The following is a 114,614-nucleotide window of genomic DNA, read 5'->3' on the forward strand; positions in this document are numbered from 1 at the left end:
CCGCTCGGTCCGCAGCACGTCGGCCGAGGGACCGGTGATGGTCAGCTCGTTGCCGCGGGCATGGAGACCGACGCCGGGGAAGGAGTCCTCGATCAGCCGCAGCGCCTCGTCGTTGGATCCCAGCGCCTGCACCATCTGCTCCGTCGAGTCGAAGAGGAACACCCTGGTGTCGAGTCCTGCCGCGTTGATGCCTGTTGAAGTTTCGCTCATACCTCGGCCGTCCGGCCTTCGATCGCCCCTCATCCGAATTGTCGTACTGGTGTCGTACGGGTGGTTCCGTCCCGTGTCCGCCCATGAGGCAGGGATGCCAATGATACGCCACCCCGCCTGTCCCGGTCCTTCCGTCAACATGTCCCGTGCGCTCCCCATTCCCCGGGAGGGGCCGGAATGCAAGCCGTTTCTCGGGCTGTCCCTCGGCCGCCCGTCGGTCCCGGAATTCATAGCGAATAGGCCACGGCTTCGTATCGATCAGGTTTCAGTCATCCCCAGTGTCGGTATTCGACCCGGCACCGCTGCCGCCCTGTGCCAAGCTGAAACAGGTCCACCCTGAGCAGTCCGCCACCGCCCGCGCCAGGGTCGGAGCCGCCGGAGCACACCCCGGGACCACACCACCTGTTGCCGGGAACCACCGATCGTCCCGCGCGCATTCGACGGAAGGAGGCAAGCATGAACCACCAGGACCCGCTGAGGAAGAACCGGCTGGGGCTCGGCGGCATCCTCCTGGCCTCCGGTGCCGTGCTGCTGGGGACCGGCGCCTTCCTCCTCCCCGATCTGGGGCTGCCGTCGAGCAATGCGCAGATGGCTCCCCTTCCCGATCCCCGCGCGACGACGACGGACGAGCGCGCCGCCACCGATCCACCCGATGAGGCCTCGGGGCGGGGCCCCACCGAGGGCCCGTCGGACACCGCCCGACCGCTCGTGCCCGTCTACTGGCTCGGCGCCGACGACGGCGCCGAGCGGCTCTTCCGCGAGTACCTGGCCGCGCCGGAGGATTCAGCCGGCGATCCGATCGCGGATGCCGTCCGGCTGATGACCTCGGCGCAGCCCCTCGATCCCGACTACCACTCGTCCTGGCGGGCGGCTTCGAACGTCAGCTCATCCGTCTCGACGAAGAACGTCATCACCCTCGACATCTCCTCCGACGCCTTCCCGCGGCGCCTCGACGAGGAGCAGGGGCGGCTGGCACTGCAGCAGCTCGTGTACACGGCCACTGCGGCGGCCTCGGACGCGGGGCTGATCGCGGGCGGCGAGGCGAGCTCGGTCGTCGTGCTGGTCGACGGCGCGGCGGATCACCGTGCCTTCGGGTCCATCGACCTGGGCGGGGAATGGACCCGGGATACCGCGACCCTCGCGCCACTGTGGATCATCGATCCGCAGGAGGGTGTGCAGGTCGACTCCGGGAGCCTGACCATCCACGGGATCGGCCCGGCCTCGGAGGACGAACTGGCCTGGCGGATCGACCGAAGCGTCGACGGATCGGCGGAGGGTGGCACGGAACTCTTCCGGGACGGTTCCGTCGACATCACCCCCCAGGACGGCGCCCCGGGTGCCTACTCGTTCCCGGTGACCCTGCCACCGGGGCGGTACGAGATCACCGTCTCGGTTTCCTCGGACGACGGGGAGTCGGCGGACTCGAAGACCGTCGTCGTCGACTAGCGGACGGACTCGCGCGACGCGGACTACCAGCGCCCGAGCAGGTGGTTCAACAGCACCAGGGCCGCAGGGCCGGCCGTCGAGGAGCGCAGCACGTGCGGGCCCAGGCGCGCAGCATCGGCTCCGGCGGCGCGCAGCTTCCCCAGTTCCGCCTCACTGATCCCACCCTCCGGTCCGACGACGACGGCCGTCGAGGTCCCGTGCGACGGCCCGCCCGCGAGCAGCGCGGACACCTGGTCGGCGAGCGGGAGGTCGGCGTCCTCGTGGAGGACGATCATGCGGTCGACGGTCTCCGCCCACGCGGCCAGCCGCGACGTGTCCATCACGGCATGGACCTCGGGCACGAACGAGCGCCGCGACTGTTTCGATGCCGCCGACACGAGCGACACCCACTTCTGCCGGCCCTTCTCGGCCTTGTCGCCGCGCCAGCGCACGATGCTCCGCTCGGCATGCCAGGGCACGACGGCGTCGATCCCGAGTTCGGTCGCCGCCTCCACGGCCTGCTCGTCGCGTCCGCCCTTGGCGAGGGCCTGGACGAGGATCAGCCGGTGCCGCGGTGCGGGCTCCTGGCCGGCCGTCTCCACGGCGACCTCGACGGTCCCGCTCCCGACGGCCGTGATGACGCCGCCGATCCGGAAACCGGCACCGTCGGAGACATCGAGGTGCTCGCCCGCGCCGAGGCGGCGGACGGTCGCAGCGTGCCGCCCCTCGTCCCCGCCGAGCACGAAGACACTGCCGGGGGTCGCCGCACGGACCGCCTCACCCGGTCCGAAGAACAGGGGACGCGTCATGGTCAGCGGTTCCCGAGCCGCTCCCGCAGGCGGGCGAAGACACCGGAGCCGCTGCTGGCCAGCTGGCCGTCGGTGTACTCCTCGTTGCGCAGCTCGGCCAGCTTGCGCAGGAGCTCCTCCTGCTGCGGGTCCACGTTGCGCGGGGTCTCGACGTTGAGGTGGACCCGCAGGTCACCCCTGCCCTGGCTCCGCAGGTGCGTGACGCCGAGTCCCCGCAGGGTCAGGATCTCGCCGGGCTGCGTGCCGGGCTTGATATCGAGCTCCTGGTCGCCGTCGTAGGTGTCCAGGTGCACCGTGGTGCCGAGCGCCGCCGCCGTCATGGGGACGCTCAGTGTCACGTGCAGGTCGTCGCCGTCGCGCAGGAAGGTGGAGTCGGTGGCGACCCGGATCTCGACGTACAGATCGCCCTGCGGTCCGCCGGCCGTCCCGGCCTCGCCCTGGCCGGCCAGCTGGATGCGCGTGCCGGTGCTGACGCCCGCGGGGACCTTGATGGTCAGGGTGCGGCGGGCGCGGACGCGGCCCTCGCCGCTGCACTCGTGGCAGGGGCTGGGGATGACGGTGCCGAAGCCCTGGCAGGTGCCGCAGGGGGCGCTCGTCATGACCTGGCCGAGGATCGAGCGGACGGCCCGCTGGACCTGGCCCGACCCGCCGCAGATGTCACAGGTGCGGGGTGAGGTGCCGGGCTGGCAGCAGCTGCCGTCGCAGGTGGGACACGTCTCCGCGGTGTCCACCTCGATCTTCTTGTTGGTGCCGAAGACGGCGTCCTTCAGATCGATGCGCACGTTGATGAGCGCGTCCTGTCCCCGACGCGTCCGCGAGGGGGCGCCGGCCTGCTGGCCACCGCCGCCGAAGAAGGTCTCGAAGATGTCCTGGAAGGCGAAGCCCGAGCCCGAGTACCCGGCGCCGTAGCCGCTGTCCGTCCCGTTCTCGTTGCCGGTGGTGTCGTAGACCCGCCGCTTCTGGGGGTCGGACAGCACCTCGTAGGCGTGGCTGACGCGCTTGAACTCCTCCGACGCGTCCGGACCCGGGTTCACGTCGGGGTGGAGCTTCCGGGCGAGCTTGCGGTACGCCTTCTTGATTTCCTCCCCGGTTGCACCCTGCGCTACACCGAGGACCTCATAGTGATTACTCACTCGTACACATCACTTCCTGTTGAACGTTCTGTCATCTGCTCGCCGGCTGTGCCGGCGGAAAGGCCGTGGTCGGCCGTGGGCGGCCGTCGACTACCCAGAACCGCTGCCCGCTCCCGTGTTATTCCTCGAGGATCCTCGAGAGGTAGCGGGCGACGGCGCGCACCGCCGCCATCGTCGTCGGGTAGTCCATGCGGGTGGGGCCGAGGATCCCGAGCTTCGCTCCGGCATCCGGTCCGTACCCTGTCGCCACCACGGAGGCCTCCGACAACCCTCCGTAGGGGTTCTCGCTCCCGATCCGCACCGAGATGCCGCGCGCGTCGTATTCCATCTCCGACAGCAGCCTCAGCATGACCACCTGCTCCTCGAGAGCCTCCAGGACGGGGCCGATGCTCAGCGGGAAGTCCCCGGTGGAGCGGGCCAGGTTGGCCGTCCCGGCCAGCAGGATGCGATCGTCCCGTCCGAGCCCGGCGAGCTGTTCGAGTGCCCTGACGATCGTACCCCCGTGGGCACGGAGGCCTGGAGGGAACTGCGAGAGGGCGAGGCCGAGCTCACCCGGGAGCGCCGCGAGCTTCACGCCCGACACGGCGGACAGGATGCGCTGCTTGAGCTCGGCGAGCTCGGACTCCTCGATGTCCGCGTGGGTCCGTACGATGCGCTGCTGCACGGTGCCGTTCGTCGCGATCAGGACGACGAGGATCTGCTGCGGGGCCAACAGCACGCATTCGATGTGCCGCACGGACGCCCCGCCGACGCGGGGGAACTGGACGACGGCCACCTGGTGGGTGATCTGCGCGAGCAGCCTCACCGTGCGGTCCATGACGTCGTCGAGGTCCTCCGCACCCTCGAGGAGGGTCTGGATGGCCTTCTTCTCCGGCGCGGACAACGGCTTGACCTCGGAGATGCGGTCCACGAACAGGCGGTAGCCCTTGTCGGTGGGGATGCGTCCCGAGCTGGTGTGCGGCGCGGTGATCAGGCCCTCCTCCTCGAGGACGGCCATGTCGTTGCGGATGGTGGCCGAGGAGACGCCGAGCCGGTGGCGGTCCACCAGGGCCTTGGACCCGACGGGCTCCCGGGAGTGGACGTAGTCCTCGACGATGGCCCGGAGCACCTCCAGGCGTCGCGGTTCACTCATTCCTGTGTCACCTCCGGCTCCGTTCCTCCCCTGGGCTCGCGTGGCAGGCGGGTACCCCCACGGTTAGCACTCGACACGCCCAAGTGCCAAGTCTAGTACGTCCGCTTCGATTGTTAGCATTGGGATCCCGGGCTGCGGCAGACCGTCGGAGCCCCCGTGGGAAGGACACACCCGGGATGGACTACAGCTGGGGAGCCCGCGACCTAGCGGCCCCGAAGCGGGTGGAACTCGCCGATGTCCCTGTGGAGAAGGACATGGTCCTCGAGGACGTCCAGAGCGGATTCGTGGGCGCGGTGGTCCGCGTCGAGAAGTCCGGCGGTCTCCACGTGATGGTGCTCGAGGACCGGCGCGGCAAGACGCGCACGTTCCGGCTCGGCCACGGCTTCCTCCTCGACGGACGCCCGGTCCACGTCGTCGCTCCCGTCCCGGGCGCCGCCCGCACCGCCGCCCGCACCGCCAACCGCACCGCCTCCGGCTCCGTGCGGGTGGAGAACGCGAGGGCCAGGACCGCCCGCGCGAGCAGGATCTGGGTGGAGGGCCAGCACGATGCCGAGCTCGTCGAGAAGGTGTGGGGCGACGACCTGCGCCTGGAGGGGATCGTCGTCGAGCCGCTGCACGGCGTGGACGACCTGGAAGGCGCCATCCGCGCCTTCGGCCCCGGTCCGCAGCGCAGGCTCGGCATCCTCGTCGACCACCTGCTCCCGGGCACCAAGGAATCCCGGATCGCGCAGCAGGCGATGACCGCTCCCGGGGCCCGCGGCAACGTGCTGATCGTCGGCCACCCGTACGTGGACGTCTGGCAGGCCGTGAAGCCGACGGCGCTGGGCCTGGCGGCCTGGCCCGTGGTCCCCCGCGGCCAGGACTGGAAGACGGGCATCCTGGCCGGTCTCGGCTGGCCCCACCACGACCAGGCCGCCGTGGCCAACGGATGGAAACGCATCCTCGGCCGGGTCAGCACCTACGCGGATCTGGAGCCTTCCCTGCTGGGCCGGGTCGAGGAAGTGATCGACTTCCTCACCGCGGCTCCGGGCGGTTCCTGAGCCGGGCGGTCCCGGCCACCACGTATCCTTGGATCACACTCCGGGGGAAGTTCTTCGACAGCCAGCAAAGGAATCCACGTTGTCCAATACCGCCGACCGCCAGCACCACGGACGGAGCGAGTCGCAGCCCGCATTCGAAGGCACTCCGGCGAACGCCCTTCCCCTGACGGCGTCGGAGGATCGCCAGTTCGCGACCCTGGCCCACTTCGGAGGGATCCTCGGATTCATCCCCTCCCTGCTGATCTTCCTCATCTTCAAGGATCGCGGCCCGTTCACGGCCCAGGAGTCGAAGGAGGCGCTGAACTTCACGCTCCCTCCCACGATCCTCGCGCTGGTTACCTGGCTGCTCTCCCTGGTGCCGGTCGTCGGCGGGGTGTTCGCCGTCGCCAACGCCCTCATCTGGCTGACGATCACCATCTTCTCGGTGAACGCCGGCATCCAGGTGAACCGCGGCCGGCCCTACCGCTACCCCCTGAACCTGCGCCTCATCCGCTGAACCACCGACCCGTTCCGGATGGGTCGGTGGGCGGCCACCGGCTCAGTCGGGCAGCAGCCGGCGCACGACGGCATCCGCGAGCAGCCGACCCCTGAACGTCAGGACCACGCGACCCGCGAAGGCCGCCGCCGGCTCGACGAGCCCGTCCGCGATCAGGCCCGCGACGGCCCGACGGCCCGACGACGTGAGGGTGTCGGCGGCAAGCCCCTCCCGCAGGCGCACCCGCAGCATCACGTCCTCGACGTAGCGGTCCTCGTCCGACAGGACCTCGCGTCCGGCCGCCGGGGAACGGCCCGCCGCCAGGGCGTCCGCGTAGGGGCGTGGGTGCTTCACGTTCCACCAGCGGGTGCCGCCGACGTGCGAGTGGGCTCCCGGGCCCGCTCCCCACCAGTCACTGCCGCGCCAGTAGGCCAGGTTGTGCCGGCAGGCGTCGGCGGGGGTGCGCGCCCAGTTGCTCACCTCGTACCACTGCAGCCCGCCCTCGGTGAGCATCTCGTCCGCGAGGGCGTACTTGTCGGCGTGGTCGTCGTCGTCGATCGGCGGCACCTGCCCGCGGCGGATGCGCGATGCGAGCTTCGTCCCGTCCTCGATGATGAGGGCGTAGGCGGAGATGTGGTCGGGGCCGTAGAACAGCGCCGTGGCCAGGGATGTCCGCCAGTCCTCCAGGGACTCCCCCGGGGTGCCGTAGATCAGGTCGAGGCTGACCTTCAGCCCGGCCTCCCGGGCCCATTGCACGGCCTGCGGGACGCGCTCCGGGGAGTGGGTCCGGTCGAGGACCGCCAGGACGTGCGGCACGGCGGACTGCATGCCGAAGGAGATCCGGGTGAAGCCGGCCTCCCGAAGGACCCCCAGCGATTCCGGCGTGACGGAGTCCGGGTTCGCCTCGGTGGTCACCTCGGCGTCGGGCGCCAGTCCCCACCGGTCACGGGCCGCCCGGAGGATCGCCGCGAGGTCCTCCGCGGGGAGCAGCGTGGGCGTCCCGCCCCCGAAGAAGACCGTCGCCAGTGGCCGTGGTGGCACACCCGAGGCTTCGAGCACCCGGGCGCCGAGGGCGAGTTCCGTGAGGACGGAGCCGGCGTACGCGTCCTGCGAGGCGCCGCCGCCGAGCTCCGTGGCCGTGTAGGTGTTGAAGTCGCAGTAGCCGCACCGGACGGCGCAGAACGGGATGTGGACATAGAGGCAGAAGGCGCGGTCGACGGCTCCCCGCGCTGCGGAGGACGGCAGGACGCCGTCCTCCGGTGCCGGCAGGCCGAGCGGCAGGACGCTAGGCATGACGTCCCGTCCACCCGGAACAGTGGCGCATCACTTCTTGGCTTTGTCCTTCGACTCGTCGGAGGACAGGGCCGCGATGAAGGCTTCCTGGGGAACTTCCACGCGCCCCACCATCTTCATGCGCTTCTTGCCTTCCTTCTGCTTCTCGAGCAGCTTGCGCTTGCGGGTGATGTCGCCGCCGTAGCACTTGGCGAGGACGTCCTTGCGGATCGCGCGGATGCTCTCCCGGGCGATGATGCGGGCCCCGATCGCGGCCTGGATGGGGACCTCGAACTGCTGGCGCGGGATCAGCTCGCGGAGCTTGCCCGTCATCATGACGCCGTACGCATAGGCCTTGTCGCGGTGGGTGATGGCACTGAAGGCGTCCACCTGCTCGCCCTGCAGGAGGATGTCCACCTTGACGAGGTCGGACACCTGGTCGCCGTCGGCCTTCCAGTCGAGGGACCCGTAGCCGCGGGTCTTGGACTTCAGCAGATCGAAGAAGTCGAAGACGATCTCCGCGAGCGGCAGCCGGTACCGGATCTCGACGCGCTCCTCGGACAGGTAGTCCATGCCGCCGAGGACACCGCGGCGCTGCTGGCAGAGCTCCATGATGGCGCCGACGAACTCGGACGGTGCGAGGATGGTCGCCGACACCATGGGCTCGCGCACCTCGGCGATCTTGCCCACGGGGTACTCGCTGGGGTTGGTCACCTTCAGCACGCGCTTGTCCTCGAGGGTGACCTCGTACTCCACGTTCGGTGCGGTGGAGATGAGGTCGAGGTTGTACTCGCGCTCGAGGCGCTCGCGGGTGATCTCGAGGTGCAGCAGCCCGAGGAAGCCGACGCGGAACCCGAAGCCCAGCGCGGCCGAGGTCTCGGGCTCGTAGACCAGGGCGGCATCGTTCAGGGTGAACTTCGCGAGGGCATCGCGCAGCACGGGATAGTCGGTGCCGTCCAGCGGATACAGACCCGAGAAGACCATGGGCTTCGGATCCTGGTACCCGCCCAGCGACTGGGCGGCCGGCTTGGCCAGGTTGGTGACGGTGTCGCCGACCTTCGACTGGCGGACGTCCTTGACCCCCGTGATCAGGTAGCCCACCTCGCCGACGCCCAGACCCTTGCTGGGCTTGGGCTCGGGGGAGCTGACGCCGATCTCGAGCAGCTCGTGGCTGGCCCGTGTGGACATCATCTGGATGCGCTCGCGCGGGCTGAGCTTGCCGTCGACGACCCTCACGTAGGTGACCACGCCGCGGTAGGTGTCGTACACGGAATCGAAGATCATCGCTCGGGCCGGGGCGTCCGGATCACCGGTCGGTGACGGGAGGTCGCGGACGATCTTGTCCATGAGGACCTCGACGCCCATGCCGGTCTTGCCGGACACCCTCAGCACGTCCTCCGGCTCGCCGCCGATCAGGCTCGCCAGTTCCGCCGCGTACTTCTCGGGCTGGGCGGCCGGCAGGTCGATCTTGTTCAGCACCGGGATGATCGTGAGGTTGTTCTCCATCGCGAGGTACAGGTTCGCGAGGGTCTGGGCCTCGATGCCCTGCGCCGCGTCGACGAGCAGGACCGCGCCCTCGCAGGCCGCGAGGGACCGTGACACCTCATAGGTGAAGTCCACGTGGCCGGGTGTGTCGATCATGTTGAGGGCGTAGGCGGTGCCGTCGACCTCCCAGGGCAGGCGCACCGCCTGGGACTTGATGGTGATGCCGCGCTCGCGCTCGATATCCATCCGGTCGAGGTACTGCGCCTTCATGTCCCGCTGCTCGACGGCTCCCGTGAGCTGCAGCATGCGGTCCGCCAGCGTGGACTTCCCGTGATCGATGTGGGCGATGATGCAGAAATTCCTGATGATCGCCGGATCGGTGGCGGCAGGCACCGGAGCGGTGCGGGCCATGGGTGACACGTAGCTTCCTCACTCTTGCGGAACAGGGTCTCTTGCAGGGTCTCTCACCAAACCGGGTCCGGCGTCCGACGGCCGGGCGGGTGGGCCTCGGGTCCGGGCCCGCCGGTCCACGGAGGCCTCCCCTAGTGTCCCATGACGCCGCACGGCTGCGGCAATCGCCCGCACCGGCTGCCGTGTCTCTGCCGCGGACCGCCGCTCGGACCGCCGGTCGCCGACGCCGTGCTCGCTAGGATTCGACCATGGCGATCACCCTGCGTTCCCTCCTGGTCCTCGCGAACCGCGTCGTCCGCGCCGCCGGCAGCACCACGCCCGTCGAGCGGGAGGACGCCCCTGTGCGGCGGCGGCCGGCCCGACGTCCGGGGATGTCCCCGTCCCGGCCACCCCGGAGCGATCGGCGGACGGCCCTGGGTGCGTACTCCCCCACCGCGGACGGCAAGCCCGACCCCGGGGAGATCGTCTGGACATGGGTGCCGTACGAGGACGACCCGTCGCAGGGGAAGGACCGGCCGGTGCTGCTGGTAGGGCGGGAGGGCGGAACCCTGCTCGGGCTGATGCTGACCAGCCGGGACCGCAACAACGCCGGCGATCACGATGACCGCTACGTCGACATCGGAACGGGGGCATGGGACCGGCAGGGGCGCCCGAGCGAGGTGAGGGTGGACCGCGTGCTCCGCATCCTGCCCGGGGACGTCAGGAGGGAGGGCGCCGTCCTCCCTCGCCGGCAGTACGAACAGGTGGTCGCGAGGGTCCCCGAGCACCTGCTCGACTGACCTGCAGGTGCTCGGACGCGCCCGGCGCAGCCGCCGGAACCAGCGGCCGACGCCGGACCGCTCGGGTTGTGTGCGGGTTTCTGCTAATCTGTATAGCTGTGTGTCCGCGCAGGTCTTCGGGCACTTTGGCCGATCGCCACACGGTATCCCCACGCCGCTCAGTCTTCGGTTGGCCGAAATACCCTCACGACCAGTCCGCAATACAAAGAAAGTTCTCATACGTGGCAAATATCAAGTCCCAGAAGAAGCGCATCCTCACCAACGAAAAGGCGAGGCAGCGTAACAACTCGGTCAAGTCCGAGCTCAAGACCGCCATCCGCGCCGTGAACACGGCCGTCGAGGGTGCGGACAAGGACGCTGCCGCTACGGCGCTGCAGGCAGCCAGCCGCAAGCTCGACAAGGCCGTCACCAAGGGTGTGCTGCACAAGAACAACGCAGCGAACCGCAAGTCCGCGATCTCCAAGAAGGTCAACGCGCTCTAAGCTGCGGAACCTTCGACGAAGGGCCGGCTCCTGACGGGGCCGGCCCTTCGTCGTTCCTCCGGAGCCGTCGGCGCCGCCGCCCCGCGGGACACCCGGTCAGCCGTCCCCGAGCGCGATGACGGTGACGGCGCGTTCGACCGCATAGACGGGGTCCCGCGACTCGCCCTTCACCTGGGCGTCGGCCTCCGCGAGGGCCCGGACACACCGGACAAGGGCGTCGGCGCTGAAACGCTGCGCTTCCTTCCGCGCCTGGTCCACCTGCCACGGCGCCATCCCCAGGTCCTTGGCGAGCTGCATGGAGGAGCCCCGGACCCCGTGGACCTTCGCGACGGCCCGGACCTTCATCGCGAGGGCGGCGACGATGGGGACGGGGTCGGCGCCCGTCGCGAGGGCGTGGCGCAGCATCGACAGCGCCTGCGCCGTGCGTCCCGCCAGCGCCGCGTCGGCCACCTTGAAACCCGTCGCCTCGACGCGACCCCCGTAGTACTTCTCCACCGTCTCGACGGTGACGTCGCCGGTCATGTCGGCCATGAGCTGCTGGCAGGCGGCCGCGAGCTCCGGCAGCTGGGATCCGACGGCCGCCACGAGCGCCCGGACGGCATCGGGGTCGATGCGTCGGCGTGCGAGGCGGAACTCCGTGGTGACGAACTCGGCCTTCTCGCCATCCTTCTTCAGCGGCTGGCAGTCGACGACGGTGGCCCGGGCGGCCTTGATCGCGTCCAGGAGCTTCTTGCCGCGGTTGCCGCCGGAATGGCGCAGCACCAGCACGACGTCGGGTGCCGGGTCGGCGAGGTAGGACAGCGCGTCGAGCAGGAAGGCGTCGCTCATCTGCGCCAGCCCCGCCACCTCGATGATCTTCCAGTCCCCGAAGAGTGACGGGCTGGCCTGCATGGCCAGGTGGCCGGCCTCGTAGGATCCGGCGTCGAACCGGACCAGCTCGGCTTCGGGCTGGGCCGTCCGGACCTGCCGGCGGATGGACTCCGCCGCCCTCGACGCGAGGTAGTCCTCCGGGCCCGCGAGCAGGACGACTCCCGCCGGTTGCACGTCACGCCAGGAGGCTGTCTGCTGATGGGCGGCGCCGGTCCGGCCGGCCGGTGATCTCGTTGCCACGTGGCGAGGTTCCTTCCTTCGAAACACCTCCTACTGTTGCACGGCGTCGACGCGCCTCAAAGTCGCCGCCCTCCGGGTCCCGGACGCGTCAGCGGAGCGGTCGGACCTCGACGGTCGCGCCGACGACGTGCACCGTGAAGGAGCCCAACTCGTCCGTCCGGGCGACCGTGATCCCTGCCCGGCCGAGCGCGTCGAGGATGCCCGGATGCGGGTGGCCGTACTCGTTGTCCTTCCCCGCGGAGATGAGCGCCAGGCGCGGGCCGACCGCGTCGATCACCGCCGTGCCCCCGTTCCTCGCCCCGTGGTGCGCGATCTTGAGGATGTCGACGCCCCTGTCCGCCAGGCCGGGGTCGACGCCGAGCAGCGCCGCCGCGGCGTCCTCCTCGAGGTCGCCGGTCAACAGGATCCTGACGGGGCGGGCGGGCGACGGGACCTCGACGTCCAGGACCGCGCTCGCGTTGTTCTCCTCCGTCAGGTCCGCTGCCGCCGTGGGCCAGAGGACGCGGACCCGGAGCAGGGGGAGGTCGAGGCTGGTCGTGGTGTCGAGCCGCTTGGGTTCGACGCCGCCCGCCGCCGCGGCCTCGGTCAGTTCCGAAGGAAGGCCGGCTTCGCCGCTGGAGTAGTAGAGGGCCGACAGGGCCCGTCCGCGGAGGACGCCCTCGACGCCGCCGTAATGATCGTCGTGCAGGTGCGTGATGACGAGGGCATCGATGACCTCCACGTGCAGGGCGTCCAGGCAGCGGTCCATGGCGTCCGGGTCGGGCCCGGCGTCGACGACCAGTGCGTGGCCGGGCGTCGTCTCCAGGACCATGCCGTCGCCCTGGCCGACGTCGCACATCGCCAGATCCCATTCCCCGGCGGCGGGTCCCGCCCTCACCCGGACGATCGCGGCGGCGGCCACGCACAGGACCAGGACCGCGAGGACCACCGCCGTCGTACGCCGGCGGCGGGCCCCCGCGGGAGCAACGGCCGGCTTGAGCCCCAGGGACGGGGTGCGGTGCGGGATCGACCGGCCCAGAGGCGACCGGTGTCGGCGGGGACCGGTACTTCCCCGGGTGGCGCCCGGAGGTTCCCGCCGGGCGAGGATCAGCAGGACCGTCAGCGATACGGCCGCCGCGGCGACCGCTCCGGGTACCCCCGGGAGCCACGGCACCGCTGCCCCCGGGCCGTGGGACAGCACCTCCGCCACGCCGGCGACCCACCGCGTACCCCACTGGGCGGAGGCGATCAGCGGGGGTGCCAGGACCGGCACGACGACGAGCGCCAGGACGGCGAGCATGCCCAGCAGGGTGATCGCGGGGACGGCCGGGGAGGCGAGGACGTTCGCGGGCAATGAGTACAGCGGGAGCGAGGGCTGGATCAGCACGAGGACGGGTGTGCAGAACAGCTGTGCGGTCAACGGGATCGCCAGCAGTTGCGCGGCGAGTCGCGGCATCACCCGCTCGAGGGTCGCCGACACCCGTGGTCCGGCGAGGACGAGTCCCAGGGTCGCGGCGACCGACAGCACGAAGGCGTAGGACACGGAGAGCCAGGGATCCGCGGCGAGCAGGACGATCACGGACAGCATCAGGAGGGTCAACGACACCCTCCCGCGCCCGGACAGGACGGCCACGACACCGATCGAGCCCATCACGGCGGCGCGGAGGACACTCGGTTCGGGCCGGACCAGCATCACGAACCCCGCGAGGGCGACCACCGCTCCCACGGCCGCCACCGGACGCGGGGCGCGGACGAGACGCAGGGCCAGGAAGGCGAAGGCCACGACGTAGGAGCAGTTCGCCCCGCTCACGGCCGTCAGGTGCGTCAACCCGGTGGTCCTCATGGCGTCCCCCAGGACGGGGTCCAGACCGGTCCTGTCACCGAGCGCCATGCCCGGCAGCAGCCCTCCGTCGCGGTCGTCGTGCAGGGAGAGCTCCCGGAACTGCGTCCTCAGACGATCGGTATAGCCCAGCCACCCGCCCGCCTTGTCGATGGTCGGTGGACTGGCGGGCAGGAAGACCGCAACCGCCCTGCCGACACGATCGGAGGGCTTCGCGGTTCCCAGTACTCGCACCGTGTCTCCGGACCCCATCCCGCCCCACGGCTCCGGCGCGAGGACCGCGACCGGCGTCCTGGAGGCGAATCGTCTCCCCTGCAGGACGCCCCCGATCACGTCGGCATCCACCAGATAGCGATCCCCGCCGCCGAAGGCACCCTGCGGCAGGAGCGTCGGCTCGCCCGAGATCCGCAGGACCGCCGTGAACGGCACGCCGGCCTGCACCGCCCGGTCGACCGGCCCGGATTCGGCGCGGGCGAGGCTGCCGCCCGCAGCCAGCAGGACGAGCGCCAGAGCAGCGGCCGGGGGGAGGGCCTGCGCGGATACCACCGCCCACGTGGGAGCCCGCCCCCGAGGGACCAGGAGGAGCACACACCCGAGAACGAGGCCGGCCGCACCGGCGAGGAGGCCTCCTGCCGTCGCGCCGGGCGCTCCGCCGTGGATGGCGGTCGCGGCGGCGATCCACGCCGCTGCGGCGGAGGGCAGGAGCCTCAGATCGCCTCTCCAGCGCGGAAGGCGCCGCCCGTCCGACACCGCACCACCCGACTCGGCGCCGTCCGATGTGGCGCCGTCCGATGTGGCGCCGTCCGATGTGGCGCCGGGAGGCAGGTCTCGCCCCGACCCGCCGCCGAGGGCGGCACGGTGTCCGGTCGCCCGGCTCACCGGACGGCGACGAGGGGCAGGATCCCCTCGAGCAGCGCGGGACCGATGCCGGGGACGGCGTCGACGTCGGCAGCCTGGACGAAGGGGCCGTGCTCGTCCCGCCAATCGATGATCCGCTGGCCGAGGACGGGTCCCACCCCGGGGAGCGTCTCGATCTCGGCCAGTGTGGCGGTGTTGATGTCGATGGTCTCCGGCTGCGCACCGGCACCGCCCGCCGTCGGATCCGGTGGGTCCCCGGACCCGTCCCGCGAGGACGCGGGAGCCGGAGGCTCCCCTGCGACGGGGCGGGGCTCCTCGCCCTTCGCCAGCAGGTGGATGTGCTGGCCATCGGCCGGAATCCCGGCGAGGTTGATCCCTTCGAGGTCGGCCTCCGGGAGGGCGCCCCCCGCACGCTCGATGACCTCGACGAGGCGGGTGCCGGCGGGAACCGTGATGACCCCGGGGGACGCCACCGCCCCGGTGACATACACGATCACCGGCCCCTCCCCTGCATCGGCACCGGACGGCGACGAAGGCTCGACCCGACCGTCCGGCGGAGCGCTGCCGCCCGCTGGAGCGGACGCCCCCTCGGCAGGGCCGGGGCTGCCCCCAGGGCCGGGTCCGCTGTCCGCAGGACCGGCGCTCCCCTCACGCGAATCGGTGGGCCCGGCATCGAGCTGTACCGAGACGGCGGCAGCGGAGGGTTCGGAGCTGCGGACGAGGAAGAGGGCCGCTCCGACGGCCAGCGCGACGCCGAGGAACACGAGCGCGGCCGAGCGCGCGACACGCCACTGGACACCCCCGGGATGGCGGGGCACCCCCTCGTCGGCATCAGCGGGACCATGACCGTCGGTGCCGCCATCGGGCTCGCCGAGCGGAAGCGGGCGGGGCGACCGCGCCCCGGCGTCCCCCGCTGTCGGCCATCGGTGCTTTCCCATGCAGCCACCCTAGGAACGGGGAGGTACGTCCCCGAGGGCCGATGCCGCTATGTGGACATCTCGGCAGGTCCCCGCGTGTGTCAGTCGAGCCCGGGCTGCTCCGCACTGACCGTGACGGCCACGACGCCGAGACCGGCGTGGGCGGCGAGGACCGCGGGGCACGGTGCCAGGGAGACCCGGCCGGCCCCGAGGGACAGTTCGAGCCGCCCGACGAGGGCTTCACCCTCCTCCTCGTTGCCGAAGTGATGCACGGTAAGCAGGGCTCCCCCACCCCGTCGCGCGACGTCGGCCTCGGCCAGTTCCTGCAGCCGCTGGATCCCCCGGGCGGCTGTGCGCATCCGCTCCAGCGGCACCAGGCGACCACCCTGCACATGGAGGATCACCCGGACGGAGAGCAGCGTCCCGAGCCATCCGGCCGCGCCGGTGACCCGTCCACCGCGCCGCAGCTGCTCGAGGCTCGGGACGTAGAAGTAGAGCGCCGACCCGCGGGCAGCCATCGCCGCGGCGGCGGCCGAGGCCTGCAGGTCACCGCCGCGGCGTGCCGCCGCCAGGGCGGCGAGGGCCGCCCGGCCCTGCGCCATGGCGGCCGTCCGCGTGTCGATGACCTCGACGGGCAGCGCCGCCCGGGACGCCGCGAGACGCGCCGCGTCCGCCGTTCCGGACAGCAGCCCCGAGAGGTGCACGGACACGATGCCGTCGTAGCCTTCGTCGTCGAGCCGGCCGTACAACCGATCGAACTGGCCGGGCGACGGACGCGAGGTGCGCACGTCCTCGCCGGCCGCGAGGGCCATCATCAGCGGGGCCGTGACGTCGTCGTACTCGCCGGTGAGGATCTCGTCGCCCACGAGCACCGGCATGGGGACCACCTCGATCCCCTCGGCGGGCGCCCCGGGCAGGCGCCAGCCGGGCGGGAAGCCCGCGGCGGAATCGGTGACGACGGCTATGCGCACAGCGCGTCCCCCACCGATCCGCCGCCCGTTGACGCCCGGCTCATCGGGGTCCCATCAGGCCGGGACGATGTTGACCAGCTTGGGCGCGCGCACGATGACCGTCCGCACGTCGCGACCGTCCAGGACGCGCTGCACCTGCTCACTGGCCAGCGCGAGCGCACGCAGGGCGTCCTCGTCGATGTCCGGCGAGACCGTCAGGCGGTCGCGCACCTTGCCCTGCACCTGCACGACGGCGACCACGCTGTCCTGCGTCAGCAAACCGGGATCGACGACGGGCCAGCCCGCCGTCGCCACGGTCGCCTCGTGGCCGAGCCGCTCCCACAGATCCTCGGCCGTGTAGGGCGCGAACAGGCCGAGGATGACGGCGACGGCCTCCGTCGCCTCGCGGACGGCCGGATCCCCGCCACCCACCCCGGAGTCGATGGCCTTCCTCGTCGCGTTGACCAGTTCCATCAGCTTCGCGATGACGACGTTGAACTTGTTGGCCTCCATGAGCTCGGAGGCGTCCGCGACCGTCCGGTGGGTCACGGACCGCAGTGCCCGGTCACCCGCCGCCGGGTCGGCGCCGACGGCGCTCGTCACGTCGCCGCCCAGCCGCCAGGCGCGGGCCAGGAACTTCGCGGAGCCCGACGGCGACACGTCCGCCCAGTCGACGTCGTCCTCCGGCGGGGAGGCGAACACCATGGTCAGGCGGACGGCGTCGACGCCGAAGCGGTCGAGCTGCTCGCCGAGGTCCACCCCGTTGCCGAGGGACTTGCTCATGGCCTTCCCGCCGTTGAGCACCTGGCCCTGGTTGAGCAGGGCGCTGAAGGGTTCGGTGAAGGAGACCATGCCGAGGTCGAACAGGACCTTCGTGAAGAACCGGCTGTAGAGCAGGTGGAGGATGGCGTGCTCGACGCCGCCCACGTACTGGCCCACCGGCAGCCAGCGGTTGACGGCCTCGGTGTCGAAGGGTGCGGTGTCCAGGTGCGGATCGATGAAGCGCAGGTAGTACCAGGACGAGTCCACGAACGTGTCCATGGTGTCGGTGTCCCGCCGCGCGGCACCCCCGCAGGACGGGCAGGCCACGTCGACCCACTCCTCGACGGCGGCCAGCGGCGAGGTCCCCTTCGGGGCGAGGGAATCCCCGCGGAGTCCCTCGGGGAGGGTGACGGGCAGCTGGTCGTCGGGGACCGGGACCTCCCCGCAGGACGGGCAGTGGATGATCGGGATCGGCGTCCCCCAGAAGCGCTGCCGCGACAGCAGCCAGTCGCGCAGCCGGTAGTTGATGGTGTGCTCGCCGGTGCCCTGTGCCTCGATCAGCTCGACGGCGCGGCGGATGGCGGTCGCCTTGTCCAGGCCGGTCAGCTCCCCCGAATTGACGAGGGTTCCTTCGCCCGTCGTCGCGATCCCGGTGGCGGCGGCATCCTCCGCGCCGGTGTCGACGACGGTGCGGACCGGCAGGTCGAAGGCCCGCGCGAAGTCGAGGTCACGCTGATCGTGGGCGGGGACGGCCATGATCGCGCCGGTGCCGTAGTCGGCCAGCACGTAGTCCGCGGCCCACACGGGCAGCTTCTCGCCGTTGAGGGGGTTGACGGCGTAGCGGCCGGTGAAGACGCCGGTCTTCTCCCGCTCGGTGGCCTGCCGTTCGATCTCCGACAGCCCCTTGACCTGCTCGCGGTACGCGTCCAGGGCGGCCCGGTGCTCCGGGGTGACCAGGTCGAGCGCCAGGGGGGCATCCGCGGCGACGACGAAGAAGGTCGCCCCGTACAGGGTGTCGGGACGCGTCGTGAAGACGGTGACATCGGTGTCCGGCAGGTCGCCGTCGGCCCCGATCCGGAAGCGGACGTGGGCCCCCTCGGACCGGCCGATCCAGTTGCGCTGCATGGCGAGCACACGCTCCGGCCAGTGGCCCTTCAGCTGCTCCATGTCGTCGAGCAGGCGGTCCGCGTAGTCCGTGATCCTGAAGTACCACTGGTTCAGGCTCTTCTTGGTGACCATGGTCCCGCACCGGTCGCACGCACCGTTGATGACCTGCTCGTTCGCCAGCACCGTCTGGTCCTTCGGGCACCAGTTCACCGGCGAGTCCCGGCGGTACGCCAGTCCCTTCTGGAAGAACCGCACGAACAGCCACTGCGTCCACCGGTAGTACTCCGGGTCCGAGGTGTGCAGCCGGCGGTCCCAGTCCGCGCTGATCGCATAGCGTCGGAACGAGTTCGCCTGGGTCTCGATGTTCGCGTACGTCCACTCGGCCGGATGCGCGTTGCGCTTGATCGCCGCGTTCTCGGCCGGGAGCCCGAACGAGTCCCAGCCGATCGGGTGCAGGACGTCGAACCCCTTCTGCCGGTAGAAGCGCGCGGCGACGTCGCCCATGGCGAACGCCTCGGCGTGGCCCATGTGCAGGTCGCCCGACGGGTAGGGGAACATGTCCAGCACGTAGCGCCGCTCGCGCGAGCCGTCGTCGACCGGGGCGAACGCCCTGAGCCTGTCCCAGACCGCCGGCCACTTCGCCTCGATGGCCGGGAAATCGTAGGTGTTGTCGTCCGGCTGAGCGACCTCGGGGTTGCTGCTCACTGTATGTTGGCCTGTCCTGTCGGTGGAACGTGGTTCTGCGGTGATGCGTCACTGCCTGGCTCGTGCTGCGACCCGGCGGCGCGACGACGGGGGCGGTCCTGCGCCGGACACACAAAAGCCCCTCGCAGACGGGAGGGGCTGGCCGCACGGCGGAGACCGTACGGCTACGTAAGGAGCATGATGCGCAGCATGCCTTCACTTTAGCAGTGCGCGCCGAACGGCGCCCGGCCGGGGCGCCGCGCGGGAAGGGCACCCCCGCCCGTCGGACCGACGGACCGGGGATGCCCTCGATGCACCCGTGCTAGCGCACGTCCTCGTCGATCCAGTCGAAGGTCTTCGTGACGGCCTTCTTCCACATGCGGAGCTGACGGTCACGCTCGGCGTCGTCCATCGCCGGGTCCCAGCGCTTGTCCTCGGCCCAGTTGGTGGCGAGCTCGTCGGTGTCCTTCCAGAAGCCGACGGCGAGGCCCGCGGCGTAGGCGGCGCCGAGGGCCGTGGTCTCCGTGACCTTCGGACGGATGACAGGGATGCCGAGGATATCGGCCTGGAACTGCATCAGGGCGTCGTTGGCGACCATGCCGCCGTCGACCCTGAGGTCCTCCATGTTCACCCCGGAGTCGGCGTTGGCCGCGTCCAGCACCTCGCGGGTCTGGAAGGCCGTCGCCTCCAGTGCGGCACGGGCGATGTGGCCCTTGTTCACGAAGCGGGTCAGGCCGACGATCGCGCCGCGGGCGTCGGAACGCCAGTACGGTGCGAAGAGGCCGGAGAACGCAGGGACGATGTAGACGCCCCCGTTGTCCTCAACCGTCGTCGCGAGCTGCTCCACCTCGGGGGCGCTCCTGATGATGCCGAGATTGTCGCGGAGCCACTGGATCAGCGAACCGGTGACGGCGATCGACCCTTCGAGCGCGTAGACCGGCTTCGCGTCCCCGAGCTTGTAGCAGACGGTCGTGAGCAGGCCGTTCTTCGAGTGGACGATCTCCTCGCCGGTGTTGACGATCATGAAGTTGCCGGTGCCGTAGGTGTTCTTCGCGCCGCCCTTCTCGAACGCCGCCTGGCCGAACGTCGCTGCCTGCTGGTCACCGAGGATGCCGGCGACGGGCACCTCGCGGAGGAGCTGCGAGGTGTGGACGGTGCCGTAGACCTCCGAGGAGGACTTGATCGCGGGCATCATCGAGAGCGGGACGCCGAAGTCGGCGAGGATCGACTCGTCCCAGGACAGGGTCTCGAGGTCCATGAACAGGGTGCGGGAGGCGTTGGTGACGTCGGTGATGTGCACGCCCCCGTCGGTGCCGCCCGTGAGGTTCCAGGTGACCCAGGAGTCCGTGTTGCCGAACAGGAGGTCGCCGGCTTCGGCCTTCGCGCGGGCACCGTCGACGTTGTCGAGGATCCACTTGATCTTGGTGCCGGAGAAGTAGGTGGCCAGCGGGAGTCCGACCTTCGCCTTGTAACGCTCGACGCCGCCGTCCTTGGCGAGGTCGTCGACGATGTTCTGGGTCCGCGTGTCCTGCCAGACGATGGCGTTGTACACGGCCTTGCCGGTGGTCCTGTCCCAGACGACGGCGGTCTCACGCTGGTTGGTGATGCCGACCGCGGCGATGTCGTGGCGGGTGAGGTTGGCCTTGGACAGCGCGTTGCCGATGACCTCGCGGGTGTTGTTCCAGATCTCGGCGGGATCGTGCTCCACCCAGCCGGCCTTCGGGAAGATCTGCTCGTGCTCCTTCTGGCCGGAGGACACGATGTCCCCCTTGTGGTCGAACACGATGGCACGGCTCGAGGTGGTGCCCTGGTCGATGGCGATGACGTACTGCTGCGACATGTCTTACTCCTTCATTGGATGACGACGTGGAGAAGCGGGCGGCCGTAGGGCCGCCCGAGGCAATGCTCTCTAGGCTGCGGGCGGGAAAGAGACGTACTGGATGACGATGCCGGCGAGGACGCCGCCGATGATCGGTCCGACGACCGGGACCCACGCGTAGCCCCAGTCGCTGCTGCCCTTGCCCTTGATGGGGAGCAGGGCGTGGGCGATACGGGGGCCGAGGTCGCGGTTCGGGTTGATGGCGTAGCCGGTGGGACCACCGAGCGAGGCACCGATGCCGACGACGAGGAGTGCGACGGCGAGCGGGCCGAGGCCGGACGGGGTGTTGCCGAAGGACAGGATCACGAACACGAGGACGAACGTGCCGATGATCTCGGTGACGAGGTTCCAGCCGTAGTTCCGGATGGCGGGACCGGTCGAGAACACGCCGAGCTTGTTCGCGGGCTCCGGCTCCTCGTCGAAGTGCTGCTTGTAGGCGAGCCAGCAGAAGACGGCGCCGAGGATCGAGCCGAGCATCTGTGCGGCGAGGTAGCCCATGGCGTTGACGAAGTCCTTGTCCACGCCGGGGGCGAATTCAGCGACGTCGGGGTTCACCCAGAGGCCCATGGTGACGGCGAAGTTCAGGTGGGCGCCGGACAGCGCGGCGACGTAGACGCCGGCGAAGACGGCGAGCCCCCACCCGAAGTTGACCATGAGAAAACCGCCGTTATTGCCCTTGGTCTTGGCGAGCGCGACATTCGCGACCACACCGGTGCCGAGCAACAGCAGCATGAATGTGCCGAATGTTTCGGCGACGAATACGTCCAGAGACATCTTTGACTCCTTTGTCTATTCACTTATCGACGGGTGCCGCCGCCTCGACGGCACCCGTTCGCTTCCCCCCGGCAACCACTGCCGTTGGCACTGCACCGCTGCTGGAAGCAGCGGCTCGACCCCGATGCGGCGGGTGCCGCTACGGCGTCAGGTTCTTGAGGTGCACCCGGTGCGCGTCCGCGAGGACCTTCTCGGCGAGCTTGATCTCGGCTGCTGATCGCGCTGCATCCCACCCGAGCAGGGGCGCCAGGGTGTCGGCGAGTTCTGCGAGCAGATCAGCGGTGACCAGTCCCCTGAAGGCGAGCGAGGTCCGGCGGATCAGGACGTCGATCAGGTGTCCGACCTGCTCGTTCTCCACCATGTAGGCGAGTTCGCGCGTGCTGAGCTCCTTCGTGGAGTGGAACATCCTGTCGGGGCCGTCCGCCAGGTACTCGATGACGTCCGTCGCACGGGTCCCGTAACGGGTCAGCAGCACCTCGACCCGTGCTTCGTCGACTCCGGGGCGCACGGCCTTCCTGACCCAGGCACGCTCCGCGGCCTCGTCGGTCGGGAAGTCCAGGCCCCCGCCGATGGCGACGCCCGCGGTCGAGGTCTTGCGGGGGGCGCCGAGCGCGGCCAGCGTCTCGTCGGCGAGGTGCTCGGACAGTGCACGGAAGGTGGTCCATTTGCCGCCGACGAGGCTGAGGGTGGTGACCTTCCGCGTGCCGAGCGTCTCCTCGCGCTTCTCGATGCGGTAGTCGCGGGAGACGAAGCCTGGCTGCGTCTCGTCGTGCCGCGGCAACGGACGGACGCCCGAGAAGCTGTAGACGATGTGCTCGTTGGAGACCTTGATGTCCGGGAAGACGTGTCCGATCAGCTCGAAGAAGTAGTCGATCTCCTCGTCGGTGCATACCGCCTGCTCGTCGACGTCGACGTCGATGTCCGTCGTGCCGACCAGGACGCGGTCGCCCATGGGGTAGATCAGGACGATCCGGCCGTCGATGTGCTCGAAGAAGATCTCGGTGCCGTTGCACGCTTTCAGCAGCTCGGGGTGGTCGAGCACGATGTGCGAGCCCTTGGTGCCGCCCATGAAGCGGGTCTCCGTACCGAGCGCGGCGTTGGTCCCGTCCGTCCACGCTCCGGTGGCGTTGACGACCACGTCGGCCTGGAAGGAGAACGTCTCGCCCGTGAGTTCGTCACGCAGCAGCACGCCGTCGTCGGTCGTCCCGATGGCGCTGACGTAGTTCGCGGCCCGGGCGGACGGATTGGCGATCTTCCCGTCACGCAGGACGTCGAGGGTCAGGCGCTCGGGGTTGTGCACCGAGGCGTCGAAGTAGGTCGCCGCGTACTTGATGTCCTTGCGGACGTCGGGCATGGCGGCGAGGGCCTTCTTGCGGCCGACGAACGAGTGGCGGGGCACATTGCCGCCGTCACGCGAGAAGAAGTCGTACATGGTCAGGCCGGCCTTGATGAGCACGGCGCCCCGCTCGACCTGCTTGCCCTGGCGGTGCGTCAGGAAACGCATCGGGGCGGAGAGGATCCCGGAGAACGTGGTGTAGATGGGGATCGTGGTCTTGAGGGGCTTCACGTAGTGGGGGGCGATCCGCAGGAGGGCGTTGCGCTCGACGACGGATTCCCGGACGAGTCGGAACTCGCCGTTCTCGAGGTAGCGGATGCCTCCGTGGATCATGTGCGAGGACGCACCCGAGGCACCCTGGCAGTAGTCGCCACGCTCGACGAGCGCGACATCGATCCCCTGGAGTGCGAGGTCGCGGAACGTGCCGACCCCGTTGATGCCGCCGCCGATGATTAGGACCGTGGCCCGGGGGTTGTCCCGGAGCTCCTGCACCACCTTGCGGGTCGATGTCGTTGTGCCTTCACCGTTGATCCGGTCGGCTGGAATGCTCAAGGTACTACTCCGTAACGTCAATGTCGGGATTGGTTACTGCACCCCTCATTCTTCGAGGACTGGGAATAGCAGTCAACCGCATTGCACAAACGTGCAGTGCGGTCCACACTGACGGGATGACGTCGACGAGGGGCAGCACGGAAGCAGACGATCCGGCACGGGAGCGGTCGCCGGGATCCCGGTCGAGGGACGCCCTGCGGGCCGCCCAGATGTACTACCTGCAGGACCTGACCATGAACGCGATCGCCCGGGAACTGCGCACCTCCCGGTCCACCGTCTCGCGGCTGCTCTCGATGGCACGGGAGACCGGCCTGGTGCAGATCCAGGTCAACAACCCGTCCGACCGGGCCCCCGCGCTGGAGCAGCAGATCCGCCGCCGCTTCTCCGTGGAGGCCCATGTGGTCCCGGTGGCGGATTCGGTCAACGACTCCGAGGTGCTCGACCGCGTCGCGATCCAGGCCGCCAGGACCATCGGCCCCCTCGTCGACTCCAACGCGATCATCGGCGTCGCCTGGGGCTCGACCCTCAGCGCGGTCAGCCACCACCTCACGCGCAAGCAGACCCACGACAGCACGATCGTCCAGCTCAACGGGGCGGGCAACACGCAGACCACGGGCATCACGTACGCGAGCGAGATCCTGCGCCGCTTCGGGCAGGCCTACGGGGCGCGCGTCGAGCAGTTCCCCGTGCCCGCGTTCTTCGACCACGCGGCGACGAAGACGGCCATGTGGGACGAGCGCAGTGTCCGGCGGATCCTCGACCTGCAGCGCCGCATGACCATGGCGATCTTCGGTGTCGGCTCCATCGGCGCGGGGGTCCCCAGCCACGTGTACAGCGGCGGGTACCTCGACCGCGAGGATCTCGACACCCTGGAGAAGGACGAGGTGGTCGGCGACGTGGCCACCATGTTCTTCCGCGCCGACGGCAGCCACCGCGACATCCTCCTGAACGGGCGCAGCACGGGACCGGATCTGGACGCCCTGAGCCGGGTCCGGCGGCGCATCTGCGTGGTCTCGGGCGAGTCGAAGATCGACGGCCTGCGAGGCGCCCTCGCCGCGGGCCTCGCGTCGGATCTCATCCTCGACGAAGGCTCGGCCCGCCGCCTCCTGCACGCCTAGCCCCCCGCGCGGCCGGATCCGGGCCCCGGGCCCCGGCGGTCTCGGTAGAGTTCACCCATGGACTCCTCCGTTCCCCGCGCGCCGCTCGCCGACGGCCACTCGATCGACGTGATCGGGTACGGCGTCTACAAGGTGCCGCCCGAGGACACCGGGGACCTCTGCTCGACGGCGCTCGCGGCGGGGTACCGCCTCCTCGACACGGCGGCCCTGTACGGCAACGAGTCCGGCGTCGGCGCCGCCGCGCAGGCCTACTCCGGCGAGCGCGAGGACCTCTTCATCACCTCCAAGGTGTGGAACGAGGACCACGGGTACGATGCCACCCTGCGCGCCTTCGACGCGAGCCTGCGGCTGCTGGGCCTCGAGTACCTCGACCTGTACCTCATCCACTGGCCCTGCCCGTCCAGGGACCTGTACGTCGAGTCCTGGCGGGCCCTCGAGCGGCTCCGGGCCGACGGGCGCGTTCGGTCCGTCGGCGTCTCCAACTTCCAGCAAGACCACCTCGAGCGCCTGCTCGCCGAGACCGGGGTGGTCCCGGTCCTCAACCAGATCGAGCTGCACCCGTACCTTCAGCAGCGTGCACTCCGCTCCTTCCACGATCAGCACGGGATCGCGACGCAGGCCTGGAGCCCGCTCGGGCGCGGCAACGTCCTCGGCGACCCCGTCATCGGACGGATCGCGGCGGAACTCGGACGGACGCCCGCGCAGGTGATCCTGCGGTGGCACCTGCAGCACGGCATCCTGACCATCCCGAAGGCCAGTTCACGCGAGCGGATCAGCTCCAACCTGGACATCTTCGGGTTCGGGCTCGACGACGGCCAGGTCGCGGCACTCGACGCGCTCGAGCGCGACCAGCGCTTCGGGTCGCACCCCGACAGGGTGAACTGATGCGGCGGGCGGTCGTCCGCACCCTGGCATGGGAGGGAACCCTCCAGCGGATCTGGGACTTCCCGGCGATCGAGGAGCCCGGCGTCCTGCCGGGACCGCCGCTGGTCATGGTGCACGGATTCCGCGGCGACCACCACGGACTGCTGCGCCTCGTGGAGGAACTGCCCGGCCACCGCGTCCTCCTGCCGGACCTGCCCGGCTTCGGCCAGGGCCAGGAACTGCCCGGCACGCACGACGTCGGCACCTACGCGCGGTTCATCACCGACTGCACACGGCTCCTCGTCCCGGGACCCCGCGTGCTACTCGGGCACTCGTTCGGCTCGATCGTCGCGGCGGAGGCCGTGGCGCTCGCCCCGGACCTCGCAGCGGCCCTGGTGCTGGTCAACCCCATCAGCGCTCCCGCCCTCGAGGGCCCGAGCCGCATCGCCTCCCGTGTCGCGGAGGCCTACTACGTGGCAGCGGACCGGCTGCCCGAGGCCGCGGGCCGGGCCCTGCTCTCGAATCCCGTGATCGTCCGCGGCATGAGCGTCTTCATGGCCAAGACGAAGGACCGGGCGCTCCGCCGCTGGATCCACGGCCAGCACCGCGCGTACTTCAGCTCCTTCGCCAGCCGGCGGGTGGTGCTCGAGGCCTTCCGCGCCTCCATCTCCGGGACCGTCCGGGACCGCGCGAGCGCCCTGGAGCTTCCGGTCCTGCTCGTCGCGGCGGCGGAGGACGACATCGGGTCGGTGGAGAGCCAGCGGGACCTCGCAGCGCTGATGCCGGCGGCGACCCTGGAGATCCTCCCCGCCGTCGGCCACCTCGTCCACTACGAGAAGCCGCGCGAGGCGGCGCTCCTGATCGGGAGATTCCTGGAGGCCGTGCCCGCATGAGGATCCTGTTCGACGCGCGCTTCACCCGCACCGACCACCACGACGGCATCAGCCGGTACGGGGCGAGCCTGATCGCCGCGCTCGCCGCGACCGACGACGTCGTGATGCTCATCAGCGACCGCCGCCAGCTCGCCCTCCTCCCGGAGGTCCCGCACGTCCTGATCAACAGCCCGCTCTCCCCCGCCGAGCTGTTCGTCGCCGCACGCCTCAACCGGCTGGAGCCCGACGTCGTCGTCTGCCCGATGCAGACCATGGGATCCTGGGGCCGCAGGTATCCCCTGGTGCTCACGCTGCACGACCTGATCTACTACCAGAACCCGACGCCGCCGTCCTTCCTGCCGCTGCCCGTCCGCGCCCTGTGGCGGCTCTACCACCTGGCGTACTGGCCCCAGCGGCTCCTGCTGGACCGTGCGGACGTCGTCGCCACGATCTCCGCGACGACGGCGGAGCTGATGCACCGCCACCGGCTGACCCGCCGGCCCGTCCTGCTCGTGGGCAACGCACCCCAGCCGACGCTGCGGCGTCGCGACCCCGAGGCACCGCGGTCGGCGTCGCTGCTCTACATGGGATCCTTCATGCCCTACAAGAACGTCGAGACGATCGTCCGCGCCATGCATACCCTCCCCGGGCACACGCTGCACCTGCTGAGCAGGATCTCGCCCGCACGCCGGGCGGAGCTCGAGGCACTCGTGCCCGCGGCGGGGCGCGTGGTCTTCCACGACGGCGTGACCGACGCCGAGTACGAGGATCTGCTCGCCGATTCCACGGCGCTCGTGACCCTCTCCAGGGCCGAGGGCTACGGCCTGCCGCTCATCGAGGCGATGGCGGCCGGTACGCCCGTGATCGCCAGTGACCTCCCGATCTTCCGCGAGGTCGGCGGGACGGCAGCACTCTTCGTCGACCCCGACGATCCCGGGGCGCTCGCGGACGCCGTCCTGTCCCTCGACGAGCCCGGCCGCTGGGCCGAGGCCTCCCGGGCGGGGCTCGAGCGGGCGGCGACGTACTCGTGGGCGGAATCCGCCGACCAGCTCCGGGACGCCTGCCGCCGCGCCGTCGAGGAGTTCACGCGACGACGGGCCCGGCCGATCCGCCTGCCGTCCCGCACGTCAGCGGGCACGGCGCCCGAAAGGATCGGTCCATGACGGACCTGCAGTGCCCCGCCACGGCGATCCTGCTCGGCCTGGGCGCCGAGCCGCCACCCTGGCTGGGCCGCCGCAGGATCGCCGATCGCTTCGAGCTCGCGGATCCCTGCGACGTAGCGGGCGTCGTCGAGGAGACCGCCGACCGGTTCCGGGGCGAGACGTTCCTCATCACGGCACCGGCCGAGGCCATCGCGCTCGCCCTCCGCCGCCGCGGACTGCAGGGCCGACCGCCGCTCGTGGTCGACGTCGATTCGGAGGGCTGGCGGCTCGCGCCCTGACCGGCGGGAACCATGCACTACGTCCGCGCCGACGTCCAGCCGCGGGCATGGAGGCCCTCGATGCCGTCCAGCAGCAGGTCGAGGGCGAACTCGAACTCGTACTGGTCATCGCACCCGCGCCCGACCACGCCGTCGTCGTGCGCCGAGGCCATCGCGATCCGGAGGACGTTCGGGAACCGGCGCGCCAGCTCCGCGAGCTGGGCCGCATCGGGCTGTGCCGAGCCGGACGCGGTACCGACCCGCGCGTCCTCCGCGACCGACGGGCCGGCCGCAGGTCCGGGTGCGTCGAAGAGTTCCTGGGTGAAGCCCCACATCCGGCTGCCCAGCGCATGCATGACATGGTGCGTGAGATCGACCGAGAACCCGCGGTCGAGGAACATGCCGATGAACGAGTCGGTGTAGGCGAGCACGGCGGGGGTCCTGGTGGTCCGGGTCTCGAGGACCTGGCGTGCCCAGCGGTGGCGCTGCAGCACGGTCCGGGCCGAGAGGACCCTGCTGCGGACGGTGGTCTTCCACCCCTGCCCCTCGAGCGGCGGATCGATCTCGGCCACGATCATGTCCACCATGCCGTCGAGCAGGTCCTCCTTGCTGGAGACGTGCTTGTAGAGCGCCATCGGGACCACCCCCAGGTCCTCGGCGAGGGTCCGCATGCTCAGCCCGCCCACGCCCTGCTCGTCCGCGAGGGCGACGGCGGCGCCGAGGACCGCGTTCCTGCTCAACCGCGTGCGCGACGTCCCGCGTCCTGCCATCATCGACCATCCCCCGTTCCCGACCGCTCAGCCCTTGACGGGTGTACAACGTACACCTAGGGTGATGCCCATGAAGTGTACGCCGTACACTCTACGCCGGGTCGGCAGTCCACCGCTACCGCCCGGGCATTCCCGGAGGGCAGCAGAGAAGGGCAGGACGGCCATGACGAGAACCCGGCAAGCCGACGAGACCGCGACCGGGCTACGGAGCACACCCTCGCGCCGACGGGCGTGGCTGGTGCCCGCTGGGCTGATCCTGCTGGGCCTCATCCCCGTGCTCGCCGGCGCCGCCCGCCTCACCGAGCTGACCGGCGGGGCCGAGATCACCGAGCGGAACGCGCGCCTCGTCGAGTTCCCCGTGCCCGTCGTGCTGCACATCCTGGGCGCCACGCTGTACACCCTGCTCGGGGCGTTCCAGTTCCTGCCGTCCCTGCGGCGGGGCAGGCGGACCTGGCACCGGAGCGCCGGCCGGATCCTCTTCCCGGCAGGACTGGTGGCGGCGCTCACCGGCCTGTGGCTGGCCTGCTTCTCCGCGCTCCCGCCCAGTGACGGCCAGCTCCTCCTCGCCTTCCGGCTCCTCTTCGGCACCGGGATGGTCCTCAGCCTCCTCCTGGGCGTCCGCGCCGTGGTCCGCGGGAACATCAGGGCCCACGGCGCGTGGATGACCCGCGCCTACGCGATCGGCCTGGGCGCGGGCACCCAGGCCCTGATCCTCATCGTCCCGGAGGTCCTCGACAGTCCGCCCGGAGTGACGCCGAGGGCCCTGCTCATGGGTGCCGGATGGACGGTCAACGTGATCGTGGCGGAGGTCGTCATCCGCCGGCGGGACCGGCAGGCTTCCCCGCTGCGGTCATCGGAGGCGGGACGCTGACCTTCCCGCCGGGCAGGAGCGGAGCTACCGTTGATGCGGAGGTCCGCATGGAGGAATTCGACCAGCTGCTTGCCGATGGACGGGCGGCGTACGGGCGCGGGGACTGGCAGGCCGCCTATCAGCAGCTGGAGCAGGCACGGCTCCGATCGGAGCTTTCCTCCGAGGACCTCGGCCTGCTCGGCGGGGCGGCGTGGTGGACCGGGCGGGTCAAGCAATCCCTGGAGATCGCCGAGCACGTCCACCACCGGCTGCTCGACGGCGGGGACGCGCTCGGCGCCGCCCGGAAGGCCCTGGACGTCGGGCTGGTCTGGTTCATCCGCGGCGACCTGGTCATCGCGTCCGGCTGGACGAACCGTGCCCGCCGGATCCTGCAGGACCTCCCGGAGGGAGTGGAGCACGGCTACCTGCTCTATCTCGACGCCGCCCTCACGCTCGACGTCCGCGACCTCGGCCCGGCCAGGGAGGCCGCAGCGCGCCTGGAGGACCTGGGACGGCGCCTGCGCGCTCCGGCGCTCACGTCCTTCTCCCTCGTGCTCGCCGGGCTGGCGGACCTGCGCAGCGGCAGGACCGCCGCCGGGTTCGCGCAACTGGACGAGGCGATGCTGCCGGTACTCGCCGGCCGGCTCCCGCCGGAGTGGGCCGGGGAGATCTACTGCATCGTCATCCACGCCTGCTACGACGTCAACGACCCGCACCGGATGCGGGCGTGGACCCGCGCCACCGAGCAGTGGTGCGAGCAGTTCTCCGGCGACGTGGTCTACTCCGGCATCTGCCGTATCCACCGCCTGCAACTCTCCAGCATCGAGGGGGACTGGGACGCCGCGGAGGACGCGATCGAGAGAAGCGGGGCCGAGCTGGTGGGCCGCAACAACTGGGTGGCGGGCGAGGCGTTCTACCAGCTCGGCGAGCTCCGCCGGCTGCGAGGGGACGTCGCCGGTGCCCGGACCGCCTACGGGCGGGCGCGGAGCCTGGGAACCGACCCCCAGCCCGGTGAGTCCCTGCTCCAGCACGCAGCAGGAGACAGGGACGCCGCGTGGTCCGGCGTGAGCGCGTCCCTGGCCGGACGCGACCGGCTCGCCTGCGCACGACTGCTGCAGGCCGCCGTCGACATCGCCCTCACGATGGGGCTCCGGGATGAGGCGGATCGGCTCTGCACCCAGCTGGAGGAGACCGCCATGGTGTTCGACACCCCAGGGCTCCGGGCCTGGGCAGGTCATGCGCGGGCCGCAGTCCTCGTCGCCCAGGCGCGGTACGCCGAGGCGATGCCCGTCCTGCAGGCCGCAGCCCGCGAGTACCGCGGGATGCAGGCCCGTTACGAGATCGCCAAAGTCCACGAGCTCCTGGCCCGGGCGCACCGCGGCACGGGTCGGGCCGGCGCCGCAGCCGCGGCCGCGGATTCCGCGACGGCCCTGGCGATCTACCGCCAGCTCGGTGCGCTGCCGGACGTCCTCCGGCTCGACGGCGGACGGCTGCCCGGCGGGTTGACCCAGCGGGAGGCGGAAGTCCTCGCGCTGGTCGCCGCCGGGGCCAGCAACAAGTCAGCGGCCGACGCCCTGTTCATCAGCCAGAAGACGGTCGGCCGGCACCTCGCCAACATCTTCGCCAAGATCGGCACGTCCTCGCGGACGGCCGCCGCGGCCTGGGCCCACGACCACGGGGTCCTCCCCCGTCCGTGACGGCCGACGCGGCGGCACCCCGGTGGGCCGCCTGCATCGTTCGCCCCATCGCGGCGCCGCTCAGAACGCATCGTTCACCCGATGCCGGGCCGGGCCCGGATTCCTAGAGTCGTATCAACCGGGCCGACAGGAGCCCGTCGCACACAGGGAGAAGATCATGACCATCAACCAGGGCACAGTGCTCGATGATTCGTCCGTCGCGACGTTCGACACCTCGGGAGCCGATGCAGCCGGGGTCGCCGGCGAGGAGTTCGACGCCGAGGCCGCAGCCGCCCTTGCCGCACGCTTCGTGGGCATCCTCAATGACGCGGCGATCGCCGTGCTGACGAGCATCGGACACCAGACCGGGCTCTTCGAGACACTGGCGCACCTGCCGTCGGCCACGAGCGAGCAGATCGCCGACGCCGGGAACCTCGACGAACGGTATGTCCGCGAATGGCTCGGCGGCATGACGGCGGCCCGGGTGGTCCGGTACGACCCGGAGACCGGGACCTACCGGCTCCCGCGCGAGCACGCGGCCGTGCTGACGAGCGCCGCGGGTCCCAACAACCTGGCCATCCTGATGCAGCACACGTCCATGATGGGCGAGATGGAGCAGAAGGTCATCGAGCGCTTCCGGCGCGGCGGTGGACTCTCCTACGAGGACTACCCCCACTTCCACCGGAACATGGCGGAGACCAGCGCTGCGGTGCACGACCTCGCCCTGGTGGATGGCATCCTCCCTCTGGTGCCGGAGTTGCCGGCACGGCTCAGGGACGGGATCGATGTCGCCGATATCGGCTGCGGCAGCGGGCATGCGGTCAACCTGATGGCGCAGGCCTACCCGTCCAGCCGGTTCACCGGCTACGACTTCTCCGAAGCGGCCATCCGGACCGCCCGTGCAGAGGCCGACCGGATGGGGGTGGCGAACGCGAGGTTCGAACTGTTCGACGTCGCCCGGCTGGACGTCGAGGACGGCTTCGACGCCGTCACCGCCTTCGACGCCATCCACGACCAGGCGCACCCGGCGAGGGTGCTCCGCAACATCCAGCGGGCCCTGCGACCCGGCGGCACGTTCCTGATGGTGGACATCAAGGCGTCCAGCAACGTCCAGGACAACATCGACCTCCCCTGGGGCAGCTACCTCTACGCGATCTCCACGGTCCACTGCATGAGCGTCTCGCTCGGACTCGGCGGCGACGGGCTCGGCACCGTGTGGGGTGAGCAGCGCGCACTGGCGATGCTGGCCGAGGCCGGCTTCCGGGACATCGAGTCGAAGGGCGTCGAGTCGGATCCGTTCAACGCGTACTTCACCGCCCGGAAGTAGCCCAGGTCGGATGATGCCGGTGGTCCGGGACATCCCGGACCACCGGCATCGCGCGGTGAGCCCTCCGCGGCCCGGCCGGCGAGGGGTCAGAGCACGTCGAGTGCGTCGAGCCTGATGTGGACCGGGTCTCCCGTCCGCCTGGCGGACAGTGCCGCCCGGCGGGCCCGGAGCAGCTTCGTGATGCCGGCGGCTGCCCGGTAGGAGAAGAAGAGCAGCATCCGATGGCTGCCCTGTCCCGCCAGCGCCTCCGCAGGGGCCGGGACTCCCCGGTCGGCGCCGCGCTTCGGGCCTGCAAGGGCCCGGGCAGCCGCCACGGCGTCCCGGCGGACATCCGGCGGGACCGGCGCGGGGCCGACGACGCGCACGGCACCTTCGGTGTCCAGCCCGTCGAGGAAGTGGGTGAGGGCTTCCCTGGTCCCCGTGAGCACCGCGTACCGGACGCCCGGTGGTAGTCCGAGTTCGTGCCGCTCGGCCAGTTCGCGGGACGCGGCGCCCGCAGGGTCCCAGCGGACGAGGTGGCCGACGGCGACGTCGTCGTCGCCCGTGATCACCACGGTCCCGCCCGCGGTGGAGGGGCGCGCGAGGATCGCCGCGGAGAACCAGCGGCGCAGTGCGTCCTCGCCGGCGCGCATCGACTCGCGGCTGAGCAGGGCGTTGCCGTCGAGGAGGATGACGGCCGCGTACCCTCCCGCGGCCACGGGTTCCGCCCCGGGGGTGGCGACGACCACGGCGGGCACGTCCCGGACGTCGTCGACGATGTGCTCGCCTGCCGAGGAGATGACCGGGACGCCGGGGAACGCGCGTCCCAGTTCCTCGGCCGTCCGCGTGGCGCCTGCGACGGTGGCGCGCATCCGGCCGCCGCCGCACTCCGGGCAGGTCCAGTGGTTGTCCGGGCGCCCGCACCATCGGCAGGCCGGCGGCGCGTGGCGGCCGGGCTGTGCCAGCGGCCCGGCGCAGACCGTGCAGCGTGCGGCGTGGCGGCACCGGTCGCAGGCCAGGGCCGGGGAGAAGCCCGTGCGGGCGACCTGCAGGAGGACGGGTCCGGTCTTCAGCCCCGCCTGCGCCGCCGCCCAGGCGGCGTGGGGGATGCGGGCCTGGGCGGCGAGCGGATCCCGTTCCATCTGGTAGGCGTCGGCGGCGTGGATGACGCGGGGCGCCGCTCGGCGGACCTCGTTGCGGTCGGCCTGGATGGCGTGTGCCCAGCCGGTGTCGACGAGGCGCTGCGCCTCGGTGGTGCGGCCGAACGAGGAGAGCAGCATCGCGGCTCCCTCCTGCTCGGCGCGCAGCAGCAGGACGTCGCGGACGTGCTGGTACGGCGCGCGCTGCTCCACGTGCTGGTCGTCGCCGTCGTCCCACAGGCAGACGAGCCCGAGGTTCCGCACGGGCGCGTAGGCGGCGGACCGCGTGCCGACGGCGACGGTCGCCGACCCGTGGAGGAGGCGCAGGAAGTTGCGGTACCGCGGCGTCGCACCGTCCTCGCCCGTCAGCCGGGCCACCGCCGACGCCCCGAGGCGGGCCACGAGTGAGGCTTCCACGCGGGCGAGGTCCCGCTGGTCGGGGACGACGACGACCGCTCCCCTGTCCGCGGACGCGGCCGCCGCGACGGCGTCGGCGATCTCCTCGTGCCAGGCCGTGGCACCGTACCCGCCGAGACTCGTCAGGACCGCGCGAGGCGACTCCCCGGAGCGGAGGTGCTGCAGGTAGGAGAGCCCGTTCGTGTAGCGCAGGAAGCTGCCGGAGGACGGCCGTCCCACGGCGACGGGCAGCATGCCCGCCGGGGCAGCGGGGTCGGAAGGGTCGGCAGCGTCGGTGGCGGATTCGGAAGGCTGCGGCGCGGTCTCCCCGGCACCGCCCGGGTCGTCGAACTCGGCCTCGACCCGCGCCATGCGCGGAGGTACGGCGGACCGCAGGACGTCGCTCACGGTCCCGACCGAGCGCGCGGCGACCGCCGTCGCCAGGGCGAGGACCTCGGGGGTGAGGACCTGCTGGGGGGAGACGACCTTCGCGAGCGGAAGGAGGGTCGCCGCCGTACTGGCCTCCTGGACCCGCTCCGCGAGGAAGCCGGCGTGCTCGCGCCCGGCGAAGCGCACCTTCACCCGGACGCCGGGCTGCGCCTCGGCGTCCATGGCGGCGGGGACCGCGTAGTCGAAGAACCGGTCGAGGTGGGGAAGCTGCGCGTCGAGGATGACCCGGGCGATGGGCAGCGACGACGCCCGCTCGGGATCGGCCTGCGGCAGCCGGGCCGCGCCGAAGCCGTGCAGCAGCGACAGCTGCCCGTCCGTCGCGTCGGGCACACGGGTGGTGTGCGTCATGATGCTCCGGCCGCCCCCTCCCGTGTCAGGCGTTGAAGTAGCTCCTGAGCTTGTCCACGCGGTCGATGCGCTCCCAGGTGAAACCCTCGTCCTCGCGACCGAAGTGCCCGTGGGCTGCGGTGCGCTGGTAGATGGGGCGCTTCAGATCGAGGGCGTTGATGATGCCGAGCGGACGGAGGTCGAAGACCTCGCGGATCGCCGTACCGATCCTGAGCGGATCGACGGTCTCGGTGCCGAACGTCTCCACGTAGATACCGACCGGCTGCGCCATGCCGATGGCGTAGGCGATCTGGATCTCCGCCCGGCGGGCGAGGCCGGCCGCCACCACGTTCTTCGCGACCCAGCGCATGGCGTAGGCCGCGGAGCGGTCCACCTTCGACGGGTCCTTCCCGCTGAAGGCGCCACCGCCGTGGCGGGCCGTGCCGCCGTAGGTGTCGACGATGATCTTGCGGCCCGTCAGTCCGGCGTCGCCCACGGGGCCGCCGATGACGAAGGCGCCACCGGGGTTGAGGATGTGGCGGACCGACGACGCGTCGAGGTCGGAGTCGGCCAGGACCGGGGTGACCACGTGCTCGACGAGACCGGCACGCAGTTCCTCGAGGGACACCTCGGCGGAGTGCTGGGAGGAGATGACCACGGAGTCGATCGAGACGGGGCGGTCGCCGTCGTACCCGACGGTGACCTGGGTCTTGCCGTCCGGGCGGAGGTACGGGAGGGTGCCGTCCTTGCGGACGGCGGTGAGGCGCTCGGACAACCGGTGCGCGAGCCAGATGGGGGCGGGCATGAGCACGGAGGTCTCGTCGCTCGCGTAGCCGAACATGATGCCCTGGTCCCCCGCGCCCTGGGCGTCGTAGGGGTCGACGCCCGTGCCCTCGCGGGTCTCGAGCGATGTGAAGACGCCGGAGGCGATCTCCGCGCTCTGCTGGCCGATGGACACCGACACACCGCAGCGGGCGCCGTCGAAGCCGTTGGCCGAGGAGTCGTAGCCGATGCCGAGGATGGTCTCGCGGACGATCTGGGGGATCTCGACGTAGGCCTCGGTGGTGACCTCCCCCGCGACGTGCACGAGCCCCGTGGTCACGAGGGTCTCCACCGCGACGCGCGAATCCGGATCCTGCTCGAGCATCCCGTCGAGGATGGCGTCGCTGATCTGGTCGCAGATCTTGTCGGGATGGCCCTCGGTCACCGATTCCGACGTGAAGAGGCGCAGGGGGGAATCGATGCTGGGAGAATTCACGTGCTCACTCTACTTGGTCGGAGGGACAGTCCGGCCCGTGGGGGATCAGCGGGACAGCAGGCGCGCGGCGTGGGCGATCACGGCGTCGGCGACAGCCCGCTTCGAGCCCTGCACCGCGGGTGATTCACCCCCGTCCGCGTCGAGGATGGTGACCTCGTTGGTGTCCTCGCCGAACACCCGGTCCGAGCCGACCACGTTGAGCACCAGGAAGTCGCACCCCTTCCGGGCGAGCTTCGCGCGGGCGTGCGTCAGCGGATCGGCCGAGGGGTCCCCCGTCTCGGCCGCGAAGCCGGCGATGACCAGCGGCTGCGCACCGGCGTCCCGGGCGAGCACGGCCTCGCGGAGCACGTCGGGGTTCCGGACGAGGGTGATGACCGGGTCCGTCCCGTCGTCGTTCTTCTTGATCTTGGTGGCGGTGACCTCGGCCGGACGGAAGTCCGCGACGGCGGCGGCCATGACCAGCACGTCCGTGGCGGGCAGTGCGCCCAGGACGGCGTCGCGCAGCTGGAGGGCGGACTCGACGCGCACCACGTCGCAGCCGGCGGGCGGTGCGACCTCCGCATGGGCCAGGACGAGGGTCACGTGGGCGCCCTGGGCGAGGGCCGCCTCCGCCAGCGCCATGCCCTGCTTGCCCGAGGACCGGTTCCCGAGGAACCGTACCGGGTCGAGGGCCTCGCGCGTCCCGCCGGCGGAGATCGTGACACGCTTGCCCTGCAGGCTGCCGCTCCCGGAGGGTGCGGCGGCGGCCAGGGCCGCCGCGAGGATGTCCGCCGGTTCCGGGAGCCGGCCGGGGCCGGAGTCGGACCCGGTGAGGCGCCCCGACGCCGGCTCGAGGACGGTGACGCCGCGCGACCGGAGCGTGCGCACGTTCGCGCGGGTCGCCGCGTGCTGCCACATCTCGGTGTGCATCGCCGGCGCCATGACCACGGGGCCGCGCGCCATGAGGAGCGTGCCCGTCAGGAGGTCGTTCGCCAGTCCCGCGGCGGCCCGCGCCAGGACGTCGGCGGTGGCCGGCGCGACGACGACGAGGTCGGCTTCGTGCCCGAGGCGCACGTGGTTCACCTTGTCGACGTCGTCCCAGACGCTGTTGCTCACGGGGTGGCCCGAGAGCGCCTCCCAGGTGGCCGTGCCGACGAAGCGGGTGGCGGCGTCGGTGGGGACGACCGTGACGTCGTGGCCCGACTCCGTGAAAAGACGGAGGAGGGATGCGGCCTTGTAGGCTGCGATCCCTCCTCCGACACCGAGGACTACGCGCACCGGCTGTCCGTGCTCGGGGCTGCCGGGACTACTCGGACTGTTCCATGGGCGCGGACACCAGCATGCCCTCGTTGATCTCGCGCAGGGCGATGGAGAGGGGCTTCTCGTTCAGCCGGGTGTCGACGAGGGGGCCGACGTATTCGAAGAGGCCTTCGTGGAGCTGGGAGTAGTACGCGTTGATCTGGCGGGCACGCTTGGCCCCGTAGATCACGAGGGCGTACTTCGAGTCCGAGGCCTCCAGCAGAGAATCGATCGGCGGGTTGATGATGCCTTCGGGCTGAGTTGACACAGAGTTCTCCAAAAAATAAGGCGGGACCGGCCGGATCAGCGCGCTTCAGCGCTCCAGCGGACGCAGTCCCATCAGTGATACGAGCTCGTCTGCCGCATGCTCCACGGTGTCGTTGACGACGGTGTGGTTGAATTCCGGCTCGGCGGCAAGTTCCAGTTTAGCGGTTTCCAGCCGCTGCTGCTGTTCCTCGGCCGATTCGGTGCCGCGTCCCTCGAGCCGGCGCACCATCTCGTCCCAGCTGGGGGGCGCGAGGAACACGAAGTTGGCCTCGGGCATGGTCTCCTTCACCTGGCGTGCTCCCTGCAGGTCGATCTCCAGGAGCACGGTCCGACCCTCGTCCATCGCGGCCTGGACGGTCCGGCGCAGCGTGCCGTAGCGGTTGCGGCCGTGGACCACGGCCCACTCGAGCAGCTGCTCCTCGGCCACGAGCCGGTCGAACTCGTCCGGGGAGACGAAGAAGTAGTGCACGCCGTCGACCTCCCCCGGGCGCGGCGGGCGGGTGGTCGCCGACACCGACAGCCACACGGCGGGATAGTTGTCCCGGATGTAGGTCGAGACTGTTCCCTTGCCGACCGCCGTCGGGCCGGCCAGGACTGTCAACCGGGGCTGTGACACTACCGCTTCCTTACTTTCTGGCCGAGCCAGACTGGTGTTGTTCGAGATACGTGACGAGGGCCTTGCGCTGGTGGATCCCGAGGCCGCGCACGCGGCGGGTCCCCGCGATGCCCACCTCCGCCATGATGGCGGCCGCGCGCACGTCGCCGACGCCGGGCAGGGCCTTGAGGAGATCGAAGACCTTCAGGCGGCCCACGGCGTCATCGCCGTCGGGATTCTCGATCACGTCCGCCACGGAAAGCTTACCGGTCCTCAGCCGGGACTTGATGTCCGCACGGACCGCCCGCGCCGCCGTCGCCTTCTCGCGCGCCCGTGTTCGTTCGTCGTCCGTCAGTGGCTTCAGGCTCAAGGGTGCTCCCTACGCTGGACGGCACCACGAATGGCGGCGACCGCTCGTCGTGTGGCTGGGTCAGGTGGATCGACGGACACGCCTGGTCGTCGTCCGGGGTCGGTGGGGCCCGGCAGGCCCGGTGGAACGAACCTACCGGGCGTACGCCTCCGAAATCAATGCGCCGTCGCGGTCATCCGAGCCCGTCGCGCGTGCGCTCCGCCTCCACCCGCAGGGTCGCCGCGTCGGGGCCCGCGGCGAGGATCGCACGGCTCGAGGTCGGCAGCACGAACGGCAGGGCCGCGCCGAACGCGGCCTCCAGCTCATGGCGCCCGGCGCCCTGGGCGCCGACCCCGGGGGCGAGGACGGGGCCGTTGAGGGAGGGCAGATCCAGGCCCAGCCGGTGCGCCGCGTCGCCGATGGTCGCGCCGATCACCAGTCCCACGTGTCCGGGTCCGGGGCCGGCGTTCTCGGCGGCGGCCGCATGCGCGATGGACCGTGCCACGGACGCGGGACCGCCGGCGTGCTGCACCGAGCGCCCTTCGGGATTCGACGTCAGGGCGAGGACGAACACTCCGCGTCCCGTCGCGGCGGCGAGGTCGAGGGCGGGCCGGAGCGACTCGAACCCCAGGTACGGGTTCAGGGTGACCGCATCGGCGGCCAGCGGCCGACCCTCCCCCAGCCACGCCTCGGCGTAGGCCCGCATGGTGGAGCCGATGTCACCGCGCTTGGCGTCCGCGATGGTCAGGACACCGGCGTCCGCCGCGCGGGCCAGCAGCGTCTCGAGGACCGCGAGTCCGCGGGCACCGTGCCGTTCGTAGAGCGCGACCTGCGGCTTGAGGGCCGCGGCGACGGGACCGACGGCGTCGAGCACCGTGAGGGAGAACCGCTCGAGGCCCGCCGGGGAGTCCTCCAGCCCCCAGGCCGCCAGCAGCCCGGGGTGCGGGTCGATGCCGACGCAGAGGCTCCCCCGGGCCGCCCGGGCCGCCGCGAGCCGCTCCCCGAAGGGCGCGCGGGCGGCGGCGCCTGCCTCAGGAGGCATCGCGGGCCGCGGTGGACGCCCGGAGGTTCGCTGCATGCTCCTGGAGGCTCGTCACCGACCACTCGTAGGAGCGCATGGCTTCGATCGCCTGCACGGCGGCCCCCACCTCGGGGATCGTCGTGATCACCGGGAGACCGTAGGAGGTCGCGGCCGCCCGGATCTCGTAGCCGTCGCCGCGCGCCTGGCCGCCGGACGGCGTGTTGATGATCATGTCGATGCCGCCGCCGGTGATGAGGTCGACGACGGTGCCCTCGCCGTGGGCCCCCGTACCCTCGGCGACCTTGCGGACCGTCGTCGCCTGGATGCCGTTGCGCCGCAGGACGTCCGCCGTGCCGCCCGTGGACACGATCTCGAAGCCGAGGTCCACGAGCCGCTTGACCGGCATGACGATGGCGCGCTTGTCCCGGTTGGCGACGGAGACGAAGACCTTGCCCTGCACCGGCAGGGCCGCGTTCGCCGCGGCCTGGCTCTTCGCGAAGGCCGTGTCGAAGTACTTGTCGATGCCCATCACCTCACCGGTGGACCGCATCTCGGGACCCAGCAGCGAGTCGACCACCGTGCCCTCGGGGGTGCGGAAGCGGCTGAAGGGCAGCACGGCCTCCTTGACGGAGACCGGCGCGTCCAGCGGCAGGGAGCCGCCGTCGCCGGTGGCCGGCAGCAGCCCGCGCTCGCGCAGCTCCGGGACCGTGACCCCGGTGCCGATCAGGGCGGCACCCTTGGCGAGCTGCACCCCGGTGGCCTTCGAGACGAAGGGCACGGTCCGGGAGGCGCGGGGGTTCGCCTCGAGGACGTACAGGACGTCGGAGGCCAGCGCGAACTGGATGTTGATGAGTCCGCGGACGCCGACGCCCTCGGCGATGGCGAGCGTCGCCTCCCGGACCCGCTGCAGGACATCGGCTCCGAGGGTGATGGGCGGCAGCACGCACGCCGAGTCGCCGGAGTGGATGCCGGCCTCCTCGATGTGCTCCATGATCCCGCCGAGGTACATCTCCGTGCCGTCGTACAGCGCGTCGACGTCGATCTCGATCGCGTCCTCGAGGAAGCGGTCGATCAGGACCGGGTGCGCCTCGGTGATCTCCGTGGCGTTGGCGATGTAGCGCGAGAGGTTCGCCTCGTCGTAGACGATCTCCATGCCCCGGCCGCCGAGCACGTAGGACGGACGCACCAGCACCGGGTAGCCGATGGCGTCGGCGATCTTCTTCGCGTCCTCGAAGGACACCGCGGTGCCGTTCTTGGGGGAGATCAGGCCGCCGGCGTCGAGCACGCGGCTGAACGCCCCGCGGTGCTCGGCGAGGTCGATGGCCTCGGGGGACGTGCCGAGGATGGGGATCCCGGCGTCGGCGAGTTCCTGGGCGAGCTTCAGCGGCGTCTGTCCGCCGAGCTGGACGAAGACGCCGAGGACCCCGCCGGTGCGCTGCTCGGCCGCGATGACCTCGAGGACGTCCTCGAGGGTCAGCGGCTCGAAGTACAGCCGCGTGGAGATGTCGTAGTCCGTGGAGACCGTCTCGGGGTTGCAGTTGACCATGACCGTCTCGTAGCCGGCCTCCCGCAGCGCCATCGTGGCGTGGACGCAGGAGTAGTCGAACTCGATGCCCTGGCCGATCCGGTTGGGCCCGGAGCCGAGGATGATCACCGAGGGCTTCTCGTGCTGCGCCACCTCGTCCTCCTCGTCGTAGGACGAGTAGTGGTAGGGCGTGTAGGCGGCGAACTCCGCCGCGCAGGTGTCCACGGTCTTGAAGACCGGGCGGATACCGAGCGCGTGCCGCACCCCGCGCACCACGGCCTCGGGCGTGGAGGTGAGGGAGCCGATCTGGTCGTCCGAGAACCCGTGCCGCTTGGCGCGCCGCAGCACGTCCTCCGTCAGGTTCGGCGCCGAGCGCACCTCCTCCGCGATCTCGTTGAGGAGCACGAGCTGGTCGAGGAACCACGGGTCGATCCCCGTGGCCTCGTACAGCCGCTCCACCGTGGCGCCGCCGAGCAGGGCGCGCTGCACCTGCGACAGCCGGTCGGTGGTGGGGCGTCGGGCCGCCTCGACGAGGGCGTCGACGTCCCCGGCGGGGACCGGCGCGAAGGACAGCTGCGACCCTTTCTGCTCGAGGGAGCGGAGGGCCTTCTGCAGGGCCTCCGTGAAGTTGCGGCCCATCGCCATGGCCTCGCCCACGGACTTCATGGTGGTGGTCAGCGTGGGGTCCGCGGCGGGGAACTTCTCGAACGCGAACCGCGGCACCTTGACCACCACGTAGTCGAGGGTCGGCTCGAAGGACGCCGGGGTCTTCAGGGTGATGTCGTTGGGGATCTCGTCGAGCGTGTAGCCGAGGGAGAGCTTCGTCGCGATCTTGGCGATCGCGAACCCGGTGGCCTTCGACGCGAGGGCGGAGGAGCGCGAGACACGCGGATTCATCTCGATGACGACGACGCGGCCCGTGTCGGGTTCGATGGCGAACTGGATGTTGCAGCCGCCGGTGTCGACGCCGACCTCGCGGATCACGGCGATCGAGATGTCCCGCAGCCGCTGGTACTCGCGGTCGGTGAGTGTCAGGGCCGGCGCCACCGTGATGGAGTCGCCGGTGTGCACGCCCACGGGATCCACGTTCTCGATGGAGCACACGACGACGACGTTGTCGTTCCTGTCGCGCATCATCTCGAGCTCGTACTCCTTCCACCCGAGGATGCTCTCCTCGAGGAGGACCTCGCTCGTGGGGCTGTACTGCAGGCCCTGGCCGACGATCCGGCGCAGGTCCTGCTCGGTGTACGCGAGGCCGGAGCCGAGGCCGCCCATGGTGAAGGACGGCCGGACCACCATCGGGTAGCCGAGGTCCTCGGCGGCCGCCAGGGCCTCGTCGATCGTGTGGATGATCGAGGACCGGGCCGACTCCGCGCCGCACCGCGCCACGACGCCCTTGAACTTCTCGCGGTCCTCGCCGAGCTCGATCGCGGCGATGTTCGCGCCGATCAGCTCGACGCCGTACTTCTCCAGGACGCCGTTCTTGTCGAGGGCGATCGCCGTGTTCAGCGCCGTCTGGCCGCCCAGGGTGGGCAGCAGGGCGTCCGGGCGTTCCTTCGCGATGATCTTCTCGACGACGTCCGGGGTGATCGGCTCGACGTACGTCGCGTCGGCGAACTCCGGATCGGTCATGATCGTGGCCGGGTTCGAGTTCACGAGGATGACCCGCAGGCCCTCCTCGCGCAGGACGCGCAGCGCCTGCGTTCCCGAGTAGTCGAATTCGGCGGCCTGCCCGATGACGATCGGCCCGGAGCCGATCACGAGGACGCTCTTGAGGTCGGTTCTGCGGGGCATCAGTTCTCTTCCTGGGTTGTGCCGGGGTGTGTGCTGCCGTGGCCGGGCCGGGCGCCCGGGCGGTCCTTCTGGGACAGCATCAGGTCGATGAAACGGTCGAAGAGGTACGCCGAATCGTGCGGACCGGCCGCCGCCTCGGGGTGGTACTGGACGGAGAAGGCCGGGATGTCCAGGCACGCGAGTCCCTCGACGACGTCGTCGTTCAGGCACACGTGGCTGACCTCGACGCGCCCGTAGCTGCCGGCGGGCGCCTCGACGGGGCCGTCCAGCGGCGCGTCGACGGCGAACCCGTGGTTCTGGGAGGTGATCTCGACCTTGCCGGTACGGCGGTCCAGGACGGGCTGGTTGATCCCCCGGTGGCCGTAGCGGAGCTTGTAGGTGCCGAAGCCGAGCGCGCGGCCGAGGATCTGGTTGCCGAAGCAGATGCCGAAGAACGGCACGCGTGCATCGAGCACGCGCCGCAGGAGGTCCACCTGCGCGTCGGCCGTCGCGGGGTCGCCGGGCCCGTTGGACATGAAGACGCCGTCCGGCCGGGCGGCCAGGACGTCGTCGAACGTCGCGGCGGCCGGCAGGACGACCGTGCGGACGCCGCGCTGGGCGAAGTGCCGGGGCGTCATCGTCTTGATGCCGAGGTCCAGGGCGGCGATGGTGGCCACCGTCCCGCCGGTCCAGCCGTGGTCGGCGGGTTCGACGACGTACGCCTCGTCGATGCTGACCTCCTCGGCGAGCCGCGAGCCCGCCATGGACGGCTGCGCGAGCACCTGGTCGAGGAGGCGGTCCGCGGGCAGGGCGGCATCCGCGCCGGAGAAGATCCCGGCGCGCATGGCGCCGCGCTCGCGGAGGTGCCGGGTCACGGCGCGCGTGTCGACGCCCTCGATCCCGACGATCCCCTGCTCGCGCAGCTGGTCGTCGAGGCTCTGCTCGGAGCGCCAGTTGGACGGACGGCGTGCCGCGTCGCGGATGACGTACCCGGCCACCCAGATGCGCCGCGACTCGGCGTCGTCGGCGTTCACCCCGGTGTTGCCGATGTGCGGTGCCGTCTGGACGACGAGCTGGCGGGCGTAGGACGGATCGGTGATGGTCTCCTGGTACCCGGTCATGCCGGTGGCGAAGACCGCCTCGCCGAGCGTGGTGCCCTCGGCCCCGTAGGCGCGGCCGCGGAAGGTGCGGCCGTCCTCGAGGACGAGCACTGCGGGTGCCTGTCGGTGGACCGGGGCCGTTGTTGGAGCGTGGCTCACAGGTGTTCCCTGCCTTCGGGGGTCGGTGGAGTGCGGTCGGAGGTGGAGTCGGTGGAGTCGGTGGTGTCGGCGCGGGTGGTGCCCGGGGGCGCTGGGCGGACCGGGACGAGAGCGGCGGTGGCGGCGAGGAGCTGGGCCTTGTGCGCGGCGTGGCGCGTGCGGAACCCGGTGTCCACGCCGAGGGTGCCGAGGCGCCAGGTGAGGATCACGAGCCCCTCCTTCTCGACGAACTTGCCCGTCATGCCGCCCGCGAGCTGCACCGAGGTGAGGTCGCCGCGCGGGATGAAGACGGTACGGGCGCCCGTACGGGTGATCAGGATGCCGTCCTCGTGGACGGAGGCGACGGCGTTGCCGCGCAGGCCCAGCCCGTGGACCGCGATGCGGTCGAGCCAGTCCCCCGCCGTCGTCGTCGCGACGTACTGCCCCTCGGCCTCGTAGAGGACGGGTCCCAGGTCCGCGGACGGTTCCGGGGGCTCGGGGACGTCCGACTGCCGACGCAGCCGGTTGCGCCACCCGAGTCCCATGAGCGTGACGATCACGGCGATGATGCCGAGGGTCAGGGCGACCCAGCCTAGGGATTCCATGCGGCGGCCCCTTCGGTGGCGGGCGTTCCGGACGCGGGTCGGGGGGAGGCGAGGCGCCCGTCGAGGACGGTCGGGTGCCCGGCGTAGAAGGTGGCCCGGACGCTGCCGGGCAGTTCGAGGCCGCGGAAGGGGCTGTTGCGGCCCTTGGTGGCCATCGTGGACGGATCGACGGTCCAGCGCGCGGCCGGATCGACGAGGATCAGGTTCGCCGGCTCCCCCGCGGCGATCGGCCGGCCCTGGTGTCCGAGCCGGCCGATGCGGGCCGGGCCGGTCGAGGTGACCCGGGCGAAGCCCTCCCAGTCCAGCAGGCCGGTCTCCACCATGGTGTGCTGGACGACGGACAGGGCGGTCTCGAGGCCCGTCATGCCCATGGCGGCCTGCGCCCACTCGCATTCCTTGTGCTCGCTCGGGTGCGGTGCGTGATCGGTGCCGACGACGTCGATCGTGCCGTCGGCGAGGGCCCCGCGCAGCGCGTGGACGTCGTCGGACGTGCGCAGGGGCGGGTTGACCTTGTAGACCGGGTCGTAGCTGCGGACGAGCTCGTCGGTCAGGAGCAGGTGGTGCGGGGTGACCTCGGCGGTGACATCGATGCCGCGGGCCTTCGCCCACCGGATGATCTCCACGGATCCGGCCGTGGAGACGTGGCAGACGTGCAGGCGGGAGCCGACGTGCTGGGTGAGCAGGACGTCGCGGGCGATGATGCTCTCCTCCGCGACGGCCGGCCAGCCGGCCAGGCCGAGCACGGCCGAGACCTCGCCCTCGTTCATCTGGGCGCCCTCGGTGAGGCGCGGTTCCTGCGCGTGCTGCGCGATGACGCCGTCGAACGCCTTGACGTACTCGAGGGCGCGGCGCATGAGGACGGGGTCGTGGACGCAGATGCCGTCGTCCGAGAAGACGCGGACGGCCGCCCGGGATTCCGCCATGGCGCCTAGTTCCGCGAGCCGCTCGCCGCCCAGGCCGGCGGTCACCGCCCCGACCGGGCGTACCTCGACCCAGCCGGAGGCGAGGCCGAGGCGGTACACCTGCTCGACGACGCCGGCCGTGTCGGCCACGGGAGAGCTGTTGGCCATGGCGTGCACGGCGGTGAATCCGCCGAGCGCGGCGGCGCGGGAGCCGGTCTCGACCGTCTCGGCGTCCTCCCGGCCGGGCTCGCGGAGGTGGGTGTGGAGGTCCACCATGCCGGGCAGGGCGATCAGCCCCTCCGCGTCGACGGTCCCGGCGTCCGACGGCGCCTCCGCCGTCGCTGCGGCGCCCACGGCGGCGACGACCCCGTCGCGGACGAGGACGTCCTGGACGTCGCCGCCCAGGACGGCGGCGCCCCGGATGAGGTAGGCGGAGGGGATGGGGTCGGTGGTGCGGGTGGTCACAGGGTGCGGCCTTCCGGGATCAGGGCGGTCGGGTCGTCGGTCTCGTCGTCGTGCTCGTCGTGCGGGTCCCCCGAGAGGAGGAGGTACAGCGCGGCCATGCGCACGGAGACGCCGTTGCGGACCTGGGCGAGGACGGTGGAGCGGGGCGAGTCCGCGGCGGCGGAGGAGATCTCGAGGCCCCGGTTCATGGGCCCGGGGTGCATGATCACGGTGTCGTCCAGGCCCATCGTGTCCAGCAGTGCGAGCCGCCCGTCGTCGAACCCCCAGCGCCGTGAGTACTCGCGGGTCGAGGGGAAGAACGCGGCGTTCATGCGCTCGGCCTGCAGGCGGAGCATCATCACGGCGTCGGGCCGCTGGGCGAGGGCGTCGTCGAGGTCGTAGAACACGGTGCAGGGCCAGGACGCGATACCGACCGGGAGCAGGGTGGGCGGGCCGGCGAGGAGGACCTCCGCGCCGAGCGTCGTCAGGAGCCAGACGTTGGAGCGCGCCACCCGGGAGTGGAGGACGTCCCCGACGATCAGGACCTTCATGCCGGCCAGGGTGCTCCCGGCACTGGGCATGCCCCCGAGCCCCGCCCAGTGCCGGCGCAGCGTGAAGGCGTCGAGCAGGGCCTGGGTGGGGTGCTCGTGCGTCCCGTCCCCGGCGTTGACGACGGCGGCGTCGATCCAGCCCGACGCCGCGAGCCGCGCCGGTGCGCCCGAGGCCGGATGGCGGATGACGACGGCGTCGGCGCTCATGGCCTCCAGGGTCTGCGCCGTGTCCTTCAGCGACTCGCCCTTGGACACCGAGGATCCCTTGACCGCGAAGTTGATGACGTCCGCGGAGAGGCGCTTCGCCGCGGCCTCGAACGAGATGCGGGTGCGGGTGGAGTCCTCGTAGAAGAGGTTCACCACGGTCCGGCCACGCAGCGCGGGGAGCTTCTTGATCTCCCGCTCCCCCACCGCCGCCATCTCCTCGGCGACGTCCAGCAGCCGCAGGGCGTTCCTCGCGGAGAGGTCCTGCGTGCTGAGCAGGTGCTTCACGCGCGGTCCTCGATGACGACCTCGTTCACGGCGGAACCGCCGATCAGGTCGATCTCCGCGAGATGCACGCGCACGCGTTCCCGGGACGACGTCGGGAGGTTCTTGCCCACGTGGTCGGCGCGGATGGGGAGCTCGCGGTGCCCCCGGTCCACGAGGACCGCCAGGCGGACGGCGCGTGGTCGGCCCAGGTCGGCGAGGGCATCGAGGGCCGCCCGGATGGTGCGCCCCGAGTAGAGGACGTCGTCGACGAGGACCACGACCTTGTCGTCGATGCCCGACGGCGGCAGCTGGGTCGCGAGGGGCGAGCGCGTGGGGTTGCGGCGGAGGTCGTCGCGGTACATGGTGACGTCGAGCTGACCCGTGATGAGGTCCGGGTCCACCGAGGAATCCACGGACGCGATCTTCTGGGCGAGGCGCTGGGCGAGGGGGAAACCCCTGCGGGGGATGCCGAGGAGCACGAGATCACGCGAGCCCTTGTTCGCCTCGAGGATCTCGTGGGCGATGCGCGTGAGTACCCGGTCTATGTCTGCTGCTGCGAGAACAACGCGCTTGGTGATGCCGGATTCCGAGGCAGGCATGGTCATAACACGCTTCCTCCTTCCCCGCCTCACTGGACGGAACTTAAAGGGTGGCTGCGGCTTCAAAACTACCACAGCGGCGCTTGCCCCTAGGGTTGGATCATGGCGATGAACAACCAGGGCTACGGCTCACCGGCCGGCCCCGACCGCATGCGGCAGGAGCAGCAGTGGCACGGGCGACGCGATCAGGGATGGTGGGGCGACACCACCGAGCGGCACCCCCGGGCGGCCCCGATGCGTGGTGCCGGCGACCCCTTCCACCCGGTGTGGAACCGGCCGCCGCGACGCCGCCGCGTGCTCGACGTCCTCCTCGTGCTCGTCGCGGCCCTGGTGGTCGCGGGCGTCCTCCTCGTCCTCTCGCTGTCCCTCGGGCCGTCGGCCTTCATCCTCTGCGGGATCCTCGCCCTGGTGCCGCTGGGCATCTGCCTGCTCGGGCTGCGCTGGATCGACCGGTGGGATCCCGAACCGCGCGGGGCCCTGCTCTTCGCGTTCCTGTGGGGCGCCGGCGCGTCCGTCGCCGTGACCCTGCTGCTCGGCACCTATGTGGTGGAGCTGCTGGGGGACGCGCTCACCACGACGTCCGCCGACGTGATCGGCCCGGTGCTGCAGGCCCCGCTCGTGGAGGAGTTCGCCAAGGGCCTCGGCGTGCTGATCCTCGTGTACACGCGCCGGAGCCACTTCGACGGGCCCGTGGACGGCATCGTCTACGCCGGCACCGTCGCGGCGGGCTTCGCGTTCACCGAGAACATCCTCTACTTCGGCTCCGCCGTGATGGACTCCGGCAACGCCGGCGCCCTCGTGGGGGTGTTCGTCCTGCGCGGACTGTTCTCCCCCTTCGCCCACGTGATGTTCACCGCCCTGCTCGGCTTCGTCCTGGGCTACGCGCTCACCCGCGGCGGCGGGAACGCCCGGATCCTCGGCGCCTTCGTCCTCGGGCTCCTGCCGGCGATCGCCGGGCACATGCTGTGGAACGGCGGCACCATCCTCCTGTTCGACAACTTCTTCCTCTTCTACTTCGTGGTCCAGGTGCCTCTGTTCGTCGCCGCCGTGATCGCCGTCGTCCTCCTCCGGCGCGCCGAGCAGCGCCTCACCGAGGCCCGCCTCGGCGACTACGCGCAGGCGGGGTGGTTCACGCCCGAGGAGGTGCAGATGCTCGCCACCCGGCCCGGGCGGTCACGGGCCCTCGCCTGGGCGCAGTCCGTCGGGGCGAAGGAGGACATGCGCGCGTTCATCAGGACGGGGTCGCGCATCGCGTACACGCGCCAGCGGATGCTGGGCGGACGGCGCGACGGCGACTACGTGGCCGAGGAGCGCGCCCTGCTGGCCGAGGCGTCGCAGCGGCGGGCCCGGATCTTCCAGCTGGCCTCGGCCGCCCGGTAGGCGCGGGCGCCGGTGCCGCACCGGTGCCGCCCCGGTGCACGTTCGGGGCTCGGGTGCGCAGCTGTGGTCCGTCCGACGGCGACACCCACCGCACCTGCGCACCGAAGGGCCGGGTCCGGGTCCGGGAGCACGGAAGCTCCCGGAGGCCGTCGACGGCCTGCGGGAGCTTCCGGGGGATTACGAGGGGGCGCTCAGGCGAGCAGGGTCGGCTTGAGCTGCTGCAGCCGCCCGAGGAGGCCGTTGACGAACTTCGGCGACTCGTCGGTGGAGAGCATCTTCGCGAGCTCGACGGCCTCGCTGACCGCGACGCCGTCGGGGACGTCGTCGTTGTAGAGCAGCTCCCAGCTGCCGATCCTCAGGATCATGAGGTCGACCGCCGGCATGCGGTCGAGCGTCCACCCCTGCGAGTAGGTGCTCAGGAACTCGTCGATCTCCTCCTGGCGCTCGAGGACGCCCTCGACGACGTCCACCGTGTAGTCCGCGATGACCATGTCCGTCTTCTCGCGGCGCGCACGGATGACCTCGAGGGCCGGCATGTCGCGCTGCGCGGACTCGAAGAGGATGTCCAGGGCCCGACGCCGGGCCTTACCGCGTGCGCTCACTCGTTGACGCGTCCCAGGTACTCGCCCGTGCGGGTGTCGACCTTGACCTTGGTGCCGGTGCCGAGGAACAGCGGTACCTGGATCTCGTGGCCGGTCTCGACGGTGGCGGGCTTGGTGCCGCCGGTGGAGCGGTCGCCCTGCAGGCCGGGTTCCGTGTAGGTGATCTCCAGCGTCACGGAGGCGGGCAGCTCGACGTACAGCGGGGAGCCCTCGTGCATGGCGATCGTGGCCATCTGGCTCTCGAGCATGAAGTTCGCGGCGTTGCCGACGGTCTTGCCCGGGACCGTGATCTGGTCGTAGTCCGTGGTGTCCATGAAGACGAAGTCCTCGCCGTCCTTGTACAGGTACTGGTAGTCGCGGCGGTCCACGGTGGCCGTCTCGATCTTCAGGCCGGCGTTGAAGGTCTTGTCGACCACCTTGCCGGAGAGGATGTTGCGGAGCTTGGTGCGGACGAAGGCGCCACCCTTGCCGGGCTTGACGTGCTGGAATTCGAGGACGTTCCAGAGGTTGCCTTCGAGCTTCAGAACAGTGCCGTTCTTGATGTCGTTCGTGGTCGCCACAGATTCACTTTCGTCGGGTTCTCGGATGGATCGGCCGGCCGGGGCACAGCGGGCGCGCGGAGGCGCGCCAAAAGTCCAGAGACCAGTCTACCCCGTGCGCCACGGGGACCCCGCGGAGGCGGTCAGGGAGGGGTCAGGACGCGATCTCCTGGTAGGCCGCGAAGAGCAATGAGGTGTCGGGGACCTCGAGCATGCCCGGCTTGCCGATGCCGTCCAGCACCACGAAGCGGAGGAGGTCGCCGCGGGACTTCTTGTCGCGGCGCATCCCGTCCAGCAGCGAGGCCCAGCGGTCACGCCGGTAGGTGACCGGCAGGCCGAGGGACTCGAGGATGCTCTTGTGGCGGTCGGCGTCCGCGTCGCTGAGCCGTCCGACCATCCGCGAGAGTTCCGCGGCGAACACGAGGCCCACCGAGACCGCCGCGCCGTGGCGCCACGAGTACCGTTCGGCGAGCTCGATGGCGTGGGCGAGGGTGTGGCCGTAGTTCAGGTACTCGCGGCGGCCCGAATCCCGCAGGTCCTCGGAGACGATGTCCGCCTTCACGCGGATGGCACGCTCCACGAGGTCCCGCAGCACGGGCGAGGCCGCGTCCGTCGCGGCGGCCTGGTCCTGCTCGATCAGGTCGAGGATGACCGGGTCCGCGATGAACCCGCACTTGACCACTTCGGCCAGTCCGGTCACGAGCTCGTTCTTCGGCAGCGTGCCCAGCGCGTCGAGGTCCACCAGGACGGCGGCCGGCGGGTGGAAGGCTCCTACGAGATTCTTGCCCTCGGCGGTGTTGATGCCGGTCTTCCCGCCGACGGCGGCGTCCACCATGCCGAGCAGGCTCGTGGGCAGGTGCACCACGCGGACCCCGCGCAGCCAGGTCGCCGCGACGAATCCGCCCAGGTCGGTCACCGATCCCCCGCCGACGGTGACCACGGCGTCCGAGCGCGTGAAGTCGTTCTGGCCGAGGACCTGCCAGCAGAAGGCGGCCACCTGGATGTGCTTGCCCTCCTCCGCGTCGGGGATCTCCGCGGTCACGGCGGTGAAGCCGGCGTCGGCGAGCTCGTCGCGGACGGTGTCACCGGTCGCACGCAGCGCCCGCGGGTGGATCACCAGGACGCGCCGCACGCGCTCCCCGAGGATCGCGGGCAGCCGCCCGAGGAGTCCGCGGCCGACGACGACGTCGTACGCGTCGCCGGGCGTGCTCCCGGTGACCGGGATGATGGTGGGGGTCTCAGTGTCCATGGGGTGTCGTCCCGCTCTCGTGGTCCAGGTGGTGTGTCGAGTCGTGTGTCGAGTCGTGTGTCGTCGGGGCGCTGTCGCTGCGCGGACCGTCGCTGCCGTGCAGGGCCGGCAGGGCCCGGAGCACCGCCGCGGTGACCGCGCGGACGGAGAGGCCACGGGTGTCGACGACGGCGGTGGCCAGCGCGGCGTAGACGGGCCGCCGCTCGTCGTAGAGCTCCTGCCATCGTTCCGCCGGCCGCCCGGCCAGCAGCGGCCTGCCGGAATCCGCGCCGATGCGCGGGAGTACGGCCGCGAGGTCGGTGTCCAGGAACACGACCGTGGTGTCCTGCAGCAGCTCCCGCGTCTGCGGGTGGAGGACGGCCCCGCCGCCCAGGGAGACGACGGCGTCCTCGGCGAGGGCCGTCCGGACGACGTCCGCCTCGATGGCACGGAAGGCCTCCTCGCCCCGGCGGGCGAAGATCCGGGCGATGCTGCCGTGCCGCTCGACGATCACCCGGTCCGTGTCGATGAACCGCGCGCCGATCCGCTCGGCGAGCATCCTGCCCACCGCCGATTTGCCGACCGCCATGGGGCCCACGAGGACGACGGGACGATCCCGCTGCATCAGGCCCCGGCGGAGTCCAGGAACTCCGGGATGTTCTCGAGGTAGCTGCGCAGGTTGCGGGCGGTCTCGGCCAGGGAGTCGCCGCCGAACTTCTCGGTGACCGCCTCCGCGAGCACGAGGGCCGTCATCGCCTCGGCGACCACGCCGGCTGCGGGGACGGCGCACACGTCCGAGCGCTGGTGGTGCGCACGGGCGGCGGCGCCGGTGCTGACGTCGACGGTCCTCAGCGCCCGGGGCACGGTGGCGATGGGCTTCATCGCGGCGCGGACGCGGAGCGTGTCCCCGATGCTCATGCCACCCTCGATCCCGCCGGCGCGGTTGCTGGCCCGGACGATCTTGCCCTCCTCGTTGCGCACGATCTCGTCGTGGGCCGCGGTGCCGCGCCGCGCGGCGGTGTCGAAGCCGTCGCCGACCTCCACGCCCTTGATGGCCTGGATACCCATCAGGGCCGCGGCCAGGCGTGAATCGAGCCGGCGGTCCCAGTGGACGTAGCTGCCGAGGCCCGGCGGGAGTCCGTAGGCGACCACCTCGACGACACCGCCGAGGGTCTCGCCCTCCTTGTGGGCGGCGTCGACCTCCGCGACCATCGCATCCGAGGTGTCCCGGTGAAAGCAGCGCAGCGGATCGGTGTCGAGGGCGATGACGTCGCCCGGCGTCGGCAGGACGGCGTCCTCCGGCACCGAGACGTATCCGACGGCCACGGTGTGGCTGACGAGGCGGATCCCGAGGCCTTCGAGGAACTTCGCGGCGACGGCGCCGAGCGCCACCCGGGTCGCCGTCTCGCGGGCGCTGGCGCGTTCCAGGACGGGACGGGCCTCGTCGAAGCCGTACTTCTGCATGCCGGTGAAGTCGGCGTGCCCGGGGCGCGGCCGGGTCAGGGGGGCGTTGCGGGCCGAATCGGCGAGCTCCGCGGCGTCCTGCTCCCCCAGCGGGTCGGCGGACATGATCTGCTCCCACTTGGGCCATTCGGTGTTCGCCACCTCGATGGCGACGGGGCCGCCCTGGGTCAGCCCGTGCCGGACGCCGCCCATGATGCGCACCTGGTCCCGCTCGAACTTCATGCGGGCACCACGCCCGTACCCGAGCCGGCGACGTGCCAGCGCGTCCTGGATATCGCTGCTCGTGATACCCACCCCCGCGGGCATGCCCTCGATGATGCCGACCACGGCGGGGCCGTGCGATTCTCCTGCCGTCAACCAACGCAACATGGCTTCCATACTGCCATGCGGCGCAGTCCACCTCAGCGCCGGATGCCACCCACTGCGTCATACATCACGCGCAGGACGCCGGAGCGGTCCCCACCGGCCCCGGGGAAGAACAGTGCCACCTGCTCGACGGCCTGGTGGATCAGCATGTCGAGGCCGGGCACGATGCGCCCGCCGGCCTCATGCCAGGCCGCCGCGAGCCGGCTCGGCCAGGGGTCGTAGGCGACGTCGAGCAGCGTCCCGCCGGTGCGGAAGCCGGCCTGCGCCGTGAGCTCCCGGGCGAGCGGGTCCGCGGCGCGCGGCGGCAGGGTCGAGATGACGACGTCGGACGCCGGCACCACCTCGGCCGCCAGCGACCACGGGACGAGGGCGACCTCCACGCCGAGGGCCGCACCGATGCGCGGGAGGTCCGCCGCGGCTGCGGGACGGCGGACGAGCACGGACACCGCGTCGGCCCCCAGCTGCGCCAGTCCGGCCACGGCGGCGGCGGCGGTGCCTCCGCCGCCCAGGACGACGGCGCGTCGTGGCGTCACGACGCCGGCCGCCGCGAGGGCGTGGGCCACCCCGGCGACGTCGGTATTGTGGCCGGTGAGCGTCGGGTGGGGACCGTCGCCGACGACGACCGTGTTGACGACGCCGAGGACGGACGCCGGCGCCGTCGTGACGTCGACCAGCCGTGCGATCGCGCCCTTGAGGGGCATCGTCACTGACAATCCGCGCCACGCGCCGTCGGCACGCACGTCGTCGACGAACGCACCGATGCGCGCCTCATCGACGTCGATCGCGGAGTAGGAGCAGTCGATGCCGAGCGCCCGGTACGCCGCCCTGTGCAGCAGGGGGGACTTCGTGTGCGCGATCGGCGAACCGATCACGGCGGCCCGGGATCCCCGGGCCGCGGTGGTCCCGGCCGGTACCACCTACTGGCACCGTCCGGGATTGTCGCCGCACCAGGCGTCGTACTCGGCGACGTAGCGCAGGTGCTCGGCGTAGGTCTCCGAGAACTTGGTCTCCCCCGTGTCGAGGTCGACCGTCACCCAGAAGTAGAACGGGACGTCCGCGGGATTGACGGTCGCGTCGATCGCCTCGTCGCTCGGAGAGCCGATCGGCCCCTTCGGGAGTCCCGGGTTGGCGTACGTGTTGTACGGGTTGGAGGTGTCGTTCTTCTCCTCCTCCGTCAGCTGATAGGTGCGCGTCCCGAGCCCGTAGGTCACCGTCGCGTCCGACTGGATCAGCCCGTTGGTCTCCGTGTTGCCCGGCGTCAGCCTGTTGTAGATGGACCCGGCGACCGTGGCGTAGTCGCCTTCCTGCGCTTCCGCCTGCACGATGCTCGCCACGGTCAGGATCTCGTACTGCTCGTCCGGGTCGGTGACGCCGTCCTGGGTGAGCCGGTCGGTCGTCGCCGTGATCAGCTCGGTGACGATGTCCGTGGCGGTCGCCTCGACGTCGAAGCGGTACTCGCCCGGGTGCAGGTACCCCTCGAGGGAGAGTGCCTGGGCCGGGAGCCCGAACTGCGCCGGGTCCTCGGCGAGGGCGTCGAACTCCGCACGCGGGATGCCCGTGGACTCGCTCAGGATGTCGAAGACTTCGCCCTGCCGCAGGTCGCGGGCGATCGCGGCGTAGGAGACCATCGTCGGGTCCTCGCCGAGAAGCGCCTCGGCGGCGGCGGCGGACGACATCTGCAGGCGCATCTCGTACTCGCCGGGCTGGACCTCACGGCCTTCCGCGATGGCGCCCAGCGCCTCCACGAACGTCCCGGAGTCCGCGACGATGTCGGCGGTCTCCAGTCCGGTCCCGATCGCCAGCGCACCGGCGCCCTCGGGGACGGTGAAGACCGTCTCCTCACCGCCCGGGCCCGCGTAGTCCGTGACCTCGTTCAGGCCGAGGGCGTCGCGCAGCATGAGGGCGGCACCGTACACGGTGCCGGCGAACAGTGCGAGGACCACGAGCATGACGACGGTGCGGCGGATGCGGCGGCGCCGCTTCGCCTTCGAGGGCTGCCGCTTGCTGCCGTGGCGTGGCATTTCCTGCGCCACGAAGAACTCCTCGACGGGCTCGGGATGGGCGTAGGAGTCCTCGTGGGCCTCGTCGTAGTAGCCGTCGTCGGGGTGGTCTGCAGAGTGGTCCGCCGCATCGTCTGCGGCGCCCTGGGGTGCGGAATGGCGGTCGCTCACGACTCGGATTCCCTCCTGCTGGGCGAACTGTGTCTGATGACTGGCTCCTCTGTAGGGGTCAGCAGCGGGCCCTGGGCACCCGTCGCTGCTCGCACAGGAACCGGATCGCCCACATCCCGTCCACGTGAACGTTGCGTGTCGATGGCGTGCTGGAGTATTTCGACGGCAGCCACCTGATCTACCACCTTACGATGATCACGGCTGCCGAGACCAGCGGCACGCAGCGAACGGTGGGCCGACACGGTGCTCAGCCTCTCGTCCACGAGGCGTACCGGTACCGGATAGGACTGCCGGGCGAGTTCCTCCACGAGGAGGGCGGCGTACTCCCGCGCCATCTCCGCGGACGCGCCTTCCCGTCCGCTGAGGTTCTTCGGGAGTCCCACGATGATCTGCACGACGCCACGCTCGACGGCGTCCCTGACGAGGATCCGGACGTCGCTGTTCTTCCGCGCGTCGCGCTTCAGCGTGCGGATCGGCGTGGCGATGAGGCCGTCGCGATCGCACCCGGCGAGGCCCACACGGACCTGCCCGACGTCGACGCCGAGTTTCGGGCCGAAGGGGTAGGGGGGGCCCTCGGGAGTGCCCGACGCCGCTCCTCCGCCGTTCTCCTCCACGGGGGCCGTCAGCGCTCCGCCACCGCTGTGCGGATCGCCGCCAGCGCGTCGGGGATGCGCGTGGGGTCCGAACCGCCGCCCTGCGCCACGTCGTCCTTGCCGCCGCCGCCGCCGCCGAGGATCTTCGCGGCGGTCCGCACGAGGGCACCGGCCTTGACCCCGGCGGCCCGCGCCGCCTCGTTGGTCGCGACCAGGACGAGCGGGCGGTTCTGCGCGACGCCGGTCGCAGCGACCACGGCGGGCTCGGACCCGAGGCGGCCGCGCAGGTCCAGCACGAGGGTCCTCAGTTCGTCCGCGCCGCCGATCTCGCCGGCGTCGTGCGCGACCAGGCGCACGCCGTCGACGTCCACCGCGGTGTCGACGAGCGACCCCGCGGCGAGGGCGAGCTGCTCCCGGCGGAGCCGGTCCAGTTCCTTCTCCGCGGCCTTGAGCTTGCTGAGGGTGGCCGACAGGCGTTCGGGCAGCTGGGCCGAGGGCACCTTCAGCATGTCGGAGAGCTCGGTGACGAGCGCCCGCTCGGCGGCGAGGTGCCGGAACGCGTCCAGCCCCACGAGGGCCTCGATGCGGCGGTTGCCCGAGCCGACGGACTGCTCGCCGAGCAGCGTCAGGCTGCCGATGAGCGACGTCGAGGGCACGTGCGTGCCTCCGCACAGTTCGCGGGAGAACTCGGCGTTCATCTCGACCACGCGCACCGTATCCCCGTAGGCCTCGCCGAACAGCGCGGTGGCGCCGAGCGCCTTCGCGTCCGCGAGGGACATGATCCTGGTCTCGACCTCGTAGTTGTTGCGGATCGCGATGTTCGAGACCTCCTCGATCTCCGAACGGGCGCCGGCACTGATGCCCTCACCCCAGGAGAAGTCGAACCGCAGGTAGCCGGCCTTGTTGAAGGAGCCGCGCTGCAGCGCCTCGGGGCCGAGGATCTCGTGGAGGGCCGCGTGGACGATGTGCGTGCCCGAGTGCGCCTGCTCCCCCGCGTGGCGGCGCCGGCGGTCGACGGCGGCCGTCACCACGGCACCCTGGAACACCTCGCCCTCGCGCACGACGGCGCGGTGGACGCTCAGGCCCTTGACGGGACGCTGGACGTCGAGCACCTCGACCACGAAGCCGTCGCCCGTGACGAGTCCGACGTCGGCCGCCTGCCCTCCGGCCTCGGCGTAGAACGGGGTCTGGTCGAGGACGAGTTCGATCTCGCTCCCCTGGAGGGCGCTCGGGACGGACTGGCCGTGGTCCAGGACGGCGACGATCGTGGCCTCCGAGGTCAGCTCGTCGTAGCCCGTGAAGACGGTCTGGCCGCGGCCGAGGAGTTCGGTGAACACGGAGAGGTCGGCGTGGCCGGCCTTCTTGCCGCGGGCGTCGGCCTGGGCGCGCTGGCGCTGCTCGAGCATGAGCGAGCGGAAACCCTCGGCGTCGACGGCGAGCCCGGCCTCCTCGGCCATCTCGAGCGTCAGGTCGATGGGGAACCCGTAGGTGTCGTGGAGCGTGAAGGCGTCCTGGCCCGACAGGGGACGCTCCTCGGAGAGGGATTCCCGTACGGCCTCCTCGAGGCGTGCGGTGCCCGACGCGATGGTGCGCAGGAACGCCTTCTCCTCGGCGTAGGCGATCCGGCTGATGCGCTCGAAGTCGGCGTCGACCTCCGGGTAGACGCCCTTCATGGCGTCCCGCGAGGCGGGGAGCAGCTCGGGCAGGCAGGCCTTCTCGACGCCGAGGAGCCGCATGGCGCGGACCGCGCGGCGGATGAGCCGGCGCAGCACGTAGCCCCGGCCCTCGTTGGAGGGGGTCACGCCGTCGGTGATGAGCATGAGCGAGGAGCGGATGTGATCGGCGACCACCCGGAGGCGGACGTCGTCGGTGTGGTGCGGGTCCTGCGGGGACTCGGAGCTGGTGTACGTCTTCCCGCTGAGCGCCGCGGCGCGGTCCAGGACGGGACGCACCTGGTCCGTCTCGTACATGTTCTCGACGCCCTGCAGGATCATCGCGAGGCGCTCGAGCCCGAGGCCCGTGTCGATGTTCTTCTTGGGCAGCTCGCCGAGGATCTCGAAGTCGTCCTTGCCGGTGCCCTCGCCGCGCTGGTACTGCATGAAGACGAGGTTCCAGATCTCCACGTACCGGTCGTCGTCGGCCTCCGGGCCGCCCTCCGCGCCGTAGGCGGGCCCGCGGTCGTAGAAGATCTCCGAGCAGGGACCGGCGGGGCCGGGCTGGCCGGTGGACCAGTAGTTGTCCTTCTTGCCCATCTTCTGGATGCGCCCGGCCGGGACGCCGATCGCGTCGCGCCAGATCTCCAGCGCCTCGTCGTCCTCGTGGTACACCGTGATCCACAGCTTCTCGGCGGGCAGGCCGAACCCGCCGTCGGCGACGTCGCTGGTCAGCAGCTCCCACGCCATGCGGATGGCATCGGCCTTGAAGTAGTCCCCGAAGGAGAAGTTGCCGCACATCTGGAAGAAGGTCCCGTGCCGGGCGGTCTTGCCGACCTCCTCGATGTCGCCGGTGCGGATGCACTTCTGGACGCTCGTCGCACGGCTGTACGGAGGTGTCTCGCGGGCGGTCAGGTACGGGATGAACGGCACCATCCCGGCGACCGTGAACAGGAGGGACGGGTCTGAGGAAATCAGCGACGCCGAGGGCACGACCGTGTGCCCGTTCTTCTCGAAGTAGCTCAGCCAGCGGCCGGCGATCTCGTGGGACTTCATGGGGTCAGATCCTTCAGTGGGTGGTCCGGGCGCCCGGACGGGAAGTGGGACCCGGCGCGGTCGCGCGGGTCGCGGTCGGAGGCGGGGTCCGCCCTGCCGCTCGATCGCACGGACCGGCAGGGCACGACGACGGCGGACGGACTCCCCGGCGCCGGCAGTACTTCGTCCTAGCGGAGGGAGCGGCGCGTCGCGGGGACCGCGTCCGCGGCGGCGTCCCTGGCGGCGGCAGCCTCGGGTGCCGGCACGCCGAGGGCGGAGCGGAGGTCGTCCTCCCGCTCGGTCATGGCCGAGCGCAGGGCATCGGCGAAGTCGGCGATGCTGTCGCTGATCTGCCCGACCGCCCGGTTCAGGCCCTCGGGGCCGAGGTTGGCCTTGGCCTGGGTCACCTTGCGCACCGCGACCACGCCGATCGTGATGCCGGCTGCCAGCCAGAATGCTCGTCTGATCATTGTTGTCTCCGGTTCGTCGTTGGGTTAGCGGCTGCGGCGTCGGCGTGCGGGTGAGGTCCGGCCGGCGAAGGCCGAGCGGACGCCGTAGGAGAACGCCGAGACCTTGATGAGCGGGGAGCCGACGGTGGCGGCGATCAGCGAGGACAGCGCGGAGATGTTCGCCGACGCGTCGGAGACGTTCGAGGTGATCCCGTCCACCGTCTTCAGCTGCCGGTGCGTGGTGCTCACGGTGCTCGTGACCTCTTCGATCAGCGGCGTCGTCTCGTCGGTGACGGTACGGATGGCCGTGCGGAGCTCGTCGAACACGCGTCCGAGCTTCCAGATCGGGACGGCCAGCAGCAGGACCAGGACGGCGAACACGCCCGCGGCTATCAGGCCAGCAATATCTCCACCTGACATGGGCGGTCTCCTTTACGCATGGGGGCACCGCCGGAAGGGGCGGGAGGGAATTTCGTGCTCCTAGTACCTTACAGAACGAAGAGCCCGCGGCGGGTGCCGCGGGCTCTTCGGCCACGCTTGTCGTTCAGGACCGCGGGGGGACCCGCGGACGTCGACGTCTAGCGTGCGTAGTACTCGACGACGAGCTGCTCTTCGCAGGTCACGGGGACCTCGGAGCGCTTCGGGCGACGCACGAGGCGCGCCTGGAGCTTGTCGAGCTGGACGTCCAGGTAGCCGGGGACGGCGGGGAGGACGTCGCGGTGCGCACCTGCGGCGGCAACCTGCAGGGGGACCATGGTCTCGCTGCGGCTGTGCACGTGGATGAGCTGGCCTTCGGCCACCCGGAACGACGGGCGATCGACGCGGGCACCGTCGACCATGATGTGGCGGTGGACGATGAGCTGACGGGCCTGGGCGCTCGTCCGGGCGAACCCGGCACGGAGCACGAGGGCGTCGAGACGCATCTCGAGCAGTTCGATCAGGTTCTCACCGGTCAGGCCCGAGGTACGGCGCGCTTCCTCGAAGACGCGCGCCATCTGCGCCTCGCGGATGTTGTACTGGGCGCGCAGGCGCTGCTTTTCGCGCAGGCGGACGGCGTAGTCGCTGTCCTGCTTGCGGCGCGCGCGACCGTGCTGGCCCGGCGCGTACGGCCGACGCTCGAGGTACTTCTCGGCCTTGGGAGTCAGGGCGATGCCGAGGGCACGCGAGATGCGGACCTTCCGGCGGGCACGTGTGTTGTTAGCCACGTCTACCTTTCGATGTTTTTGCGGCGAAGAAGCGGACCTGCGCCACGGGGGCGTCCGCACTTCCGGTGTCGCTGGCCTCCACTTGCGGAGAGCCGGGATTGGCCGCTTCCCGGTACTACAGTCCGCCGCGACCCTGGCCTGCCACCCGCACGCAGCAGCAGGAACCTGCTGCAGGGCGCGGGGGAAGGCTGGTACACGACGACTTGCCAGTCAGCGTCCAATGCTAGCAGCGCGAGCGCCGGCGGACCGAATCCCGTCGACCCGACCGCCGTACGGGGTCCCGTCCTCACTTGCCGCGGATGATCTGTCGGAGTCGCGACAGCCGGGAGCCGATGTCCCGTTCGACTCCCCGGTCCGTCGGCTCGTAGTAGTTCCGGCCCACCAGATCATCCGGCGCGTACTGCTGCAGCGCGATGCCGTGCGGCTCGTCGTGGGAGTAGACGTAGCCCTTCCCGTGACCGAGCTGGGAGGCGCCGGGGTAGTGCGCGTCCCGCAGGTGCGCCGGGATGCCCTGGCCCCGACCCGCACGCACATCCGCGATGGCGGCGTTGATGCCGTTGTAGGCGGCGTTCGACTTCGGCGCGGTCGCGATGTGCACCACTGCCTCGGCGAGGATGATCCGGGCCTCGGGCATGCCGACGAGCTGCACGGCCTGGGCCGCGGCGACCGCCGTCTGCAGCGCCGTCGGGTCCGCCATCCCCACGTCCTCCGACGCCGAGATCATCAGCCGACGGGCGATGAACCGCGGGTCCTCGCCGGCCTCGAGCATCTTCGCCACGTAGTGCAGGGCGGCGTCGACGTCGGATCCGCGCAGGGACTTGATGAACGCACTGGCGACGTCGTAGTGCTGGTCGCCCGCGCGGTCGTACCGCAGGGCGGCGACGTCGACGGCCTTCTCCGCGTGCTGCAGCGTGACCGGCACGGGCAGGACCTCCCGCCCCTCCTGGTCGTCGTCGTCCTCGTCGTCGGCGGGCGAGCCGGGCCGCCCGTGCTCGCCCGCCGGGGCATCGCGCTCGGACTGCGCGACGCCGGCGGCCGCCTCCAGGGCGGTCAGGCCGCGCCGTGCGTCGCCCGCGGCCAGGCGCACGAGATGCTCGAGGGCCTCCTCCGACAGCTCGACCGTCCCGGCGAGTCCGCGGTCGTCGCCGACGGCCCGCTGGAGCAGGCCCCGGATGTCCGCCTCGTCGAGGGGGCGCAGGGTCTGCAGGAGCGACCTCGAGAGGAGGGGCGACACGACCGAGAAGGACGGGTTCTCCGTGGTGGCCGCGATGAGGACCACCCAGCCGTTCTCCACCCCGGGCAGCAGGGCATCCTGCTGGGCCTTGTTGAAGCGATGGATCTCGTCGAGGAACAGGACCGTGGTCTGCCGGTACAGGTCGCGGGAGGTTAGGGCGTCGTCCATGACGCGGCGCACGTCCTTGACGCCGGCGGTGATGGCGGACAGTTCCACGAACTTCCGGCCCTGGCCGCGTGCGATCACGTGGGCGAGCGTCGTCTTGCCCGTCCCGGGCGGGCCCCACAGGATCACGGACGACGGCGCGGCGTGGGCGCCGGGATCGTGCTCCCCCGCGAGCGTCCGCAGCGGCGATCCCCGGCCCAGCAGGTGCTGCTGGCCGACGACCTCGTCCAGGCTGCGTGGTCGCATCCTCACGGCGAGCGGGCTGCGCGGCCGCAGGCCCGCCGAACCGCGCGTGCCGCCGGCGGGAGCGTCGTCCGACTCGTCGTCGTCGGCCGCGGCACTGAATAGATCATTCACGGCCCCAACGTTACTGTGGGCCACTGACGCGCAGCACCCGCCGAGGCCCCTCCCGACGGATGGCGGCCGGTCGCCCACGTCGCGAGAGGAAGCCGATGTCCCCCAGCAGGTCCGTCCTCGTCGAGGCCGAGCGCCTCGAGGGGTGGCTCGCACGCTTCGAGGTCCGCAACGGCCCCTTCGGCGCGGAGGCCGTCCCGGGCCGCGCGGACGGCTCGGTCACCGTGACCGCTGCGAACGGCTGCATCGCGGTCCTGACCCCGCCCCTGCCGCCGGGCACACTCCCGTGCCCCGTACCGGGCCCTGCATCGAGCCCGGTATCCGATGGGCCGGTGGAGAGCGCAGGGCTCGTCGCGGACCTGCTCTCCGCGGTCGACCCGGCCGGCACGGTGGGGATCCTGCTCATCCGGCGCGGCGGCTACTCCGTGGGCGTCGCGCGGAACGGCGGGATCGTGTCCTCGAAGACGGGCACGCGCTACGTCCAGGGCCGGACGGCAGCGGGCGGCTGGTCCCAGCAGCGGTTCGCGCGGCGACGGGCCAACCAGGCCGATGCCCTCGTGGAGGAGACCGCGGCCCGCGCCGCCGTCCTCTTCGGAGCCCACCCGCCGTCGTGCCTGCAGCTCGGCGGCGACAGGACCCTGGCGACGAGTGCCCTCGGCGAGCCCGTCCTCTCACGGTTCGCGGGCCTCCCGCAGGTCCCGTTCCTCACGGTGCCGGATCCCCGCTTCGCTGTCCTCAAGGAAGCGGCACGCACCGCCCTGTCCGTCCGGATCACGGTGACCGACCCGCCCGCCGAAACCACCTGATCGGGAGCATGACACCGACCGCGACGCCGTCGGGCGGCGCCTCAGCCCTCCCGGACCGCTGCCGCCCGGAGCGCGGTGATCGCGGCAGCGGCGTCGTCCGCCCCGTAGACCGAGGAACCGGCCACGAAGACCGTGGCCCCCGCGTCGGCGGCGCGCAGGATCGTCTCCTCCGTGATGCCCCCGTCCACCTGGATGGCGAGCGGCCGGTCCGCACCCCGGACGGCCTCGGCGGCGCGGCGGATCTTCGGCAGGGTCAGGTCCAGGAAGGACTGCCCGCCGAACCCCGGCTCCACCGTCATCACGAGCAGCAGGTCGAGCTCACCCAGCATGTCCAGGTAGGGCTCCACGGGCGTGGCCGGCCGCAGCGCCATGCCGGCCTTCGCGCCGGCATCCCGCAGCTCCCGCGCCAGCCTGACCGGTGCAGCCGCGGCTTCCGCGTGGAACGTCACCGACGCGGCACCGGCTTCCGCGTAGGCGGGCGCCCAGCGATCGGCGTCCTCGATCATGAGATGCACGTCGAGCGGCAGCGGGCTGACCGCCTGGATCCTCCGGACCACCGGCAGTCCGAGCGTCAGGTTCGGCACGAAGTGGTTGTCCATGACGTCCACGTGCACGGCGTCGGCCGACGCGATGCGCTGCAGTTCGGCCTCCAGGTTCACGAAGTCCGCCGAGAGGATGCTCGGATTTATACGGGGATGCGTCACTGCCGTTCCCTTTCGTTGCCTCTGCCCTGACGTCCTCAGGGATTCTTGCGGATCAGCGCGAGGTACATCGCGTCCGTGCCGTGCACGTGGGGCCAGAGCTGCGCGCTCGTCCCGTGCCCGGCATCGAGCGCTCCCCCGACGCTCACGGCGTCGAGCGCGGCTCCCGCGTCGAGGCGCTCGAAGCCGGGGCGCTTGCGCAGGCAGTCGTCGACGACGGCGTCCGTCTCCGCGTGGTGCGGCGAGCAGGTCACGTAGGCCACGACCCCGCCGGGGGCGACGGCGTCCAGGGCGGAGGTGAGCAGCTCACGCTGCAGGGGCGCCAGGCCCACGAGGTCCGAGGGCTTCCGGCGCCAGCGTGACTCGGGACGGCGGCGCAGGGCGCCCAGGCCCGTGCAGGGCGCGTCGACGAGCACGCGGTCGTAGCCCTCCGGCTGCTCCCGCCCGACGTCGCGCCCGTCCCCCACGCGGACGGTCCAGGAGTCCTCCGGCAGGGGCCGCAGCGCCTGCCTCACCAGCTGGGCCCGGTGCGGGACCGGTTCGTTCGCGGTCAGGTGCACGCCGTCGTCGAGTCCGATCGCCGCCAGCAGGGCGGTCTTCCCGCCGGGGCCCGCACACAGGTCCAGCCACTGCTCGGGGCCGTCCGGCCGGCGTCCGTGGAGGTCGACGGCGGCCAGGGCCCGCGCCACGAGCTGCGATCCCGTGTCCTGCACGCGAAGGGTGCCCGCGGCGATGCCGGGGAGCCTGCTGACGTCGCCGCCCGAGTAGGAGGCCGATCCCGGGGCCAGCCGGCCCGGCTCCGCCCCCTCCTCGAGGGCGTCGTCGAGCGTGCCGAGCCCCGGCAGGGCGACGAGGTGGACCACGGGCGCCGCATTGTCGGCGGCCAGGAGGGCATCGATCTCCGAGACGTCCCGGCCGTGGGCCACGAGCGCCTGGCGCATCGCGCGGACGATCCACTCGGGGTGGCTGTAGGTCAGGGCTGCGATGGCGGTCGGGTCCGTCAGGTCCTCGACGAGGACGGCGATCCAGCCGTCCAGGTCATGTGCCGTGACCTTGCGGAGCACGGCGTTCACGAGCGAGGAGGGTCCCGCGCCGATCACGGCGCGGACGAGGCCCACGGTCTGGTCCAGCGCCGCGTGGGCAGGAACCCGCATCGCCAGGAGCTGGTGCACGCCGAGCCTCAGGGCGTCCAAGACGGCAGGGTCGAGCTGGTCCAGCGGACGGTCGACGCAGCGGGCCAGCACGGCGTCGTAGGTGCCCTGCCCGCGCAGGGCTCCGTAGGTGAGCTCCGTCGCGAAGCCCGCGTCGCGACGGTCGAGGCGGTGCCGGCGGATGCTGGTCGGCAGGACGAGGTTCGCGTAGGCGTCCTCGCCGGCGACGGCGCGCAGGACCTCGAACGCGACGAGGCGTGCGGGGTCCGCGCGGCGGGTGCGCTGGGATGGCGCGGCCTGGGAGAACTGCCGGTCGCCGCCTCGGTTCCGTTCCCGGCCCTGGTCGTCGCGACGCCGGGTGCCACCTCCCTGACCGGTACCCTGACCCTTGCCCGCGGCGCCCCGGCTGCGCTCACCGCGCCCGCCGGATCCCCTGTTCGTTCCTCCGGTCGTACTCACTCGAACACCAGCTCTCCGCGCGTCGCCGCGCCCCGGGCCCAGTCGAGGGCTCTCATCATCTTCTTCCCGGCCGGCTGCAGGTCCCCGAGGACCAGCGCGTGGGTGCCTGTCCCCACCAGGACCTGCCGGCCGACGACGTCGATCCGGCCCGGCGGGACGGTGGGCCGCCCGCCGTCCGCGAGTCGTTCATCGCCGCCCGGTGGGGTGACGGGTCCGAGCTTCACCCGCTGCCCGTCGAGCGTGCTCCACGCCCCGGGTTCGGGGGTCACGGCATTGATACGGCGGCGCACGGCGACGGCCGGCTGCGACCAGTCGATCCGCGCGTCGTCGATCGTGAGCTTGGGGGCGAGGCTGGCCTCACCCGTCTGGGGGGTCGCCGTGACCCGGCCCGCCTCGAGACCGGAGAGCGTCTGCACGAGCAGGACCGCGCCGCTGTGGGACAGGCGGTCGAGGACCTCGCCGCTCGTGGCGCCGGGGTCGAGCGTCTCCGTCATCACGCCGAAGACGGGTCCGGTGTCGAGACCCTCCTCGAGGAGGAACGTGCTCGCACCCGTGACGTCGTCCCCTGCGAGGACCGCGTGCTGCACGGGCGCGGCACCCCGCCAGGCCGGGAGGACCGAGAAATGAAGGTTGATCCAGCCGTGCCGCGGGACGGCCAGTCCTGCCGGCGGGACGATGCCGCCGTACGCGACGATCGCCGCGGCATCGAGGCCGAGGGCACCGAGCTGCGTGATCAGTTCCGGGGTGAAGCGGTTCGCCTTCAGGACGGGCAGCCCGAGTTCCTCGGCGACGGCGGCGACCGGGCTCGGCGTCAGGACCTTCCGGCGTCCCACGGGTGCATCGACCCGCGTGAGGACCGCGGCGACGTCGAAGCCCGCGTCCACGAGCGCCCGCAACGACGGCACGGCGACCCCGGGCGTCCCCGCGAAGAGGATCCTCATCGGGCGGTCCGGTCCGCGGCGCCGGCGCGCCGACCGGCCACCGGCGTCACCGGCGTCGGGGGGCGGGTGAAGCTCGATCCGAGGGACCGTGAGCGCTCCACCGCCGTCCGTGAGGTGACCTGGTTGTAGTCGCCACTCCGGATGGCCCTGAGCGCATTCTTCCGGTCCTCGCCCGCGAGCCGGTCGATGTACAGCGTCCCGCGGAGGTGGTCGGTCTCGTGCTGGAAGGCGCGCGCGAGCATGCCCGTGCCCTCCACCGCGACGTCCGCTCCGGATACGTCCTTGCCCGTGACGCGCGCCCAGTCGGACCGGTCGACGAAGCTCCCGAGGCCGGGCACGGAGAGGCAACCCTCGACGTCGGACTCCCCCTGGGAGGCGCCGCCGACCTCGAGCACAGGGTTCACCACGTGCCCCTGGACGCCGTCCACCCGGTAGGTGAAGACCTGGAGTCCGATGCCGACCTGCGGCGCCGCGAGCCCGGCCCCCTGCACGTCGATCATCGTCTCGGTCATGTCCTCGACCAGTCGAGCGAGGTCGGGCCCGAACTCGGTGACCTCCGCGGCGGGGGTGCGGAGGATCGGATCGCCGATCATGCGGATACTCAGGACGGCCATCGGTGCTCTGTTCCTCGCTTCGGTCACTTCGGATGCTTCGGAGTCCCCGTCAATCCTAGTGCCGCGCGGTCGCGGCCGGGATCAGGCTGTACCTCAGGCGGGCAGGGCGGGTTCGGCGGGGACGGACCGGCTGGGCGGCGGACCGAGCGGCAGGAGCGCGCGCCCCGCCTCCTCGGCGTCGAGCCCCGCTTCCCACGCCCGGCGGAGTGCGCAGAACCGCAGCCAGTGGTTCTTCAGCACGGACGGGTTGGCCCTCATGGCCCGCACCTCGGTCTGGCCCACGGCCACCCCGAGGAGCAGCGGCTGGTCCCCGTGCGCCCACGGCCGCCATTCGCCCTTCCGGGGGTCGACGAGGGACTCCTCCGCCTTCATGCCCGCCACGAGCTGCATCACCACCTTGTCGTCCAGCGCCTTCACGAAACCGTCGCGGTCGGTGTTCTTGGTCTTGTAGTCGATCAGGCACGTACGTCCACCGATCGTCGCGACGAGGTCCAGGGTTCCCGCATAGCCGAGTTCGCTGTTCCAGACCGTCAGCTCGGGCTCCACGGGACGGACGTCGTAGAGGTCCCACCACTCGTCGAACCGCTGCGCGAAACCGCCCTCGCCCTGCTCCTCGAGGGCGAGGCGGGCTGCGTCGAGCTCGTCGGGACGCCCGAGGGCTCGCAGCGCCACCTGTTCGCAGTAGTGGTGCACCCGCGTGCCGCGCAGGGCGGCCTCGTCGCGATAGCGCTCCGCGGCCGACGCGGCCTCCCGGACGGCGGTGCGCAGCTCCGAGGCGTTCCCCAGGGCTGCCGGCAGGCGGGGGTCCCGCGAGAGGGCACTGGCGGCCATGTGGCCGTACCAGCCGCCGAGGGAGGTGGGGAGCTGCGAGATGACGGTGGTGATGGACGGGACGGCGGGCTGCTCCGACGTGGAGCGGGCGTACATCCGGCCGTGCGGTGTCGCGTGGGCGAGGAGCGGGGCGGTCATGACTCCAGTCTCTCAGGTGGCTCCGACACGTCCGGTGACGGCCCGGACCGGTCCGGGCCGCTCCCCCGCCGGGACGGCGCCCCTGCCGATTGGACGAACCCCCGAACGTCCTATAGAGTTTTCTCTCGTTGGAAAACGAAGAAACACCGCGAAATGTACGGCATCGAGCGGAGGTTTCGGGTTTGTTCTTCTTTTGCGGACGTAGCTCAGCTGGCTAGAGCACCACCTTGCCAAGGTGGATGTCGCGGGTTCGAATCCCGTCGTCCGCTCGCAAGTCCCTGTATGGCCGGATCCGTCCGGTGGTCGGAGAGATCCGATCATGGTGGGGTGGCCGAGAGGCGAGGCAGCGGCCTGCAAAGCCGTATACGCGGGTTCGAATCCCGTCCCCACCTCGGTGCAGAACGAGCAGAAACACCCATGGCAATGGGCGATTGGCGCAGCGGTAGCGCGCTTCCCTGACACGGAAGAGGTCACTGGTTCGATCCCAGTATCGCCCACTACGGCGCCCCTTCGGGGGCGCTTTTTTGCGGACGTAGCTCAGCTGGCTAGAGCACCACCTTGCCAAGGTGGATGTCGCGGGTTCGAATCCCGTCGTCCGCTCTCAGGCCGGTTGTCGGCCCTGGCCCGGTCCTGGCGAGGACCGGGCTTTTTTTGTGCTCCGCCGTCGGCGAACCGGCCGCTCCCCGTTCCCCTCTCCTTCCGGTCCTGACCTATGCTGGGTGCAGCGGAAACGGACTGCGTTTCCACGACCGAAAGGAGGTGTCCGTGGGTTTATTTGACGGGCTCAAGGGCAAGGCCGGCACCCTCGCGGGTAAGGCGACCGAACTGATTGGCGACAATTCCGACAAGGTGAAGAACGGCATCGGGAAGGCTGGCGGCTTCGTCGACAGCAGGACCCATGGCAAGTACTCACGCCACATCAACGGAGTGCAGACGAAGGCTTCGGAGATGGTCGACAAGGTCGACAAGAAGGACGGCAAGGGCGGCTTCGGCCCCACCTCCCCGCCGGCCGTGTAGTACCCAGCCTGGCAATGAGGAAGCGCCGGTCCCGCCGAGAGGCGGTACCGGCGCTTCTTGCGTCGAGGCCCTGACCGGTCGGCCCGTCGGCCCGTCCGGGGCTAGGACGCCACGTCGCTGCCCTGTCGCGCAAGGGCCGTCAGGCGGGAGACCGCGCGGTAGTACTTCTTCATGTAGCCGCCGTGCATCATCTCCTCGGTGAAGAGGTGATCGAAGGTCGTGCCGCTCGCCATGATGGGCACGTCGCGGTCGTACAGCCGGTCCGCGAGGACCACGAAGCGCAGCGCGACCGCCTGTTCCGTGATCGTCTCCACGTTGTGCCAGGCGACGGCGTCGATGCCGTCCAGCATCTGCCGGTAACGGCTGGGGTGCACGTCCGAGAGATGCCGGAGCAGATCCCCGAACTCGTCCTCGGCGAGGACCCCGCCCGCGTAGGATGCGACCCTCTCGCGCAGACCGGCGTCGTCCATCGCGTCGGGGGCCTGCGGCAGGCCGCGGTGGCGGAAGTCCTCACCGTCGATGCGGGCCACGTCGAACTGGTCGGCGAGCACCTGGATCTCCCGCTGGAAGTCCTGGGCGGCGAACCGCCCGTCCCCCAGGGACCCCGGCAGGGTGTTGGACGTCGCGGCGAGCTTGACCCCGGCGTCCGCGAGCTCGCGCATCAGCCGTGACATCAGGACGGTGTCGCCCGGATCGTCGAGTTCGAATTCGTCGATGCAGACCAGGCTGTAGCTGCTCAGCGCATCGACGGTCTTGCGGAAACTGAGCGCCCCGACCAGGTTCGTGTACTCGACGAACGTCCCGAAGGCCTTCGGCCCGGACGACGCGTGCCACAGGGATGCCAGGAGGTGGGTCTTGCCCACGCCGAAACCGCCGTCGAGGTAGATACCCGCCCGCGTCTCGGTCTTCTTCCCTCCGCCGAACAGCTTGCGGAGGCCCGACGGCTTCGGCTCGTCCACGGAGGACGCGAAGTCGCGCAGCTTCGAGACCGCGGCCGCCTGCGACGGCTGTTGCGGATCCGGACGGTAGGTGTCGAAGGACACCTCACCGAAGCGGGGTGACGGGTAGAAGCCGCCCAGCAACTCATCGACGGAGACCCTGGGGCTGCGCTCTGTGAGGTGTTCGATGACTGGCACGGACGTGGACCGCTTTCTCTCTCCGGCTGGTGGTGGCGGCGGCACGCCCGCAGGGTGCCGTTCCGCAACGCAAGACTACGGCACCCCCGTCCGCGTGATGCCCCCGGGGCCCGCACCCGACGGCCCTTGACGCGCGGCCGTCCCGGAAGCATTTGCCCGGCCGCGTCGTTAGGCTAGTGGAAACCACGCCCGCCCGTCCTCAGGACGTCGCGGTCGTGCCCGGACAGCTGACAGCTACGCGAAAGGCCGCAATGACCCTGGCTCCCGATCCGCAGGACAAGTTCGCCGAGTACGCCCACCCCGAGCGGCTCGTCTCGACCGACTGGCTCACCGCGAACCTCGGCGCTGAGGGGCTCGTCGTCGTCGAGTCGGACGAGGACGTCCTGCTGTACGAGACGGGTCACATCCCCGGGGCCGTGAAGGTCGACTGGCACACGGAGCTCAACGACGAGGTGACGCGGGACTACATCGACGGTGAGGGCTTCGCACGCCTGATGGCGTCCAAGGGCATCTCGCGGGATTCCACCGTGGTCGTCTATGGCGACAAGAGCAACTGGTGGGCCGCCTACGCGCTCTGGGTCTTCACGCTCTTCGGCCACGAGGACGTCCGCCTGCTCGACGGCGGCCGGGACAAGTGGGTGGCGGAGGACCGTCCGCTGACCACGGACAAGCCCGGGATCACTGCTGTCGACTACCCGATCGTGGACCGTGACGACGCCACGATCCGCGCCTATCTCAGCGATGTGCTCGACCACCTGGGCAACCCGCTGATCGACGTCCGTTCCGGCGACGAGTACACGGGTGCCCGCACCACCATGCCGGCCTACCCGGAGGAGGGTGCCCTGCGCGGCGGCCACATCCCCACCGCCCGCTCCGTGCCGTGGGCGCGGGCCGCCGCCCCGGACGGGACCTTCCGTTCCCGCGCCGAACTGGACGCCATCTACCGGGACGAGGCGGGGCTGCAGGACGGCGACGACGTCGTGGCGTACTGCCGGATCGGGGAGCGCTCGAGCCACACCTGGTTCGTCCTCACGCACCTGCTCGGCTTCGACAGGGTCCGCAACTACGACGGCTCGTGGACCGAGTGGGGCAACGCCGTCCGCGTGCCCATCGTCCGCGGCACCGAGCCCGGCGAGCTGCCGGCCGGATCGCGGACGTCGGCACGATGACCGCGGAGACCGTCCCGGCGAAACTCGCCGAGATCATCGACGACTTCCAGGCCCTGTCCGAGCCGGACCGCCTGCAGCTCCTCCTCGAGTTCTCCACCGGGCTCCCGGGGCTGCCCGAGCGGTACAGCGACCACCCCGAGCTGCTCGAGCAGGTGGTCGAGTGCCAGAGCCCGCTGTTCCTCACCATGGAGATCGGCGGTGGACCGGAGCGGCCCGTCCACCTCTTCTTCTCGGCGCCCCGGGAGGCCCCGACGACGCGCGGGTTCGCCGGCGTCCTACTCGAGGGGCTCGACGGCCTACCGGCCGCCGAGGTCCTCGCGGTGCCGGACGACGTCCCCGACCGCCTCGGCCTCACCCGCGCCATCACTCCCCTGCGGATGCGCGGCATGTCCGCGATGCTGGGGCGGATCAAACGGAAGATCAGGGACGCTCAGTAGCCGCCGGGTCGGGCATCTTCCCGCCGGGGAGGGTCCGGCCGAACAGGAGGCCGTCCAACCAGCGTTCGACGACGGACTCCCACCGCTGCGGATCCACGTTCCATTCCTTCGTGTGCCGGGCCCGGTGGAACCGCTCGAGCGTGACGAAGGCAGGATTCTTCGCCGCGAGCTCGGCCGAAGCGCCGATGGGGACGAACTCGTCGTCCTCGCTGTGGAGAATCAGGGTGGGCAGGGTCAGCTGCTCCGCACGCGTGATCCAGTCCATGCTCTTGAGGTCCAGCGGGGCGGCGAGGCCCGTGATCCTCCGCGCACGTTCGCTTGCCAGGAGGTACTGGCCGAGCCGCCCCACGGGGGCGGGGATCCGGTTGAGGGCGGCGTGGTGGGCGAGCACCTCCATCCAGTTGATCACCGGCCCGTCCAGGACGAGCGCGGTGATCCGGCTGCGGTGGCGTGAGAGGTCCGCGGTCTGCAGGACGATCGCCCCGCCCATCGACCACCCGAAGAGCACCACGTCGCGGGCGCCGTGCGTCATCGCGAAGTCGATGGCGGCGTCGACGTCGTGCCATTCCGTCATGCCCAGGCCGTAGCGGCCGTCCGGTGCCGCGGGGGCTTCGCCGTCGTTCCGGTAGGAGATGACCAGACTGGTCATGCCCAGGCGTCGGGCCGGAGCGAGCGCGCGCAACGCCTCCGCACGCGTGGCGCCGCGGCCGTGCACCATGATCGCCCAGGTGCCGGACGGTGCCTCGGCGCGGACCAGCCAGGCGGGGGCGGCCCCGCCCTCGACGGGGATGTGCACCTCCTCGTCCGCGAAGCCCACCGCGGACGGCGAGGGGTAGACGGCGCCGCTCCACCAGCCGCGCGTGGCCGCGGCGAGGTCGCCCGCGTCCACCCTGTCGACGCAGCGTTCCACGGTGCCCTCACGGGGGACGTAGGACCGGATGGCACCGATGCGGGCATGGCCGGCCCCACGGTCGAAGTAGAGGCTGTAGGTCCCCTCCACGGTCGTGTCGTCGGTGGCGGGGAGGATGACCGTCTGGTTCCCGGCGGATCCGACGACGGCGAGGATGTCGAGGTTCTCGTCGCGGGCGCGCGCCGGCGTGACGACCTGCCGCGCGAAATACACCGCGAGTCCGGAGACGGCTCCGGCCGCGGAGGATGCGACGGCCGCCCCCGCGCCCACGCCGAGCGCTGTCCACTTGAGCCACGGTGCGGTCCCCTGCTGCGCGGCGGCCGGCGGCGTCATCGATGTCATGGTTCCATTTCTACCCTGCGGCGCCGAGGGTCGTCGATTCACAGCCGCCGCGGGTCCCCCTCGGATGGCGAGCAGGACCGCGCAGTACAGTGGCGCCATGACCCAGACAATCCTCGTGCTGAGCGAAGAAGCACTGACCGGCCCGGATCTCCGCAACCTGCAGACCCTGCGCGGAGAGGACGAACTGGTGGAGATCGTCGTCCTGATCCCCGAGGACGCGAACGAATCGGTGCTGGGAGAGTTCTTCCGCCACCTGAGCCTGTTCGAGGTGGGCGAGGCGTTCCGCACCTTCTCCGCAGACGACCGCCGCCACGACGAGGCCACGGCCCGCGAGGCCCTCGAGACCTCGCTGCAGCTGCTCCTGGACGAGGGCTTCACGGCCCGCGGGCGGACGACGAGCGAGAATCCCGTGGACGCCATGATCCAGGAGGCGAAGGCGAGCGGAGCCGCCCAGGCGGTGGTCATCACCCGCCCCCACGCCGTGGCGGACACCTTCCACACCGACTGGGCCAGCAAGGCCCAGGCTAAGCTCGGCATCGCCGTGCTGCACCTGTACTCGGGGTCGGGATTTATTGGTGACTCGTAGGCGTTGCAGAGGCTATGACCACTGAACGTGAGAGCTACCGGCCAGAGATCGAGAAGTCCGACGACGAATGGCGGCAGGAGCTGACTCCCCAGGAGTTCCAGGTCCTGCGGAACGCCGGCACCGAGCGCCCGTACACGGGCGAGTACTACGACGCCAAGACGGCGGGCACCTACGAGTGCAGGGCCTGCGGTGCCGAACTGTTCACGAGCAACGAGAAGTTCGACTCGCACTGCGGGTGGCCCTCCTTCTGGGCACCGCTCGCGGAAGGCACCGTCCGTTACCTGCACGACCGCTCGCTCGGCATGGAGCGCATCGAGGTGCGGTGCACCCGCTGCGACTCGCACCTCGGGCACCTGTTCAAGGGCGAGGGCTTCGACACGCCGACCGACCAGCGCTTCTGCATCAACTCCATCTCCATGAAGCTGGTTCCCGCCGAGTAGCCACCCGGGCGCCCTGGTGCGCGGGTGGTGCAGGAAGGTCGGTCCTCCGGGGCCGGCCTTCCTGCGTTCCCGGGTGCTGTGAAGGCCGGCTGGCCCTCCTGTACTCCGAACTGATGTTGAGAGCAAGGAAGTCTGATGCTCGGGCCGCTTGTGGCTAAGAGTTCCTGTTCAAGTTGCTAGGCTCCCCCATACGCACCACCCGTTGTCCCGGCCGGAGAAAGCAGGAGCCATGACCGTCACTCCCCTCGTTCGAGCGAACCGCACGCCGCAGCACACCGACGCCTGGAAGGCGCTCAAGGCCGCGGCCCACGAGCTACGACTCCTGCAGGTCAAGGACGGGTCCATCCCGGATGCCGAGCACCACGCGGCGGCCTCGGACCACACCCTCCGGATCATCGCCGCCGTCGAGGAGCTCGCACCCCTGTTCCCCCACGACGCCGACTACCTCGCCCGCACCGTGACGGCCTTCGAGGCGTGGCGCGCCGGGGGGTTCGCCGTCCCCGACTTCCTCGAGCCGCTGCTCGCCTTCCAGCCGCAGCTGGACCGCACGGACGGCCTGCAGCACCTGGTCGTCTTCCCCATGTACACCCAGAACGGCAGCACCAACCGGCTCGTCGAGGCCGTCCTCGTCGAGGGGCTGTGGCCGGAGTTCGTCGCCGAACTCGAAGCAGGTGACTACTCCAATGCCCTCTTCGTCCCGATCAGGTTCCTCGACTTCACGGACGGCTACAGCACGAACTCCGCGGTGCTCTTCCCCGAGACCGTCGCCGTGAGCCGGACCCCCACGTTCACGTGGGGCGCCATCTTCGCGGACCGCGAGGCCGCGCGTTTCCGGCGGGTGGTCCGCGCCGCCGCCGGGATCACGCGCCTCGACCTGCCCGGCGAGGCGCTCGAGCTGCTGGAGGACCAGGCGCTCGCGGAGGAGACCTTCGTGATGTGGGACCTCATCCACGACCGCACCCACATGCGCGGCGACCTGCCGTTCGATCCGTTCATGATCAAGCAGCGCATGCCGTTCTTCCTGTACTCGCTCGAGGAACTGCGCTGCGACCTGACGGCGTTCCGCGAGTCGGTGCGGATCGCCAAGGACGAGGACGCCTCGCCCGAGGCCCGCAGGCACGCCCGGCTCGTGCAGTACGCCGTGATCTTCGACCGCATCTTCCGCTTCAGCATCACGGGCACCCGGGTGCGCAACTACGACGGCCTCGGCGGCCAGCTCCTGTTCGCGTGGATGCACCAGCACCGCGTCCTCCACTGGACGGACACCAAGCTCACCATCGACTGGGACGAGGTGGCCGACGTCGTCGTCGCCCTCGGCGAGCAGATCGAGCAGCTGTACTGGCGGTCCATCGACCGCCCCAAGATCGCGCACTGGCTCGCCGCCTACGAGCTGGTCTCGGCCACCGTCACACCGCATCCCGCCTCCGTGTGGGCGAAGGGACCGGACGCGCTCGAGCTTCTCGGTCCGCCGCGTGCTCTCACCGACGCCGTCCTCGACGACGAGTTCCCCCTGTCCATGTTCTTCGAGGCGCTGGAGCGGAAGATGAAGCCCGTCATCGAGTCCACGGCCGGCATCACGGCGGACGCGGCGTGAGCGACGACGTCGGTACCCGCACGGCCGTCGTCGCCGGCGCCACCAGCGCAGCCGGCGTCGCCCTCACCCGGCGGCTGGTGGCGGACGGACTGACCGTCGTCGCCGTCGGGTCCCATGCCGGCCGCCTCGACACGGCGTTCGCGGACCTCGACGGCGTGGACCGGCAGGTGTGCGACCTCACGGACGAGGCCGCGGTCCTGGCCCTCGCCGACCGCGTGCGCACCGATCACGGCGGCGCCGACGCACTGTTCCACCTCGTCGGCGGCTGGCGTGGCGGCAAGGGCATCACCACGCAGACCGCCGAGGACTACGGCTTCCTGCACCGCTCGGTCTTCGTGACCCTGTTCAACACGAGCCGGGCGTTCTACGACCAGCTGGCAGAGCACGGCGGCCGGCTCGCCGCCGTGTCCGCCACGGCCGTCACCGCGCCCACCGCGGCCAACGCGTCCTATGCCGCGGTGAAGGCCTCCGTCGACGCCTGGGTCCAGGCCGTCGCCGACGGCTTCGCCCGGGACGGCACGACGGCGGCAGCGACCGCGGTCGTCGTCAGGGCCCTCGTGGACGACGCGATGCGCGGGCAGCACCCGGAGCGGGCGTTCAAGGGCCACACGCACGTCGACGACCTCGCGGCGATCCTCGCCGGCCTGGCCGGGGCGCCGGCCGCGGAGGTCAACGGGACCCGCATCGACGCGGTTCGGGGATAATGGGACGGTGACCGACACCCTGACTCCCGTGGCCCCGCCCGCTCCCCTGCACGACCGCACCCAGCGCAGCTTCGCGTCGGACAACTACTCGGGGGTGCACCCCGAGGTCCTCGCGGCCATCGCCGCGGCGAACGAGGGGCACCAGGTCGCCTACGGCGAGGACCAGTACACCGCGCGGCTGCTGGAGGTGATGGAGCACCACTTCGGCGAGGGGATCTCCATCTACCCGGTCTTCAACGGCACCGGAGCGAACGTGCTCTCCCTGCAGTCGATGCTGCCGCGCTGGGGCGCCGTGATCTGCCCGCAGACCGCCCACATCAACGTCGACGAGAACGCCGCACCCGAGCGCGTGGGCGGCATCAAGCTCCTGACCGTGCCCACGCCGGACGGCAAGCTCACGCCCGAGCTGATCGACCGCGAGGCCTGGGGCTGGGGCGACCAGCACCGCGCGCAGCCCCTGGCCGTCTCCATCACGCAGACCACGGAGCTCGGGACGCTCTACTCGGTCGCCGAGATCAAGGCCATCGCCGACCACTGCCATGCCCGCGGGATGCGCCTCCACATGGACGGCGCCCGGCTCGCGAACGCCGCAGCGGCGCTCGGCCAGCCCCTCCGGGCCTTCACCCGCGACGCCGGCGTGGACATCCTGTCCTTCGGCGGCACCAAGAACGGCCTCATGTTCGGCGAGTGCGTCGTCGTGCTGAACCAGGAGGCGTCCACCGGGCTCGAGTACCTCCGCAAGCTCAACATGCAGCTCGCGTCGAAGATGCGCTTCGTCTCCGCCCAGCTCATCGCCCTGCTCGACGGCGACCTGTGGCTCCGTTCGGCGTCCCACGCGAACGCCATGGCGGCCCGCCTGACGGAGGGGGTCCGGGGGATCCCCGGCGTGACCCTTACCCAGGAGACCACCGCGAACGCGGTCTTCGCGATCCTGCCCCCCGGCGCCGCGGACCGCATCCGCGAGAGCTTCAGGTTCTACGACTGGGACCAGGCCACGGGCGAGGTCCGCTGGATGTGCTCGTTCGACACCACCGAGGAGGACGTCGACGCCTTCGTCGACGCCATCCGCCGGGAGGCGTCCGCCTGACGGTCCCGGCGCGCCGCCGCTGCGCGCCCGCCCCCAGGGCATAGCCTGCGGGAGTGAGTGCAATCGGTGGCGTGTCGCAGCTTCCTGCCGAGTTCCTCGACGCCCTCGCGGGCCTCCGGCGGGCGGCACGCCGCAGCGAGATCCGCCTCGAAGAGGTTCCCGCACCCTCCCGCCTGGCCCCCTTCGCCGTCGCCCTCGGTGCCGAGGTGTTCGAGGCGACCCTCCCACCGCTCACCCCCGTCCACGGTCCGGCACGCTCCCTCGTCGTCGCGCCCGATCCGGAGGAACTGGCCACGGGCCGCTTCATCCTCCTCTACGACCCCGCGGGCTCCGAGGTGTGGAACGGCCGGTTCCGGATCGTGACGTACATCCGCGCCCAGCTCGAGGCGGACATGGGCAACGACGCCCTGCTCGGCTCCGTGGCCTGGACCTGGCTCGTGGAGGCCCTGCAGAACCGCGGCGCCCGCCACCACAGCGCGGGCGGCACCGCCACGAGGATCCTGTCCGAGAGCTACGGCATGCTGGGGGACCGCCCGGACACCATCGACATCGAACTCCGGGCCTCCTGGACACCCGACACCTCCGACGTGCAGCGCCACCTCGAGGCCTGGACGGACATGGTGTGCACCTTCGCCGGCCTGCCGCCCCTGCCCGCCGGCGTCGCCCACCTTCCGCACCGACGGTCCTGAGGCCGCGTGCGAAACGCGGGAGGGGCCGTCGGGCCGCGGAATGCTCCGGGATAGACTGAAAACACCATGAGTTCCCACACTTCCGAACAGACGGACCGCATCGAAGCATCCGATCCCGCCGACACAGGCATCCCCGAATCCCTCGCCCTCACCGAACCGCGCGACGGCGTGCCCCTGGTCATCGACACCCAGGCCGGGCTCGAACGCGCGGCGGCGGCCCTCGCGGGCGGGACGGGACCGGCGGGTGTCGACGCCGAGCGGGCCTCGGGCTTCCGGTACGGGCAGCGCGCCTTCCTCGTGCAGATCCGCCGCGAGGGAGCGGGCACCTGGCTCATCGACCCGGAGCCCTTCGACGACCTCCGCATCATCGACGAGGCCCTCGACGGCGTCGAGTGGATCCTGCATGCCGCCAGCCAGGACCTGCCCTGCCTCTCGGAGCTCGGCATGTGGCCGGACCGGCTCTTCGACACGGAGCTCGCGGCGCGGCTGGCCGGACTGCCGCGGGTGGGTCTCGCCGCCGTCATCGAATCGCAGCTCGGCTTCAGCCTGGCCAAGGAGCACTCGGCCGCGGACTGGTCGAAGCGGCCGCTCCCCGAGCCCTGGCTCCGCTACGCGGCGCTCGACGTCGAGGTCCTCACCGAACTGCGCGACAAGCTGGCCGCGCTCCTCGAGCAGGACGGCAAGCTGGGGATCGCCGAGGAGGAGTTCGAGCACATCCGCCGGACTCCCCCCGCGGAGCCGCGCGTGGACCCCTGGCGCCGCACCTCCGGGCTGCACCAGCTGCGCGACCGGCGGCAGCTCGCCGCCGTGCGGCAGATGTGGCTCGAGCGGGAGGACCTCGCGCAGCGCCGGGACGTCGCTCCCGGCCGGCTGATCCCGGACTCCGCCATCGTCGCCGCGGCCAAGGCCATGCCGACCACCGTTCCCCAGCTGCTGGCGACCAAGGGCTTCCACGGCCGGGCGGCACAGAAGGAGGCCCCGCGCTGGATCCGGTGCCTCAACGAGGCGGGGAAGCTCACCGACCTCCCGCCCCTGCACGTCTCCTCGAATGCTCCGCCCCCACCCCGCGTCTGGGCGGAGAAGGACCCCGAGGCCGCTGCCCGGCTGCAGACCGCCCGGCCCCGGGTGACGCAGCGCGCCGAGAAGCTGGGGATGCCGGTGGAGAACCTGCTGACGCCGGACTACCTGCGCCGTCTCGCCTGGCGCCCGCCCGCGGAGATCTCGCTCGAGTCCGTCGCGGCGGCCCTCGCCGATCTCGGTGCACGTCCGTGGCAGATCGAGCAGGTCGCCGCGATCATCACGGTCGCCTTCCTCGACCCGGATCCGCTGCCCGCCAAGGGTGGACAGGGAAACCAGGACGCGGCTGCCGACTAGCCGATCTCACCCGGGCGGCCGCTTGCACGCTATGTTACTGACCAGTAACATGTTCGCGGATCAACATCTCGAAGAGGAGTACCAGGTGAGCCTAGAAACCGGGACCATGCCCACGGGCAGAACGGCACGCGCGTCACGCGCCGTCCGCGACGTCGTCTTCGTCGACGGAGTACGGACCCCCTTCGGCAAGGCGGGCGACAAGGGCATCTACGCCGGCATGCGCGCCGACGACCTCGTGGTGAAGTGCATCCGCGACCTGCTGCGCCGCAACCCGTCCCTGCCGCCCGAACGCATCGACGACGTCGCGATCGCGGCCACCACGCAGACCGGCGACCAGGGGCTCACGATCGGCCGGACGGCCGCCCTCCTGGCGGGGCTCCCCCGCACCGTCCCCGGCTTCGCCATCGACCGCATGTGTGCGGGCGCCATGACGGCCGTGACCACCACGGCGTCCGGCATCGCGTTCGGTGCGTACGACGTCGTCATCGCCGGCGGCGTCGAACACATGGGCAACCACCCGATGGGCGCCGACGCGGATCCGAACCCGCGCTTCATGTCCGAGCGCATCGTGGACCCCGCGGCCCTGAACATGGGCAACACCGCCGAGAACCTCCACGACCGCTTCCCGGGTATCACGAAGGACCGCACGGACGCCTACGCCGTGCGCAGCCAGCAGAAGCTCGCCACGGCCTACGAGGACGGGCGCATCCAGCCCGATCTCGTGCCGGTCGCCGGGAAGAAGACCGGCGCGGGCTGGACCCTCAACAGCGTCGACGAGCCCCCGCGTCCCGGCACCACCGTGGAGGACCTCGCGACGCTGCGGACGCCGTTCCGCGCCCACGGGCGCGTCACCGCCGGCAACGCCGCCGGACTGAACGACGGCGCCACCGCGGCCCTCCTCGCCTCCGCCGACGCGGCGGCGGAACTGGGCCTGCCGGTGCGGATGCGCCTGGTGGCCTACGCCTTCGCCGGTGTCGAACCGGAGGTCATGGGCATCGGGCCCGTCCCCGCCACGGAGAAGGCGCTGCGCCAGGCCGGGCTGGACATCTCCGACATCGGCCTGTTCGAGATCAATGAGGCTTTCGCCGTCCAGGTCCTGAGCTTCCTCGACCACTTCGGCATCGACGACGACGACCCGCGCGTGAACCGCTACGGCGGCGCCATCGCCGTCGGGCACCCGCTCGCCTCTTCCGGTGTCCGCCTCATGAACCAGCTCGCCCGCCAGTTCGAGGAGGACCCCTCGGTCCGCTACGGCATGACCACCATGTGCATCGGCCTCGGCATGGGCGCGACCGTCATCTGGGAGAACCCCCACCACGAGCACTACGGACAGGATGCAGCATGAGCTTCGAACGCTACGACGAACTGGCCGCGCTGGTTCCCGCCGAGATCGTCACCCACTCCTATGTCCAGGACATCACGCTGCCCGAGGGCGCCGGGGTGCTCGCGCTCATCACCCTCGACAACGACCTCGACCACGCGAAGCCCACCACCCTCGGGCCCAACACGCTGATCGAGTTCGGCCGCACGCTCGAGGGCCTGAAGGACCGCGCGGCGCGCGGGGAGATCTCCGCCGTCGCCGTGACCGGCAAACCCTACTTCCTCGTCGCCGGCGCGGACCTCAGCACGGTCAAGAGCGTCAGGTCGGAGCACCTCGGCCGCCTCATGGCCGAGCTCGGCCACGAGGCGTACGACCTCCTCGCGGACCTGGGCGTGCCGAGCTTCGCCTTCATCAACGGCGTGGCCCTGGGCGGCGGCCTGGAGATCGCCCTCGCGGCGACCTACCGCACCGTCTCCTCGGGCGCCAGCGGCATCGGCCTGCCCGAGGCCTTCATCGGCCTCGTCCCGGGCTGGGGCGGCGTCTACCGACTCCCCCGCCTCATCGGCCCGGCCAACGCGGTCAAGGTCATGATCGAGAACCCGCTGAGCAACAACCGGAGCCTGAACGGCCGGGCCGCCTACGACCTCGGGATCGCGGATGCCCTCTTCGAGCCCGCCGACTACATCGAGCAGTCCCTCCTCTGGGCCGCCCGCGTGGTCAACGGCGGCGAGGCCGCGGACGCCGTCGAGCAGCGGCGTGCCGGTCTCGCCCGGTACGACGACGCCGAGTGGTCCGGCGCCGTCACGGCCGGCCGTCGATTCGTGGAGGCGAGGACCAGCAACGCCGCTCCGGCGCCGTCGCGGGTGCTCGACCTGCTCGAGGCGGGCCTCACGCTGTCCCGGAAGGAATCGGCGGCTGCCGAGTGCACGGCCCTCGCCGAACTCATGCAGACGGCCGAGTTCCATGCCACGGTGTACGCCTTCCTGGATCTGGTGCAGAAACGCGGCAAGCGCCCCGCCGGCGCCCCGGACCGGAAGCTCGCCCGCCCGGTCTCGAAGGTCGGCGTCGTCGGGGCCGGGCTCATGGCGAGCCAGCTCGCGCTGCTGTTCGCCCGGCAGCTCAAGGTCCCGGTGGTCCTCACGGACATCGACCAGGCCCGCGTGGACAAGGGCGTCGCGTACGTCCACGCGGAGATCGACAAGATGCTCGAGCGCAAGCGCCTGACGCAGGACGCCGCGAACCGCACCAGGGCACTCGTCTCCGGCTCCGTGTCGAAGGACGTCTTCGCGGACGCCGACTTCGTCATCGAGGCCGTCTTCGAGGAGATGTCGGTCAAGAAGGAGGTCTTCGCGGAGGTCGAGGCCGTCGTCTCGCCCGAGTGCATCCTCGCGACCAATACGTCCTCGCTGTCCGTGGCCGAGATGGCCGCGGACCTGGTGCACCCCGAACGCGTGGTCGGCTTCCACTTCTTCAACCCGGTGGCGGCCATGCCGCTGCTCGAGGTGGTCCGCGCACCCAAGACCGACGACGCCGTGCTCTCGACCGCCTTCGTCCTCGCGAAGGGCCTGAAGAAGAACGCGGTCCTTGTGCAGGACGCGCCGGCGTTCGTCGTCAACCGGATCCTCGGCCGCATGTTCGGCGAGATCACCGCGGTCTTCGACGAGGGGACGGACGCGGAGACCGCGGACAACGCCCTCCGGCCGATGGGCCTGCCCATGACGCCGTTCCGGCTGCTCGCCCTCGTGGGCCTGCCCGTCGGGCAGCACGTGCAGGAGTCGCTGCACACCGCGTTCGGCAACCGCTTCCACGTCTCCGCGAACCAGCAGAAGCTGATCGATGCCGGCGTGAAGGGCCTGTGGGAGAAGCAGGAGGACGGCTCCTCCGTGGTTCCCGAGCAGACCCTGGCGCTCATGGACCGCGGAGACAGCCCGTCCTCCTCGGAGGAGGTGCTGCGCCGCACGCAGGACGCCCTGGCGGACGAGATCGGGCGCATGCTCGACGAGGGCGTCGTCGCGGCCCCCGAGGACATCGACCTCTGCATGATCATGGGTGCCGGCTGGCCCATGCACCTGGGCGGCATCACCCCGTACCTGGACCGGGTCGGCGCGTCCGAGCGCGTTCTCGGGAAGACCTTCCACCTGGCCTGATGCCGGCCCGGCGCGGCGTGTGACAGACGAAGGAGGCCCCGACCAACCGGTCGGGGCCTCCTCTGTCTGTCGTGCTTTGCGTCAAAGGGCACGGCCCGCCTGCTCCAACCGCTGGATCTGGACAGCGAAGGGGGCGGCGTCGCGGATTCCCGTCACGGCGACAGGCTCGCATCGGGGCTGGTTCCGGCACCAGCCAATCGGTAGTCTGAGCGCGTTGCTGAAGTTGCGACGTCGAAACGAGGCGGCCGTCCATGGCGAGCGAACAGGCGTCGGGTATGCCGGGACCCGTTCTGGCCGGCAAGCTGGCGCCACCTTGGACCCGACCGGGTGCCGTCACCCGTGACAGGCTGCTCCGGCAGTTGGCGGACCCTCCACGGACACCGCTGACCGTTTTAGTTGCGCCGGCCGGCTGGGGGAAAACCACCGTGCTGGCCCAGTGGGTGTCCGAGGTGCCCCACCGGCCCGTCGCCTGGGTGACCCTCGACGAGGGCGACGACGATCCCGTGCGCTTCTGGACCTACGTCGCCATGGCACTGGAGCGTCGCAGGCCGGGGCTCGGTAGATCCGCGTTGGCGGCGCTGGCGGTGCCCCGACTTCCCCCCATCCAGGTGGCGGTGCCAGCTCTCCTCAACGACCTCATGGCCGACAGCGGCGACTACGTCCTGGTGCTCGACGACTACCACGTCATCAAGGCCCGTGAAATCCACGAGGGCGTGGAATTCGCGCTGGCCTACCTGCCGGCGAACATCCGCATGATTCTAGCCACGCGCGCTGACCCGGCGCTCCCGCTGGCCCGTCTCCGTGCCCGCGGACAGCTCACGGAGATCCGCGCCGCAGAGCTGGCCTTCACCGCGCATGAGGCCACCGGGCTCGTGACCGAGGTCGGCGAGGTGCTGATCGACGAAAGCGAGGTGGCGCAGTTGGTGGACCGCACGGAGGGCTGGGCCGCAGGCCTCCACCTCGCAGCATTGACACTTCGCGGCACCACAGACCCTGCCCGCTGGGTCGCCGCCATCCGCGGTGACCACCGCCACATCCTCGACTACCTGGGTGGTGAGGTCCTCGGCCGGCTGACGGAGGACCACCGCCGGTTCCTGGTCGAGACCTCACCCCTGGATCGGCTGAGCGGCGACCTGTGCGACGCCGCTCTCGGTCGTACCGGGTCCGCGCAGCTGCTCGAGGAATCGGAGCGGTCCGGGCTGTTCCTGATTGCCCTCGACGACAGACGGGCGTGGTACCGGTGCCATCGGCTGTTTCGCGAGAGCCTGCGCCGGGAGCTCGACGCGACGGCACCCGGTCGGGTGTCGCAGGTCCTGGTTGCTGCGGCCCAGTGGTGGCACGATCGAGGCGACGCGGAGGCGGCCGCGCGGGCCCTGCTGGATGCGGGCCACCAGGAGCAGGCTGCCGCGCTCATCCTCGACACCGATGACGAGTTCATCGGCGCTGGTGCGTCGACCGCACTGTTGGCTTTAGCGGACCGGCTCGACCGTCGGCTCGTCGATGCCGACCCGCGGCTGGCGATCGCGATGGCGGCCGCTGCAGGTTTCAGCGGGCAGCTTGAGCGGGTGGACGACCTGCTGAGCATCGCGGAAGCTGCCCTGGTGGTGGATGACCGTGCACCGACAGGATGGGCGAGTACACGTGGGGCCATCGGTGCGCTCCGGGTGTCGTTCGGATCCCCGCCCGGCTCCATGTCCGTCCTCGAGGCGCAGGAGTCAGTGCGCCTCGAGGACGACCCGACCCTGCCGGGGTACGTGATCGCGCGGCTGGCCCTGGGCCTGGTGCTGCTCGGCGGTGGTGAGGTCGACGATGCGATACCGGTTCTTGACGAGGCATGGCACCAGGCCTCACTGCTGGGACTCCCGGCCTTCACCAGGCTGATCTCGGCCGGACTGCTGGCCACGGCACTCCTCGACGGGGGCCGGACCGAGGATGCCCGGGCCGTGGTCCATGCATCAGTCCGTGCCGCCGACGCCCTGGAGGCGGTGCTCGGGGACGCAGCGGGAGAGTCGATAGCTCTCCTTCGTACAGCCGAGGGACGACTCGCGTATGACGACGGCGAGCCGTGGATGGCCTGCGCGACTCTGGACCACGCCGCACGGCTGGCCCGGGCCGCCGCACACCCGTCCCAGACCACCCGCGTCCTGGTGACCCTCGCAGACGCGCGACTGGCGGTCGGCGACCGACCGGCAGCGCGCGCCGCGCTCACCGAGGCGAGGGAGCTCACCGAGACCGAAGGGGTTTTCCCGGCGACGCTGCGACGCCTGCTGCTGGCCGAGGAACGGATCGGCCGGGGAGCAGCCCGGGCAGCCCGCCGTCGCGGCGCCCTGGCCGAGGAACTCACCGACCGGGAACTGTCCGTGCTCCGCGCCCTGCAGGGCACCCTCTCCCAACGCGAGATCGGCCGGGAGCTCTTCCTGTCCATCAACACCGTCAAGGGCTACACGAAGTCGCTCTACCGCAAGCTCGACGTGGTCTCCCGGGCGGACGCCGTCTCCCGCGGTCGCGAACTCGGCCTGATCTGACCGGCCTGATCTGACCAACCCGGCCCGGTCCGGTCCGGTGTGAACCGGACCACCCCGGGTGGTCGTGGCCGGGTGTGGTGACGCCCCACCCGTCGCGCAGCACGCTTGTCCTGGACGAACCAGGGAGGCACGATGCAGCACGACCGCCGCGTAGAGATCGCCGGGCACCTGCCGGCAGGTGTGCGTCACGAGATAGACCGCCGATTCGGGCCCCCCGGATTGCGGACCGAGGGCAACCGGACTGCCCTGGAATTCCGACTGCTCGATGAAGCCGCCGTCCGCGCACTGCTCGAACTGCTGTGGGAGAGCGGTGTCGCCATCCTCGACCTGTCCACGACCACCCCACCGGACGAGAACTGAAGGAGACCGCCATGACCACCACCTCCGAGCGGCGAAGCGCCCCGCTCACCCCACCGCCGCCGCCCCGACGAGGGCCCCGGGCGCTCCTTGCCGCCCTGGCGGTCGCAGCGACCGCCTTGGTCTCCACCCTCGCCATCGCCCCCCAGACGCCGGTGCCCGGCGACGCGCCCGCTACCGTGTTCAGCGCCACCCGGGCGATGGCCCACGTGCAGCACCTCGGCCAGGCGCCGAGGACCATCGGCTCGGCGGCGCACGCCGAGACCCAGACCTACCTCGCCGACTCCCTCGCGTCCTCGGACTGGCAGGTCGAGATCCAGCGCACCGTCGGCTTCACCGACTGGGGCACGAGCGGCACCCAGCGCCTTGCCGAGGTCGCCAACGTGGTCGCCACCCTCCCCGGGTCAGCACCGACCGGCACGGTGGTCCTCGCGGCGCACTACGATACCGTGTCCGGTTCGCCCGGGGCCGCGGACGACGGCGTGGGCGTCGCCGCCGTCCTGGAGGCCGCCCGTGCGCTCGGCGAGGGTCCCGGACGGACCCGCAACGACGTCGTCGTCCTGATGAGCGACGGTGAGGAGACCGGCCTCCTCGGAGCCGAAGCCTTCGTCCGGGAACACGCGGCAACGCTTGGTCCCACGGTGGTGCTGAACCACGAGGCCCGCGGGGTGGGCGGGACACCGATGACGTTCCGCATCACCTCGCCCAACGGGGAGCTCCTCCACGCCCTCTCCTCGGTGGCGGGAGTGTTCGTGGACTCCAGCACGGAGGCGACCTTCGAGACGCTGCCGCACGACTCGGACTTCAGGCACTTCAGCGACGCCGGGTGGCACGGCTTGGACACGGCCCTCGTGGCCGGCGCGGCCTTCTACCACTCACCCCTGGACGACGCCTCGCGCCTCTCCCCCGCCTCCCTGCAGCAGATGGGACAGACCACACTGGCCCTGGCGCGGACGCTCACCGACGTCGACCTCGCGACGCTGCAGGAAGGAGGTGAGGAGCGGGTCACCACCCTGCCCTGGGGTCTCCTGCGCTACCCTGCCACCCTCGACGTGCCGCTGGCAGTCGGCACCCTCGCGCTGGCGCTCACGCTCGTCGTCGTCGCGCGACGGCGGAGGACGCTGACGCTTCCGAGGACCGCCGTCGCCGCCGCCATCGCCGCCGCCTGCCTGGTCGCGGCCGGCGGTGCCGGCCTCGCCGTCTGGCTGACCGCACTGGCCATCGATCCCGCGCAGGCGTCCGCCGTCCTGGGCGAGCCGTACCAACCGATGCCCTACCACGCCGCCATGCTGCTGGCCTCGGCCGGGGTGGTCGCCGCCATGGTGGGACCGGCACGGAGGCTCCTGGGCGGGACCGCCCTCCCCCTCGGGTCCCTCGTCCTCCTCGCCGCAGGCGGCCTGCTCCTCGCGCTGGCGCTGCCGGGCATGTCGATGGGGATCGTGTTCCCGACGGTGTGCATCGCGATGTCCGTCGGGGTCGCCGCGGTGCTGCCCCGGCGATGGTCCACGGCGTCCGACGGCATCCTGCTCCTCGGCGTGATGGCCGCGACGGTCCTGATCGCCCCCGGCATCTGGGCGGGCTTCGACGTCGGCCTCGGCCTGGGTGGACCGGTGAGCGCCGCCTTCCTGGCTTTACTGCTGCTGCTCGCACTGCCGCTCGTGGATGCCCTGCGACCCGCGCCGACGAGCCCAAGGCGGGGATCACGCCGAGGGTCCTGGCGGGCCGTGGCCGTCCCCGGCATGGCGCTGACGCTTGCAACCGCCGTCGGAGCCCTCGGCCTGGTGCTCAACCGCGAGGACATGACCCCTCCACGGCAGGAATCGGTCTCCTACCTCCTGGCCGCCGACACGGGCGAGGGCCACTGGATCTCGTCGACCCCCCGCCGCTCCGCCTGGAGCCACGCGCTCCTGCCGGCCGGCCCCGAGGCACTGGACCAGGCCCCGTGGACGAACGGGGCCGACCTCGTCCACGGGCCCGCCCCCTCCGCACCGGGCCTGACCGGACCCGACCTGGAGGTGCTCGACGACCGCACGCGGGACGGCCTGCGTGAACTGACCCTGCGCCTGTCCTCCACACGGGGAGCACCCACGGTCGGCCTGTGGGTCGACGCCCGCACCGCCACCGTGCGGGAGGCCAGGGTGGCCGGTCGCGACCTCCCCGTCCGGGGAGCCGAGGGCTCCTGGGACTTCGGGTTCCAGTTCACCGGCAGCACACCGGACGGCGTGGTCGTCCGGCTGGTGCTCAAGCCGCGCTCGACGGACGTTGCCGTCCGGATCGCCGACCGCAGCGACGACCTGCACGGTGCCCCTGGACTCGCACTACCGGCCGGCCGGGTGCTCGTCACGCCGTTCGTATTCGTCACTCGCGATCAGACCCTGTAACCCCTACGGAGCGGCCGACGTCGTGCTCCTGATGCCGGCGGACCCAGCGATCGATAGGAGCGGGACATCAGGCCCGGTCCGCCCCACTGCGAGCCTCGCGGAGGGCCCCGGGAGCAGCGGGCGTGCCGTCAACCGCGCAGTGCGTCGGATGATCGGTCTCCGGCAGGGCGGGGTTCCGGATGGTGACGGCCGCAAGAATGCCGCTGAGCACCAGGACGACCGCGCCGATCATGCAGGCAGCGTCGAAACCTGCCTCGAACACTTGCGGGTTGCTGTAGGCGTCGCCGGTCAGGCCCACGGCGGCCGGCAGGACAGCGATTGCCATCAGGCCAGCGGCCCGCGCCACAGCGTTGTTCACGCCGGAGGCCAACCCGGCCTGGCGTTCCGGCACAGCGGACAGCGCGGTCGATGTCAGGGGAGCAACGAGCAGCGACAGGCCGAGGCCGAGCACGATCACCGACGGCAGCACGTCCAGAAGGTAGGACGCACCCGGCCCGATCCGTAGCATGAGGACAAGTGCCGCAGCACACAGCAGTGGTCCGACAGCCATCGGCATCCTCGGCCCGATCCGGGAACTGAGCGCCCCTGCGCGGGGTGACAGGACCAGCATCAGAGCCGTGATGGGGAGCATGGCGGTCCCGGACGCCAGCGGGCTGAATCCCGCCACGACTTGGAGATGGACGACGAGCAGGAAGAAGATGCCGCCGAACACGGCGTAGATGAGGAAGGTGACGGCGTTCGCGGCGCTGAACTGGCGGTTACCGAAGATCCGCAACGGAAGCATCGGATGCTCGGAGCGCCATTCGACCACGAGGAAAGCCACGGCGGCGGTGAGGCCGAGGGCTCCTGATGCGAGGACCGCTGGAGAGCCGACCCTTTGGGTCGGCGCCTCGATCAGGGCGTAGGTGGTTCCCGCGAGCGCCAGCGCCCCGAGGACGGCTCCGGCGATATCGAGCCGGCCCGTCGCGTCGGTGTCGCGCGTCTCGGGGACGTGCCGGGCGGCGATCCAGATGACGGTGGCGGCGATGGGCACGTTGATGAGGAAGATCCAGCGCCAGGAGACGCTCTCCACGAGCCAGCCGCCGAGGAAGGGTCCGATGGCGGTGGCCACACCGCCCAGTCCGGACCAGGCGCCGATGGCTCGTGCGCGGTCCTCACCGGCGAAGCTGGCCTGGATGATGGCAAGACTGCCTGGCGTGAGCAGTGCCCCTCCGACCCCCTGCAAGGCGCGGGCCGCGATGAGCAGGCCGGCGTTCGGTGCCAGCCCGCAGAGCAGGGAGGCTACGGCGAACCACACGACACCGACGATGAAGATGCGCCGGCGTCCGAACCTGTCGCCCAAGGAGCCGCCGAGGAGGATGAAGGAGGCAAGCGTCAGGGTGTATCCCGTGACCATCCACTGAAGGGCTGCGAAGTCCGTGCCCAGGTCCATGCCGATCGTCGGCAACGCGATGTTCACGACCGTGGCGTCGATCCCCGCGATACCCGACCCGAGCACTGTTGCCAGGAGGATCCACCGGCCGGACGCCGTCCTCACGCGGATCTCGCTCATGGTTCACCATCCGTCCACGCCCCGCCGAGCCACGGGCACAGTGTGGCACCGTCGTCGTGCCCATGCCATCGCCGTGCGATCGGCTGAGCTTTCGACCTCGTACATCGTGTGCCGCGCCGCCGGCTGTGTGCGGCATGGTGGACCATCACCCCGACCGGGCGGCCTGCCGAGCACGAAGCCCTCCCGCGGAGTGAGGGCTTCGTCGTCCGCGACCGGGACAGCAGCGCCGGACCGGTCGGCATAGGTGTTGATCGTCCCGGGCGGCTCCGCCGATCGGGCTCAGGCCGCCGGGCGCGGGAAGATCCGGTCCAGCGCGGCGAGGTCCTCGTCCGACGGCGTCCAGTCGGCTGCCGCCGCGTTCTGCCGCACCTGCTCGGGCGATGTGGCGCCCGCGATCACGGAACCGACCGACGGCTGGGCCGCGAGCCACGAGAAGGCCACCTGGACCTCGGTGAGGCCGCGCCCGGCCGCGAAGGCGCCGAAGGCTTCGAGCTGGTCCCAGTCCGCTGTCTCGAGCACGTTCTTGCGTGAGTGGGTGAGCCTGCTGCCGGCGGGTACCTCGTCACGCCGGTACTTGCCGGTGAGCAGGCCGTTGGCGAGGGGGAAGTACGGCAGGATGCCCAGTCCGTAGGCCTCGACGGCGGGGACCACCTCGCGTTCGAGGCGTCGGTCCAGCAGGTTGTAGGGGTTCTGCGCGGAGATGAAGGGCGTGTACCCGCCGCTGCGTGCCGTGAACTCGGCCTCGGCGATCTGCCAGCCTGCGAAGTTGGAGTGCCCGAGGTAGCGCACCTTGCCGCTCGTCACGAGGTCGTCGAGGGCCGCGAGGGTCTCCTCGATCGGCGTCCGTGTGTCCGGCGCGTGGTACTGGTACAGGTCGATCCACTCGGTGCCGAGGCGCCGCAGGGAGGCCTCGGCTGCGCGGATGATGTAGCGGCGGGATCCGCGGGCATCCCAGTCGGGTCCGTTGACGCCGTCCATGTCGAGGCCGAACTTCGTCGCGAGGACGACGTCGTCGCGACGCCTGCCGAGGGCCTTGCCGAGCTGCACCTCGCTGATGCCCGGTGCCTTGCCGTACATGTCCGCGACGTCGAACAGGGTGATCCCGGCGTCGATCGCTGCATGCACGACGGCGTCGGTACCCTCCTGCGACTCGGAGGTGGTGCCGGCCCGGCCCAGGTTGTTGCAGCCGAGCCCGACGGTGGAAACGCTGAGCCCCGAGGAGCCCAGTCTGCGATAGGTCATCATGCCCCTAACCTACCAACACCGTTGCCCCAGGCACATGACCCGGGGCAACGGTGGACGCGCGTCAGGCGAACCAGATGCCGATCTCCCGTGCGGCGGACTCGGCCGAGTCGGAGCCGTGCACGAGGTTCTGCTGGACCTTGAGTCCCCAGTCGCGGCCGAAGTCGCCGCGGATGGTGCCGGGCGCCGCCGTCGTCGGGTCCGTGGTCCCTGCCACGGAGCGGAACCCTTCGATGACGCGCTCGCCCTCGAAGACGGCGGCGACGATCGGGCCACTCAGCATGAACTCGACGAGCGGCTCGTAGAACAGCTTCCCGACGTGCTCGGCGTAGTGCTCCTCGAGCAGCTCGCGGGTGGCGTGCACGCGCTTCAGTTCGACGATGGTGTAGCCCTTCGCCTCGACGCGGGACAGGACGACGCCGGTCAGGCCGCGGGACACGCCGTCGGGCTTGACGAGGACAAGGGTGCGCTCAACGCTCATGGGGACTCCTGGGGTGCGTGCGCCGTCGCGGACGGCGCGGATGGGACAACTGGTACCGGGGTCGACTCTACTAAAGGCCCTGCTCCTCGGGGTTCGCCTTCTCCCACTCCGCCTGCAGCCGGTCCCGCTCCACGTTCTCGCGGTCCACGCGGATGCCCTGCCGGATCCCGTACAGCCAGGTGAGGGCGAACGCGAGGCCGACGACGAACATGACGGGTTCGAGGAAGCCCCCGGCGATGAGGACGAGCTGGAGGATCCAGCCGAGCGCGATGCCCCACTTCTTCGTCAGGACGGCACAGGTGAGCACCAGCACCACGCTGAGGAGGAGCCCGGAGGTCAGGATGAGGGCCGGGGAGATCTCGTCGCGCCGCAGGCCGAAGACAGCGAGCGTCGCGAAGAACACCACGAACGCCTCGAGGCAGAGGACCGTCGAGGCGAACAGGACCTTCGTGGACCGCCGCTTCTTCGGCATGCCGGGCCGCCACTCGCGCTGCGCCTTGGTCATGCGTCGTGCCATGCGTAGGCCTACTTTCCCAGGAGCGTGCGGGTTTCCCCGACCACCGTGATGGATCCGGTCACGAGGACGCCCCCGGAGAGGTCGTTGTTCTCCTCGGCCTTCATCACCGCCCACTCCAGGGCGTCGTCGAGCCCGGGGAGGATGGTGATGTTCTCCTCCGCGAACCCGGCCGACAGGGCTGGCTGCAGGAGGTCGGCGGCGGGGACGGAGCGGGGCGACGTCGACTGCGTCAGGCAGACGTCCTCGAGGATGCCGCCGAGTTCCTCGTGCAGTTCGGCCAGCATGCCCGCCACGTCCTTGTCCTGCAGCGCTCCGATGACGAGGACGAGCCGGCTGAAGTCGAACGCCTCGTTGATGCCCTTGGCCGCGGCCCGCGCCCCGGCGGGGTTGTGCGCTGCGTCCACGATGATGCTCGGCGCGGTCCGGACCACCTCGAGGCGGCCGGGCGAGGTGACGGCCCTCAGCCCGTTCCGGACGAGCTCCGTCTCCAGCTCGCGTTCTCCACCCCCGAGGAACGCCTCGACGGCCGCGACGGCGACGGCCGCGTTCTCCGCCTGGTGCTCGCCGTGCAGGGGTACCAGTAGCTCGCCGTAGCGGCCGGCGAGCCCGGTGAGGGACACCACCTGGCCGCCGACGGCGACCGTGCGGGATTCGACGCCGAACTCGACCCCTTCGAAGCGGAACTCCGCCCCGACCTCGCGGGCCCGCTCGAGGAGGATCTGCGCGGCGTCGCGGGGCTGGATCGCGCTGACCAGGAAGGAGCCGGGCTTGATGATGCCGGCCTTCTCGAGGGCGATGTCCTCGACGGTGTCGCCGAGGAGCTCCGTGTGGTCGAGGGAGATCGGGGTGATGACGGCCACCTGTCCGTCACCGACGTTCGTGGCGTCGGTGATCCCGCCGAGTCCCACCTCGATGACGCCGACGTCGATCGGCTCGTCCGCGAAGATCGCGAACGCGAGGATGGTGACGCACTCGAAGTAGGTCAGGCGGGGTTCCCCGGCGACGAGGAGTTCGCCGTCGACGATGTCCAGGTAGGGCTTGATCTCGTCCCAGACCCGGACGAACGTCTCGTCCGGGACGGGCTCCCCGTCGATGCTGATGCGCTCCGTGACCCGCGAGAGGTGCGGGCTCGTGAAGCGGCCGGTCCGCAGATCGTGCGCCAGCAGGATGCTCTCGATCATGCGCGCGGTCGAGGTCTTCCCGTTGGTACCGGTGATGTGGATGATCGGGAACGCCTTGTTGGGCTCGCCCAGGATCTCCATCGCCCGGTGGAGCGGCGCCAGGCGCGGCTCCATCCTGTTCTCCGGGGCACGCCCGAGGAGCTCCGCGTACACGCTCTCGACCGAGAAGGCGTCCAGTTCGGCGCTGCTCCCCGTGCCGTCGGTGCCGTCGATGCCGGTCGTGTCATCCATGCTGCTGCTCCTGCTTCTCGACAGTGATGGTGAATTCGTCGCCCGCGTCGGCGACGGCCTCGATGCGCAGCTCGAGGGTCAGGGTCTCGGCCTGGATCAGTCCGGCGTTCGCCTCGAGCGCGCCGACCTGCTCGGCGGCGACGCCGACGGTGGTCAGGATGCGGTCGCTGATGTCGAGATCGGCGTCGCGGCGTGCCTGCTGGATGGCGCGGATCGCATCGCGGGCCGTCCCCTCCGCAGCCAGCTCGGCGGTCACCTCGGTGTCCAGCACCAGGAACCCGCCGCCGGGCAGGACCGTCACTGCCTTCGAGGCGGCATCGTTGCCCTCCACCACCGTGTCGAGGGTGTACTCGTGCGGCTCGAGGGCGAGGCCGCCCGCGGTGACGCCGCCGTCGTCGTCGACCTGCCAGTCCCCGGACTTCGAGGCCTTGATCACCGTCTGCACGTTCTTGCCGAGGCGTGGTCCTGCCGCGCGGGCGTTGACCACGAGCCGCTGGGTGATGCCGAACTCGGCCGGCTCGGCATCCGCCGCGTCCACGAGGCGCACGCCCTTGAGGTTCAGCTCGTCGGCGATGATCGTCGCGTACTGCCCGGCGAGGTCCTCGGCGGCCGGCGCGACGACGGTGAGCTCCCGGAGCGGGAGCCGCACCCGGAGGTTCGCGGCCTTCCGCAGGCTGGAGCCGACGGAGCACACGGACCGCGTGCGGTCCATCTGCTCCACGAGATCCGGGGCGGCGGGGAACGACGTCGCCTCGGGCCAGTCGGTGAGGTGGACGGAGCGGCCACCCGTGAGACCGCGCCAGATCTCCTCGGTGACCAGGGGCAGCAGCGGGGCCGCGACCCGGCAGACCGCCTCGAGGCAGGTGTAGAGCACGTCGAAGGCGTCGGTGTCCTCGTCGAAGAAGCGCTGGCGGCTGCGGCGCACGTACCAGTTGGTGAGGGTGTCCAGGTACCGGCGCAGGGACTCGCAGGCGTCGCTGATCGTGAAGGCGTCCAGCGCCCCGGTGAGGTCGCGGACGAGGTTCCCCGTGTTCGCCAGGATGTAGCGGTCGATCGGCTCGGTCAGGAGCGCGGCCGCCTCCGGCGTCACCGTCCTGGCCTCGTAGCCCTCGCCGCCGTTCGCCGCGTTGGTGTAGAGGCTGAAGAAGTGCCACACGTTCCACAGCGGCAGGATGACCTGGCGGACGCCGTCGCGGATGCCCTGCTCGGTCACAACGAGGTTGCCGCCACGGAGGATCGGGGAGGCCATGAGGAACCAGCGCATGGCGTCCGAGCCGTCCCGGTCGAAGACCTCGGAGACGTCCGGGTAGTTGCGCAGGCTCTTGGACATCTTCTGCCCGTCGGAGCCGAGGACGATGCCGTGGCTGATGACGTTGCGGAACGCCGGCCGGTCGAAGAGCGCGGTGGACAGGATGTGCAGCATGTAGAACCAGCCGCGGGTCTGCCCGATGTACTCGACGATGAAGTCGGCCGGGTTGTGCGTGTCGAACCACTGCCCGTTCTCGAACGGGTAGTGCACCTGGCCGTAGGGCATGGACCCGGAGTCGAACCAGACGTCGAGGACGTCCTCGACGCGCCGCATGGTGGAGCGACCGGTCGGGTCGTCCGGGTTGGGGCGCGTGAGCTCGTCGATGAAGGGCCGGTGGAGGTCCACCTCGCCCTGCTTGTTCAGGGGCAGGCGCCCGAAGTCGGCCTGCAGCTCGGCCAGCGACCCGTAGACGTCGGTGCGCGGGTACTCGGGGTCGTCCGACTCCCACACGGGGATGGGGCTGCCCCAGAAGCGGTTGCGGCTGATGGACCAGTCGCGCGCGTTGGAGAGCCATTTCCCGAACTGGCCGTCCTTGACGTTCCCGGGGATCCAGGTGATGTCCTGGTTCAGTTCCACCATGCGGTCGCGGATCTTGGTCACCTCGACGTACCAGGAGGACACGGCGCGGTAGATCAGCGGGTTGCGGCAGCGCCAGCAGTGGGGGTAGCTGTGGACGTAGCTGGACTGGCGCACCAGGCGCCCCTCGGACTTCAGGACACGCGTGATGTGCCGGTTGGCCTCGAAGACCTGCAGGCCCACGATCTCCGCGAGCGGTCCCTCGCCGAACATGGGCAGGAACTTCGCGCCCTCGTCGACCGAGAGGATCACCTGGATGCCGGCCTCCTCGCAGATCTTCTGGTCCTCCTCGCCGTAGGCGGGCGCCTGGTGGACGAGGCCGGTGCCGTCGGTGGTGGTGACGTAGTCCGCGGCCAGGATGCGGAAGGCGTTGCGGTAACCGCCCTCCTCCGAATCCGCGAGGTAGTCCCAGAGCGGCTGGTAGGTGAGGCCTGCGAGCTCGGTGCCGAGGTGGCGGGAGGTGACGGCGTCGCGCGCGGCCGCGGCATCGGCGAAGCCGAGGTCCTTGGCGTAGTGGCCGAGGAGCTCCTCGGCGATCAGGTACCGCCCGCCCTCGTCCTCGCGCCGGCCCTCGACGACGACGTAGCTGATGTCCGGTCCGACCGCGAGCGCCGCGTTGGTGGGCAGGGTCCAGGGCGTGGTGGTCCAGGCGAGGGCCTGCACACCGGCGAGGTCCTGCGAGAGGGCCGAGTCGCCGGGGAGGATGGGGAACGTGACCGTGACGGTCTGGTCCTGGCGGTCCTGGTAGACGTCCTCGTCCATGCGCAGCTCGTGGTTGGACAGCGGCGTCTCGTCGTTCCAGCAGTACGGCAGCACGCGGTAGCCGTTGTAGGTGAGGCCCTTCTGGTGCAGGGTCTTGAAGGCCCAGAGGACGGACTCCATGTACTCGGGGTTGAGCGTCTTGTAGTCGTTGTCGAAATCGACCCAGCGCGCCTGGCGGGTCACGTAGTCGCGCCACTCCCCCGCGTACTTCATGACGGACGCGCGGGAGGCGTCGTTGAACTTGTCGATGCCCATCGCGAGGATCTGCTGCTTGTCGGTCATGCCGAGCTGCTTCATCGCCTCGAGTTCGGCGGGCAGGCCGTGCGTGTCCCAGCCGAAGCGCCGCTCCACGCGGCGTCCGCGCTGCGTCTGGTAGCGGCCCACCAGGTCCTTGGCGTAGCCCGTGAGGAGGTGGCCGTAGTGCGGCAGGCCGTTGGCGAACGGCGGTCCGTCGTAGAACACGAACTCGTTGGAACCGTCGACGCCGGCGTCGCGGTGGTCGATGGACGCCTGGAAGGTGCCGTCCTCCTGCCAGTAGCGGAGGACTCGCTCTTCGAGCTCGGGGAAGCGCGGGGAGGCGCTGGTCCCGGCGGAGGGGGTGCCGCCGTCGTCGGGCGACACTGCTTTGGGGTAGATCTGCGGCATGGGTCTCATCCTGTGTGCGGCGGCGTCGGGTGGTGCAGGAGTCCTGCCGTGAGGACGGGACCTGTCTCCCGCCACCGGTTGCCTGACCGGCCGCGAGGGTCCAGGACCCGCGGTACCACCTCACTTGCCGCCGTCGTCCGCCGTTCCGCTCATCGCGGTCACGCGGGCCGGGGCTGCCGCTCGTTTCCAGGCTGTAACGGGCTCCCCGTCCGGTTCTACGGGCCGCCTCGCAGGAGGCCGGCCTTTCTTCCGGAAGCTCACCGGTGATGGCCGGGTCGACGCTTGTGCATCCAGTCTATCCCGGCTCCGAAATCGTTGTCGAAAGGGCCGAAGCACACCCGGTGCCGCCGGCGCACGCGCCGAAATCCGTTGTGGTGGGCTGTGCGGCTTGGCAGGGTGGAAGGATGACATCACCCGCCCTGCCCACCGCGTCCGCCCCGGACACGGCCCGCCTGCTCCTCGGCGTGCTCCTGCCGACCTTCGTGAAGGGCCCCATCATCCGGCGCCCGTGGGCGGTGGGACTCGCAGCGCGCCTCGACCTGGACACCAGGGCGGCGGGGATCGTGAGGAGGATCCACGCCAAGCACCCGGATGGTCCGCTGATGCTGAGGCTGCCGATCCGCAAGCAGGCCATCGTCCTGGCGCCGGGCGACGCCAACACCGTCCTGGCGCAGTCCCCCGACCCGTTCACCGCGGCCAGCAGCGAGAAGCGTGCGGCGCTCTCCCACTTCCAGCCCTCCAACGTGCTGATCACGCGTGGTCCCCTCCGGACGGTGCGCCGCGCCCTGCAGGAACAGGTCCTCGACACGGACCACCCCGTGCACCACCTCGCCGACCGGTTCGTGCCCGTCGTGGAGGAGGAGATGCGGCAGGTGCTGGCCGACGCTGTCCGCAGCGGATCCCTGCCCTGGGACGACTTCCAGGACGCGTGGTACCGGGTGGTGCGGCGCGTGGTGTTCGGCGACCACGCGCGCGATGACAAGGACCTCACGGGCATGGTGATCCGGCTGCGCAAGGACGGGAACTGGGCGTTCATGAAGCCGGTGCGGAAGAAGACGCGCCGGCGCTTCCTGGCGCGGATCAACGAGGAACTCGCGAACGCCGAGCCGGGAAGCCTCGCCTCCGTGATGGCCGGCGCGCCCAAGGGCGACGGCGCCGAGCCCGCCGACCAGGTACCGCAGTGGCTCTTCGCGTTCGATCCCGCCGGCATGGCGACGTTCCGTGCCCTGACCGTACTCGCCACCCATCCGGAGGCGATGGCCGCGGCTCGGCGGGAGGTCGACGGCGACACCTCGGGACGCCGGCTCCTCCCCTACCTGCGGGCCGGCATCCTCGAGTCGCTGCGCCTGTGGCCCACCACCCCGATGATCCTCCGGCAGACGACGCAGCCGGTGCAGTGGGAGCAGGGACTGATGCCGGCCGATTGCGGCGTCCTGATCTACGCACCGTACTTCCACCGGGACGAGCGTTCCCTGCGCAGCGCGCACAGCTTCTCGCCCGAGCGCTGGCTGACCGAGGAGGACGACGGCTGGCCGCTGGTTCCCTTCAGCGGCGGACCGGTGGTCTGCCCGGGCAAGCAGCTGGTGCTGCTCGTGACGAGCGCTGCCCTGGCAGCGCTCGTGGCGGGACACGACTTCCAGGTGGAGGCAGGGCAGGCACTCGACCCGGCCCGACCCCTGCCGGGGACCATGGACAACTACAGCGTCCGGCTGGGCGTCTCTCCCAGGGCCTGACCATCGCCGCAGGACAGGATCTGCGCTGTCCGCTCGGGACTCAGGCGCGGAGGACCTTGTGGTTGGCGGCCTGGGCGAGCGGCCGGAGGACGAGGTGGTCGATGTTCAGGTGGTGCGGCGCATTGAGCGTGAACGCGACGGCGGCAGCCACGTCGTCGGCGGTCAGGGGGTACTCGACCCCGGCGTAGACCTGGTCGGCCGCGCCCTGGTCGCCGCCGAGCCGGTTGAGGGAGAACTCCTCGGTGCGCACCATGCCCGGGGACACCTCGATGACGCGGACGTTGTGCTCGGCCTCCTCGAGGCGGAGCGAGCGGGCCATCGACTCCTGCGCCGCTTTCACGCCGCAGTATCCGGCGCCGCCCTCGTAGGGTGCGAGCGCCGCCGTGGACGTCAGGAACAGGACGCTCCCCTGCCCGCCGTCGCGCAACGCCGGGAGCAGCGCCCGGGTCATGCGCATGGAGCCGAGCACGTTCACGTCGTACATCCACTCCCAGTCCTCGGTCCTGGCCTCGGCCACCCGCTCCGTTCCGAAGGCACCCCCGGCGTTGTTGACCAGCGCATGGACCGGGCCGGTCGCCGTGACCTCGGCCGTGAAGGCGTCCACGGACGCCTGGTCGGTGACGTCGAGGGCCAACGGCGTCGCCCCGGTCTCTTCGGCGAGCGCGTGCAGGCGGTCGAGCCGTCGGGCGGCTGCCACCACGTCCCAGCCGTCCCGGCGGAGGGCGCGGACGGTGGCGGCGCCGATCCCGGAACTGGCGCCGGTGACGATCGCGCGCAGGGCGGAAGGGGCTGGGTCAGCGGGGGCGCCGAGCGGCGCCCTGGATGTCTCGGTCATGGGCCCACTGTAGCCAGTGGGGGCCGGGCACACCCGTGCCGCGCCTGCACCGGGCACGGCCCCGTACCGGTCAGGGCACGGTGAGCAGCGTGGAGGCGAGGTTCCGGACGCGCGTCGTGAGCACCTCGCGGACGGTGCGCACTCCGTCCAGGTCCATCGTCGCCGGATCCGAGATCTGCCAGTCCTCGTACTTCTTCCCCGGGTAGATGGGACAGGTGTCTCCACACCCCATGGTGATCACGACGTCCGCTGCCCGCACCACGTCGTCGGTCAGGGGCTTCGGGAACTCCTCACCGAGGTCGAGTCCGATCTCCTGCATGGCGGTGACGACGTTCCCGTCGAGGTGCTCGGCCGGCATCGAGCCGGCGGAGCGGACGTTGATCGATCCCTGGGTCAGGTCCTTCAGCAGGGCCGCAGCCATCTGCGAGCGTCCGGCATTCTGGACGCAGACGAAGAGGACCTCCGGGACTCCGCTGGGCCGCTTGCCCTCGGCGTGGGCGAGCGCGGAGAGACGATCGCGGGCGAATCGACGCGTGATGATCGGCAGGTAGGTCCTGACCTTCGCTGTACGGGCGAGAGCCGTGTAGGACTCGAAGACGTAGCGCTCGACCATCTCGGGACCGAACACTCCGTCGAAGGATGCGGCGAGTTCGTCGGAGATGCGGTGGAGGAGGTGCTCATGGCTGCCGGTAGGGGCATCGGGGATCGGTGACGTGCTCATCGTGCTGTCCTTTCTGGTGCACTGACCGGCAGGCGGGACCGCCCGCCGGTTTCTCTCCTGTCCCCCTGCCCGCTGTGAGGCGGATCAGTAGTCAGGGTCACCCGACCGCCCGTGGGCGGTCCCGGTGGGGAAGCCGATGCTGACGAGTTGCGGTACGCCGCAGCATCCGGCATCGGCAGTGCCCTCGGATTCCGTCGCCGCGGCAGCAGGGGTGTCGCAGGATCCCCCGAGGTCGGTGCTGCAGACTCCCGTCTCGGGCAGCTCGAGCTGGAGACGGGACGCGGCCTCGGTGTCGCCGGCGAGCGCCGCGGTGACGGAGCGGACCTGCTCGTATCCGGTGGCCAGCAGGAAGGTGGGGGCCCGTCCGTAGGACTTCATGCCGACCAGGTAGAAATCCTTCTCCGGGTGCGCCAGGACGTCCGCGCCGTGGGCGGGGACCGTCCCGCAGGAGTGGAACTCCGGGTCGATCAGCGGCCCGAGCGCCCGCGGTGCTTCCACTGCGGGGTCCAGTTCGAGCCGGAGTTCGCGCAGCATCCCGAGGTCCGGGCGGAATCCGGTGGCCGGGACGAGGACGTCGACCTCGACGGTGCGGTCGCCGTCCGGCGTCGACGCCGTCACGGCGAGACGCGTTCCACGTCGGGCGAGGCCAGTGACGGTGAAGTCCGTGACCAGTTCGACGACGCCGTCGCCGACGAGGGTCTTCAGGCGGCTGCCGAGGGCGCCCCGGGCGGGCAGCCCGTCGAGGTCCCCGCCGCCGTAGAGGCGCTGGGCCGATCCGCTGCCGCGGACGGCCCACAGGATCCTGGTGCCGGGCTCGTTCCTGGCGACCTGACCGAGATTGATCAGCGTGTTGGCGGCCGAGTGCCCCGCGCCGACGACCATGGTCGTCTTCCCCGCGAAGCGCGCCCGCTCGGTTCCGACGACGTCGGGCAGCGCGGAGGTGACGAGGTGGGCCACGGCGTCCTCGCCGGGTGCCTGCAGTCCTGCCTGGCCGAGCGGGTTGGGCTGACCCCACGTGCCGGACGCATCGATGACGGCACGCACCGTGTGATCGATGGTGCCCTCGGGGCCGGTGACGCGGACGAGGAAGGGCGTCGTATCGCGGCCCTGGGTGCGGGTCTTGTCCATCCCGAGCCGGGTGACGGCCGTGACGGTGTTGTCGAACCGCAGCGTCCGGGCGATGGCCGGGACGGCGGCGAGGGGTTCGAGATAGGACTCCACCAGGTCACGCCCGTACGGCAGGGCGGTCCGGCGTGGCTCGGCCCATCCGGTGGGCTCGAGCAGGCGACGGGCTGCGGGGTCGATGTCGTACTGCCAGGGCGAGAACAGGCGGATGTGAGCCCACTGCCGGATCGCGGCACCGACGCTGTCGCCCTGTTCGAAGACGATCGGGGTGAGCCCCCGCTCGAGGAGGTTGGCCGCCGCGGACAGGCCGATCGGTCCGGCGCCGATGACAGCGACCGGGAGGTCGGTCGCGATGGTGGTCGATGCGTCGGTGATGTCAGGCATGGGCGGTCTCCTCGATGAGTGCGGTGGCGATGCTGGGGGCGTCCTCGAGTGCGGCGAGGTACCGTTCGGCGTCCAGGGCTGCGGCGCAGCCGGAGCCTGCGGCGGTGATGGCCTGCCGGTACCGGTGATCCACGGCGTCGCCGCAGGCGAAGACGCCGTGGAGGTTCGTGAGGGTCGTGGGCGAGTCGACGACGATGTACCCGTCGTCGTCGAGGGTGACCTGTCCGTCGACGAGATCCGTGCGCGGAAGGTGGCCGATGGCCACGAAGATCCCGGTCACAGCCATGGTGCGGGCATCACCGGTCACGGTATCCGAGAGGGTGACGCCGGTGACTTTCGCATCCCCATGGATGGCGGTGATGGCACTGGTGTACTCGAAGCGGATCTTCTCGTTGTCCAGGGCCCGCTGCGCCATGATCTTCGACGCACGCAGCGCAGAACCGCGGACGACGACGGTGACCGTGTCCGCGAAGCGGGTGAGGAACAGGGCTTCCTCCATGGCGGAGTCCCCGCCGCCGACGACGATGATGTCCTGGCCGCGGAAGAAGAACCCGTCGCAGGTCGCGCACCAGGACACGCCCCGGCCGGACAGGCGCTTCTCGTCGGGCAGGCCGAGTTCCCTGTAGGCGGAGCCGGTGGCGAGGATCACCGCGGGCGCCTGGTACGGCGTGCCGCTGAGGGTGGTGACGGTCTTGAGGTTCCCGGTCAGCTCCACGCTCGCGGCGTCGTCGTACTCGATCACGGCGCCGAAGCGTTCGGCCTGCCGGCGGAGATTCTCCATCAATTCGGGGCCCTGGATACCGCTGGTGAAGCCGGGGAAGTTCTCGACCTCCGTCGTGTTCATCAGCGCCCCACCCGCGGTGACGGCACCCGCGATGACCCTGGGCGCCAGGCCGGCCCGGGCGGCATAGATCGCCGCCGTGTACCCGGCGGGGCCGGAGCCCACGACGATGATCTTCTCGCTCTGGACGTCCGTCATGGCAGTGCCTCTCGAATCGGGGGTCATGCTGGTGTGCCGCTCCATGTGCTGCGGCGAGGTCAGGCCGTGGTACTGGTGCCCGGTGTTCCGGCGCCGGTGGGCAGGAGTTCGCGGATGAGCTGCTGGATGCGTCCCTTGATCTCGTCGCGGATGGGACGGACCGAGTCGACACCCTTGCCTGCCGGATCCTCGAGGACCCAGTCCTCGTACCGCTTGCCGGGGAAGTAGGGGCACTCGTCCCCGCAGCCCATGGTGACCACGACGTCGGAGGCCTTCACGGCGTCGGTGGTGAGGATCTTCGGGGTCTCGGCGGTGATGTCGATGCCCTCCTCCTTCATCGCCTCGACCGCGGAGGGATTGACCTGGTCGGCGGGCTGCGAACCGGCGGAGAGGACCTCGATGCGCCCCTCGGACAAGTGGCTCAGGTACGCGGCAGCCATTTGTGACCGACCGGCGTTGTGGACGCAGACGAACAGGACCGAGGGCTTCCTGTGATCGGTGGTCGTCGTAGCTGCTGTCTCGGTGCTCATGATGGTCCTTGCTTCTTCGCCTCGTGCCGGAGGGCCGGGCGTCTGGATGGAGAGGAGGAGCCGAGCCCCGGGTCCGACACCTCGTGTACCGGCATCCCACCGAAGATCGACTGGCTTCGATGTCGAGTATGCGGAAATACATCGATGAATGTCAATGCACAGGTATGCTGATCCCATGACCACCATCTCCGAGCCCGGAACAGCGGGCCTCGCAGCAACCGAACCGGCTCCCGCCTCGCTCCCCGGCGAAACCGAGGAGGGTCGCTGCTGCGTGCCTTCCGGGACTCCTGCGATGAGCGCGGATCGCGCCGAGGAACTCGCGAAGCAGTTCAAGGCCGTCGCCGACCCGAACCGGCTGCGCCTGGTCTCGCTCATCTCGGCGAGCGCCGCCAACGAGGCGTGCGTGTGTGACCTCACCGAGCCGTTGGATCTCGGCCAGCCGACGGTGTCCCATCACCTGAAGATCCTCGTCGACGCCGGCATCCTGCACCGCGAGAAGCGAGGTGTCTGGGCGTACTACTCCCTGGTGCCCGGGGCCCTGAACTCCCTCGCCGGCGTCCTCATCGAGACCCGGTGACACCCCCTCACGCCGCTGCCCTCCACCACGAATCGAGACCCCTGTGAGCTTCAAAGCGGACAAGCCCTCCGTCCTGTTCGTCTGCGTCAAGAACGGCGGCAAGTCCCAGATGGCGGCCGGCCTCATGGACAAGGTCGCCGGCGACTCGGTTACGACGGCGTCAGTGGGGTCGAGGCCGGGCTCCGCCGTCAATGCCCTCTCCGCCGAGGTCCTGGCCGAGGTCGGGGTCGACATCAGCCGGAACACCCCGCGCCAGGTCACCGCCGAGGACCAGGGCCGGGCGGACGTCGTCGTGATCCTCGGCCCCGAAGCGCAGATCGACGAGGTCGACGGCACACGCTACGAACGGTGGACCACCGACGAGCCCAGCGAACGCGGGATCGACGGCATCGACCGCATGCGCCTGGTCCGCGACGACATCCTGGCACGCGTCACCGCCCTGCACGCCACCCTCACCACCCCGTAGCGCTCCCCCGCCTGCTGCACTTCCCCGCTCGTCCCTGCCCTGGTTCTTTCGTGAGTTCCTCCTGCTAGGAGTCCTGCTGCCATGACCGTGGTCGCCATCCTGATCTTCCTCGCCACCCTGACCCTCGTCATCTGGCAACCCAAGGGCCTCGGCATCGGCTGGTCCGCTCTCGGCGGGGCCGCGGTCGCGCTCCTCACCACCGTCGTGAGCCTGTCGGACATCCCCATCGTGTGGGACATCGTCTGGAACGCGACCTTCGCGTTCGTGGCGATCGTGATCATCTCGCTGATCCTCGACGAGTCCGGATTCTTCACCTGGGCCGCGCTGCATGTCGCCCGGTGGGGGCGGGGCAACGGCCACCTGCTGTTCACCCTGATCGTCCTGCTCGGAGCAGCGATCGCGGCAGTGTTCGCCAACGACGGAGCGGCGCTGATCCTCACCCCGATCGTCATCCAGATGCTGCTCGCCCTGAGGTTCCCGGCCAGGGCGTCCCTCGCGTTCGTCATCGCGTGCGGGTTCATCGCCGACGCCGGCAGCCTCCCCCTGGTCGTGTCGAACCTGGTGAACATCGTCACCGCGGACTTCTTCGACATCAGCTTCGCCCGCTACGCGCTCGTCATGGTCCCGGTCGGCCTCGTGTCGGTCGCCGCCAGCCTCGGGGTCCTCCTCCTGTTCTTCCGGAAGGCCATCCCGCGCCACTACGACGTCGCCGTCCTCGCGACCCCGAGATCCGCGATTGCGGACCCCCTGACCTTCAGGACCGGCTGGGTGGTCCTCGGTGTCCTGCTGATCGGCTACTTCGCCGCGGAAGCCCTGCACATCCCGCTCTCCGCCGTCGCCGGCCTCGGCGCCGTCGTCCTCATGATCGTCGCTTCCCGCCGACCCGCCTTCCTCTTCCCGCGCACGAGCACCCCCGCCGGCGCCCCCGACACGCAGCACGGAGCACCGGGATCACCGCACGCCGCGGATCGGGCGGAAGACCTCGACTACGAGACCGCGGGGATCGGGCGCCGGACCACGGCCGGCCCCCTCGCATCCGCTGCCTCCCACGCGGGCCCCGCCGACGCCAACGGAGACCTGCAGGCGTCGGCTGACGGGACAGCGGCGGTGCCCGCTCCGGCGGCCCGGATCTCGGTGCCGCGGATCCTGAGGGAAGCGCCCTGGCAGGTCGTCCTGTTCTCCCTCGGCATGTACCTCGTCGTGTACGGGCTGCGGAACCAGGGCCTCACCGACGAGCTGGCCGGCGTCTTCTCGGCCGTCGGTTCCGACGGCGTCCTGATCACCGCCCTGGGCGTCGGTGTCATCGTCGCCGTCCTCGCGTCCCTGATGAACAACATGCCCACCGTCCTCATCGCGTCCCTCGCGATCGGGTCCGCCGGCGCCACCGGCCTCACGCAGGAGGCGATGATCTACGCCAACGTCATCGGCTCCGACCTCGGCCCGAAGATCACACCCATCGGCAGCCTCGCGACCCTCCTGTGGCTCCACGTCCTGGACCGCAAGGGCATCCACATCGGCTGGGGCCAGTACTTCCGCACCGGCATCGTGCTCACCATCCCGGTCCTCGTCATCACCCTGCTCGCGCTCGCGGGATGGCTCACCGTCGTCGGCGTCTGACCCTCCTGCGCATTTCAGGCCAGGTATGGGGCAGGCGTGACGTCGTCCGGTGGACGCCAGGACCGCCCGGCGTAGGGCAGCACAGAGCGACCGTCCCGACCGTGACGGGGATGAGCGCGGCGATCAGGCTGGGGGCTGTGTAGCTGCCGGTGATGTCGCGGCCGATGGAGAAGAGGATCGGGCCGAGGGCTGTGGAGCCGACATTGATCGAGGTGATGATGCCGCGGATGCCGCCGATGCTGTCCGTGCCGAAGTAGTGCGCGAGAGCGATCGGTTCGATGGCGCGGATCGCACCGCCGGCGGCGCCCAGGATGAGCCCGTAGACGACGGCGAGGCCGAAGCCGGTGATCAGGGGCAGGAAGCAGAGCGCTGCGGCGAGAAGCCCCATGGATCCCGTGAGCGCGTGGCGCGGATCGAGCCTGTGTGCCACCGCACCGACGGTCAGGGTCGCGAGGATCGCGGTGACGGTCTGCGGGATGAAGTTCGCGGCCGCTTCGGTGGTGCTCAGCCCCTGAGTGGTGAGGATGGACATTTGATGGAAGGCCAGGGCGGTCGACAGCATGCCGGTGGCCGCTAACGCTGCGGCGATGACCCAGAAAATCGGTGTTCGGACGGCGTCCTTCGTCGCCCACACGGTAGAACCTGATGACGGTTGATGTTCGACGTCGGGCTCGGCCGACATCGCCTGCGGTGTCGGCAGTGCGTGCAACGGTCGAGTCAGCGGATGCGGTTGCGTGTGGTCCTGGTGGCGGGGCAGGAACAGGATCATCGGCAGGACGATGACGAGCACGGCAATGGATTGGATACGCCAAGCCAGGGCGATGCCACCGCTGCTGACAAGACGTTCGACGAGGATCGGGGTCAGGGAGATCCCGGCGGACCCGATTGCGGAGACCAGTCCGACGGCGAGCCCGCGCCGGTGGTGGACGGCCTTGACGACGGCAGTGGTCGCCGCGAGGGTCAGCGTTCCCTGCCCGGCCATGCGCAGGATCACGAAGCCCGCAGTGAGCCCATAGATGTCGCTGACGAAGCTCAAACCCAGCAGGGCGATGGCGAATGCGGTCACTGCAACAAGAATGACCTTCCGGGCACCCCACCTGTCGATGCCGCGACCGATGAACGGCAACGCAACGGCGCCGGCGAGAGTGCCGAGGAGGTAGCTGAAGGAGATGTCCGTGCGGGACATCCCGAGCTCCTCGATGAGCGGGTCGGTGAGCGGGGACAGGCCGGCGGTCTGTCCCGGTGCTGTGGCGGCGCTGATGAGCGCTCCGGCGGCAACAACTCCCCACCATGAGCGGCGGGGAGTTGTTGTCGGTAGTGCACGTGCTGTGGTGGCCCCGTTGACTGCGGGCATCGGTTGTCTTTCCTGCGGAGTACGTGTGGGTCGAAGGTCTGTGCCGTGTGCTTGCTTCGACCCTATCGACCAGCCGGGCCGCGGGATGGTTCAGGTCGACCGGTGGCAATCCGCCCGGGGCCGGCCCTTCTGGTGTCAGTGGCCGCCGCCGAGGTGCCCACCGAGGCGTTCGCGGATGGCGAGGCTCGCGATGTTGAGGCCCTCGATCTGGACGCTCTTGCCGTAGCTGTCGTACTTGGCGGTGATCGCGTCCAGCGCGGCGATGGTCGATGCATCCCAGAGGTGGGATCCGTACATGTCGATGACGATGGTGTCCGGGTCCTCGGCGTACTCGAACTGCGTGTAGAGGTCGTTGGAGGAGGCGAAGAACAACTCACCTGACACCTCGTACTTCGCGACGGGTACGCCGAAGTGTTCCTCTACGGTCCGTTCGACCGTGACGAAGTGCGCGACCCGGCGGGCGAACGCGACCATGGCCACGAGGACACCGACGATGACGCCGATGGCGAGGTTGTGCGTCCAGACCGTCACGATGACCGTGGCGAGCATGACGGTCGTCTCGCTCTTGGGCATCCGCTTCAGCGTTCCGGGCTGGATGCTGTGCCAATCGAACGTGGCGATGGACACGAAGATCATCACCGCGACCAGGGCGGCCATCGGGATCAGGGCGACCACGTCACCGAGGGCGACGACGAGGACGAGGACGAACAGTCCGGCCATGAACGTGGAAAGCCTTGTGCGCGCTCCGGAAGCCTTCACGTTGATCATGGTCTGGCCGACCATCGCGCAGCCGCCCATGCCGCCGAAGAACCCGGTGATGATGTTCGCCGCGCCCTGACCCCACGATTCGCGGGTCTTGTTCGACCGGGTGTCGGTGACGTCATCGACGAGCTTCGCGGTCATCAGCGATTCCATCAGACCGACCACGGCCATGCCGGCCGCGAACGGGGCGATGATCTGGAAGGTCTCGAGGGTCAGCGGCACGTTCGGGAAGAACAGGAACGGCAGGCTCTCGGGCAGCTCGCCTTTGTCTCCCACGGTGGGGACGGTGATCGCGAAGACGACCGCGGCCGCGGTGACGACGACGATCGCGACCAGGGGTGCGGGAACCGCGCGGGTGATACGCGGCAGCAGGAAGATGATGACCAGTCCGACGGCGACCATCGGGTACACAAGCCAGGGAACCCCGAGGAGCTCGGGCAGCTGGGAGGTGAAGATCAGGATGGCCAGGGCGTTCACGAAGCCCACCATGACGGAGCGGGGGATGAACCGCATGAGCTTCGCGACCCCGAGCACGCCGAGAAGCACCTGGAAGACTCCGGCCAGGATGACCGCGGCAATGAAGTGATCGATTCCATGACTGGCCACGAGCGGCGCGATGACCAGGGCCGTCGCGGCTGTGGCCGCGGAAATCATGGCGGGGCGGCCGCCGAGGAACGCGATGGATACCGCCATGGTGAAGGAGGCGAACAAACCGATCCGCGGGTCGACACCTGCGATGAGGGAGAACGCGATGGCCTCGGGAATCAGTGCCAGGGCGACGACGAGGCCGGCGAGGACCTCGGTGCGCAGGAGGCGCGGCGCGCGCAGGGTCCGCCGGACGGATTGGCGGTCCTCGGGCGTCAACGGCGGAGCGGTGGTGGCAACAGCCATGGGAGTCCCCTTCCAGGGATCAGGAGGGCGCATTGGCTGCCCTCGGTGGTGAAGAAGGTGGGGACGCGACGCTGCGTCCGGGAAGAAGGAAGGGGCCATCAGGCCCATGCTTAACTGTACTCTAACGTAATGGTAGAGTTGGGCGTGTGGGGCAGGCCAAGCGATCAGGAGGATTTTCCGTGCATATCGGTGAGCTCGCAGATCGGACAGGCCTGTCCCTGCGCACGCTGCGCCACTATGACGAGATCGGACTCCTGCGCCCCAGCGGGCGCACCGATGGAGGGTTCCGGGTCTACTCGGAAGACGACTCCACCAGGCTGACCCTTATTCGTCAGGCACGTGCCCTGAAATTCAGCCTCGAGGAAATCGGTGAGCTCCTCGACGTCCTCACAGCACGCTCGGGCTACCACGGGCTGGTGAATCTCGACGCGATGGAAACCCTGCTCGGGGAAGCGCGCCGGCGCCGGACAAAACTCGCGGCTGACCTCGACCGCGCCGATGACCTCATCATCCAGGTATCCACCAGCCTCCAGCACCCCATTCAGCCCGCGGTTCAGCAGCCGGGGTAGACACCACAGCCTCAGGATCAGCGGCAGATCCGGGACCCTCGTCGCCGACCCCGGCCCTCATGCTGCGGGCGGCCTGCGACCCCGATGCCCTCGGCCACCACTCGTGGTCGCCTTACAGCCCCCGCAACGACTCACCCGGCACGATCACCCGGTCCCCACCACGGGTAGGAGACACCTCTTGACGACATCGCACACAGTCCAACAACCCGGAACACCACCCAGTCCCGGGCGCCTCCCTACAGCTACGCCGGCCGATTCGTCGGGCATTTTCCGGCCGGAGGTGCAGGGCCTCCGCGCGGTCGCCCTCGTCCTGGTCGTGGTCTATCACGTGTGGCTGGGACGGGTATCGGGCGGAGTGGACGTCTTCCTGCTCGTCTCCGCGTTCCTCCTCACCGCCTCATTCGCCCGCCGCTCCACGGCGGGCCCGCTGGGGTTGCGCACGTACTGGACGCGCGTGTTCGGGCGGCTCCTGCCGCCGGCCGCGGTCGTCCTGCTCGCAACCGTCCTTGCATCGATCGCATTCTTCCCGCAGGTCAGGTGGGGCACTCTGATCGAACACGCCTGGGCGTCGCTGCTGTATGTGCAGAACTGGGACCTGGCGTTCGGCGCCGTGGACTACCAGGCAGCCGACGCCGCGACGGCCAGTCCGTTCCAGCACTTCTGGTCCCTGTCCATCCAGGGCCAGGTGTTCGTCCTCTGGCCGCTGATCCTGGCCGGCTGCATCCTCGCCGCCCGGCGCACCCGGTTCTCCTTCACCGTGGTCGCAGGAACGGTCTTTTCCCTGATCTTCGCCGTGTCGCTTGCCTTCTCGGTGCACCAGACGACGACGAACCAGGCCTTCGCGTACTTCGACACCCGGGCGAGGCTGTGGGAGTTCGCCGCCGGATCCCTGCTGGCCCTGGCCCTGCCCCACCTGAACCTGAACCGACTGACCCGGCTGGCCCTGGGCTGGGCCGGCATCCTGATGATCATCGCCTGCGGCCTCGTCGTGCAGGTCGAGAACCAGTTCCCCGGCTGGATCGCCCTGATCCCCGTCCTCGGTGCCGCCGCCGTCATCGCCGCCGGCCCACAGGGACAACAGCCCCGTCACCCGCTCGGCATCGACCGGATCCTCAGTGCAGCACCGGTCCTGTCGGTCGGGCGGATCTCCTACGCCCTGTACCTGTGGCACTGGCCGATCCTGATCACCTACCTCGTCACCACTGGAACCAGCGCCGTGTCCCTCGGCGAGGGCGCCCTGATCATCGCCCTGTCCGCGGCCCTGTCGTGGGGCACGATGCGCCTGGTCGAGCGTCCTTTGCAGGGCTGGTCGTGGGTGCACCGCCGCAAGCGACGCAACGCCCTGCTCACCGTCGGCTGCGCCCTGATCGTCGCCGTTCCCCTCTCCGGCTGGGAGACGCGCATCAGCATCAAGGAGGAGCAACTCGCACAGCAACCGGCGGCGCTGAACCCCGGAGCGCAAGCGCTCCTCTCACCCGAGGAGCACGCGACCCTACCGGACGCCGCGCTGGTGCCGGCCGCCACAGATCTGGGCGCTGAATGGGGCAAGGCGGGGCCCTCCTGCGAAGGCGGATACCGGCCTCAGGACGAGGCGCTGGAGACTTGCCACCAGATCGAACCCGACGGGCAGGCAACCCGTACGGTCGTCGTCCTCGGCGACTCGCACGCCAACCAACTCATGCCCGCACTCACCCACATCGCCGAGAAGAACCAGTGGCGGATGATCACCCTGCTCCGCAACGCCTGCCGCTACGGAGCGGAGTCCGACACCCGCGATGACGCATGCAATGCGCGCAATGACGCCGCCCGCGAGTACGTGCTGGACCTGCAGCCCGACGCGGTCATCACCCACGGCACCCTCAGCACGGCCGAGGAACCGCACGAGCTCCTCGTCCCGGCCTGGGAAGAAGGCATCGGTGTCTTCCTCGAGGACGGCATCGAAGTCCTCGCCATCCGGGACAATCCCCGCTTCCCGATCAACATGTTCGAATGCGTCGAGCTCCACGGGCAGGACGCACCGCAGTGCAACACCCCCCGCGGTCAGGCGCTCCTACCCGTCAATCCGGTCGAAGCGATCGCGGCCCGGGAACCGCTCGTGCATTCATTGGACCTCACACCGGCATACTGCACCGACACCACCTGCCCGGCCGTCGTCGGCAATGTCTTCGTGTACATGGACCTGGACCACCTCACCCGCACGTACGTCGAAACTCTCACCGATTACTTCGAGGACCAGCTGTTCGCGACCACCGGGTGGACGGCCACCGCACCGCGCACCCCCAGCCAGAAGCCTGCCCTGTAAAGCGCAGGACGCCCCTAAGGACTCGAGGCCCTCGCACAGAAAGCCAGAGAACCCATAGTCAGAACCCCGTCACCAAGTGGAGGACAACCATGGAAAGCCAAAAGACCGCCCCGACAACAACTCTTATGGACCTGAAGGACACATCGCTCACCAGCGGCGTTCCTGAGGACGTGATCGAGAACCTATTGCTGCTGCACATCATCGAACCGGTGACCATCGACCCAGGCGAGGGCCCCCTGTTCGGCGTTGACCAGACCATGCTTCTGGAAATCCTGACGCACATGGACGTGCTCAACTTCAGAATCGAGGAGATGCGAGACATGGTCCGAGCCGTCGACACCCTCTGCGCCGCCCCCCACTCAGAGCTCGCCGCACGCTACAGGATCAGACTCGGCGCCTTTGCCTACGCACTGTCGCGTCGCACCGTCGTCACCGACGCCCAGGCCCAGGCTCTGACCCGCATCACCAATCTTCTTGGCAGCCGCTACCCTTGGCTGACCGCCTGACCCCACCGCGGTAGGCGATGAGCACATGGCTGGTGCGGACGCCGCCGATGACGCCGCGATGATGCCGGGGTATTGGGTCAGTAGCGGGTGAGGACGTCGATGAACTCGTCGGCGCGGGCGAGGGTCTCGACCATCTTGGCCCGCCTTTCGACGGCCGTGTCCCGGAAGGCGGCAAGGCGTGCGCGCAGCTCATCGGCCGCCGCCGGGTCCGTCTCCAGCTGCAGGGCGTCCAGGACGGAGAGGAGGTCCGTCATCTCCTCGAGGGTGAAGCCCAGTGGCTTCATCCGGCGGATCACCATCAACCGCTCGAGGTCGTTCTCGGTGTAGACGCGGAACCCGCCTTCGGTGCGGGACGTCGCCGGGAGGATACCGACCTCGTCGTAGTGACGGATCGTTCGCAGGGACAGGCCTGTGCGCTCGGCCAGCTCGCCGATATGCATGGTCCGGCCCGCCTCGGCGACCTCCGGTGTCGCATCGCTCATCCGTGCTTCCCTTTCCATGCCTGCTACAACCTCACGTGACGTTAAGTTAGAGTTTAACGGTTACTGCGGCATCCCGCGGTTCTTCTGTACGCCGGCGTACAGCCTAGCTCCCCTTCCCGAGCGGCGAACCAGCCGTCTCCCGCCGCCCTGTACTCCAACGCACGAAGGATCCCGCCATGTCAGCAGCCGCACCCACTGCGAGACCAGAACTCACCCCGGTCGAACGCCAGTCGGTCGCCCGAACGCTTCGGAACCCGCGTCTGCTGAAGACCGAGGTCCTCGCCGGCCTCGTGGTCGCCCTCGCCCTCATCCCGGAGGCCATCGCCTTCTCGATCATCGCCGGCGTCGACCCGCGGCTGGGCCTGTTCGCCTCGTTCACGATGGCGGTCTCCATCGCCTTCCTCGGTGGACGCCCGGCCATGATCTCCGCAGCGACCGGCGCGATCGCCCTGGTCATCGCCCCGCTGGTAGCCAGCCACGGCGTGGACTACTTCATCGCCGCGGTGATCCTCGGCGGTCTCTTCCAGGTGATCCTCGGCGTCACCGGCGTCGCCCGGCTCATGCGGTTCATCCCCCGCTCCGTCATGGTGGGCTTCGTCAACGCCCTCGCCATCCTCATTTTCATGTCGCAGGTCCCCGAGCTCGTGGACGTACCCTTCCTCGTGTATCCGATGGTCGCCGTCGGCCTGCTCATCGTCTTCGGACTGCCGCGCCTCACCAGGGCGGTGCCCGCACCGCTGGTCGCCATCGTGGTCCTGACCGTGTTCGCGGTCCTCGCCAACGTGCTCGTCCCGACCGTCGGAGACAAGGGTGAGCTGCCCGAGAGCCTGCCGTTCCTGTTCTTCCCGAACGTGCCGCTGACCCTCGAGACCCTCCAGATCATCGCCCCGTTCTCGCTGGCGCTGGCCGCCGTCGGGCTCCTCGAGTCCCTCATGACCGCCAAGCTCGTCGACGACATCACCGACACCCGCTCCAACAAGACCCGCGAGTCCTGGGGCCAGGGCACGGCGAACATCATCACCGGGTTCTTCGGCGGCATGGGCGGCTGCGCCATGATCGGCCAGACCATGATCAACGTGAAGGCCTCCGGCGCCCGCACCCGGATCAGCACGTTCCTCGCCGGGATCTTCCTGCTCGTCCTCGTCGTCGTCCTCGGCGGCATCGTCGCCCTGATCCCGATGGCCGCCCTGGTCGCGGTGATGATCTTCGTGTCCATCGCCACGTTCGATTGGCACAGCATCCAGCCCGGAACGCTGAAGCGGATGCCCAAGAGCGAGACGACCGTCATGCTCGCCACGGTCATCGTGACGGTCTGGACGCACAACCTCGCCATCGGCGTCATCGTCGGTGTCCTCGTGGCCATGGTCGCGTTCGCCCGCCGGGTGGCGCACTTCGTCACCGTCGAACGGACCGAGACCACCGCGGACGGGGACCGGCACGCCACCTACACGGTCGACGGCGAACTGTTCTTCGCGTCCTCCAACGACCTCTACACCCAGTTCGAGTACGCCACAGACCCCCACCGGGTCACCATCGACCTGCACGGATCCCACCTCTGGGACGCCTCCACCATCGCCGCGCTGGACGCCATCACCGAGAAGTACCGCACCCACGGCACCGAGGTCACGATCGTCGGACTCAACGAGGCCTCCACGATGATGCGTGAACGCCTGGGCGGGAAGCTCGGCGCCGGCCACTGACCGGCCGCGCCGGGAGCAGCCGGCGTACTTCCGGCATGGAAGCCACCGGCGTGCCGGAGTCCGCGGACAGTAGGGAACAATGGAGGAATGGCCGATACCACCCAGGGCACAGACACGCCCTCCCCCCAGCCCGTTTCCGTCCCCGACAAGCCCGTGCTCGAGGGCCTCGAGGAGAGACTGTCCCGCCAGTGGCGCGAGGACGGCACCTACGCCTTCAAGCGTGACACGACGCGCGAGGACGTCTACTCGATCGACACTCCCCCGCCCACCGCTTCGGGATCGCTCCACGTGGGGCACATGTTCTCCTACACGCAGACCGATGTCATGGCGCGGTTCAAGCGCATGCGCGGCGCCAACGTCTTCTACCCGATGGGCTGGGACGACAACGGACTGCCGACCGAGCGCCGCGTCCAGAACTACTACGGCGTCCGCTGCGACCCCTCCGTGCCGTACGACGCCGACTACCGGCCCCCCGCCGAGCCCGCGAAGAACCAGCGGGACTTCGACGCGGTCTCGCGGAAGAACTTCATCGAACTCTGCGAGGAGCTGGCGGTCGAGGACGAGAAGGTCTTCGAGAACCTCTTCAGCACCCTGGGCCTCTCGGTGGACTGGGACCTGACCTACCGGACCATCGACGACACCTCACGCGCCGTCTCGCAGCGCGCCTTCCTCGAGAACCTCAAGGCCGGGGACGCCTACCTCGCCGAGGCGCCGACGCTGTGGGACGTCACCTTCCGGACCGCGGTCGCGCAGGCCGAACTCGAGGACCGCGAGCAGCCCGGCGCCTACCACCGCATCGCGTTCCACGCCCCCGACGGCTCGCAGA

100 protein-coding genes, 4 tRNA genes and 1 pseudogene (2 of these 105 running past the window's edge) are annotated in these 114,614 nt (G+C 70.6%); 43 read left to right on the top strand and 62 right to left on the bottom strand.

Features of this window, described 5'->3' with window-relative positions; translation table 11 throughout:
• Positions 1-210, bottom strand: the 5' end (the start) of a protein-coding gene (locus tag AC4D2F_RS02680) for a PhoH family protein (protein WP_104165121.1). Its footprint begins 825 nt before the window's first position; 210 of the gene's 1,035 nt are visible here — the first part of the coding sequence; the start codon lies at positions 208-210; its stop codon lies off the left edge, out of view.
• Between the two features lie 456 nt (positions 211-666).
• Here AC4D2F_RS02680 and AC4D2F_RS02685 point away from each other — a divergent pair, with 456 nt between their 5' ends.
• On the top strand, positions 667-1,656 hold the full coding sequence (locus AC4D2F_RS02685; protein ID WP_490909400.1) for a GerMN domain-containing protein: 990 nt from the start codon (positions 667-669) through the stop codon (positions 1,654-1,656).
• A 23-nt stretch (positions 1,657-1,679) separates the two neighbouring features.
• Here the strand turns inward: AC4D2F_RS02685 and AC4D2F_RS02690 are convergent, their stop codons facing one another.
• The 3 genes from AC4D2F_RS02690 to hrcA all read right to left on the bottom strand — a co-directional run bounded on the left by AC4D2F_RS02690 (position 1,680) and on the right by hrcA (position 4,709).
• On the bottom strand, positions 1,680-2,444 hold the full coding sequence (locus AC4D2F_RS02690) for a 16S rRNA (uracil(1498)-N(3))-methyltransferase (protein WP_104165125.1): 765 nt from the start codon (positions 2,442-2,444) through the stop codon (positions 1,680-1,682).
• A 2-nt stretch (positions 2,445-2,446) separates the two neighbouring features.
• On the bottom strand, positions 2,447-3,577 hold the full coding sequence (gene dnaJ / locus AC4D2F_RS02695) for a molecular chaperone DnaJ (protein ID WP_104165127.1): 1,131 nt from the start codon (positions 3,575-3,577) through the stop codon (positions 2,447-2,449).
• A gap of 118 nt (positions 3,578-3,695) precedes the next feature.
• Complete coding sequence (gene hrcA, locus AC4D2F_RS02700; protein ID WP_104165129.1) at positions 3,696-4,709, bottom strand: heat-inducible transcriptional repressor HrcA; 1,014 nt, start codon at positions 4,707-4,709, stop codon at positions 3,696-3,698.
• A gap of 176 nt (positions 4,710-4,885) precedes the next feature.
• On the opposite strand from hrcA, the gene AC4D2F_RS02705 reads away from it, so the two are divergent.
• The gene (locus AC4D2F_RS02705; RefSeq protein ID WP_490909401.1) at positions 4,886-5,749 is read left to right on the top strand and encodes a DUF3097 family protein; all 864 of its coding nucleotides are present in this window, start codon (positions 4,886-4,888) and stop codon (positions 5,747-5,749) included.
• 79 nt (positions 5,750-5,828) lie between these two features.
• Complete coding sequence (locus AC4D2F_RS02710; RefSeq protein ID WP_490909402.1) at positions 5,829-6,245, top strand: DUF4870 domain-containing protein; 417 nt, start codon at positions 5,829-5,831, stop codon at positions 6,243-6,245.
• Between the two features lie 42 nt (positions 6,246-6,287).
• On the opposite strand, the gene hemW is transcribed toward AC4D2F_RS02710, so the two are convergent.
• Together hemW and lepA are read right to left on the bottom strand one after the other, a co-directional pair.
• Positions 6,288-7,517, bottom strand: a complete 1,230-nt coding sequence (gene hemW / locus AC4D2F_RS02715) for a radical SAM family heme chaperone HemW (protein WP_490909403.1) — start codon at positions 7,515-7,517, stop codon at positions 6,288-6,290.
• 30 nt (positions 7,518-7,547) lie between these two features.
• Positions 7,548-9,401, bottom strand: a complete 1,854-nt coding sequence (gene lepA, locus AC4D2F_RS02720) for a translation elongation factor 4 (protein ID WP_181033533.1) — start codon at positions 9,399-9,401, stop codon at positions 7,548-7,550.
• A 239-nt stretch (positions 9,402-9,640) separates the two neighbouring features.
• Between lepA and AC4D2F_RS02725 the strand changes: the two genes are divergently transcribed.
• Positions 9,641-10,171, top strand: coding sequence for a type II toxin-antitoxin system PemK/MazF family toxin (locus AC4D2F_RS02725; RefSeq protein WP_490909404.1), 531 nt, complete (start codon positions 9,641-9,643; stop codon positions 10,169-10,171).
• A gap of 221 nt (positions 10,172-10,392) precedes the next feature.
• On the top strand, positions 10,393-10,653 hold the full coding sequence (gene rpsT / locus AC4D2F_RS02730) for a 30S ribosomal protein S20 (protein ID WP_104120398.1): 261 nt from the start codon (positions 10,393-10,395) through the stop codon (positions 10,651-10,653).
• A gap of 96 nt (positions 10,654-10,749) precedes the next feature.
• Here the strand turns inward: rpsT and holA are convergent, their stop codons facing one another.
• From holA to AC4D2F_RS02770, 8 genes are all read right to left on the bottom strand, one after another.
• Positions 10,750-11,763: a DNA polymerase III subunit delta gene (gene holA / locus AC4D2F_RS02735; RefSeq protein ID WP_490909405.1), complete on the bottom strand. Its 1,014-nt coding sequence runs from the start codon at positions 11,761-11,763 to the stop codon at positions 10,750-10,752.
• Positions 11,764-11,851: 88 nt separating this feature from the next.
• Positions 11,852-14,461 carry a ComEC/Rec2 family competence protein gene (locus AC4D2F_RS02740; protein ID WP_490909406.1) on the bottom strand — a complete coding sequence of 870 codons (2,610 nt, stop codon included), beginning with the start codon at positions 14,459-14,461 and terminating at the stop codon, positions 11,852-11,854.
• Positions 14,458-15,378 (bottom strand): ComEA family DNA-binding protein, encoded by a 921-nt coding sequence (locus AC4D2F_RS02745; RefSeq protein ID WP_490909407.1) that lies wholly within the window; start codon positions 15,376-15,378, stop codon positions 14,458-14,460. The genes AC4D2F_RS02740 and AC4D2F_RS02745 overlap by 4 nt, the downstream gene beginning before the upstream one ends.
• A gap of 80 nt (positions 15,379-15,458) precedes the next feature.
• Positions 15,459-16,328, bottom strand: a complete 870-nt coding sequence (locus AC4D2F_RS02750; protein WP_490909408.1) for a DegV family protein — start codon at positions 16,326-16,328, stop codon at positions 15,459-15,461.
• A gap of 54 nt (positions 16,329-16,382) precedes the next feature.
• Entirely contained in the window at positions 16,383-18,881 is a 2,499-nt protein-coding gene (leuS, locus tag AC4D2F_RS02755; RefSeq protein WP_490909409.1) for a leucine--tRNA ligase, read from the bottom strand.
• A gap of 301 nt (positions 18,882-19,182) precedes the next feature.
• Positions 19,183-20,700, bottom strand: coding sequence for a glycerol kinase GlpK (gene glpK / locus AC4D2F_RS02760; RefSeq protein WP_104165145.1), 1,518 nt, complete (start codon positions 20,698-20,700; stop codon positions 19,183-19,185).
• A 69-nt stretch (positions 20,701-20,769) separates the two neighbouring features.
• Positions 20,770-21,513, bottom strand: coding sequence for an MIP/aquaporin family protein (locus AC4D2F_RS02765; protein WP_104165147.1), 744 nt, complete (start codon positions 21,511-21,513; stop codon positions 20,770-20,772).
• Positions 21,514-21,652: 139 nt separating this feature from the next.
• Positions 21,653-23,401 carry a glycerol-3-phosphate dehydrogenase/oxidase gene (locus AC4D2F_RS02770; RefSeq protein WP_490909410.1) on the bottom strand — a complete coding sequence of 583 codons (1,749 nt, stop codon included), beginning with the start codon at positions 23,399-23,401 and terminating at the stop codon, positions 21,653-21,655.
• Positions 23,402-23,517: 116 nt separating this feature from the next.
• Here AC4D2F_RS02770 and AC4D2F_RS02775 point away from each other — a divergent pair, with 116 nt between their 5' ends.
• Genes AC4D2F_RS02775 through AC4D2F_RS02795 form a run of 5 tightly spaced genes read left to right on the top strand, consistent with a single transcriptional unit; the run spans position 23,518 to position 27,696 of the window.
• Positions 23,518-24,519, top strand: coding sequence for a sugar-binding transcriptional regulator (locus tag AC4D2F_RS02775; RefSeq protein WP_490909411.1), 1,002 nt, complete (start codon positions 23,518-23,520; stop codon positions 24,517-24,519).
• Between the two features lie 57 nt (positions 24,520-24,576).
• Positions 24,577-25,404 (top strand): aldo/keto reductase, encoded by an 828-nt coding sequence (locus tag AC4D2F_RS02780; RefSeq protein ID WP_490909412.1) that lies wholly within the window; start codon positions 24,577-24,579, stop codon positions 25,402-25,404.
• Positions 25,404-26,276: an alpha/beta fold hydrolase gene (locus AC4D2F_RS02785; protein ID WP_490909413.1), complete on the top strand. Its 873-nt coding sequence runs from the start codon at positions 25,404-25,406 to the stop codon at positions 26,274-26,276. Before AC4D2F_RS02780 ends, AC4D2F_RS02785 begins: the two co-directional genes overlap by 1 nt.
• Entirely contained in the window at positions 26,273-27,418 is a 1,146-nt protein-coding gene (locus AC4D2F_RS02790; RefSeq protein WP_490909414.1) for a glycosyltransferase family 4 protein, read from the top strand. The genes AC4D2F_RS02785 and AC4D2F_RS02790 overlap by 4 nt, the downstream gene beginning before the upstream one ends.
• Positions 27,415-27,696, top strand: coding sequence for a hypothetical protein (locus AC4D2F_RS02795; protein ID WP_490909415.1), 282 nt, complete (start codon positions 27,415-27,417; stop codon positions 27,694-27,696). The genes AC4D2F_RS02790 and AC4D2F_RS02795 overlap by 4 nt, the downstream gene beginning before the upstream one ends.
• 17 nt (positions 27,697-27,713) lie before the next feature.
• Here AC4D2F_RS02795 and AC4D2F_RS02800 read toward each other — a convergent pair whose 3' ends face one another.
• Complete coding sequence (locus AC4D2F_RS02800) at positions 27,714-28,445, bottom strand: TetR/AcrR family transcriptional regulator (protein WP_490910510.1); 732 nt, start codon at positions 28,443-28,445, stop codon at positions 27,714-27,716.
• Between the two features lie 163 nt (positions 28,446-28,608).
• Between AC4D2F_RS02800 and AC4D2F_RS02805 the strand changes: the two genes are divergently transcribed.
• The 3 genes from AC4D2F_RS02805 (at position 28,609) to AC4D2F_RS02815 (ending at position 32,298) form a co-directional block, all read left to right on the top strand.
• Positions 28,609-29,316, top strand: a complete 708-nt coding sequence (locus AC4D2F_RS02805; protein ID WP_490909416.1) for a DUF2306 domain-containing protein — start codon at positions 28,609-28,611, stop codon at positions 29,314-29,316.
• 47 nt (positions 29,317-29,363) lie between these two features.
• A complete protein-coding gene (locus AC4D2F_RS02810) occupies positions 29,364-30,992 on the top strand; it encodes a LuxR C-terminal-related transcriptional regulator (RefSeq protein WP_490909417.1) in 1,629 nt (542 codons plus the stop codon).
• A gap of 157 nt (positions 30,993-31,149) precedes the next feature.
• Positions 31,150-32,298: a class I SAM-dependent methyltransferase gene (locus AC4D2F_RS02815; protein WP_490909418.1), complete on the top strand. Its 1,149-nt coding sequence runs from the start codon at positions 31,150-31,152 to the stop codon at positions 32,296-32,298.
• An 86-nt stretch (positions 32,299-32,384) separates the two neighbouring features.
• On the opposite strand, the gene AC4D2F_RS02820 is transcribed toward AC4D2F_RS02815, so the two are convergent.
• The 13 genes and pseudogenes from AC4D2F_RS02820 to pyrR all read right to left on the bottom strand — a co-directional run bounded on the left by AC4D2F_RS02820 (position 32,385) and on the right by pyrR (position 47,465).
• Positions 32,385-34,610, bottom strand: a complete 2,226-nt coding sequence (locus AC4D2F_RS02820) for a primosomal protein N' family DNA-binding protein (RefSeq protein ID WP_490909419.1) — start codon at positions 34,608-34,610, stop codon at positions 32,385-32,387.
• A gap of 25 nt (positions 34,611-34,635) precedes the next feature.
• Positions 34,636-35,847 carry a methionine adenosyltransferase gene (metK, locus tag AC4D2F_RS02825; RefSeq protein WP_104165167.1) on the bottom strand — a complete coding sequence of 404 codons (1,212 nt, stop codon included), beginning with the start codon at positions 35,845-35,847 and terminating at the stop codon, positions 34,636-34,638.
• Positions 35,848-35,892: 45 nt separating this feature from the next.
• Positions 35,893-37,107 (bottom strand): annotated as a pseudogene (gene coaBC, locus AC4D2F_RS02830) (bifunctional phosphopantothenoylcysteine decarboxylase/phosphopantothenate--cysteine ligase CoaBC); the annotation flags it as partial.
• Positions 37,108-37,132: 25 nt separating this feature from the next.
• Positions 37,133-37,393, bottom strand: coding sequence for a DNA-directed RNA polymerase subunit omega (gene rpoZ, locus AC4D2F_RS02835; RefSeq protein WP_104119687.1), 261 nt, complete (start codon positions 37,391-37,393; stop codon positions 37,133-37,135).
• 45 nt (positions 37,394-37,438) lie between these two features.
• The gene (gene gmk, locus AC4D2F_RS02840; RefSeq protein WP_181033535.1) at positions 37,439-38,008 is read right to left on the bottom strand and encodes a guanylate kinase; all 570 of its coding nucleotides are present in this window, start codon (positions 38,006-38,008) and stop codon (positions 37,439-37,441) included.
• 10 nt (positions 38,009-38,018) lie between these two features.
• Positions 38,019-38,357 carry an integration host factor, actinobacterial type gene (gene mihF / locus AC4D2F_RS02845; protein WP_043445530.1) on the bottom strand — a complete coding sequence of 113 codons (339 nt, stop codon included), beginning with the start codon at positions 38,355-38,357 and terminating at the stop codon, positions 38,019-38,021.
• 172 nt (positions 38,358-38,529) lie between these two features.
• Positions 38,530-39,378: an orotidine-5'-phosphate decarboxylase gene (pyrF, locus tag AC4D2F_RS02850; protein ID WP_490909420.1), complete on the bottom strand. Its 849-nt coding sequence runs from the start codon at positions 39,376-39,378 to the stop codon at positions 38,530-38,532.
• Positions 39,368-42,676, bottom strand: a complete 3,309-nt coding sequence (carB, locus tag AC4D2F_RS02855; RefSeq protein ID WP_490909421.1) for a carbamoyl-phosphate synthase large subunit — start codon at positions 42,674-42,676, stop codon at positions 39,368-39,370. Before carB ends, pyrF begins: the two co-directional genes overlap by 11 nt.
• Positions 42,676-43,914, bottom strand: coding sequence for a glutamine-hydrolyzing carbamoyl-phosphate synthase small subunit (gene carA / locus AC4D2F_RS02860; protein ID WP_490909422.1), 1,239 nt, complete (start codon positions 43,912-43,914; stop codon positions 42,676-42,678). Before carA ends, carB begins: the two co-directional genes overlap by 1 nt.
• Positions 43,911-44,498, bottom strand: coding sequence for a PH-like domain-containing protein (locus AC4D2F_RS02865; RefSeq protein ID WP_490909423.1), 588 nt, complete (start codon positions 44,496-44,498; stop codon positions 43,911-43,913). Before AC4D2F_RS02865 ends, carA begins: the two co-directional genes overlap by 4 nt.
• Positions 44,486-45,865 carry a dihydroorotase gene (locus AC4D2F_RS02870; protein ID WP_490909424.1) on the bottom strand — a complete coding sequence of 460 codons (1,380 nt, stop codon included), beginning with the start codon at positions 45,863-45,865 and terminating at the stop codon, positions 44,486-44,488. Before AC4D2F_RS02870 ends, AC4D2F_RS02865 begins: the two co-directional genes overlap by 13 nt.
• Complete coding sequence (locus AC4D2F_RS02875; RefSeq protein ID WP_490909425.1) at positions 45,862-46,887, bottom strand: aspartate carbamoyltransferase catalytic subunit; 1,026 nt, start codon at positions 46,885-46,887, stop codon at positions 45,862-45,864. The genes AC4D2F_RS02870 and AC4D2F_RS02875 overlap by 4 nt, the downstream gene beginning before the upstream one ends.
• Positions 46,884-47,465, bottom strand: a complete 582-nt coding sequence (gene pyrR, locus AC4D2F_RS02880) for a bifunctional pyr operon transcriptional regulator/uracil phosphoribosyltransferase PyrR (RefSeq protein ID WP_490910511.1) — start codon at positions 47,463-47,465, stop codon at positions 46,884-46,886. Before pyrR ends, AC4D2F_RS02875 begins: the two co-directional genes overlap by 4 nt.
• A 102-nt stretch (positions 47,466-47,567) precedes the next feature.
• Here pyrR and AC4D2F_RS02885 point away from each other — a divergent pair, with 102 nt between their 5' ends.
• Positions 47,568-48,845 carry a PrsW family intramembrane metalloprotease gene (locus tag AC4D2F_RS02885; RefSeq protein WP_490909426.1) on the top strand — a complete coding sequence of 426 codons (1,278 nt, stop codon included), beginning with the start codon at positions 47,568-47,570 and terminating at the stop codon, positions 48,843-48,845.
• Positions 48,846-49,036: 191 nt separating this feature from the next.
• On the opposite strand, the gene nusB is transcribed toward AC4D2F_RS02885, so the two are convergent.
• From nusB to AC4D2F_RS02950, 13 genes are all read right to left on the bottom strand, one after another.
• The gene (gene nusB, locus AC4D2F_RS02890; protein WP_490909427.1) at positions 49,037-49,447 is read right to left on the bottom strand and encodes a transcription antitermination factor NusB; all 411 of its coding nucleotides are present in this window, start codon (positions 49,445-49,447) and stop codon (positions 49,037-49,039) included.
• Positions 49,444-50,007 carry an elongation factor P gene (gene efp, locus AC4D2F_RS02895; protein WP_104050627.1) on the bottom strand — a complete coding sequence of 188 codons (564 nt, stop codon included), beginning with the start codon at positions 50,005-50,007 and terminating at the stop codon, positions 49,444-49,446. The genes nusB and efp overlap by 4 nt, the downstream gene beginning before the upstream one ends.
• 133 nt (positions 50,008-50,140) lie before the next feature.
• Positions 50,141-51,235, bottom strand: a complete 1,095-nt coding sequence (gene aroB / locus AC4D2F_RS02900; protein ID WP_104165183.1) for a 3-dehydroquinate synthase — start codon at positions 51,233-51,235, stop codon at positions 50,141-50,143.
• Positions 51,225-51,839: a shikimate kinase gene (locus AC4D2F_RS02905; RefSeq protein WP_490909428.1), complete on the bottom strand. Its 615-nt coding sequence runs from the start codon at positions 51,837-51,839 to the stop codon at positions 51,225-51,227. The genes aroB and AC4D2F_RS02905 overlap by 11 nt, the downstream gene beginning before the upstream one ends.
• The gene (gene aroC / locus AC4D2F_RS02910) at positions 51,839-53,047 is read right to left on the bottom strand and encodes a chorismate synthase (RefSeq protein ID WP_490909429.1); all 1,209 of its coding nucleotides are present in this window, start codon (positions 53,045-53,047) and stop codon (positions 51,839-51,841) included. The genes AC4D2F_RS02905 and aroC overlap by 1 nt, the downstream gene beginning before the upstream one ends.
• Positions 53,048-53,079: 32 nt before the next feature.
• The gene (locus tag AC4D2F_RS02915; protein ID WP_490909430.1) at positions 53,080-53,961 is read right to left on the bottom strand and encodes a shikimate dehydrogenase; all 882 of its coding nucleotides are present in this window, start codon (positions 53,959-53,961) and stop codon (positions 53,080-53,082) included.
• Complete coding sequence (mltG, locus tag AC4D2F_RS02920) at positions 53,962-55,215, bottom strand: endolytic transglycosylase MltG (RefSeq protein ID WP_490909431.1); 1,254 nt, start codon at positions 55,213-55,215, stop codon at positions 53,962-53,964.
• Positions 55,212-55,829, bottom strand: a complete 618-nt coding sequence (gene ruvX / locus AC4D2F_RS02925) for a Holliday junction resolvase RuvX (RefSeq protein WP_490909432.1) — start codon at positions 55,827-55,829, stop codon at positions 55,212-55,214. The genes mltG and ruvX overlap by 4 nt, the downstream gene beginning before the upstream one ends.
• An 8-nt stretch (positions 55,830-55,837) precedes the next feature.
• Entirely contained in the window at positions 55,838-58,516 is a 2,679-nt protein-coding gene (gene alaS, locus AC4D2F_RS02930) for an alanine--tRNA ligase (protein ID WP_490909433.1), read from the bottom strand.
• Positions 58,517-58,683: 167 nt separating this feature from the next.
• Positions 58,684-58,965 (bottom strand): hypothetical protein, encoded by a 282-nt coding sequence (locus AC4D2F_RS02935; protein WP_258069683.1) that lies wholly within the window; start codon positions 58,963-58,965, stop codon positions 58,684-58,686.
• A 24-nt stretch (positions 58,966-58,989) separates the two neighbouring features.
• Positions 58,990-59,364 (bottom strand): DUF948 domain-containing protein, encoded by a 375-nt coding sequence (locus tag AC4D2F_RS02940; protein WP_490909434.1) that lies wholly within the window; start codon positions 59,362-59,364, stop codon positions 58,990-58,992.
• Positions 59,365-59,522: 158 nt separating this feature from the next.
• The gene (rpsD, locus tag AC4D2F_RS02945; RefSeq protein ID WP_043445565.1) at positions 59,523-60,149 is read right to left on the bottom strand and encodes a 30S ribosomal protein S4; all 627 of its coding nucleotides are present in this window, start codon (positions 60,147-60,149) and stop codon (positions 59,523-59,525) included.
• Positions 60,150-60,435: 286 nt separating this feature from the next.
• Positions 60,436-61,905: a replication-associated recombination protein A gene (locus AC4D2F_RS02950; protein WP_490909435.1), complete on the bottom strand. Its 1,470-nt coding sequence runs from the start codon at positions 61,903-61,905 to the stop codon at positions 60,436-60,438.
• A 95-nt stretch (positions 61,906-62,000) separates the two neighbouring features.
• Here AC4D2F_RS02950 and AC4D2F_RS02955 point away from each other — a divergent pair, with 95 nt between their 5' ends.
• On the top strand, positions 62,001-62,708 hold the full coding sequence (locus AC4D2F_RS02955; RefSeq protein ID WP_490909436.1) for an acVLRF1 family peptidyl-tRNA hydrolase: 708 nt from the start codon (positions 62,001-62,003) through the stop codon (positions 62,706-62,708).
• 41 nt (positions 62,709-62,749) lie between these two features.
• On the opposite strand, the gene rpe is transcribed toward AC4D2F_RS02955, so the two are convergent.
• The 5 genes from rpe to AC4D2F_RS02980 all read right to left on the bottom strand — a co-directional run bounded on the left by rpe (position 62,750) and on the right by AC4D2F_RS02980 (position 67,543).
• The gene (gene rpe, locus AC4D2F_RS02960) at positions 62,750-63,412 is read right to left on the bottom strand and encodes a ribulose-phosphate 3-epimerase (protein ID WP_490909437.1); all 663 of its coding nucleotides are present in this window, start codon (positions 63,410-63,412) and stop codon (positions 62,750-62,752) included.
• A 35-nt stretch (positions 63,413-63,447) separates the two neighbouring features.
• Positions 63,448-65,019 carry an RsmB/NOP family class I SAM-dependent RNA methyltransferase gene (locus tag AC4D2F_RS02965; RefSeq protein WP_490909438.1) on the bottom strand — a complete coding sequence of 524 codons (1,572 nt, stop codon included), beginning with the start codon at positions 65,017-65,019 and terminating at the stop codon, positions 63,448-63,450.
• The gene (gene fmt / locus AC4D2F_RS02970) at positions 65,016-65,960 is read right to left on the bottom strand and encodes a methionyl-tRNA formyltransferase (protein ID WP_490909439.1); all 945 of its coding nucleotides are present in this window, start codon (positions 65,958-65,960) and stop codon (positions 65,016-65,018) included. Before fmt ends, AC4D2F_RS02965 begins: the two co-directional genes overlap by 4 nt.
• On the bottom strand, positions 65,957-66,574 hold the full coding sequence (gene def, locus AC4D2F_RS02975) for a peptide deformylase (RefSeq protein ID WP_104165207.1): 618 nt from the start codon (positions 66,572-66,574) through the stop codon (positions 65,957-65,959). The genes fmt and def overlap by 4 nt, the downstream gene beginning before the upstream one ends.
• Before the next feature lie 93 nt (positions 66,575-66,667).
• Positions 66,668-67,543 carry a cytochrome gene (locus AC4D2F_RS02980; protein ID WP_104165208.1) on the bottom strand — a complete coding sequence of 292 codons (876 nt, stop codon included), beginning with the start codon at positions 67,541-67,543 and terminating at the stop codon, positions 66,668-66,670.
• Positions 67,544-67,738: 195 nt separating this feature from the next.
• On the opposite strand from AC4D2F_RS02980, the gene AC4D2F_RS02985 reads away from it, so the two are divergent.
• The 5 genes from AC4D2F_RS02985 (at position 67,739) to AC4D2F_RS03005 (ending at position 68,560) form a co-directional block, all read left to right on the top strand.
• Positions 67,739-67,812, top strand: a tRNA-Gly gene (locus AC4D2F_RS02985).
• Between the two features lie 52 nt (positions 67,813-67,864).
• A tRNA-Cys gene (locus AC4D2F_RS02990) sits at positions 67,865-67,935 on the top strand.
• Between the two features lie 33 nt (positions 67,936-67,968).
• Positions 67,969-68,040, top strand: a tRNA-Val gene (locus AC4D2F_RS02995).
• A 29-nt stretch (positions 68,041-68,069) separates the two neighbouring features.
• Positions 68,070-68,143, top strand: a tRNA-Gly gene (locus AC4D2F_RS03000).
• 165 nt (positions 68,144-68,308) lie between these two features.
• Positions 68,309-68,560: an antitoxin gene (locus tag AC4D2F_RS03005; RefSeq protein ID WP_104166670.1), complete on the top strand. Its 252-nt coding sequence runs from the start codon at positions 68,309-68,311 to the stop codon at positions 68,558-68,560.
• 101 nt (positions 68,561-68,661) lie between these two features.
• Here AC4D2F_RS03005 and zapE read toward each other — a convergent pair whose 3' ends face one another.
• Positions 68,662-69,696: a cell division protein ZapE gene (gene zapE / locus AC4D2F_RS03010; protein WP_490909440.1), complete on the bottom strand. Its 1,035-nt coding sequence runs from the start codon at positions 69,694-69,696 to the stop codon at positions 68,662-68,664.
• Between the two features lie 251 nt (positions 69,697-69,947).
• Here zapE and AC4D2F_RS03015 point away from each other — a divergent pair, with 251 nt between their 5' ends.
• Both AC4D2F_RS03015 and AC4D2F_RS03020 read left to right on the top strand, forming a co-directional pair.
• Entirely contained in the window at positions 69,948-70,865 is a 918-nt protein-coding gene (locus tag AC4D2F_RS03015) for a sulfurtransferase (protein ID WP_490909441.1), read from the top strand.
• Positions 70,862-71,302, top strand: a complete 441-nt coding sequence (locus tag AC4D2F_RS03020) for a SufE family protein (protein WP_490909442.1) — start codon at positions 70,862-70,864, stop codon at positions 71,300-71,302. The genes AC4D2F_RS03015 and AC4D2F_RS03020 overlap by 4 nt, the downstream gene beginning before the upstream one ends.
• Here the strand turns inward: AC4D2F_RS03020 and AC4D2F_RS03025 are convergent.
• Positions 71,286-72,554, bottom strand: coding sequence for an alpha/beta hydrolase family protein (locus tag AC4D2F_RS03025; RefSeq protein ID WP_490909443.1), 1,269 nt, complete (start codon positions 72,552-72,554; stop codon positions 71,286-71,288). The two genes, AC4D2F_RS03020 and AC4D2F_RS03025, sit on opposite strands and share 17 nt — an antisense overlap.
• 97 nt (positions 72,555-72,651) lie before the next feature.
• Here AC4D2F_RS03025 and AC4D2F_RS03030 point away from each other — a divergent pair, with 97 nt between their 5' ends.
• The 12 genes from AC4D2F_RS03030 to AC4D2F_RS03085 all read left to right on the top strand — a co-directional run bounded on the left by AC4D2F_RS03030 (position 72,652) and on the right by AC4D2F_RS03085 (position 87,759).
• Positions 72,652-73,140 (top strand): hypothetical protein, encoded by a 489-nt coding sequence (locus tag AC4D2F_RS03030; protein ID WP_490909444.1) that lies wholly within the window; start codon positions 72,652-72,654, stop codon positions 73,138-73,140.
• A 14-nt stretch (positions 73,141-73,154) separates the two neighbouring features.
• Entirely contained in the window at positions 73,155-73,580 is a 426-nt protein-coding gene (msrB, locus tag AC4D2F_RS03035) for a peptide-methionine (R)-S-oxide reductase MsrB (RefSeq protein WP_104165219.1), read from the top strand.
• Between the two features lie 229 nt (positions 73,581-73,809).
• Positions 73,810-75,174 carry a DUF6421 family protein gene (locus tag AC4D2F_RS03040; RefSeq protein WP_490909445.1) on the top strand — a complete coding sequence of 455 codons (1,365 nt, stop codon included), beginning with the start codon at positions 73,810-73,812 and terminating at the stop codon, positions 75,172-75,174.
• Complete coding sequence (locus AC4D2F_RS03045) at positions 75,171-75,878, top strand: SDR family NAD(P)-dependent oxidoreductase (RefSeq protein ID WP_490909446.1); 708 nt, start codon at positions 75,171-75,173, stop codon at positions 75,876-75,878. The genes AC4D2F_RS03040 and AC4D2F_RS03045 overlap by 4 nt, the downstream gene beginning before the upstream one ends.
• Before the next feature lie 7 nt (positions 75,879-75,885).
• Entirely contained in the window at positions 75,886-76,965 is a 1,080-nt protein-coding gene (locus AC4D2F_RS03050; RefSeq protein ID WP_490909447.1) for a threonine aldolase family protein, read from the top strand.
• Between the two features lie 53 nt (positions 76,966-77,018).
• Entirely contained in the window at positions 77,019-77,654 is a 636-nt protein-coding gene (locus tag AC4D2F_RS03055; RefSeq protein ID WP_490909448.1) for a DUF3000 domain-containing protein, read from the top strand.
• Between the two features lie 66 nt (positions 77,655-77,720).
• Positions 77,721-79,028 carry an HRDC domain-containing protein gene (locus tag AC4D2F_RS03060; RefSeq protein WP_490909449.1) on the top strand — a complete coding sequence of 436 codons (1,308 nt, stop codon included), beginning with the start codon at positions 77,721-77,723 and terminating at the stop codon, positions 79,026-79,028.
• Positions 79,029-79,134: 106 nt separating this feature from the next.
• The gene (locus AC4D2F_RS03065) at positions 79,135-80,373 is read left to right on the top strand and encodes a thiolase family protein (RefSeq protein WP_490910512.1); all 1,239 of its coding nucleotides are present in this window, start codon (positions 79,135-79,137) and stop codon (positions 80,371-80,373) included.
• Entirely contained in the window at positions 80,370-82,496 is a 2,127-nt protein-coding gene (locus AC4D2F_RS03070; protein ID WP_490909450.1) for a 3-hydroxyacyl-CoA dehydrogenase NAD-binding domain-containing protein, read from the top strand. The genes AC4D2F_RS03065 and AC4D2F_RS03070 overlap by 4 nt, the downstream gene beginning before the upstream one ends.
• A 251-nt stretch (positions 82,497-82,747) precedes the next feature.
• Complete coding sequence (locus AC4D2F_RS03075) at positions 82,748-85,021, top strand: helix-turn-helix transcriptional regulator (protein ID WP_490909451.1); 2,274 nt, start codon at positions 82,748-82,750, stop codon at positions 85,019-85,021.
• Between the two features lie 132 nt (positions 85,022-85,153).
• Positions 85,154-85,381 carry a hypothetical protein gene (locus AC4D2F_RS03080; RefSeq protein ID WP_490909452.1) on the top strand — a complete coding sequence of 76 codons (228 nt, stop codon included), beginning with the start codon at positions 85,154-85,156 and terminating at the stop codon, positions 85,379-85,381.
• A gap of 11 nt (positions 85,382-85,392) precedes the next feature.
• Positions 85,393-87,759 (top strand): M28 family peptidase, encoded by a 2,367-nt coding sequence (locus tag AC4D2F_RS03085; RefSeq protein WP_490909453.1) that lies wholly within the window; start codon positions 85,393-85,395, stop codon positions 87,757-87,759.
• A 67-nt stretch (positions 87,760-87,826) separates the two neighbouring features.
• On the opposite strand, the gene AC4D2F_RS03090 is transcribed toward AC4D2F_RS03085, so the two are convergent.
• From AC4D2F_RS03090 to ileS, 6 genes are all read right to left on the bottom strand, one after another.
• Entirely contained in the window at positions 87,827-89,311 is a 1,485-nt protein-coding gene (locus AC4D2F_RS03090) for an MFS transporter (protein ID WP_104165256.1), read from the bottom strand.
• Positions 89,312-89,590: 279 nt separating this feature from the next.
• Positions 89,591-90,556, bottom strand: coding sequence for an aldo/keto reductase (locus AC4D2F_RS03095; RefSeq protein ID WP_490909454.1), 966 nt, complete (start codon positions 90,554-90,556; stop codon positions 89,591-89,593).
• A gap of 61 nt (positions 90,557-90,617) precedes the next feature.
• Positions 90,618-91,034 carry a nucleoside-diphosphate kinase gene (gene ndk, locus AC4D2F_RS03100; protein WP_490909455.1) on the bottom strand — a complete coding sequence of 139 codons (417 nt, stop codon included), beginning with the start codon at positions 91,032-91,034 and terminating at the stop codon, positions 90,618-90,620.
• 70 nt (positions 91,035-91,104) lie between these two features.
• Complete coding sequence (locus AC4D2F_RS03105; RefSeq protein WP_490909456.1) at positions 91,105-91,551, bottom strand: DUF4233 domain-containing protein; 447 nt, start codon at positions 91,549-91,551, stop codon at positions 91,105-91,107.
• 8 nt (positions 91,552-91,559) lie between these two features.
• On the bottom strand, positions 91,560-92,963 hold the full coding sequence (locus tag AC4D2F_RS03110; protein WP_490909457.1) for a bifunctional folylpolyglutamate synthase/dihydrofolate synthase: 1,404 nt from the start codon (positions 92,961-92,963) through the stop codon (positions 91,560-91,562).
• The gene (gene ileS, locus AC4D2F_RS03115; RefSeq protein ID WP_490909458.1) at positions 92,956-96,255 is read right to left on the bottom strand and encodes an isoleucine--tRNA ligase; all 3,300 of its coding nucleotides are present in this window, start codon (positions 96,253-96,255) and stop codon (positions 92,956-92,958) included. Before ileS ends, AC4D2F_RS03110 begins: the two co-directional genes overlap by 8 nt.
• A gap of 404 nt (positions 96,256-96,659) precedes the next feature.
• Between ileS and AC4D2F_RS03120 the strand changes: the two genes are divergently transcribed.
• A complete protein-coding gene (locus AC4D2F_RS03120; protein ID WP_490909459.1) occupies positions 96,660-97,988 on the top strand; it encodes a cytochrome P450 in 1,329 nt (442 codons plus the stop codon).
• Between the two features lie 40 nt (positions 97,989-98,028).
• Here the strand turns inward: AC4D2F_RS03120 and AC4D2F_RS03125 are convergent, their stop codons facing one another.
• The 5 genes from AC4D2F_RS03125 to AC4D2F_RS03145 all read right to left on the bottom strand — a co-directional run bounded on the left by AC4D2F_RS03125 (position 98,029) and on the right by AC4D2F_RS03145 (position 102,562).
• Positions 98,029-98,823: an SDR family oxidoreductase gene (locus AC4D2F_RS03125; RefSeq protein WP_490909460.1), complete on the bottom strand. Its 795-nt coding sequence runs from the start codon at positions 98,821-98,823 to the stop codon at positions 98,029-98,031.
• A 70-nt stretch (positions 98,824-98,893) separates the two neighbouring features.
• Positions 98,894-99,544, bottom strand: coding sequence for an arsenate-mycothiol transferase ArsC (locus AC4D2F_RS03130; RefSeq protein ID WP_490909461.1), 651 nt, complete (start codon positions 99,542-99,544; stop codon positions 98,894-98,896).
• Between the two features lie 84 nt (positions 99,545-99,628).
• Positions 99,629-101,053, bottom strand: a complete 1,425-nt coding sequence (locus AC4D2F_RS03135; RefSeq protein WP_490909462.1) for an NAD(P)-binding protein — start codon at positions 101,051-101,053, stop codon at positions 99,629-99,631.
• The gene (trxB, locus tag AC4D2F_RS03140; RefSeq protein WP_490909463.1) at positions 101,046-102,032 is read right to left on the bottom strand and encodes a thioredoxin-disulfide reductase; all 987 of its coding nucleotides are present in this window, start codon (positions 102,030-102,032) and stop codon (positions 101,046-101,048) included. The genes AC4D2F_RS03135 and trxB overlap by 8 nt, the downstream gene beginning before the upstream one ends.
• 59 nt (positions 102,033-102,091) lie before the next feature.
• Complete coding sequence (locus AC4D2F_RS03145) at positions 102,092-102,562, bottom strand: arsenate reductase ArsC (RefSeq protein WP_490909464.1); 471 nt, start codon at positions 102,560-102,562, stop codon at positions 102,092-102,094.
• Between the two features lie 292 nt (positions 102,563-102,854).
• Here AC4D2F_RS03145 and AC4D2F_RS03150 point away from each other — a divergent pair, with 292 nt between their 5' ends.
• From AC4D2F_RS03150 to AC4D2F_RS03160, 3 genes are all read left to right on the top strand, one after another.
• Complete coding sequence (locus tag AC4D2F_RS03150; RefSeq protein ID WP_258069789.1) at positions 102,855-103,139, top strand: ArsR/SmtB family transcription factor; 285 nt, start codon at positions 102,855-102,857, stop codon at positions 103,137-103,139.
• Between the two features lie 43 nt (positions 103,140-103,182).
• Positions 103,183-103,605 carry an arsenate-mycothiol transferase ArsC gene (locus AC4D2F_RS03155; RefSeq protein ID WP_490909465.1) on the top strand — a complete coding sequence of 141 codons (423 nt, stop codon included), beginning with the start codon at positions 103,183-103,185 and terminating at the stop codon, positions 103,603-103,605.
• Between the two features lie 81 nt (positions 103,606-103,686).
• Positions 103,687-105,222, top strand: a complete 1,536-nt coding sequence (locus AC4D2F_RS03160) for an arsenic transporter (RefSeq protein ID WP_490909466.1) — start codon at positions 103,687-103,689, stop codon at positions 105,220-105,222.
• Here AC4D2F_RS03160 and AC4D2F_RS03165 read toward each other — a convergent pair.
• Positions 105,203-106,576, bottom strand: coding sequence for an MFS transporter (locus tag AC4D2F_RS03165; protein WP_490909467.1), 1,374 nt, complete (start codon positions 106,574-106,576; stop codon positions 105,203-105,205). The genes AC4D2F_RS03160 and AC4D2F_RS03165 overlap by 20 nt on opposite strands.
• 135 nt (positions 106,577-106,711) lie before the next feature.
• Positions 106,712-108,229: a SulP family inorganic anion transporter gene (locus AC4D2F_RS03170; RefSeq protein WP_104165284.1), complete on the bottom strand. Its 1,518-nt coding sequence runs from the start codon at positions 108,227-108,229 to the stop codon at positions 106,712-106,714.
• 146 nt (positions 108,230-108,375) lie between these two features.
• Here AC4D2F_RS03170 and AC4D2F_RS03175 point away from each other — a divergent pair, with 146 nt between their 5' ends.
• The 3 genes from AC4D2F_RS03175 (at position 108,376) to AC4D2F_RS03185 (ending at position 111,606) form a co-directional block, all read left to right on the top strand.
• Positions 108,376-108,798: a MerR family transcriptional regulator gene (locus AC4D2F_RS03175; protein ID WP_490909468.1), complete on the top strand. Its 423-nt coding sequence runs from the start codon at positions 108,376-108,378 to the stop codon at positions 108,796-108,798.
• Positions 108,799-109,078: 280 nt separating this feature from the next.
• On the top strand, positions 109,079-111,100 hold the full coding sequence (locus AC4D2F_RS03180) for an acyltransferase family protein (protein WP_258069689.1): 2,022 nt from the start codon (positions 109,079-109,081) through the stop codon (positions 111,098-111,100).
• A 125-nt stretch (positions 111,101-111,225) separates the two neighbouring features.
• Complete coding sequence (locus tag AC4D2F_RS03185) at positions 111,226-111,606, top strand: hypothetical protein (RefSeq protein WP_104165290.1); 381 nt, start codon at positions 111,226-111,228, stop codon at positions 111,604-111,606.
• Between the two features lie 77 nt (positions 111,607-111,683).
• Here the strand turns inward: AC4D2F_RS03185 and AC4D2F_RS03190 are convergent, their stop codons facing one another.
• Positions 111,684-112,088 carry a MerR family transcriptional regulator gene (locus AC4D2F_RS03190; protein ID WP_104165292.1) on the bottom strand — a complete coding sequence of 135 codons (405 nt, stop codon included), beginning with the start codon at positions 112,086-112,088 and terminating at the stop codon, positions 111,684-111,686.
• A gap of 176 nt (positions 112,089-112,264) precedes the next feature.
• Between AC4D2F_RS03190 and AC4D2F_RS03195 the strand changes: the two genes are divergently transcribed.
• The gene (locus AC4D2F_RS03195; protein WP_490909469.1) at positions 112,265-113,788 is read left to right on the top strand and encodes a SulP family inorganic anion transporter; all 1,524 of its coding nucleotides are present in this window, start codon (positions 112,265-112,267) and stop codon (positions 113,786-113,788) included.
• 87 nt (positions 113,789-113,875) lie between these two features.
• Positions 113,876-114,614, top strand: partial view of a valine--tRNA ligase gene (gene valS, locus AC4D2F_RS03200; protein ID WP_490909470.1) — the beginning only. It continues 1,886 nt past the right edge of the window; only the first 739 of its 2,625 coding nucleotides appear in the window; its start codon is at positions 113,876-113,878; the stop codon falls past the right edge of the window.

The organism is Arthrobacter sp. TJ-263 (assembly GCF_058269155.1).

Excerpts from the sequence above, each read along its gene's own strand:
- AC4D2F_RS02685 (WP_490909400.1), top strand. The coding sequence starts at position 667 with ATGAACCACCAGGACCCGCTGAGGAAGAACCGGCTGGGGCTCGGCGGC.
- AC4D2F_RS02690 (WP_104165125.1), bottom strand. The coding sequence starts at position 2,444 with ATGACGCGTCCCCTGTTCTTCGGACCGGGTGAGGCGGTCCGTGCGGCG.
- hrcA (WP_104165129.1), bottom strand. The coding sequence starts at position 4,709 with ATGAGTGAACCGCGACGCCTGGAGGTGCTCCGGGCCATCGTCGAGGAC.
- AC4D2F_RS02705 (WP_490909401.1), top strand. The coding sequence starts at position 4,886 with ATGGACTACAGCTGGGGAGCCCGCGACCTAGCGGCCCCGAAGCGGGTG.
- hemW (WP_490909403.1), bottom strand. The coding sequence starts at position 7,517 with ATGCCTAGCGTCCTGCCGCTCGGCCTGCCGGCACCGGAGGACGGCGTC.
- AC4D2F_RS02725 (WP_490909404.1), top strand. The coding sequence starts at position 9,641 with ATGGCGATCACCCTGCGTTCCCTCCTGGTCCTCGCGAACCGCGTCGTC.
- AC4D2F_RS02745 (WP_490909407.1), bottom strand. The coding sequence starts at position 15,378 with ATGGGAAAGCACCGATGGCCGACAGCGGGGGACGCCGGGGCGCGGTCG.
- glpK (WP_104165145.1), bottom strand. The coding sequence starts at position 20,700 with ATGTCGCAGCAGTACGTCATCGCCATCGACCAGGGCACCACCTCGAGC.
- AC4D2F_RS02765 (WP_104165147.1), bottom strand. The coding sequence starts at position 21,513 with ATGTCTCTGGACGTATTCGTCGCCGAAACATTCGGCACATTCATGCTG.
- AC4D2F_RS02775 (WP_490909411.1), top strand. The coding sequence starts at position 23,518 with ATGACGTCGACGAGGGGCAGCACGGAAGCAGACGATCCGGCACGGGAG.
- AC4D2F_RS02780 (WP_490909412.1), top strand. The coding sequence starts at position 24,577 with ATGGACTCCTCCGTTCCCCGCGCGCCGCTCGCCGACGGCCACTCGATC.
- AC4D2F_RS02785 (WP_490909413.1), top strand. The coding sequence starts at position 25,404 with ATGCGGCGGGCGGTCGTCCGCACCCTGGCATGGGAGGGAACCCTCCAG.
- AC4D2F_RS02790 (WP_490909414.1), top strand. The coding sequence starts at position 26,273 with ATGAGGATCCTGTTCGACGCGCGCTTCACCCGCACCGACCACCACGAC.
- AC4D2F_RS02795 (WP_490909415.1), top strand. The coding sequence starts at position 27,415 with ATGACGGACCTGCAGTGCCCCGCCACGGCGATCCTGCTCGGCCTGGGC.
- AC4D2F_RS02800 (WP_490910510.1), bottom strand. The coding sequence starts at position 28,445 with ATGGCAGGACGCGGGACGTCGCGCACGCGGTTGAGCAGGAACGCGGTC.
- AC4D2F_RS02805 (WP_490909416.1), top strand. The coding sequence starts at position 28,609 with ATGACGAGAACCCGGCAAGCCGACGAGACCGCGACCGGGCTACGGAGC.
- AC4D2F_RS02810 (WP_490909417.1), top strand. The coding sequence starts at position 29,364 with ATGGAGGAATTCGACCAGCTGCTTGCCGATGGACGGGCGGCGTACGGG.
- AC4D2F_RS02815 (WP_490909418.1), top strand. The coding sequence starts at position 31,150 with ATGACCATCAACCAGGGCACAGTGCTCGATGATTCGTCCGTCGCGACG.
- AC4D2F_RS02820 (WP_490909419.1), bottom strand. The coding sequence starts at position 34,610 with ATGACGCACACCACCCGTGTGCCCGACGCGACGGACGGGCAGCTGTCG.
- pyrF (WP_490909420.1), bottom strand. The coding sequence starts at position 39,378 with ATGCCTCCTGAGGCAGGCGCCGCCGCCCGCGCGCCCTTCGGGGAGCGG.
- carB (WP_490909421.1), bottom strand. The coding sequence starts at position 42,676 with ATGCCCCGCAGAACCGACCTCAAGAGCGTCCTCGTGATCGGCTCCGGG.
- AC4D2F_RS02865 (WP_490909423.1), bottom strand. The coding sequence starts at position 44,498 with ATGGAATCCCTAGGCTGGGTCGCCCTGACCCTCGGCATCATCGCCGTG.
- pyrR (WP_490910511.1), bottom strand. The coding sequence starts at position 47,465 with ATGCCTGCCTCGGAATCCGGCATCACCAAGCGCGTTGTTCTCGCAGCA.
- AC4D2F_RS02885 (WP_490909426.1), top strand. The coding sequence starts at position 47,568 with ATGGCGATGAACAACCAGGGCTACGGCTCACCGGCCGGCCCCGACCGC.
- aroB (WP_104165183.1), bottom strand. The coding sequence starts at position 51,235 with ATGGACACTGAGACCCCCACCATCATCCCGGTCACCGGGAGCACGCCC.
- AC4D2F_RS02905 (WP_490909428.1), bottom strand. The coding sequence starts at position 51,839 with ATGCAGCGGGATCGTCCCGTCGTCCTCGTGGGCCCCATGGCGGTCGGC.
- aroC (WP_490909429.1), bottom strand. The coding sequence starts at position 53,047 with ATGTTGCGTTGGTTGACGGCAGGAGAATCGCACGGCCCCGCCGTGGTC.
- alaS (WP_490909433.1), bottom strand. The coding sequence starts at position 58,516 with ATGAAGTCCCACGAGATCGCCGGCCGCTGGCTGAGCTACTTCGAGAAG.
- AC4D2F_RS02935 (WP_258069683.1), bottom strand. The coding sequence starts at position 58,965 with ATGATCAGACGAGCATTCTGGCTGGCAGCCGGCATCACGATCGGCGTG.
- AC4D2F_RS02940 (WP_490909434.1), bottom strand. The coding sequence starts at position 59,364 with ATGTCAGGTGGAGATATTGCTGGCCTGATAGCCGCGGGCGTGTTCGCC.
- AC4D2F_RS02955 (WP_490909436.1), top strand. The coding sequence starts at position 62,001 with ATGTCCCCCAGCAGGTCCGTCCTCGTCGAGGCCGAGCGCCTCGAGGGG.
- fmt (WP_490909439.1), bottom strand. The coding sequence starts at position 65,960 with ATGAGGATCCTCTTCGCGGGGACGCCCGGGGTCGCCGTGCCGTCGTTG.
- def (WP_104165207.1), bottom strand. The coding sequence starts at position 66,574 with ATGGCCGTCCTGAGTATCCGCATGATCGGCGATCCGATCCTCCGCACC.
- AC4D2F_RS02980 (WP_104165208.1), bottom strand. The coding sequence starts at position 67,543 with ATGACCGCCCCGCTCCTCGCCCACGCGACACCGCACGGCCGGATGTAC.
- AC4D2F_RS03015 (WP_490909441.1), top strand. The coding sequence starts at position 69,948 with ATGACCCTGGCTCCCGATCCGCAGGACAAGTTCGCCGAGTACGCCCAC.
- AC4D2F_RS03020 (WP_490909442.1), top strand. The coding sequence starts at position 70,862 with ATGACCGCGGAGACCGTCCCGGCGAAACTCGCCGAGATCATCGACGAC.
- AC4D2F_RS03025 (WP_490909443.1), bottom strand. The coding sequence starts at position 72,554 with ATGACATCGATGACGCCGCCGGCCGCCGCGCAGCAGGGGACCGCACCG.
- AC4D2F_RS03030 (WP_490909444.1), top strand. The coding sequence starts at position 72,652 with ATGACCCAGACAATCCTCGTGCTGAGCGAAGAAGCACTGACCGGCCCG.
- msrB (WP_104165219.1), top strand. The coding sequence starts at position 73,155 with ATGACCACTGAACGTGAGAGCTACCGGCCAGAGATCGAGAAGTCCGAC.
- AC4D2F_RS03040 (WP_490909445.1), top strand. The coding sequence starts at position 73,810 with ATGACCGTCACTCCCCTCGTTCGAGCGAACCGCACGCCGCAGCACACC.
- AC4D2F_RS03060 (WP_490909449.1), top strand. The coding sequence starts at position 77,721 with ATGAGTTCCCACACTTCCGAACAGACGGACCGCATCGAAGCATCCGAT.
- AC4D2F_RS03065 (WP_490910512.1), top strand. The coding sequence starts at position 79,135 with ATGCCCACGGGCAGAACGGCACGCGCGTCACGCGCCGTCCGCGACGTC.
- AC4D2F_RS03070 (WP_490909450.1), top strand. The coding sequence starts at position 80,370 with ATGAGCTTCGAACGCTACGACGAACTGGCCGCGCTGGTTCCCGCCGAG.
- AC4D2F_RS03075 (WP_490909451.1), top strand. The coding sequence starts at position 82,748 with ATGGCGAGCGAACAGGCGTCGGGTATGCCGGGACCCGTTCTGGCCGGC.
- AC4D2F_RS03080 (WP_490909452.1), top strand. The coding sequence starts at position 85,154 with ATGCAGCACGACCGCCGCGTAGAGATCGCCGGGCACCTGCCGGCAGGT.
- AC4D2F_RS03085 (WP_490909453.1), top strand. The coding sequence starts at position 85,393 with ATGACCACCACCTCCGAGCGGCGAAGCGCCCCGCTCACCCCACCGCCG.
- AC4D2F_RS03090 (WP_104165256.1), bottom strand. The coding sequence starts at position 89,311 with ATGAGCGAGATCCGCGTGAGGACGGCGTCCGGCCGGTGGATCCTCCTG.
- AC4D2F_RS03095 (WP_490909454.1), bottom strand. The coding sequence starts at position 90,556 with ATGATGACCTATCGCAGACTGGGCTCCTCGGGGCTCAGCGTTTCCACC.
- ndk (WP_490909455.1), bottom strand. The coding sequence starts at position 91,034 with ATGAGCGTTGAGCGCACCCTTGTCCTCGTCAAGCCCGACGGCGTGTCC.
- AC4D2F_RS03105 (WP_490909456.1), bottom strand. The coding sequence starts at position 91,551 with ATGGCACGACGCATGACCAAGGCGCAGCGCGAGTGGCGGCCCGGCATG.
- AC4D2F_RS03110 (WP_490909457.1), bottom strand. The coding sequence starts at position 92,963 with ATGGATGACACGACCGGCATCGACGGCACCGACGGCACGGGGAGCAGC.
- ileS (WP_490909458.1), bottom strand. The coding sequence starts at position 96,255 with ATGCCGCAGATCTACCCCAAAGCAGTGTCGCCCGACGACGGCGGCACC.
- AC4D2F_RS03120 (WP_490909459.1), top strand. The coding sequence starts at position 96,660 with ATGACATCACCCGCCCTGCCCACCGCGTCCGCCCCGGACACGGCCCGC.
- AC4D2F_RS03125 (WP_490909460.1), bottom strand. The coding sequence starts at position 98,823 with ATGACCGAGACATCCAGGGCGCCGCTCGGCGCCCCCGCTGACCCAGCC.
- AC4D2F_RS03130 (WP_490909461.1), bottom strand. The coding sequence starts at position 99,544 with ATGAGCACGTCACCGATCCCCGATGCCCCTACCGGCAGCCATGAGCAC.
- AC4D2F_RS03135 (WP_490909462.1), bottom strand. The coding sequence starts at position 101,053 with ATGCCTGACATCACCGACGCATCGACCACCATCGCGACCGACCTCCCG.
- trxB (WP_490909463.1), bottom strand. The coding sequence starts at position 102,032 with ATGACGGACGTCCAGAGCGAGAAGATCATCGTCGTGGGCTCCGGCCCC.
- AC4D2F_RS03145 (WP_490909464.1), bottom strand. The coding sequence starts at position 102,562 with ATGAGCACCGAGACAGCAGCTACGACGACCACCGATCACAGGAAGCCC.
- AC4D2F_RS03150 (WP_258069789.1), top strand. The coding sequence starts at position 102,855 with ATGAGCGCGGATCGCGCCGAGGAACTCGCGAAGCAGTTCAAGGCCGTC.
- AC4D2F_RS03160 (WP_490909466.1), top strand. The coding sequence starts at position 103,687 with ATGACCGTGGTCGCCATCCTGATCTTCCTCGCCACCCTGACCCTCGTC.
- AC4D2F_RS03165 (WP_490909467.1), bottom strand. The coding sequence starts at position 106,576 with ATGCCCGCAGTCAACGGGGCCACCACAGCACGTGCACTACCGACAACA.
- AC4D2F_RS03170 (WP_104165284.1), bottom strand. The coding sequence starts at position 108,229 with ATGGCTGTTGCCACCACCGCTCCGCCGTTGACGCCCGAGGACCGCCAA.
- AC4D2F_RS03185 (WP_104165290.1), top strand. The coding sequence starts at position 111,226 with ATGGACCTGAAGGACACATCGCTCACCAGCGGCGTTCCTGAGGACGTG.
- AC4D2F_RS03190 (WP_104165292.1), bottom strand. The coding sequence starts at position 112,088 with ATGAGCGATGCGACACCGGAGGTCGCCGAGGCGGGCCGGACCATGCAT.
- AC4D2F_RS03195 (WP_490909469.1), top strand. The coding sequence starts at position 112,265 with ATGTCAGCAGCCGCACCCACTGCGAGACCAGAACTCACCCCGGTCGAA.